This window comes from Fictibacillus phosphorivorans (assembly GCF_007673525.1).
Classification (GTDB): domain Bacteria; phylum Bacillota; class Bacilli; order Bacillales; family Fictibacillaceae; genus Fictibacillus; species Fictibacillus phosphorivorans_C.
Window position 1 is genome coordinate 1,094,195 of the sequence record NZ_VDZU01000001.1, and the last position, 115,343, is coordinate 1,209,537.

Below are 115,343 nucleotides of genomic sequence, written 5' to 3' on the forward strand. Positions count from 1 at the left end.
AATTTATGAAAATCTCTCCAAACGACGCTGGGAGTACTGGGAAGTTAGTCAACATGGAATAAAAACCATGGTTTCCTGGCTATGCTGGAATGCCCCTAATTCGGTTTATGAACAATGGAGTAAATCTGTCTTACACTAGAACAAATTTTGTTGAAAGTTCCTTTACTTTTTAAAGGAACTTTTTTGTTTACTCACAAGCTTGAATCTTCTTTTATGTGGATAGAATATATAACAATAATAGCCACAAAAAGGAGCAGATTTTATATGGATTCACATAAAGGACAACTGCGAAGAGCGGTTGAAGGACGTAAACAACGACTCATTCAACATCTTATCCATAAAGGTTTGTATGGGTATGAAGATCATAGATATCTAACTGATTTTACATTAAGTGAACTAGAGTTAGAGTGGAAGAATGCTCAGTTTATCGACCAAGAGAATCACATAAGTTAAATTTTTAAAATAGTAAAAAAATAATAAGTCCTCTTAACTATTTTCTGATATAATATACCTATAAAATAGGGAAAATGTCTTATGTAGTTATTTTGTATTGCAATCGTTAAGACAAACTGCCATAAATCGTTTGATAAAGGCAAACTCATTGAAAAGTGAGGACGCAAAGCTATAGGGGCTTCATTTAATATATGCCAGCCAGCTACCTTACGAAATTATCCTTCGGTTTATGAAATGATGTAGGGGGGATATCATTGGAACAGCACTTATTATTTTTTTCATGGTCAGCGATTGGATTTTATTTTGCAACGATTTTTTTTATTGCGCTTTTACTATTTTTTACTGGAAACAAACTTAAGAAAAAAGATAACAGAATCATAGATGTTTTTACTAATATTCTAATCATATTAGGTGCGATTGCCTGGGTGTTCATTACAAGTTGAATGCTGAATTTGAAAATTTCCAAATTTTTAGTAAGGATAAACACTGAAACCCCACGTTATAATGAATGCATACACGAGAGGGGGATTAACAATTGTCTACTAATGTGAAAGCAAACCTTACAGATGAAGAGAAAGAATTGTTAATTGAAGCATTGTTGAGTCAAGGGTATGCTTATGAAGTGGTTGATTCTGAGCTGAAGGATTTAGAATATGAGCTTAAGCCAGGTTATGAATCAAAAGTAAGAAGATTGAACGGACTTTTAAAAAAATTACATAATTAAAAAATAAAGCAAAAGGCTCTCTTAGAGTCTTTTGCTTCTTTTAGTTAAGTATCATGTATCTAGTAAGCCTTTTCTTCTAGCTTCCATGCGCCATTCCGCTTCTTTTACTAACCTTCTAGGTAACTTGCCTCTATTTTTTAAGAATGACCAATACGTTAGATATTGCTTTGGTCTCGAAACGGGTGAGACATTTCTTGCATACTCCCACCATGAAATTTCGTTTGCTTCTAAGCGTATTAGAAAAAGATCATCGCCTTTTACCATAAAACTCACTCCTGTCTTGCCTTTCATTACCAATAGTATTGACTCATTTCAATAAAATAACCGAAAAAAATCATGGCACTTTATTTTATGCAAACTGTTATATAACGCTTAGGACAAAAAGTAATTTTTTTATTTTGGCAGGAAATAAGGTATGAAGCTTGAATCTTTAAGTTACTAAAGGAAGGTTGTGCTTATGAAATGGGGGGGGTCCTGTTGGAGCAAGTACTCATGTTTTCAACACTATTAGCTCCTTTGGTGACAGCAATGATGGAGCTCTTAAAACGTACTTTCCCGATTCCGAAAAAATATATACCCATTATTAGTTTTTTTGTGGGATTGATCATCGGATTGTTAGCTGCTCCCGTTACAGAGATGAATGTTCAACTCAGATTATGGTCTGGAGGAATAGCGGGGTTAGCCGCAACTGGATTGTATGAGATCGGCAAGAAAAGTAGAAAATATAAAAAAGCAAGTTAGTGAGTTTAGTCTGATCTTTTATGAAACCATTTTCAATGATTACTTAAAAAGGGTTTAGAATTTTGAAATCAGTGAATAGATTATAGTAAGAAAACAATGTCAGGCGGTGAAATGTCATGAAAGCTTTTCTAGCACTATGTTTGGCTGTTATGCTATCATTCATTATTGTCCCTAACATTCCTGAAAACGTTCAAGAGAAGTCCGGTACTTCGGATAAGATTATTACTCAGCCAGTAACGGCTGAAGAAACGAAAGAAAAACAAGCTGTCCCTGTATTTACGGAGGATATCGCGAAGAAACAGGCGAATCTCTTTATTGAAGCACTAAAGCAAGAAACCGATGAAAACTATAGGGTTTTAAATTATTCTAATAAAGAAGAATATATGACATATTTAACGAATTTTGTGTCTAAAGATCTAGCTGCATATTATACGGATGGTTTATTTGAGGAACGAGAAAGTTCGCTATACATCATTCCTACTGAACTTCCACCTTGGCTAGAAGAAAGTGAACCTGTAATGATCAAACAGCTTTCAGATCATTCTTATAGAGTTCATCAAAAAAATGAGTCTGATCTATATGGCTCATATGAAATTACTTTAGGATATGAATACCTCAACGGAAAATGGATTATTACATTTGCATCAGTAGATTAAAACATGGGTTTTACCACCCATGTTTTTTTACGATTAGATTGAATAAACTAGGATTGTTACATAATAGGAAGAGGAAGTTGTAGCTCTAAGAGAGCGTACTTTAGTGAGTTGCAATTAAAACAAATGGACTTTAAATGTTGTGAACTTTACAATAAAGGAAACAGTCGAGATGGAGTAGTGTGATGGATATAATTACGTTTAAAGATTTTTATAACAACACTGTACAATTGTCGTTTTCAGACCACCCCTTTTCGGATACGCCAAAACACGTGTGGTGTTTGTGTAAATTTAAAGATCAATGGTTGCTGACTGAGCATCCGAGACGTGGAATTGAGTTTCCTGGTGGAAAGGTAGAACCTGGAGAAACAGCGGATGAAGCAGCCGTTCGGGAAGTTTTTGAAGAGACGGGTGGAAGAGTATCAGATCTTAAATATATTGGTCAGTACTTTGTTGATGGAAAAGGCGGAAAAATCATTAAGAATATTTATGTAGCCACTGTGGACAAGATTCTTTTAAAACATCGTTATTTTGAAACAAATGGACCTGTATTAATGAGTGAGTTGCCTGATGATGTTTCCACGGATAAGTCGTTCAGCTTTATGATGAAAGACCAGGTGCTAAAAGAGAGTATGAAGTACGCTCTTCTGCATTCCCTGGCCTAAAATAAAAGATCATAAACGGTGCTTAATAAGTTTCCGTTCAAGCCATTCGACTCCTTGATACATTACGGTAGCCATTACAGCAATGATCAAGAGGCTCATTAGTACGAGTGTGAAGTTAAAGACTTGGAATCCGTAGATGATCATGTACCCTAAGCCTTGTTTTGAAACAAGAAACTCGCCTACGATGACACCAACCCACGACAACCCCACATTTACTTTTAAAGAAGATATGATATTCGGAAAACAGGCTGGAAGGATAACCTCCTTAAAGCACTGTTTTTTATTGCCTCCAAAAGATCGAACCACTTTAATATAGTTTGCATCCACATTTTGAAACGCTGTGTATACGACGAGGGTCGTAATGATGATTGAGATTAAGATCCCCATAGCAATGATCGAACCAAAGTTCGGCCCAATCGCAACGATCAATATAGGTCCTAACGCCACTTTCGGCATGGCGTTTAAGACAACTAGATATGGATCAAGAACCTTAGATAGAAATGGTGACCACCACAGAAGAGCGGCAAGTAAAGTCCCTAACAGTGTACCTAATATGAATCCGAGTACAGTCTCACCTAGAGTAAAAAAAACGTGGATATAAAGTGAACCATCACTAATCTTTTCAATAAAAAGAGATCCTATTTTCGTTGGTGAACTAAATAGTAATGGATTGATCCAGCCTCTTAGAGATGAAACTTCCCATAACAAGAAAAAGCTGATAAAAATAAAAAGCTGAACAAGGCGTATATTTCGATTTTCTTTTTTTATCGATTCTAGATACGCTTGGTGTATCTTACTCTTTATCGTTTTGTTCAATGTGCTCCAACTCCTCCCATATTTGCTGAAAGGTTGCAGAAAAATCAGGATGCTGACGAGCTTCAAAGGGAGGGAGTGTCTTTAATGTTTCAGGCATCTTAAATGTCCTGAAAATACGTCCAGGATTAGTTGATAACAAGATAACGGTATCACTCATCGCGATAGCCTCACCGATATCATGTGTAACTAAGATAGCTGTTTTTCCATGTTCTTTTAGAGTTGAGGATACGAGATCTTCAAGCTTTAACTTTGTTTGGTAATCGAGTGCTGAGAAAGGTTCATCGAGTAAAAGGATCTTTGGCTGTGTGGCAAGTGTTCGAACGAGTGCCACTCTCTGTCTCATTCCTCCAGAAAGCTCTGAAGGGTATTTGGTTAATGTGTGATCTAATCCGATCTCTTTGAGAAGTTTCACTGCTGCTTGAACGTTTTCCAATGAATGTTGGTTCCTCAGTTTCAAACCAAGCGTTATGTTATCTTGAATCGTTTTCCATGGAAACAAATAATCTTGCTGAAGCATGTAACCGATTTTCGGATGCGGAGATGTGACCAGTTGGTTATTCACCGTTACCGTTCCGACCGTTGGTGTGAGTAGACCTGCGATCATAGATAAAAGTGTGGATTTACCGCACCCGCTCGGTCCTAGTAAGGATATAAATTCGCCTTCTTGTACAGAAAGCGAAATATCTTCTAAGGCCGTTGTGGCAGACGTTTTTGAAAAGTATGTTTGCCCGACAGATTTTAGTTGTAATAAAGCCACGACGATCCCCTCCTGATTTTGTATTTGCACTTCAAACAACCACCTGTGAAGCTTCTCGTGTATATGTTCGACAAGAAGCTCCCTATGGTAGCCTTATTGTATGCAGACCCGTCTGTTCCTCTACTTGATGGCTTTCTTTGCTATTGAAGTATCAACAAGAATGTCATAATCCACTTTTTTAGGAAGTTCGCCCGCTTCGTCCATAATTGTCTGTAAGTTGTTCCACTCTTCTTCATCTAGAATTGGGTTAAGAGCGAAACTGTGTTGACTTTTATAGCGATCCACAACGGTTTCAATAAGTTCTACAGGGGTATCTTCAAAATAAGGTGCGATAACTTTTGCGATCTCTTTTGCAGAGTGGTTCTCCACCCATAACTGCGCTTTATATAAACCTTTTGTAAATTTGTCTAATGTTTCTTTGTTTTCTTTTATATAGCTCTGTTTCGCCATAAAGGTTGTATAAGGAATCTTCCCAGACTCAGCTCCGAACGAAGCAACAATGTGTCCGATTCCTTCTTGTTCAAATAGACTTGCTTGCGGCTCGAATAATTGAACATAATCTCCTGTTCCAGAAGCAAACGCATTCGCGATGTTAGCGAAATCAATGTTTTGAATCATCGTTAGATCGTTCTTAGGGTCAATCCCGTGTTTCTTTATACCAAACTCACCTGCCATTTGCGGCATACCGCCTTTACGCTGGCCTAAGAAAGTACTGCCTTTAAGCTGATCCCATGAAAAGAATTCCGGCTTTTTTCTTGCCACTAAGAAAGTACCATCTGTCTGTGTAAGCTGTGCAAAGTTAATAACAGGATCTGTTGATTCTTGTGCATGTACATAGATGGTTGTTTCAGAACCAACGAGTGCTACGTCTGCGCCATCAGACAACAAAGCTGTCATCGTTTTATCGCCGCCCCAGGTGGTAGTCAATTCAACGTCTAAGCCTTCTTCTTTAAAAAAGCCTTTCTCTATGGCAACATATTGTGGAGCATAAAAAATAGATCGTGTTACTTCAGCAATTCTGACTTTTTCTTTTTTAGGGCTAGAGGTATTGCATCCTGCCAACAGCATGGAGAAAGCTAGTAAACAAGTGAAAAGTATCATTAGTTTTCTTTTGAAATATTTCATATTGGATCCTCCTGCACATAGGGATGAAGTCATGACTTTTATGTAATAATGTATGTGATTGGTGCAAATGTGTGTTTGCCCACAAAAATAAAGGAGTGTAGGAATGAAAAAAGCAAAAATGATAGAGTGGCAGCGATTTCCTTCACCGCATCCTACCATTCGCTTGTATGTAGTCACGTATTTAAATGATGGATTAAAAATAAAAGGACTAGCCGCTTTACCTGAAGGGAAAGGGCCTTTTCCAGGCTTTCTTTATCTTAGAGGCGGGATCAAGTCCGTTGGAATGGTCAGAATTGCTAGGATCATCCAGTTTGCTTCACAAGGATTTGTTGTTATGGCTCCGTATTATCGAGGAAATCAAGGGGGAGAAGGCAACGAAGATTTTGCTGGAGAAGATCGTACTGATGCTTTTGCCGCTTTTGAGGTATTAAAGCAGTTTCCTAAAGTAGATCCAGAGGACATTCATGTGTTTGGCTTTTCACGAGGCGGTCCTATGGCCTTATTTACAGCTATGAAATTTCCTGAAATTCGGTCTGTCGTAACATGGGGCGGAGTGACTGACATGGCGATCACGTATGACGAGAGAGAAGATCTGCGGAGGATGATGAAGAGAGTGATCGGAGGGACTCCAGATAAATATCCAGAAGAATTTGAATGGAGATCGCCACTTAACTATTGTGAAGAATTAGATACACCGCTACTTTGTATTCATGGCATGAAGGATGAAAACGTAAGTGTAGAGCATACCCTTAAGATTGAAAAAAGATTAAAAGAGCTCGGAAAACCATGCGAAACATGGATCTATCCGGAATATACACATTATTTTCCGCCAACAGAGAACCGAGAGATTACATATGCTTTGTGTGAATGGATGAAAGGACATGGAAAAGGAGCTAAAATGAGATTTTAGCTCCTTTTCTAATCCAAACATATATAATAAATAAAAAAACCTTCCATTGCTAGAATGGAAGGTCGTTATTCATTGTATTAAACGAGCGGTCCAGCTTGAGAAATTTCAGCTGAAACAGATTTGAATTTTTCAAAGTTCGCATTAAATTGGCCAGCAAGCTCTTTCGCCTTAACGTCATAAGCGTCTTGATCACTCCACGTTTTCTTGGGTTGAAGAACTTGATCTGGAACACCAGGGCAATGTGTTGGGATATGAAGCCCAAAAATAGGATCCACCACTGTTTCAACCGATGCAAGTTCTCCTTCTAATGCTGCTTGCACCATTGAACGTGTGTGGCCTAAATTCATACGGCTTCCGACTCCGTACTCTCCACCAGACCAGCCAGTGTTAACAAGATAAACCTGAACGTTGTGCTGATCGATTTTCTTGCCGAGCATCTCAGCGTAAACAGTAGCAGGTAGTGGCAGGAATGGAGCGCCAAAGCATGTTGAGAACGTAGCTTGTGGTGATGTTACGCCTCTTTCTGTTCCTGCAAGTTTGCTCGTGTATCCTGATAAGAAATGATACATCGCTTGTTCTTTAGTCAGTTTGCTGATTGGAGGCAATACACCGAATGCATCAGCTGTTAAGAAGATGATTGTGTTCGGGTGTCCGGCAACACTTGGTTGAATAATATTTGGAATAGCATCGACAGGATAAGCTGCACGTGTGTTTTCAGTTAATGAAGAATCTTTATAGTCAGCTTCTCTCGTTACAGGGTCGATCATTACATTCTCTAGAACGCTTCCAAAACGAATCGCGTTCCAGATTTGTGGTTCTTTTTCTTTCGATAGATCGATTGTTTTTGCATAACATCCACCTTCAATATTGAAGACTCCAGTGTTAGCCCAACCATGCTCATCATCCCCGATCAAACGACGATTAGGGTCAGCAGATAAAGTAGTTTTTCCAGTTCCAGATAGTCCGAAGAATAAAGCTACATCTCCTTCATTCCCAACGTTTGCGGAACAGTGCATAGATAGAATGCCTTTTTCAGGTAGAATATAGTTCATGACAGAGAACACAGATTTTTTAATTTCACCTGCGTACTCAGTACCACCGATCAAAACAATTTTCTTCTCGAAAGAAACGATAATAAATGTCTCGGAGTTTGTTCCATCTTCAGCCCGATTAGCTTGGAACCCTGGTGCTGAAATCACTGTGAATTGAGATTCATGAGAGCCTAGCTCATCGTGGTTCGGGCGTACAAACATTTGATGAGCAAAAAGGTTATGCCATGCATACTCATTGATTACTTGGATAGGAAGGCGATACTCGCGGTCTGCACCAGCAAACCCTTTAAACACGAATAGTTCTTCTTTATTCCCTAAGTATTGGAGGACTTTTTTGTATAATTTATCAAAGTTTTCTGGTGAAAATGGTTTATTAACCTTTCCCCAATCGATTGAATCTTTAATGGAAGCATCTTCAACGATAAATTTATCCTCAGGGGAACGGCCTGTATATTTCCCCGTTGTAGCTTGAAGTGCTCCTGTGGATGTAAGGATGCCCTCGTTGCGTTGAAGAGATTTTTCTACTAAAACCGGAACAGGTAAGTTCTGGTGAGTTGTTTCACGGGTCACAAGATCGTTTAAGGTTGTCGTAAATTCCAAAGTATTCATATGAGACAGTACCATCCTTTATCCTAGAGTGATATATTCGAAAATTAGTATAACACATTGAATTAAATAATGTATACTATTTTATGAAAGTGCATCAAAAAAGTTCTTACTTCCTAAAAAAAGATCAAAATTATGTGAAATAGCCATCTTATTTAAAACGCTTTCATTCTATAGAATATAATACTCCAAACTTACTGCTATTCATAGGGTTTTCTATTGACAGAGAGTGATCATTACGCTATCATATTTCGAGAACGGCTACTCTTATTCTGAGTAGGTGGAGGGACAGGCCCTATGAAACCCAGCAACCGACATGAAAGTGGTAAATAAAACGCCACTAGAAATGAAAAGGTGCTAACCTGCAAGGTGAAAATAACCTTGGACAATAAGAGGTTGAAGGCATTATGGTTTTAGAAACCTTTTCCCTCGTGAATGTATGTGAAACAGGGAAGGGCTTTTTTTATGCCTTTTTCAGGTTAAGAACATAGACTGTGTAAAATAGATAAGAATAAAGTACCGTATCATACTCAAAAGCAGTTAAAGGGAGGATATTAACTTGTCCAAAAAAGTTAGTCGTCGTTTATTTACATCAGAATCCGTTACAGAAGGCCATCCAGATAAAATCTGTGACCAAATCTCAGATGCGATTCTAGATGAAATTTTAGCTAATGATGCAAATGCTCGTGTAGCATGTGAAACTTCTGTAACTACAGGTCTTGTACTTGTAGCAGGTGAGATCACAACTTCTACTTATGTAGATATCCCAAAAGTAGTTCGTGAGACAATTAAAGAAATCGGTTATGACCGTGCAAAATATGGTTTCGATTCAGAAACATGTGCAGTATTAACTTCCATCGATGAGCAATCTGCTGACATCGCGATGGGTGTTGACCAAGCTCTTGAAGCAAGAGAAGGATCTATGACAGATGCTGAGATCGAAGCAATCGGTGCAGGTGACCAAGGTCTAATGTTCGGATTTGCTTGTAACGAAACTGAAGAGCTTATGCCTCTTCCAATCTCACTAGCTCATAAATTATCTCGCCGTCTTACTGAGGTTCGTAAGACTGAAGAGATTCCTTACTTGCGTCCAGATGGAAAAACTCAAGTAACGGTTGAATATGATGAAAACGATAAGCCTGTTCGCATCGATACAATCGTAATTTCTACTCAGCACCACCCAGAGAACACACTTGAAGAAATTCAAAAAGACATCAAAGAAAAAGTAATCACGCCGGTTGTTCCTGCTGAACTGATCGACGAGAACACAAAATACTTCATCAATCCAACGGGCCGTTTCGTAATCGGCGGACCTCAAGGTGATGCAGGTCTTACTGGCCGTAAAATCATCGTAGATACTTACGGTGGATATGCTCGTCACGGTGGCGGTGCATTCTCTGGTAAGGACGCGACTAAAGTTGACCGTTCAGCTGCTTATGCTGCTCGTTATGTTGCTAAAAACATCGTAGCATCAGGTCTTGCTGATAAAGTTGAAGTACAGCTTGCTTATGCGATCGGTGTTGCTCAACCCGTATCAATCGCTGTAAACACGTTTGAAACAGGTAAAGTTTCTGAAGAAGTTCTTGTTGAGTTAGTTCGCAACAACTTCGATCTTCGTCCGGCTGGAATCATTAAGATGCTTGATCTTCGCCGTCCGATCTACAAGCAAACTGCTGCATACGGCCACTTTGGACGTACTGACATCAACCTTCCTTGGGAGAACACAGATAAAGCTGCAGAGCTTAAGAAGCAAGCAAATATTTAATGACATGTTAAACCAGACTTCCTTTTGGGAGTCTGGTTTTTTTGTAGTGGTTAGTTTAGAAGGATTTGTCGAAAATCGGATAAAAAATTTTATGTACGGAATTAATTGTTAGTTTTACGGATAAATGTACATTATTTACGGATAAAATTGTGATTACCTCGTAAAAATGCTTATATAACCCTCTGATAAACATCATCTGAACCGATAATGTTCATCAGAGGGTTGCAAAATATATAAAACTATAAATAAAATCGATTGCTATTTACTTTAGTATCATAATATCCTGCGCCTATTAGGCAATGATCGTTTTATTTTTACTTTTCATATAAATAACTTCTTCATATTGCATCAAAAGATTCCCAAAGATAGCTGGCCAAGATTGAGTCATCGCATAATTTCTTGCTTTTAGTTTCATAGAACTTAAGAGCATATGATCTTCCATAATTGAAACGATATTTTCTATGAATGAGTCAGCTTCTCTAGCTTTACAGATTATACCCGTTACACCGTCTTGAACAATTTCAGCTACTCCGCCAGAATCTGACACGATAGCAGGCAACCCAGATGCAGATGCTTCTAGAACAACATTGCCGAACGTCTCTGTAGAAGAAGGGAAGACAAATAAGTCTGAAGAAGCATAAACTCGCGCTAGTTCATCACCAGAAAGATAACCTGCACAGGTGACATTGTTATATTCTGATTCCCACTGTTCAACATCACGTCGACTTGGTCCATCGCCCACAATCAGCCAATGTACATTCTCGCCGAAAGAACGTGGCAGTTGATCTATCACTTCTTTAAGGATGTTTAGGTCCTTTTCAGGTGCTAATCTTCCCACGAACAAAAAGATATACTTCTGTGTAATATTATATTTTTCACGGACATAGTAATCACGCTTTTGAGGTGTAAACATCATACAGTCAACTCCTCTGGACCATATGTCAATATTATTAAAGTTTTTTGTGTACAAAATCTTCCGTGTTTCTTCACTTGGAACAAAGATTTTTTCAAAAGGTTTATGAAACCATTGCAGATAACGCCAGAGCAAGGGGGATAAGAAATCTAGATGGTAGTATGCAAGGTAGCGGTCAAAATGTGTATGATAGGAGCCTACCATGGGAATGTTTTCTTTTTTACCGTATCGCATCCCAAATAAGCCAATATTAAAAGGGGTAGCTATATGAAGGAGGTCAGGTTTGAATTTACTTAGTTCTTCGCTCAAGGCTTTAAATTGCGGTATGGCAAGCCTGCACTCCGGATATAGAAAGAGTGGCAGGCTTTTCATCGCATAATATTGTTTGCATTCTGTTTCTTGATGCTCTTCAAAAGAAGGCATGATAACTTTATATTCAACTCCATTGGTTTCTAGGTAACTCGTAAATCTTTTTAACGTGCGCGCAACTCCGTTAATTTGTGGATGGAACGTATCAGAAAAAAGAGCAAGCTTCATTTCTTCATCTCCTTTTATAAAAAGTAAGGCAAGATAAAGCTTTTTACTAAAAATAAAGAAAAGAAGCTGGAACTGATGCCTAGAATCATTCCTGCAAGTACATCAGAAGGATAATGAAGACCTAGATACATACGGGAAATAGCTACTAAAAGGGCAGCGACCAATAAAAATATACCGATAAATGGATTCAATAGTATCAAGGGTGTGACGATTGAAAATACAGCGGTTGTATGACCCGACGGAAATGAATGATCTTTTAGTGGATTATCACCGATGTTCGTATCTGGAAGACTTAAATACGGTCTCTTTCTCGGGTACATCTTCTTAGAAATAGCAACAGGAATGTGGCTGATCAATAAAGACAGCATACAAACAATTCCCCAAGACTTTAAATGCATAGGGAGGAATAACAGAAGTAGAATACTTGTTGAGATGGTGGCTGTTGCACCACCAAGATGCGTCCACAGGTGAAAGAAATGGTCCATTGAATTTCTGTGCAGTCTTCCGTTAATCAGTCGGAAAAAGGTACACTCTTTTTCATAAAGCCAATCGATTACTTTTGCCATGAATATCCCCCTTACCATTCATATTTTGTTCGATACTATAATAATAAAATACAATTGTAAGGGGAACATGAAGACAGTATGAAATTATTATAAAAAAACCATCCTCTAAGAGCAGGATTTCAAAGTGTATCACGGAATCGTTGAGAGCAGCAGCTTCAGTACGATTTCATCTCAAATTCTTTGTTTCTATGTTAAAATTATGGGCAAAACATAAAGAGAGATGAGGTGGCTATACATGTATGCAGGCATACATCATGTATCCTTACTTGTAACCAATCTAAAAGAATCATTGTATTTTTATGAGGGAATTCTCGGATTCGAGCAAAATAAAAAACGCCCGCAATTTGATTTTCCAGGCGTTTGGTATGATATCGGTGACACGCAACTTCATTTGATCGTCCATCCTGAGGGTAAAGCTAGAAGAAATTCGACAGAGATTGATAGCAGAGATGGTCATTTTGCTGTAAGAGTTACGAATATGGACAAGCTATTAAAAACATTAGATGCTCATAACGTTCCATATGTTAACAAACCAACAAATAAAACAGAGTGGCACCAAGTTTTTGTGAGTGACCCTGATGGTAACTTAATCGAGTTTAACGTTTAGGTTGTAATGATTTATAATACTGTCCTTTCTCATAGTATTCACGACGGATTCGATTCATGTCCGTGATATCTTCTTCTGTTAACTCTCTAATCACCTTGGCTGGTCGGCCGAAAGCTAAGGTGTTCGGCGGTATCTTTTTTCCAGGAGGAACGAGACTTCCTGCACCTATAAAAGCTCCTTCTCCAATGTGAGCTCCATCTAATATGAGTGAACCCATGCCAATCAATGCGTTCTCTTCAATGATACAACTATGTAAGATTACACTATGACCAACAGTAACGCCGTCTTTTAAATGAAGGGGACGGTTCGGACTTTGATGAAGAACAGAATTATCTTGAACGTTTACATAGTCCCCGATAATAGTCGGGGAAACGTCTCCTCGTATGGATGTATTAAACCAGATAGAAGAATATTCGCCGATCTGAACATCACCAGTAATGGTAACATAGTCTGCAATAAAGGCAGTTTTTGAAATCTTAGGTTGTTTATCTCCGAATGGATAGATCATGGTTACACACTCCTATTATCATTATTTATCTATCTACAGTTTAGCAAATCACCAAGTCTTATGAATAGAGAAGGTGGAGAAATGTGGACATGGAAAACAAAAAGAAATGCAGTCGGAACGATCGTAGTCGTTCATGGTGCAAACGAACATCACGGCAGGTATGATTGGGTTATCAAACAATTGAACGAAGCGGGCTTGCATTGTGTTTCAGGCGATCTTCCAGGTCAAGGTACGACAACGAGAAGAAGAGGGCATATTGATGCATTCGATGATTATATTCAAACAATAGAAAAATGGTATCTTGAAGCCGAGAAATTTGGACTTCCCGTATATATCTTAGGACATAGCATGGGTGGATTAGCCGTAATCAGAACCTTGATGGGAAAAAGGCTTAATGTTCAAGCGGTTATCTTATCCTCTCCTTGTTTAGGATTGGTTCATTACCCATCAAAAGGAAAAGAAGCCGTTTCCGTTCTATTGAACAAACTCGCTCCGAGTGTAAGGTTAGCGACCAATCTACCTGAAGGCAGTGCTACCAGGAATGAAGAAATACGTATACGTGATAAAGAGGATAAGCTGATCGTTAAGAAAGTCTCTGTCAGATGGTATCGAGAGTTGATTGGTTCGATAAAACATGTTTTCGATCATTATAAAGATTTTCCAAATGTACCGTTAATGCTTTTACAAGCGGGGGATGATCGAATCGTGGATAAAATGAAAGTGAAACAATGGTTTAACGCAGTACAACTCGAAGAAAAATGGTATAAAGAATTTCCATCACTATATCATGAAGTATTAAATGAGCCTGAAAGAGATCATGTGTTTAATTATGTAAAAAAATTTCTGTTTCTGCATAGCGACGTCGATTAAAGAAAAAGGTAAGGGAAGAAATAAACAAAAGGAGCCATCTTATGAACAAAGTTCCGGTTCACCCTTGGGGATTGATGTATTCCGTTTATACGCATATCTTTCCGGCTGTCAGCCATCTGCTTAAGTCGTGGCATGAGAGAGCTGAGAAGATTCCGAACCCTGAATTAAGAAGACAGGCAGTCAGCAGCATTTCGGATAAGATGTTTCACTGTGAAGGGGGAGCTATCCTTACACTGCTAGCAGGGAATCATCGCAAAAAAGCCATCGAGTTTGTGGTGGCGTACCAAACGATCAGCGACTATTTAGATAATCTTTGTGACAGAAGCACTTCACTGAATGAGAAGGATTTCCGTGCTCTTCATGAAAGTATGTTTCATGCGTTATCTCCTGGCGCTGTTCCAACAAATTATTACCGTTACCGTGAAGAACAGGACGACGGAGGTTATTTGAACGAATTAGTTTATACGTGTCAAAACGTTTTGTCAGAGATGAAAGCTTATCCAAATATCGCGAGTGAACTGATCGGACTAGCCTCGATCTATTGTGATTTGCAAGTTCATAAACATGTCATCGTTCAAGAGAGAGAGCCACGACTAATCAGTTGGTTCGGTGAGTATCAATCTGTTCTACCAGATATCACATGGTATGAATTTTCAGCTTGTGCAGGTTCAACACTGGGTATCTTCTGTTTAGTCAGTTATGCATTTCAAGGAAACTTCACAAAAGAATCTGCAGCAACGATAAAGAAGGGATACTTTCCGTGGCTGCAAGGTCTTCATATTCTTTTAGATTATTTTATTGATCAAAATGAGGACAAGTTGGAAGGCGACCTGAATTTTTGTACGTATTATAAGAATGATCAGCACATGCTTGAACGAATGGTTTATTTTGCGGAAAAAGCAGAGAAAAGCTGTGCTAATCTTCCTAATTCGAGGTTTCATCGCTTGATCCAAAGAGGGCTGTTAGGAATCTACCTTGCAGATAAAAAGGTGTCTGAAAGTCCTGGGATTAAAAAGATGGCTTCAAAGCTCGTTAAAGTGGGAGGGGCAACAAGTTACTTCTTTTATGTAAACCGAAAATTATATCAAAGGTTAAAACCTTCCCTCTCATAAAAGTAATGTCGAGCTCCATGTGCTTCGCATGTAGCAGGGGTATGTGAGGATAGTAACTATTGCGTAATTTGTCGAGGAATGTAAACTCGTGGATAAAAGACAAAAACTTTTGGATTGAGAGACAATTCTCGTGGATAAACAGTCAGAATTTTTGGATTCCGTGCTTAAATTTCCGGATTGATGACCATAATACCCCGGGGTGTATATATGACGACCAGTTTCTGAATCCTGAAAAAAGGCTGAATCAACATTGATTAGTTGAATTCAGCCTCTTTTTTCGATTGCGACCACAAATGGCGGGTCGTTCTTTTGATTTATAAATTCGTATTGTAAAACATGAGCCTGTTTTTGATCCAGCTGTTTTACATAATTCATGACTAGTTCTTTTTCTCTTTTTCCCTCTTCATGTCCATGGTAGATCACGAGTATGATTATGCCTTCAGGTTTTAACAGCTGCAGGAGCTGTTCGATAGCACCGATGGTAGATGATCCAGTTGTTGTAATCGACTTGTCACTTCCAGGCAAATAGCCGAGGTTAAATATAGCAGCAGTTACTTTTGTATGAAGATCACTAGGTAACTGAGTTGTTAACTCATCATGCGAGGCATGAAAAAAGGTAACGTTATGATCTGCATGATGATCAACAAGCCGTTGTTTTGAGTTCTCGATCGCCTGCTCTTGAATATCAAAAGCAAACACATGGCCGCTCTCGCCAACGAGTTTTGATAATAATAAAGTGTCGTTTCCGTTTCCACATGTTGCATCAATTACGATATCACCTTCTTCACAAAAAGAACGAAGAAGTGTTCTGGCAAACGGTAAAACTCCTTCTAATTTCATGGGGTGTTCACCTCAGTTATATCATAAAATTTACCTTGAAAACTATTTCTGTTTTTAAGCTCACTTTCAATCGCATTTAATACTTTCCATTTATTCAAACTCCACATCGGTCCGACTAATAAGTCAGATGGCCCGTCTCCAGTTAGTCGGTGAATCATCATTTGTGGAGGAAGAATCTCTAGTTGGTCACAAACAAGTTTTACATACGTGTCAAAATCAAGAAATTCTAACATACCTTGTTCATATTGTTTGACCATAGGTGTCTTTTTTAGAAGATGAAGCAAATGGATCTTAATCCCTTGAACATCAAGTTTTGCAACTTCTCTTGCAGTTTCCATCATCATCTCTGGAGTTTCTAACGGCAATCCGTTAATGATGTGTGAACATACTCTAATGTTATGTTTTCGAAGTTTTTCAACGCCTTCAACGTATGTCGCGTAGTCATGAGCTCTGTTTATGAGCAGAGCTGTTCGCTCATGTACAGTCTGAAGTCCTAACTCGATCCAAAGATAAGTTCTTTTATTTAAGTCAGCAAGATATTCAATCACATCATCCGGTAAACAATCAGGTCTCGTTGCAATCGAAAGTCCAACAACGCCTTCTTGTTCTAGTACCGTTTCATAAAGCTCTTTTAGTTGCTCAACAGGAGCGTAAGTGTTCGTAAAAGCTTGGAAATAGCCTATATATTTACCTTTTTTCCATTTCGAATGCATTCGTTCTTTAACGGTGTGAAACTGTGTGATGATATCATCTCGGCGGTTACCTGCAAAATCACCTGAGCCACTTTGAGAGCAGAAGGTACATCCTCCAAATGCGGCATTGCCATCACGATTCGGACAATCGAATCCTCCATCTAATGGTACTTTAATAATTTTATCTCCAAAATGGGATTTCAAATGCTGATTCCACGTGTAATATCTTTTATCTCCAAAATAATCTGGCTTTTCCATAAGGTGTGCCATCTTTCTCACTCCTTTATACGGTGATGAGCACCATATGACATTGTAGCATGTTCGCACTGTTAGCGGCAAAGTGAGTTGTCAGTACTTTCAAATTGTAAAGTGCAGGAAAAAGGAATAAAATACAGAGTGGTTTAAGACATCTTAGTTAGCAAGCGGGGGATATTTATGCCAGCGAAAGTATGGCTGCTCATCATTGGAATGGCACTTAATGTGACCGGCTCAAGTTTCTTGTGGCCGATCAATACGATTTTTATACATGAACACCTAGGTAAGTCACTTACCGTAGCAGGAATTGTTCTATTACTTAACTCAGGTGCCGGAATAATCGGTAACTTAACGGGAGGATTGCTTTTTGATAAATTAGGAGGCTACAAGACCATTATGCTCGGTGTCTCGATTTCATTTACGACTTCCTTCTTATTAATCTGGTTTCATGATTTTTGGATGTACAGTATCCTTCTTGTTTTTATGGGATTTGGAATGGGAATCGTCTTTCCATCTATGTATGCATTAGCAGGTACGATGTGGAAAGAGGGTGGAAGAAAAGCATTTAACCGAATCTATATTGCACAGAACGTAGGAGTGGCGCTTGGGGCTGCTCTTGGTGGATTTGCAGCTTCCTATTCTTTTACACTCTCATTCATTAGTTGTTCAGCTCTATCTTTTGTATTTTTTATTATCGTGCTGTTCGGTTTTAAAGACATTGATGCAACAGAAGAAGCTTCTGTGCAGACTGTTTTTTCTCAACGAAAAAGAATTCATAACAAAGAAGCGTTTATGGCACTATTAGTTTTATGTGGAGGGTATCTGCTAGCTTGGATTGGTTACGTGCAATGGCAGTCTACGATCGCTGCTTATACACAATCACTAGGAGTAACTCTTAAGATGTACAGTTTGCTTTGGACCGTTAACGGTGTGTTTATCGTTCTTGGTCAGCCGCTAGTCAATCTTTTCTTAAAAAGATGGCTGCACTCCACAACATCGCAAATTTTGGTTGGATATTGTATATTTGTTATTTCATTCGTGATGGTAGGGAATGCTAAAGACTTTAGTGGCTTTATGATGGCCATGATCGTTCTTACTATAGGAGAAATGCTCGTATGGCCTGGCGTCCCTTCCATCGCAGCAGAGCTTGCTCCTGAAGGCAGAGCCGGATTCTATCAAGGAATCGTAAACTCAACAGCCACAGGCGGAAGGATGCTCGGACCGTTGTTTGGAGGAATGATTGCAGATATTTTCAACATATCCGTATTGTTTCAAACGATCATCGGCCTGATGGTGCTTGCTTTCATTTTGACGATTCTATATAGCAGGAGTCGACATGCCATTCAGCAAACTGAAATTCCTCAACAAGCTTCTTGAGATTTATAGATAATGAACAACCAAGAGACCGTGATAGGATAATCACGGTCTCTTGGTTTATATTTTAATGAATTAAGCGGCTCTTGTTTCTTCTTTTGGAAGCAGTTTAGCTGACATTAATCTTCTTCTGATCGTAACACCAAGAACTGAAGCTAAAATGGCTTTAATTACTCCTACAAGTAAAAAAGGAATAACACCACCACTCATTGCTTGTTCCCAGCTAAGGCTTGCAATGAACTTTAGTTGAACGGCACCAAAAACAAGTGTAATCACCATACCCGCAATGTTAGCCACAACAGCTGGCAGAAGAGTAAAACTTGTCTTTTCTAAAATGAGTCCAGTGATATAAGCAGCGATGATAAAGCCGACGATATAGCCTCCTGTTGGACCGATCAGCACCATGAACCCACCTTTAGCTTCAGAGAAAACAGGAAGACCGATCGCTCCCATAGCGACATAGATCATAACAGCGAGGGTACCATACTTACGCCCTAGAATGGTTGCGCAAAGCCCGATTGCTAAAGTTTGTCCCGTAATCGGAACTAATGGAAGTGGAATGGTCAGCTGAGCGAGGATCGCTGTAATTCCTGCCATAAGTGCGGCATATAGTGACATCTTCAGTTTTTGATTACTTTCATGCATGTCTGTTGCACCCCTTTTTAATGTTAACGCAAAAATAATAACAGTTAACATTACATTAAACAGCTACTTAATGTTTGTCAAGATACGGTTTACAGCGTTATAACCCTTGTTTAAAAGTGGTAAAAATAGGTTATTATACTTCTAAACAACCTTGACAATTTAGGGAGTTATTCATAAAATACAAATTAGCATCTAAATTTTTTAATAACGATGATAGGGAATAGTAAAAGAAGAATGGAAAAGATAGAGAGTTGACGGCTGGTGCAAGTCAACCCGGACTTTTTTGAACTCACCCTTTAGTTGCAAGTGTGAATGAAGTAATGCTTGCCGTTCGCCGCGTTAAGGTATGTTTCCGAGTGAATGCGATCGTTGCATTAATCAGGGTGGTACCGCGGCAGGTTTAAATTGTTAACTAACCTTTCGTCCCTAATGTTTATTAGGGGCGGGAGGTTTTTTGTTTTTAAAGTACAGTTTTCTAAGGAGGATCGGTTATGTATTATAACCACAAAACAATCGAGAAAAAGTGGCAGAAGTTCTGGGATGAGAACAAGACGTTCCAAACAAAAGAAGAATATGATAAAAAGAAATTTTATGCGCTAGATATGTTTCCATACCCATCTGGAGCTGGCCTTCACGTTGGTCATCCTGAAGGATACACGGCGACAGATATTCTCTCTAGAATGAAGCGTATGCAAGGATACAACGTACTTCATCCGATGGGGTGGGATGCTTTCGGACTTCCTGCAGAACAGTATGCGCTTGATACAGGAAACGACCCAGCAGAATTTACAGAAACAAACATCAATACGTTCCGCAGACAGATTAAAGAGCTTGGTTTCTCTTACGACTGGGACCGTGAAGTTAACACAACAGATCCTTCTTACTACAAGTGGACACAATGGATTTTTATCCAGCTTTATAATAAAGGACTTGCGTATGTAGATGAAGTACCTGTGAACTGGTGTGAAGCACTCGGAACGGTACTTGCGAACGAAGAAGTCATCGATGGGAAAAGTGAACGCGGAGGCCATCCTGTCGTTCGTAAACCTATGAGACAATGGATGCTTAAGATTACAGCATACGCTGACAGATTGTTAGAAGATCTAGATGAACTAGATTGGCCTGAGAGCTTGAAAGATATGCAGCGAAACTGGATCGGCCGCTCTGAGGGAGCTGAAGTACACTTTGATGTAGATGGACATTCTTCTAATATTACAGTGTTCACAACACGACCAGATACACTTTTCGGTGCGACATACTTAGTGCTAGCTCCTGAAAATAAACTAGTAAACGATATTGTAACAGAAGACCAAAAAGAGGCCGTAACGGCTTATCAAAGACAAGTAGAAACAAAGTCTGATCTTGAACGTACAGAGCTTGCAAAAGAAAAGTCTGGTGTGTTTACAGGTGCATATGCGATTCATCCTGTAACAGGTGCGAAACTTCCGATCTGGATTGCAGACTATGTACTAGCAAGCTATGGAACGGGTGCGATCATGGCAGTTCCTGCTCACGATGAACGTGATCACGAGTTCGCAGTAAAGTTTGAACTTCCGATCGCTGAAGTGGTTGCTGGCGGAAATGTGGTAGAAGATGCTTATACAGGTGATGGTGAACACGTTAATTCAGATTTCTTGAATGGCATGCAAAAAGAAGAAGCTATTACAACGATGAACGAATGGCTATCTGAGAACGGAAAAGGTGAGAAGAAGATCACTTACCGTCTTCGTGACTGGTTATTCTCTCGTCAGCGTTATTGGGGTGAACCAATCCCGGTCATCCACTGGGAAGATGGCACGATGTCGACAGTTTCAGAAGATCAGCTTCCTCTTCTTCTACCTGTTGTTAAAGAAATCAAACCTTCAGGAACAGGGGAATCCCCACTTGCTAACGTTGAAGAGTGGGTAAACGTTGTAGATCCTGAAACAGGAAAGAAAGGACGTCGTGAAACGAATACGATGCCGCAATGGGCAGGAAGCTGTTGGTATTACCTTCGATATATCGATCCGAAAAACGATGAGCAATTAGCATCTCCTGAGAAGCTTAAGCATTGGCTTCCGGTTGATATTTATATTGGTGGAGCGGAGCACGCAGTGTTGCACCTTCTGTATGCTCGTTTCTGGCATAAGGTTATGTATGATCTTGGTATCGTTCCGACAAAAGAGCCTTTCCAAAAACTTTACAACCAGGGAATGATTCTTGGAGAAAATAATGAGAAGATGAGTAAATCTAAAGGGAACGTAGTTAACCCTGATGAGATCGTATCGAGCCATGGGGCAGATACACTTCGTTTATATGAAATGTTTATGGGACCACTTGATGCTTCTATCGCTTGGAGCACAACTGGTTTAGATGGAGCTCGCAGATTCTTGGATCGTGTATGGAGATTACTTCTAGCTGAAGATGGAGAGAAAATCAATCCGTCGATTCAAGATACACATGGAACAGAAGCTTTCAATCGTCTCTATCATATGACGGTGAAGAAAGTAACTGAAGACTATGAAGGACTGCGCTTTAATACAGCCATTTCACAATTGATGGTCTTTGTGAATGAAGCAAATAAACAAGAAGTTCTTCCAAAAGATTTCATGCAAGGTTTCGTTAAGATGCTTTCCCCGATCGCTCCGCATATTTGTGAGGAACTTTGGGAATTGCTAGGTGGAGAAGGCAGCATCGCATATGCATCTTGGCCAGTTTGGGACGAAGCTCAACTTGTAGAGAATGAAGTTGAAATTGTAGTCCAAGTGAACGGTAAACTTAAAGCGAAGATGACGATTGCCGCAAACATCAGTGGATCTGATATGGAAGAAGCTGCTTTAAAAGATGAATCCGTTCAACAAAGCATTGAAGGAAAGACGATTCGCAAAGTTATTACAGTTCCAGGTAAGCTTGTGAATATCGTTGCGAATTAAAGGAGGCAAACGCTAATGGAAGAATTAAAAGAAATTTCACCATCAGAAGTAAAGCAATTGCTCCAAGAGGGTAAAAAGATTTCTCTGATTGATGTTCGCGAAGATGAAGAAGTAGCGGAAGGGAAAATCCCAGAGGCAGCGCATATCAAAATGGGTGAGATACCTGTTCGTTTAGATGAAATAAACAAAGACGAGGAACACATCATCGTCTGCCGTTCCGGTCGACGCAGTGAGAATGTAGCATATTTTCTGCAAGATCATGGATATAAGGTCAAGAATATGACTGGCGGCATGTTGGAATATAGTAAGGACTAATAATAAACTCTCTGCTCAAGACATGAGTGGAGAGTTTTTTTTGGTTCTATAGGTTACTTTATTAAAGAATGTTTAAATTTCCAAGAAATAGCCGATAGAAAGGGTATACTTATTAGCCTTGGAGGCTTACAAATGCCATTAAAACACGCAGAAACTAAAAAATGGACCTATATCATAGCCGTTTTGTTTACCTTACACACTGTAAGTACAATTGGTTTAATGTACAATCAAAGCTTTTTGATGTATGGAATAGATCTTGGAATTGTTGTGCTTTTTGCAATTCTGATATACAAAATGCTGATCGTAAAAGATAGTTATGCGGTAAATCTAGAGCAGGAGATCTTAAATCATAAAGAAACGTTTGCTGAATTAGAAGCAAACCGCGTAAAGCTTCAAAACATATTTGATAGTATCGACGTTGCGATCTGGTCGCACAACCTAAAATCGAATAAACTTTTGATTACATCGGGTATTGAAAAATTATATGGTTATCCTTTGCAAGCTTTTTATGACGACTCAGAATTATGGAAGAAGGTAATTCATCCAGACGATGATGAGATCATCATGAACCGAGGCATTTCAATACAAAAGGGATTGATCACTACAAGCGAATATCGCATCATGAAGCCGAACGGTGAGATACGATGGATCCAAGATCGGGGAATCCCTTTTTTAGATGCCAACAACGAATTAGTTGATTTTAACTCCATCCTTATTGATATTACGGAAAGAAAAAGAGCTGAGATAACGATTGAGCATATGGCTTATTATGATGAATTAACTGGTCTGCCAAATCGTAATGGCTTTATGCAAGCGATTGAAAAACAAATACTAGAATCAAAGCTTCAAAATCGAAATCTAGCCTTAATGTATGTTGATCTCGATCGGTTTAACGTTCTGAATGATACGCTTGGACATAGTTTTGGTGATCTGCTGCTTCAGAAAGTAGCGGAACTCTTAAAGGTTACGGTAGGTTATTACGGAACAGTCTTTAGAAGGAGCGGGGATGAATTTCTGATTTTGCTTAATTTTAAAGATATCAGTGAGATCAAACAGAAAGCAGAGCAGATTATTCAAGCTTTTACAAAACCGTTTAAATTGAGTGGGCAAGAAGTATTTACAACACCAAGCATCGGTATTAGTATCTATCCTGAGAATGGTACAGACAGCGAAACCCTCTTGAAACGTGCTGATTCCGCTCTGTATCAGGCAAAAGAAAAAGGGCGAAACACTTATCAATTTTTCACAGAACAGCGTGATGGCAGGATGGAAAGAAGGTTAAACCTCGAACATGGTTTAAGAAAAGCATTAATGAACAACGAGTTCTTTCTTGTTTATCAGCCTTTAGTTCATATCGGTAATAAGAAAATTCTAGGTGTTGAAGCGTTATTACGCTGGAATAAAGAAGATGAAGGAATGATCTCTCCAGCTGAGTTTATTCCGATGGCTGAAGAAACGGGGCTGATTCTACCGATCGGTGAATGGGTGTTAAGAGAAGCTTGTATGCAAGGATTAAGTTGGCATAAACATGGCTTCAATGATCTCTTGATCTCGGTAAATATTTCAGTTAGACAGCTATTAGATGAATCTTTTATTGAAAGAGTAGAAAGTATTCTTTCAGAGACTGAATTCCCACCTACTTCATTAGAGTTGGAGATTACAGAAAGCACGACGATGCAAAACATGGAAGAAGCTCTTCCAATTTTGAATGCTTTAAGAGCAAAAGGAATTCGCATTTCAGTGGATGACTTTGGTACGGGTTACTCCTCTTTAACGTATTTGAGACAATTGCCTGTTGATACATTAAAGATTGATAAGATGTTCATCGATGACATCTTAATAGATCAAAAAGCAGGAGCGATTGTAAAAACGATTATTGATATGGGACACAATCTTGATTTTCACGTCATTGCAGAAGGTATAGAGAGCCGTGAGCAGATTGATTTCTTAGTAGAACAAGGATGTATATACGGTCAAGGTTATCATCTGTACAAACCACTTCATGCTGATGAACTCCAAAGACAGTTACATAAGAATGTTGTTATGAATTAAAAAGAAGCTTAAAATGTCGTGGATGAAACGGTGTTTTAAGCTTTTTTAATGAATTTATAATCAAGTCGCTTTCTCGAGGAGTACATTTGGAACTTCTTGACCTACAAACGAGACTACTATTACACAATCAAATGTTTTATATTCTTCATTTCGTGAAACACTACATAAGTAGACAAATAGAAGGAGTGGATATGTAGTGAATGTATTAGTAATCGGAGCAAACGGTAATATTGGTAAAATGACATGTAATATACTAGCTGATCAAGAACACTCTATTAAAGCGATGGTACGAAAGGAAGAACAGCAAGATCATTTTCAACATGAGAATATTCAAGCCGTTTTAGGTGATTTGGAACAAGATTTTGACCATGTTTATGAAGGGATTGAAGCTGTTATCTTTACAGCAGGTTCTGGTGGTCATACAGGACCTGAGAAAACAGACGCTGTAGATTATGAAGGAGCGGTAAAGTCTATACAATTAGCACAAAAACATAAGGTGAAACAATTTATTCTTGTAAGTTCAATTGGTGCTGACACTCCTGAAAAAGGACCAGAAGGACTTCAGCATTACTTAGAGGCAAAAGGAAAAGCTGATCAAGAACTGATCAACAGCACATTAAATTATACGATCTTGCGTCCGGGTGCGCTGACGGATGAGGACGGAATGGGCATGATCCAAGCTAAAGAAAAACTGAACGAGCGCGGATCTATTCCTCGAGCAGATGTGGCAAGAACACTTGCGGCATGTATTGGCAATGAAAACGTAAGCCAAAAAGTTTTTGAACTGATTGAAGGAGAAGTACCTATTCAAACTGCTCTTGAAAATTTGTAAGACAAAACTAGTCAAAACTTAACAAAGGATAAGCATCTCCAAAGGCCGAAGAACTATCAAAACAATTGGCTGAAAGGGGATGCTTTTTATGATTCAAGTAAAAATCTTCGATGAAGATCATGAAGAGGATTTAGAGATCGCTATAAATGAGTTTCTGAGTATCGTTCCTCCAGAGAATGTTGTGGATATTAAATATCAGATTGCCGTTTGTGATAATGTGCACTCAGAGGACGATACGATGTTTTCCTTTTCAGCGTTGATTATCTATAAGAAAATTGGAACGCATAAATAAAAAAGAGTGGCAACCATTAAGCGGGTTGTCACTCTTCTTGTTTTATAGGGTTAGCCCAATGCATGGTAAGCTGCGTTAGTACCCGCAATATTACCTGTTACAAAGGCAACGGTAATATTATAACCACCTGTGTATCCGTGAAGATCTAATATTTCACCACAGAAGAATAAGCCTTCTTGTTTCTTAGATGCCATCGTTTGAGGAGCGATCTCTTTAACTGAAACACCGCCGCCTGTAACGAATGCTTTTTCGATCGATAATGTACCGTTAACCGAAAAAGAGAAACCTTTCATTTGTGCAACAAGCTGACGAAGCGCTTGTTTGGAGACTTGATCAGCAATCGCCTCACCATCAATCTCTGCTCGTTCGATTAAAAAATGAAGGAACTTTTCTGGAAGTAATCCTCTGAGTACATTTTTAAGTGCTTTTTTAGGTTCAGCATCTATTCTTTTCTGTAAGGAATTTATTAACGTGTCTTCATTTTCATCAGGAAAAGAATCAATTCTCATCTCGATCGTTGGTACATCAAACTTTTTCAACGCTTTGACTACATATTGGCTGCATCTTAATGCTGCAGGTCCGGATACTCCAAAATGAGTAAAAATCATGTCCATCTGATGGGCTTTGATCAACTTGCCTTTTGGATTCCATACAGAGAGTGCAACGTTCCTTAATGATATACCTTGCAACGTTTTATGTTTGATGAATGGTTCATTAGAAGTGATAGGAACCTCAGTCGGGTAGAGCTCTGTGATCGTGTGCCCCGCCTTTTTTGCCCATGCGTAACCATCACCTGTGGAACCTGTATGTGGAACAGATTTACCGCCTACGGCAATTACAATCGATTTTGTTTGGATCATTTCTCCGCTATGCAGGATGATCTCATGAATATCTTCTCCATAATGTATCGTTTTTACGGGTGTGTTCGTTCGGATCGTAACACCAAGCTGCTTTATTTTTTGCAGAAGAGCAGCCACAACATCAGTTGCCTTATTAGTAACAGGGAACATGCGTCCATGGTCTTCTTCTTTTAGTTCGATGCCTAGCCCTTCGAAAAATTGAATGATGTCTTCGTTGTTAAAAACAGAAAAGGCGCTGTATAAAAAACGTCCGTTACCCGGAATATGTTTGATGATTTCTTCAACAGGCAAGCGGTTTGTGACGTTGCAACGCCCGCCACCTGAAATAGCCAGTTTACGACCTAGTTTTTCTCCTTTATCGATTAACAGTACACGTGCACCATTCGTAGCAGCACCGACACTCGCCATGAGGCCAGAAGGTCCACCGCCGATTACTATACAATCATAAGTCATACAATCCCAACTTTCTAATACGTTCAATAAAAGTCATTTCATACAATAGCATAGCTTTAACAAAAAGACTATAAGTTTCATAATCCTTACTTTTTTGCAAAAAGTTAAAGTAGGTTACATCCGCTTTTAATGTGATACAATATCAATAATGTTTTTTAGGATGATTAGTAGGAGCTGAAAATAGTTGTCTCGATTACTTCATGGAACATTGATTCTATCCGCTGCGACGTTTTTCTCAAAATTCATCGGATTGATCTTTGTCATTCCATTTACCAATCTAGTAGAAGAACAAGGTATGGCTCTATACGGCTATGCTTATATTCCATACACCATATTACTTAGTATTTCCACAATGGGAGTTCCGCTTGCTGTTTCTAAATTTGTTTCTAAATATAATGCATTAGGAGATTATGCGGCAGGGAGGAAATTGCTAAAATCTGGTCTTCTCGTCATGACGCTGACAGGAACGCTAGCTTTTGTCATCTTGTATATGCTGGCACCTATACTTGCGCATCAGATTATCGATGAAAAAGGCGGACAAGGCAACAGCATTGAAGACATTACATTAGTTATTCGAATGGTAAGTACGGCCCTAATCGTAGTACCATCCATGAGTTTGATTCGTGGATATTTCCAAGGCTTTCAATCTATGGGACCAACAGCGGTGTCACAAGTCATTGAGCAGATCGTTCGAATTGTGTTCATTCTTGTTGGAAGTTTCGTTGTAATTAATCTAATGAACGGTGAGATAACAACAGCCGTTGCGCTTTCTACATTTGCAGCTACGCTAGGAGCAGTTGCAGGCTTAGCCGTTCTCATCTGGTATTGGATCAAAAGAAAACCGCATCTGGACAAGATGTATAGAGAAAGTAAACCTGTTGCAGATATTTCGTTAAAAGATATTTATAAGGAAACGATCAAATATGCGATTCCGTTTGTAGCTGTCGGTCTAGCTATTCCGCTCTATCAGATGGTGGACCAGTTTACGATCGTAAATACGCTTAAGAAAATGGATTATACGCTGAAAGAAGCGGAATCTGTATTCGCCATCATCACTCAGATCGCGCATAAGCTTGTAATGATTCCAGTATCATTAGCAACTGCTCTTGCACTAACCTTGATACCTGTCATAACGAAGTCGTTCACCCAAAACGATGATGAGATACTTCATAAACAGATCACGCAAACGTTTCAGATGGTGCTGTTCTTAACTGCACCAGCAGCGATCGGGCTAACAGTTCTTGCATACCCTGCATATGGTGCACTCTTTGGGTTGTCATCTATGGAGACCGGTGGTTATTATCTTCAATGGTACGCTCCGACCGCGTTATGGTTTGCGATGTTTACTGTTACGGCAGCGATCTTACAGGGACTTAACCAGCAACGTTATGCGTTTATCAGTTTATCAGCTGGTTTTTTAGCGAAATTGATTCTAAACAAACCTTTATTATTGCTGTTCGGTGGGACCGGCTCTGTTATTGCAACAGACATCGGATACACACTTTCGATCTTGTTTAATCTGTATATCATTAAAAAATACAGCGGCTTCTCCTTTAAATGGGTATATCGAAGAACGGTTCTGATCACGTTGTTTTGCGCAGCGATGGCTGTTACTGTTATGATCGTATCCGCGCTCTTAGGTGAGACTGAAACAAGACTTGATACAATCATTAAATTAACAGCAGGAATTCTCTCTGGGGGAGCAGTGTACGTGTTCTTAAGTCACCGATCAGGATTATTAAATATCATACTAGGTGATCGCATTCCTTTTTTGAAACGCAGAAAATAAGTAAAAGAAAAAAGAAGGCTGATAAGTAGCCTTCTTTTTCTGCGGTATTCATTTTTTGACATGATTTTGTTCATCATACCATTTAAGTTGATTACCAATGCTGTATCCTTCGAGAGGAACTTCAAATTGAAATCCTGCTCTTTCAAGCGCGGGCTGTAAGAATTCCCGGTATACCCAGCCGCCATGAATAAAAATCTTACATTGAGAAGGCTTAACGTTTTGTTCTAAGTCTTGTATCACGTGATGTGCCCATTCCCGTTTTTCAGATGTCGTAAAATTTTTGATAGAAACATTATACGGTTCAATGTATTGGTCTTTCGTTACGAGTCCTTCTTTAGCACTAAAAAAGTAAAAATCATCATAATGGTTTTGTGCGTATTGAACAGACTTAACGAATAAGGGACTTATGTATAAATCTATAGCTGCAGAAGGGGTAGAAGCTTTTTTTCGAGCAGTTGCTAGAAGACCTATTTTCCTTTTCATTCCAATTCCTCCTATAGTACTAAATTACCCCGTTTCTTCAAAAATCAATCAATTTTTTACAATAATATAGGAAAAAAAGATCATTCATTCTGGAGGTATCTTATGAGAATAGATAAATGGTTATCAAATACAGGCTTTGGAAGCAGAAAAGAAGTAAAACAGCTGCTAAAATCAGGTGCAGTTACGTTGAACGGTGAGGTTGTAAAGGATGCAAAAACTCAAGCAAACCCGGATACTGATAACGTTTTGGTTCATGGTGAAGAAGCTGTTTATAGGGAGTTCATCTACTTAATGATGAACAAGCCTCAAGGGGTCATCTCGGCGACTGAAGACTCTAGGCACGAAACGGTAATCGATCTTCTTTATATGGAAGATCAGAATTTTGAACCATTTCCTGTTGGGAGATTAGATATTGATACTGAGGGATTATTGATATTAACCAATGATGGTCAGCTATCTCACTCTTTGTTATCACCTAAAAAACATGTTCCTAAGACTTATTACGCAAAAATAAATGGATCGATTCCAGAGGATGCATTTGAAAGCTTTAAAGAGGGTGTCATCTTAGATGATGGGTATAAAACAAAGCCTGCTTTATTAAAAATCTTGTCAAATGACGAAAAAGAATCAGAGATTGAGCTAACCATCACTGAAGGAAAGTTTCATCAAGTGAAAAGAATGTTTGAGGCTATAGGGAGAAAGGTCATTTTCTTAAAACGAATTCAGATGGGACAACTCAAGCTTGATGAATCACTTGAGTTAGGAATGTATCGAGAGCTTGCAGAAGAAGAACTATCCTTACTTTCTTTAAAAGAGGATGTTTTTGAATAATTTATAAGGGGTATCTTCCAATAAAAAGGAGTTGTATACCAATGAAATTATCTGCAGAGAAGTTAATGGGTGCAAAAGCTCAAAATCATACGATATCGACTGAAGAAACACAGCATAAAATCGACGACATTCTATTTAATATGTACGATCACCGTTTATGTTATTTTACGTACACCGTTGACAATGGAATCAATCAGCGTGAAGAGATTCCCTCAGATAAGCATATGGAAACAGTTGTTGCTGCCACTTCAGGCATCGGTACACAACATACTCCGTTTACAGGAACCTCTAACCTTGCTGCTAATCAGAACTATGGAAAAGAGACCTTTTTTATCCCTTGGCATCAAGTGAAAGAATTTGATGAAGATAAACTTGTGTTTTCCGGAAATGAATTACAAAGAGATGAACCAAAAGAGTGTTATTCTTATATGGCTATAAAAGATTGGACTGTCATCGATCAAGATGGTGAAAAAATCGGAAAGATAAAAGATCTGATCATTGATACAGATCGTCAGCAAGTTATTGGTTTTTCTCTTGCGGAAGGATTTTGGAAGAACTTATTCGGTCAGGATGATAAGTATATGCCTGTTTCAGGAACACCGAATTGGGAAAACCGTGAATGGAACATTGAAAGAACTCCTGATCTGCTCTTAAGAGATAACAAGGACGAACTTTAATACTAGTTAATAACAAAAAAAGTCCCCGCTAATTAATTAGCGGGGATTATTTAATGCAATATGCTTATCCGAAAATTATTTATTATATCTTCTTTAAGATACTTTTACTTTTTTGCCTGTTGTTTCCCACATACCTCGGGCAGGACTTGTTACTAAATTGTTATAAGAGAGGACGTTAAGATCTCTCTGGATGGTACGCTGCGTAGTTCCAAATTCTTCAACTAGTTCTCGTGTTGTTACAGTACCTTTCTTGCGAATAAACAAATACAGGGCTTTCACACGATTCAACATTCTGTCAGTTGAAGGACTCAAAAAACCACTCCTTGTTATTTAGATAGTTGTTAACACACTATATGATACCAGTTTAAAGTTAATGAAATATGAACGTTGTATTACATTCTTTTTAATTCTTAAGACCCACCCTTTTTTATAAAAAAAAGCGAAGAATCCGTATCGGTTCTCCGCTGCGTCAGCCATTAGATGTAGTAATAACGTTCAAAAAGATGTCTGTGCGGCTAGGCAGCAAAACCTCATAACGAACATATGATCCTTAATATAAAGATATAGAGGAAAACTGTCAGTTAACCAACACTACACCTCCTATTTGGCACCATTATACACTAAATTATTTATATGTCAATATCCCGATATTCCTGAGAAAGCGAAACCATCTAACCATTTTAATGGGAATAAGGTACAATAATAAGGTTATTAAAAAAATTATGTAAGGAGCGATGAGGTGTATATTTTACAAAAGCTGATGAATAGACTTATCGTTATAAATAAGTTTGGAATTTTTTCATTTACCTTTTTTGTCGTTATTTTTTCGTCAGTTGTTATGCATCTTTTAGAACCAAAAACATTCCCTAACTGGTTTGATGCCCTATGGTATGTTATGACTACCGTTACCACGGTCGGTTATGGCGATTATTATCCGGTATCCACAGCAGGAAGAATCTATGCGATTTTCATCTTCTTGATCGGTATCGGTATTGCTGGTCTGGCTATTGGAAAACTGGTAGAAGCATTAGGTGCTCACCGTAAACGAAAGGAGGAAGGGAGATTGACTTTTAAAGGAAGAAATCATTTCGTAATTATAGGATGGTCTGAGAAAGCAAAATATGCTGTTAGTGAAATTACAGAAACACATCCCAACTTAGAAGTCGTTCTCATTGATAATCTGTCTGTAACACCGATTACGCATCAGAATGTTCACTATATTCAAGGAGATCCATCAATAGAAGAAACGCTCGTTCAGGCAAATTTGAAGGAAGCAAAATCTGTACTAGTGTTTTCGGATGATTCGATTCATGATTCAGCACTTGCTGATGGAAAAACACTCTTGATCGTAACTTCCGTAGAACGTTTAACTCCTCACATACATAGTACGGTAGAGATAAAAAAAGAAGAGCATATTAAAAACTTTAGGCATGCTAAAGTAGATGAGTTTGTCTTAAGTCATGAAACAGTTTCACGTATGGCTGTAAGGTCTGCATTCTCTAAAGGAATTACAGAGATATACACACAACTTCTTTCTCATAAAGAAGGAGAAAATTTGTTTGAAGTTGGTAAACGAGCCGAATGGGTAACATATAAAGACGCTTTTGACAGTTTGTTGCAGCAAGGTGCTACACTAATAGCAGATGGCAACGATCTTTCGATAAACAAAAAATTAAACGATTCGATTCCTGATGATGCACGCCTCTATATCATCTGCAGCAAAGATGTATACGAGTCGATCATATAACCGTGAGTAATACGATAAGTAAAGAACAAGTTTTTTTGAAAGGATGTAAGAGAATGGATCAGATTAATTGGAAAGAACAAGTTGAAAAGAGAAAAAAACAGCTTATGGAGGATACAAAAGGTTTATTGCGTATTCCTAGTCTACTTGATGAAGAGAATGCAAAAGCAGGAGCTCCTTTTGGCCACGAGATAGAAAAAGCTTTAACTTATATGTTGGATCTTGGAAAAGACAGTGGGATGACGGTTAAGAATGTAGACGGATATGCAGGACACATAGAAATCGGAAATGGAGAAGATATCGTAGGTGTTCTCTGCCATGTTGATGTGGTCCCTCCTGGTGATGGCTGGTCTGTAGATCCTTTTGGAGCTGAAGTAAAGGACGGAAAGATCTTTGCACGAGGTGCGATCGATGATAAAGGTCCTACAATGGCAGCTTTTTATGGAATGAAGATCATTCAAGAATTAGAGCTTCCGTTATCGAAAAGGGTCCGTATGATTATTGGTTGTGATGAAGAGAGCAACTGGCAATGTGTAAGACATTATTTTACGAAAGAAGAGATGCCAGCGATCGGATTTGCTCCTGATGCAGATTTCCCTATTATCTCTGCTGAAAAAGGAATCTTTGATGTAGAGTTTCGTCTCAAAACCGATCAAGAAAGAGACAAAAACGAACTTCAATTACTTTCCTTTACTTCGGGCCAACGTTTAAATATGGTACCAGATTATGCTGAAGCTAAAATTCAAGGAAGCGGTTTAGAGGAAGTACAGCAATTATTTGAAGCATTCGGACAGAAATCTGGAGTAGAATACGCTGCTCAAATCGAAGGTGATGCTTTAACCCTAAAAGTTAAAGGGAAATCGGCACACGGAAGCACACCTGAAATGGGTAAAAATGCTGGACTTATATTAGGTGGATATTTAAACACTCTGTCGTTCACTGGAAAGGCTAAATTGTTTCTCAAGTTGTTGGACGAGCTGACGGGCGAGTATACAGGTGATAAATTAAATATCGCTGCAGAAGATGAGGCGAGCGGTAAGCTAACGGTTAATGCAGGAGTCCTGTCGTATAGCGGGACAGAAGGCGGAAAAGTAGGGTTAAACATACGCTATCCGGTTACACATGACAGCAAGAAAATCGAACATACATTATTAACCAGAGCGAAAAAAGATGATTGGTCGATGAGAATCATCGAAAACAATCCACCAAACTATGTAGAAGAGCATCACCCATTGATTAAAACGCTACAAAAAGTATACGAAGATCAAACAGGCAAAAAAGGTGAATTGATGGCTATTGGCGGAGGAACTTATGCACGGTCGTTGGAAACAGGAGTTGCTTTCGGTGCACTGTTCCCAGGAAGAGAAGATGTGGCTCACCAAAAGGATGAGCATATGTTTGTAGAAGATTTACTTCTTGCTTCTGCCATTTATGCACAAGCCATATACGAACTAGCTAAATAGCAAATAAGAGAGGGTACATCATGAATCATTCGTTCGACCAAACCTCTATCAGTCTAAAAGGCTTTTACCTATTAAGTTTTTTTGGTCTAGGGAGTTTATTTCCGTTATTAGGTGTTTATTTTAAAGACTCAGTAGGTCTCAGCGGGACAGAAATAGGAACCTTAATGTCCATCAGCCCAGTCGTAATGATTTTTGCTCAACCTCTATGGGGTATCGTTACAGATTATTCAAGACGTCCAAGGGCCGTTTTAGTATTTTCTTTACTACTAACAGCGTGCTTAGGTTTTAGCATCTATCTGTTTAAATCTTATATTTGGTTAATTGGAATACTTATCGCTTTTTCGTTCATGCAGAGTGCCTTAGTTCCTGTTTCAGACAGTATTCTTTTAAATTACGTACAAAAAGAGAACAAGCAATATGGAAATTACAGGCTTTTTGGAGCAATTGGATTTGCTATAGCCGTATTTATAGCAGGAAGGCTTGCGGACTCTATAGGTACTCAAGTGATCTTCTATATGTTTACTTCTGTTCTTCTTCTTTGTATGTTCTTTGTAATCAAGATGCCAAAAGATAATCAATCGCTCCGAACAGATCTTAGAAAGGGTATTGGACAATTAGTTAGGATGCCTTCGTATTTAGTTTTCCTTTCTTCTACTTTCTTGGTATTTGGACCTATCTTTGCTAATAATTTTTATTTTGGATTTTACATTCAAGAAACAGGCGGAACTTTAGCTGGTGTTGGACTAGCCTTCTTCATCGCAGCAGGAAGTGAAGCACCATTTATGAAGTTTGCAGGACTCACTATAAAAAGGTGGGGAATGATGCATATTATGGTTTTCGCAGCGTCTGTATCTGCTGTTCGTTGGACGTTTTATTTCTTTGAACCATCGTATCAAATCGTACTGCTGACAACAGTTGTACAAGGATTTTCAGTTGGTCTGTTCATTCCAGCAGCTATGGATTATGTTCGAACTTATACCCCCGTTGAAGTACGAGCTACAGCTGTTTCCTTATACACGGCTGTGGGGAATGGTTTAGGCTCTTGGTTTTGTACGTTCGTAGGCGGTGTGATCTTTGATAAATACACCATCTTTTACACGTATTTATTTTTTGGAGTTCTATCATTTATAGGGCTGTTCATGGTCTTGATCCTTACAAAGATGGAAGTGCAAGGTCGAATACTGATTCAACGATCTCTGTAAAATTCAAAAGTGGGTATTTGCTTTTGGCAGTCGTTGATATATATATAAAAGCATCCCGATATTGGGATGCTTTGTCTTTATTCAAACTGAAACAGATCACTCGATAGATACCGTTCTCCTGAATCACACGTTATACAAACTACGATATCGCCTTTTTTGCGCTTCTTTGCAATTTTTAAAGCCGCATAAACAGCAGCTCCTGATGATGGTCCGACCAAGATACCTTCTTCTGATGCAAGACGTCTCGTGATCGTATACGCGTCTTCATCGTTTACTTGAACAATTTCATCATAAACACTTTGATTTAAGATGGGTGGAATGAAACCAGGACTCGTTCCTACAAGCTTGTGTTTCCCAGGTTTACCTCCTGAAAGAACAGGAGACCCTTTAGGTTCTACCACATGTACAGTTAAATTCGGAAAAAACGTTTTAAGTTGTTCACCCGTGCCTGTAATTGTCCCTCCAGTACCTGCAGGTGCGATAAAAGCGGTGAAGGGTTTGTTCAACTCTTCAATGGCTTCTTTAATCTCAATCGCTGTACTTCCCCTATGTGCATCAGGGTTTGAAGGGTTCTCGAATTGCATGGGCATATAGCTGTTAGGAATTTCTTCGGCAAGCTCTCGTGCCTTCTTAATCGCTCCAGGCATCTTTTCATCACCAGGAGTTAGTACAACTTTTGCGCCATATGCCTTTAAAAGATTTATTCTTTCTTCTGTCATCGTATCAGGCATCACAATTATGGAAGAATAACCTCTAGCGGCCGCATTCATAGCGAGTCCGATCCCGGTATTCCCTGAAGTAGGTTCGATAATCGTAGAACCTTCTTTTAAGAGACCTTTTTGTTCTGCATCAATAATCATATTATAGGCAGCTCGGTCTTTCAGGCTTCGACTAGGATTGTAATACTCTAGTTTCACATATACATCGGCTCCCTCTTGATGAGGAAGGCGGTTTAACTTTACGATAGGTGTGTCGCCGATTAAATCTGCAATATTTGTAACAACTCTCATAAACTGCACTCCTTTTTCTTGCTGAATCAATTATAACAAATAAGTCACGTGTGAAAAAAGCAGATGAACGCATGTATTCTTTGATAAAATAAATGAAGGTGTGTGAGTAATATGCAAAGACATTATTTTTTGGCAGTCAAGCTTCCTGATGAGGCGAAAACAAAACTTGCCAAAATTTGCAGCCATTTAAAGAACGAACATCAATTTAAAACGTGGGTATACCCTGAAGATTTTCACATCACTTTAGCCTTTTTAGGTGTTGCTTCATCAGAGAAGATTGAAAAGCTTCATGAGTTACTAAACGAAAAAATAATGATTAAAACAGAAAACGTTTTTTCTCTTCAAATAAACCAATTTGGTTTTTTTGGAAACGAACAGCACCCAAGAATTTTCTGGGCAGGTGTTGAAGATGAACCCTTTTTATATACTCTGCAAAAACAAGTGGCTTATGTATGTGAGAAGGTAGGTTTTCAGCTTGATAAAAGATCTTATGCACCGCATATTACGCTTGCACGGAAACATATAGAGTCAGCTCATCATTTGGTGGACTCTCATAAATGGTGGAAACAGTATGGTGAAAACATTCGATTCCATGCAGATCAATTTGTTCTCTATGAAACGCATATAGAGAAACAGCCGAAATACCATGTTTTACACTCTTATTCGATATAGAGAGATGAAAGAGAGGGGATCTAATGGCGCAGCTTGTTAAATTACTTGATTATGTATCCAGATACGAAAACAATTTATATCACTATCAATCGTTATTTATGCGAATTAAAGAAAATCGATGGAAAGCAGATCAACAACAAAACGAAACAGATCATCTCAAACGCACGCATCAAGAATTTCGTGAAAAATTATTTCATCATCAGATGAACTGGGCGACATCGACTGTGAAAGAAATCTCAAACTGGGATAAAAAGTATCTACACGATGAGACACTAAAGTTACTCATTCAAGGAATTCCTGATAACTACTTTTTGTTCTATGAACCTGTCATTCGTGTGAAAAATACAGGTGTGGAACTAAATATTATCTTAGTTGGGCCAACGGAGGTCTGGCTGATTGTTTGGATGAATGGAGAAGGAATTTGGCAAGAAGCTGATAACAAACGTTTTTGGAAAAATGTTCGACATGAGGATAAAAAAACTGCCTTGAGTCCTTTTATTCGGCTCGAACGTATGCAATCTATAGTACAAGAAACTTTGGAACCTTATCAAAAACAGTTGTCTATTAAACCATGCATTGTTGCACCCCAAGCATTCATAGATTTTACGAGTGATTGGAGAAGAGTCAGCTATGTAGATAAACGCAATTTTAATGAGTGGCATGCCCTTCTGCAGCAAAACCCAGCACCCATTAAAGGTCTGCAATTAAAGTTTGTGTCTGAACTCCTAAAATTAGGTGTGACAAACTCTCTTTATAGAAAAGATCCGTTATCCAGTGAGTCTGAGTTTCACTTTGAAGGTATTTGAGAGATTTTGTCGAAATACTTTTAAAAACATAGATTGAGGACGCACTGGTATGAAAAAATTTTTCTTTATTATTAATGCAAACAACGCTAAAGCAATTCATACATTTAATCAATTAAAAAAAGTAATGGACGAGGAAGAGATAAGCTATAGAACGTTTTATACGGAGTATAGCGGTCATGCAACAGAAATCGCGAAGAAGATTACATACATAAACAAAGATGATATTAAAGCTGTTATTGCTGTAGGTGGAGACGGTACGATTCACGAGGTTTTAAACGGCATGCAAGAAAATCAAAGCATACCTTTAGGCTTTATATCTGGAGGATCTGGCAATGATATCGTCCGGGTCTTAACGAAAGATGTTAAAGGATTAAAGAAACAACTTCTTTATCTGAAACGCAACCGAATAGTTAAGACTGATTCTGGTAATATTCAACTGGTAGGACGAAGCAATAAAATCCAGTCTTTTATTAGTGCAATCGGTATTGGTTTAGATGGAGAAGTCGCAAAGAGCACAAATGAAGCAGCATACAAAAAGTACCTGCATAAGCTGAAATTAGGTTCACTTGCATATGTTTTCACATTGTTTAAGGTTCTAAAGTTCTATGTGCCTGATTCTATGGAAGTAAAAATCGATGGACAAGAATATGTGTTTAATAAGGTCTGGCTTGTAGCTGTGGGTAACATGCCCTATTATGGAGGGGGTATGAAAATTTGTCCATCAGCTAAGAGTAACGATGGAATCTTAGATGTTTGTGTTGTGCATGATCTATCACTTTTTAAACTCTTGTTGCTCTTTATTTCTGTATTTTGGGGTGGCCACGTAAACGTACAAGGAGTTTCACAGTTTAAAGGGAAAGAGATTGAGGTTATTACACGTCGATCTGTAGCGATCCATGCTGATGGTGAGTATAAAGGAACCACTCCTATTCGTATTAAAGTTCAACCAGGTACGGTTTCGGTTAAAATATAAATTCATAAATGAGTGGGGAATAAAAATGAAATGGACAGATTTTTTTAATATTGCACTTTTTGCATTCCTATGGGTGATGTTGATCGAAAAGAAGTCTGGTTTAAAAAAATGGATTCTAGATGTAACCAATGAACAGCTAATGATCGGAATTATAGTACCGATCGTCTTTTATGCGGCAATCGTTATTGCAGGAAGAATCATGAAGAACAAGTATTTAAATGCTGAGTGAAGATAAATAAACTTTTTTTAGTTATCTTCGCCAAACGTGTGAGGCTGCCTAAAGTAAACCTATCTTACTTTTAGGATGAGTCTCTTTTTTTATATAAAAAAGGAATAACCAATTCATTTTACGTTCAATATGATGTAATAGTGATAAAGAGGGGTGAGTTCAATGAAAAGTGATCACATTTCAATGTCCGCATATATGGATGATTTTTCTATGATAACGATTGTAGTTAATAAGCCCTTTTCGGTCAGCCCGTCACTTTCATTGGCAGATGATAAAAAGGTGGTTCAGCCGTTAACCATTGATAAACAAGAACATTATCATAATCAAGTAATCTATAAATGCAGAACGAGAATGCCGATCGATTTAAAAAACCGATATTGGGTCACGATTAACGAATCAAGAATCCCTTTAATGATCGGTAGCATTGTACGTACACCAAAGTTCGATAGTCTCTATTATGATGAAACAAGTCATGGAGCGATTTACACTCCTGAGAGCACAACGTTTAAAGTTTGGTCACCTGTAGCTTTCGCGATGAAACTAAAGTATAAAACCCAACAATCTAACACCTTTAATGAACAAAAAATGTCACGGACCGAAAAAGGAGTTTGGGAAATTACGTTAGAAGGAGATCACCATCTCACAGAATATCTGTTTGTTGTAAACGTAAACCATGAATGGGTAGAAACAACAGATCCGTATTCTAAGTCTGTTACTGCAAATGGTGTATATTCGGTCGTTATCCATCTTCCAGAAACAGATCCTGAAGGATGGAATCGATCAGGAAAAAGGATAAACCTTCGTTCAAAAACAGACAGTATTATTTATGAAGTTCATGTTCGGGATTTAACGATTCATTCTGATAGTGGTGTCGTAAATAAAGGCAAATATTTAGGATTAACAGAAGTAGGAACAAAAACACCCAATGGGTTTCATACAGGATTGGAATACTTGAAAAGTCTCGGGATCACTCACGTTCAATTGTTGCCCGTAGCAGACTTCGGAAGTGTTGATGAAACAATGCCTAATTCAAGGTACAACTGGGGATATGATCCGGTTCATTTTTTTTCTCCTGAAGGATCTTATGCAACGAATCCCTACGATCCCATTTGCAGGATTAAAGAATTGAAAAAATTAATACACACACTCCAACAAAATGGGCTCTCTGTTATTTTAGACGTGGTATACAACCATGTATATAAAAGAGAAGAATCACCATTTGAAAAACTCGTTCCCGGCTATTTTTTTCGTTATGATAATGGGGGAAACCCGGTTAATGGAACCGGTGTAGGAAATGATACAGCATCGGAAAGAAAAATGATGCGAAAGTTCATCCTTGATGCTTTAACGTATTGGATGAGTGAATATAAAGTAGATGGATTCCGATTTGATCTGATGGGGATTCATGATGTTGAAACGATGAACCTAGCCGCTGAGAAACTAAAATCTTTGAATCCTGGTGTCTTTTTGCTTGGAGAAGGTTGGGACTTAAATACGAATTTGGAACCAGAAAAACGAGCTACTCTTTCATCTGCTAAAAAGATGCCTTCCTATTCTTTTTTCAATGATGCGTTTAGGGACCAAGTTAAGGGAAGCATCTTTCCTGATGGTCAGAGCGGGTTTATAAATGGTAATCATGATGAACGAATCAAACATCAAATGAAGCATGTGATGAGGGGTTATGCAGGTCAGAATTCAACGTTTATCAAACCAGAGCAAAGCATTAATTATTCAGAATGTCATGATAATCATACTTTATTTGACTTATTGTCTATCCGACATCCATTTGAAGATGAATACATTCGCAGAAAAAGACAACAGCTCGCCTTAGCGTTTACAATCTTTGCGCAAGGTGTTCCATTTATCCATGCTGGGCAAGAATGTTTTCGAACGAAGAAAGGTGAAGAGAACAGCTATAACCTCCCAGACACCATAAATGCGTTTGATTGGAATCGATGTGAATCTTTTTATAAAGAAGTTGATTATTTCAAACAGCTGATTAGGATAAGGAAAACACAGCCTATCTTCCTTGAAAGCTCGACTGAGCTTTCGGAATGGATAGTCCCAGATGGCGGTCTCGGATTTAAGTTGCACCTACCAACCACCGATATAAAAAAGGATACTTCTTTTTGGAATAATGCTTTATTACTTTTTAACCAAACGACTAAACCGATATTAATCTCGTTAGAAAAAAACACATGGACGTTAGCGATTGAAAATGAAATATACTATAATCGGCTAATCGACGAAGATCTATATCAATTAGAACCATTATCTTTTTCTTTGTTATATTCTGTTTAGGATTGTAAAGAATCAAGAATCAAGTGCTTTTCTTGATTTTTTGTGTTAAAATAATGACTTCGCAGTAATTTAATTCGATACGGAAAAGCTATTATTTTTTGAACGAACAACTAATAAAAAACGGATTTCTTAACTAGACAAGAAGGTGAACATTTTGGAACAGATTTTGGGAGAAGATTGGCAGGTTTCCCCTGCTGGCGGAGCAACGGGAGAAGCATATATAGCTGAATATGGGAACCAAAAACTGTTTTTAAAGCGTAATTCCTCTCCGTTTTTAGCTGTTCTTTCTGCTGAAGGAATTGTTCCTAAACTTTTATGGACAAAAAGGTTAGGTAATGGAGATGTAATCACAGCTCAACAATGGCTAAACGGACGTGAACTGAAAGCAGCAGATATGAAAAGTGAGAATGTTGCAGAACTTCTGGCAAAAATTCACCGATCTCAAGAACTGCTCGGCATGATGAATCGCCTTGAGAAAAAAAGATTAACGCCTGTTGAACTTTTAAACGATATACAATTGCAGATGCGTAAAGAAAAAGATTATCTAGAAATCATTAATGATTCCTTTGCTTATTTAATGGAGACTGCCTCTGAAGTTACAGTTGATAATTTAGTTGTTTGTCATTGTGATGTAAATCATAACAATTGGCTGTTAAGTGAATCGGATGAATTATACTTGATCGATTGGGACGGAGCGATGATAGCTGATCCAGCTCTTGATCTTGGAATGCTTCTCTATAGCTATATTCCTTACGAAAAATGGGAAGAATGGCTTGAAATTTATGGGGAAATACTCGATGATGACTTAGAAAGAAGAATGCATTGGTATGTTTTGGCACAAACGATAAGCTCTTTTTTCTGGTATAAAGAAAAAGGACAGTCTAAAGAGACCGCCCATTTTGCAGAAAGTATTAAGAAACTTGCGGGTTCCATCTAACTCTGACATTATATAAGATCATCTGACACTATTTCCTAGGGAATAGTGTCTTAATATGGATGATGCGTTTGAATCGTGTTGATCCATGATTCTAAATGTGGGCGATGATTCGTAATATGCTCTTCTAGATGCTGGTGTGAAAAGCCGGTGTGACTATATTCATTAATGTTGGACAAGATATTCCTTACTTCTTCATGAACAGCGCCGTTCTCCAATAAATGTGCAGCAAGACGTTCTAATTGAGCACATTCGGATGGTGAACCAGCACAATCGGTGTAATGGTCTTGAAGAAGATCTCTGATGATATGCAATTGGTCGTTGTGATTTAATGGCATTTTCGCTGCACATCCTTTCATTGCATAGCTTATGGATTATGCTAAAAAAATATCCTTCGTTCAATATATGAAAGTAAACGAAATTGTATATAAAAGTGAAAAAAGTGGGGAGAAAATATGCGTCAACGATTTAAGCCTTGGGCTAAAGACAAATTAATTGAAAATCCTAAATATGTTTCAGTCGAACCAGAAAAGATGAAAGGGAAGTGGCATTCTTTTTTTGGCAACGATAACCCGATTCATATTGAAGTTGGAACAGGTAAAGGACAATTTATTAATGGGATGGGTAAACAAAATCCTTCAATAAATTATTTAGGCATGGAGCTTTATGATAGCATCATCATTACCGCGCTAGACCGTATACTTGAAGACGAAAAACCGAACGTTAAACTGATTAGAGCAGATGCTTCACATTTACTTGATTATTTTGAGCCAGGAGAAATTGAACGTGTTTATCTTAATTTTTCAGATCCATGGCCAAAATCTAAACATGCAAAAAGAAGATTAACTCATGAAAGTTTTCTTAAGAGATATGAGACGGTATTAAAAAAGCCAGGTGAAATTCATTTCAAGACTGATAATCAAGGGTTGTTTGAATATTCACTTCATAGTATGTCAACTTACGGTATGTTTTTCAATCTGGTAAGTCTTGATCTTCATAAGAGTGATATGGAAGATAACATCATGACTGAATATGAAGAGAAATTCTCTGAAAAAGGATTTAGAATCTACCGCATGGAAGCACAATTTCGTTCATAAAAACCCAAGCATATGCTTGGGTTTTTTCTTTTCATACGATCTCTGTTTCTTATGATACACTTGTATGGAGATCGGAATAGAAAGGAGAAAGAATATGGATCAGTGGAAAATCGGAAAGAAGGCTCTGACCTGGTTGGACGGCGGGGTTACACATATGGACGGCGGTGCAATGTTTGGAGTCGTGCCAAAGCCCTTGTGGGAAAGAAAATACCCTGTTAACGACAATAATCAGATCGAACTGAGAACAGAGCCTATTCTTGTTCAAGGGTATGAAGGAAAGAACATATTGATCGAGTCTGGAATCGGTTTTGGGAAATTAACAGATAAACAAAAAAGAAACTATGGCGTTACCGAAGAGTCGCTTATTGAAAAAAGTTTAGAAAAAGAAGGTTTAACAACTGCTGATATTGATATTATTCTCATGACTCATATGCACTTTGATCATGCCTCTGGATTGACGAGATGGGAAGATGATCAGTTAGTACCTGTTTTTGAAAACGCTGTTATTTACACTTCTGAAACTGAATGGAATGAGCTGAAAAATCCAAATATCAGGTCTCAGAATACATATTGGAAAGAAAATTGGGAACCTATTCAAGAACAAGTAAAGACGTTTAAAGAAGAGATAGAAGTTATGAAAGGTATTAGAATGGTTCATACAGGAGGCCATAGTGATGGGCATTCACTGATCGAGCTTACAACAGAGAATGGCGAAAAAATCTATCACATCGGTGATATCATGCCTACTCATGCACATCATAATCCATTATGGGTGCTGGCTTATGATGATTATCCTATGACTTCGATCTCTCAAAAACAAAAATGGATTAAGCCTGACACATGGTATTTCTTTTATCATGATTGTATTTATCGTGCTGTTAAGTGGGATGAGAATGGTGAAATGTTAGAAAGAGTACCACGCTCACCGAAAATGTAGAAAAACCGTCACATATTTTCCATTTTCAAGTGAATGTCGAAATCGACAGGATATGTTAAAATATGAGAGGCATGTAATGATGAACTTTATTTATATCTTAAGAGTGAAATGAGAGGGGATTTAAAATGAAAAAACAGTTAGTTGCCATTTTTACCGTTCTAGCACTGTTTTTATCCATTGGTACTTCTGCATCTGCAGAGCAAGCTACAGATGAAATGAAAAAGACCATTGAAAAGGGAATTGAAAGTAAGCACAAAGACTTAAAAAAGGGTTCACTCACATTAACAGACATTGAGACTTATCCAAACCAAGATTCGAAGTTAGACGCATCTGAAGTAACAGTTGCTATTGCTAACTATGACACGGTAAGAGACAATATCTTTTACTTCGATCACACAGAAGTTGTGTTCTATGATGCTGACAAAAATGAACTTTTAGCTGAGGCTGCTGTAGCTAAGGCAAACTCTCAAATTAAAGATTATAAAAAAGCACACGAGTCAGACCTCGGAACACATATGGACTGGATCGTTGTTACTGCACTATTATTCGTTCTGATCCTTGTTCCTTTATTCATCTTAGCGGTTTGGGAGAAGCGTCAATATCTTACTACGAAATTTAAGATCGACAACAACCTTTACGACCAAACTAACCTATATCGATAATCTTCATAGAAAAGCCCTTAGGATACTTTCCTAAGGGCTTTTTTTACTTATGTTCTTTTCTTAACGCTCCTTTTCTTTAACTCCTTTCACCTTTGAAAGTTGATTGGAGTGGAAAGCGAGCAGCCTGAATCAGAAATCAACACTTACAATATCTAAAAAAACAGCCATTATTTCTGTATGAGCTCCAATAGACTTCCTGTTGAAGCATCTATTAAAAATTCAAAATGAGAAGTTTCTGTTCCGGGTGATGAGTTTGAAAAACCACCTTTATAAACAGAGTATGGAAGGCCATGAACGTTCTTTTCTTCTGCTTTAACCATGATCCAGGCTCCAGAGATTCTGTAATGTTCACTTGCTTTTTCTTTCAATTGTTTTAACGCTTTTTCGGGTGTGATGGTCTCTGTCTGCTTTTTTGTAACAACATAACCGATTGCAGCACCTGTCAGGCCTGCTAGAATCAGGTTTCTCCAATTCATTCGTATTCCCACCTTATGTAAGTTCATTTTCAAATCGTATTGGTTCTTCTTAAACAGTATAACAAAGAAAAGCCTTCTTTTTCTTGTGCTTTTTTGATAAGATACTCTTGATAAAGATGGAGGGTTCGAAATTCCCACCCCTCTTAAAACAAAACTAGGGAGCGTGAAGAATGAACATTTACACTCTCTGCGTTTTTAGCAGAGTTTTTTTGTTTTCGTGCTCCACTTGAAAGGATGAACAGGAATGACTTATAAAATTCCAACAGATGTTCAAATACTTGGCCGTGACATTAAGAGCGAGCAATTAAAGTACCATAATAAGAGAGTTGCTGTATGCAAAGAGTTTACGTTTGATGCAGCACATCATCTGCATTGCTATGATGGAAAATGTAAGAATCTCCACGGTCACACATACAAACTCGTAATCACAATGAGTGGCTTTGTGAATTCAATCGGCATTGCCGTTGATTTTGGAGAGATCAAAGAGATTTTTAAATCAGCTATAGACAGCAAATTAGATCATCAATACTTAAATGAAGTTCTTCCTCCGATGAATACAACTGCTGAGAATATGATTGTTTGGATTTGGGAACAAATTGATCTTCAACTGAACGATAGAGGACTAAGTGATCAAGGTCACAGGATAGAAGAACTTAAATTATATGAGACACCTACTAGCTATGCTGTAATGAAAAGAGAATGGATGGTGGAAAATGATGTTTGATCTGCCGTCTAGAGACATTTGGAAGCACTGGAAAGTTCCTATGGTCGAAATATTTGAAACAGTAGAAGGTGAAGGACTACAAGCTGGGTATCCAACGGTTTTTGTACGTGTTTTTCATTGCAATCTTCGCTGTACGTGGTGTGATACAACATACAGTTATGCACCTGCCAAACCAGAATTTGAAGCTACAATAGAAGAAATCGTGAATACGATTAAGTCGTTTCGATCGCAACGAATCTGTTTTACTGGTGGAGAACCTTTAATCCACCGAGAAAAATCAGCTGCCTTGCTTTTAGCGATGGCTGATTTAGAACATATTGTCGATATTCACATTGAAACGAACGGAGCTATCGATTTACAGCCGTTTGAGCAATTGCGCAACTCTCACCATGATCTACAAAAAAAGATGAGATTTGTGATGGATTATAAGCTCCCAGCTTCTGGTGAGATGGACAGAATGCACATGGATAACTTCAAAGAGCTTCAACATCAAGACGAGATCAAATTCGTTGTTGGATCAGTGAACGATTTTGAGATAACGAAACAAGTGGTCTCTGAACATTACAGAAATGGTCAGATCTCTGTAAGCCCTGTTTGGGAAAGCATGCCTCCAAGGCGTCTTGTTGAACTTCTATTAGAGAATCCACTCCCAAATGCAAAGCTCAGTCTTCAGCTTCATAAAGTGATCTGGCATCCAGAAGAGAGAGGGGTTTAACCATGAACAAAAAAGCGGTTATAGTTTTAAGTGGAGGACTTGATAGCACAACTTGCATGGGGATCGCAAAAGCGGAAGGATATGACTTGTACCCGATTACTTTTCACTATGGACAACGCCATAATCGAGAAGTTGAACAAGCGATCGAAGTCGGCAAGTACTATGGTGTAGCAGACCATAGAATTGTAGACCTTACCTTTTTAAAAGATATAGGTGGAAGTGCACTAACCGATGAAAAGGTAGAAGTTCCAACTGAGGCAGAAGAAGGTATTCCTGTAACTTACGTACCTGCTAGAAACATGATTTTCTTATCGCTCGCAAGCGCTTATGCAGAAGTAATCGGAGCTACAGCCGTTTACACAGGCGTTTCGGCGGTTGATTATAGCGGCTATCCAGATTGCCGTCCTGAATTCATTCAGAGCATGGAGGAAACGATCAATCTAGCAACAAAAGCGGGTGTGACAGGGAAAAACATTTCCGTAGAAACACCATTGATCTCTCTGTCTAAAAAGGAGACGATTGAAAAAGGTCTTTCTCTTGAAGTACCATATGATCTAACAACTTCTTGCTACAATGGAAAAGAAGCAGCTTGCGGACAATGTGATAGCTGTGTTTTACGTTTAAAAGGTTTTAAAGAAGCTGGAGCAGTCGATCCGATCACTTACGAAATCTAGAACGTTTATAAGTATAGAAAACCCCTTCTTATTAGGTGTACAATAAAACTGTACATGTGACTAATTAGAAGGGGTTGTTTTTATATGAATAAAGAAACACTCGACTTGTTTAAAACATTGACTGAATTGCCTGGTGCTCCAGGTTTTGAAAGAGATGTTCGTAAGTTTGTCCGTAAAGAGATCGAACCTGTATCAGATGAAATTATTCAAGATGGTCTTGGCAGCATCTTTGGTGTAAAAAAAGGAAAGGGTCCAAAGATTATGGTAGCGGGGCACATGGATGAAGTCGGTTTCATGGTTACAAAGGTTACGAAGAACGGTATGCTTAAATTTCAAGAGTTGGGTGGCTGGTGGAGCCAAGTGCTATTAGCTCAACGCGTAAATATTTACACAGATAAAGGTGATGTTATAACAGGTATTATCGGCTCGACTCCACCTCATCTTCTTTCCGAGGATCAGCGTAACAGACCGATGGGTATTAAGAATATGTACATAGATATAGGCGCAGATAACGATCAAGAAGTTTATAACCTGGGTGTAAGGCCGGGGCAGCAAATCGTTCCGATCTGTCCTTTTACACCGATGGCCAATCCGAAGAAAATCATGGCGAAAGCATGGGACAATCGATACGGTGTCGGTTTAGCGATTGAATTATTAAAAGAATTAAAGGATGAAACGTTGCCTAACGAATTGTATAGTGGTGCTACTGTTCAAGAAGAAGTTGGACTGAGAGGTTCAAAAACGGCAGCGAACTTGATCCAACCTGACCTGTTTTTTGCATTAGACGCAAGTCCGGCGAATGACATGATGGGGGATAAAAGTGAATTTGGACAACTTGGAAAAGGTGCGTTGTTAAGAATTCTAGATAGAACGATGGTAACTCACCGTGGTATGAGAGAATATATCTTAGATACAGCTGAAACGCATAAAATTCCCTACCAGTATTTCATTTCACAAGGTGGAACAGATGCAGGAAGTGTACATGTCTCCGGAAATGGTGTGCCTTCTGCAGTAATAGGGATCTGTTCTCGTTACATTCACACGCATGCTTCTATGATACATGTAGATGATTATGCTGCCGCAAAAGAATTGCTAATAAGACTTGTTAAAACAGCAGATGAATCCACATTAAGAACGATTTTAGAAAACAGCTGAGGATTAGCGTGTGATGAAAATTGGAATTGGATCATCTAATCCTGCAAAAATAAAAGCAACTCAGCCGTTTATAGAGTACTTTCAGGAATCTGAACTCGTTTCCTACTCTTCTGATTCATTGGTTTCGGCCCAGCCTTTTTCTGATGAGGAAACCAAGATCGGTGCTATCAACCGTGCGAAAGATTGTGTAAAGCAAGGGGCAGACATAGGTATTGGGTTTGAAGGCGGTGTTATGGAGCTTGAAGATGGGATGTATTTATGTAACTGGGGAGCGGTGGCAGACCAAGAGGGAAACGTTCTTTCAGCTGCAGGAGCTCGTATTTTGTTGCCTTCATTGATCGTAACAGGTCTTAAGCAGGGGAAGGAACTTGGAACATTGATGGGTGAGTTAACAAGAGACCCTGAGATCAGAAAAAAGGATGGAGCGATAGGTGTCTTTACCAGTGGTATGCTGTCTCGAAGTGAGATGTTCTTGCATATTTCCACGATCCTTCTAGGGCAATATATATACAGTATGAACAAATAAAAATTTAAAAACGCGATGCAATTACGGAGTATATATTTTAACAAGAAGGTTGTTAGTAAGGTTTGTATACCTTACCTAACAGCCTTTTTTGTATGAATAAAAATAATCAGGGGAAATTAGAAACAAAAACGTTAGGCGGATTTTAACTTTGAACTCATATTCGAAAAGAGTACTGATCTTGTTTGTTATCCTCATCGCTTTGTGTGTTGGTTGGGTCTTATATGAAATCTCACCTCCTGAAGGAACAGCAGAGAAGGCTTTTGTTATAAAAGAAGACAGTGATTTTAAAATGATATCCGAGCATTTAAGAGAAAAAGAATTTATTAAAAGCCCATTTTTATTTACCGTTTATGCAACGATTACAGGAAAGAAAAGTAAAGTTGTAGCAGGAGAACATACAATTAAACAAGGAAAAGGGTATAAAAAGATTCTGCAAGATCTGTCTACTTTGGAAAATGAAACAGAAGCCATCGAAGTGATCATTCCAGAAGGTTTGACAGTTATAGAGATTGCAGTTCGATTAAACAAAACTGGAATTGTGGATAAAAATCAATTTCTTGAAGCAGCAAAGTCGTGGGATACATTAACTGATAATCAACAAGAACAATTAGGAGTAAATAAGAAAGTAAAGAAATCCAATACAAAATTTGCTGTGGAAGGCCTTCTTTTTCCAGACACTTATTATTTTGAGAAGAAAATGAGAGCGGATGAAGTTATTCATCAAATGACGGAAAGAATGGTCGAAGAAACGAAAGGTTTAACAATTCATATAAACCAAACTCCTTATGAAATGATCACGTTGGCTTCTATTATTGAGAAGGAAGCTTTATTAAACGAAGAGAAACGTAGAATTGCTGGTGTTTTTGTCAATCGTTTAAAAGAAGGTAAGAAGCTGGAATCATGCTCCACCGTTCAATACTTGCTTGAAAAGCCTAAAGCAACCCTGAAAAGAAGAGACCTCAAAATTCAAAGTCCGTATAATACCTATATTAATAAGGGTTTGCCGCCAGGACCGATTTCAAGTCCGGATCTTCCCTCATTAAAAGCTGCGGCAGATCCTGAAGAACACGACTATTTTTACTTTGTTGCAAAACAGGACGGTACATGGAGTCATTTCTTTTCCAAAACGTATAAAGAACATAGAAAATATACTCAATTGAGTGGAAATTATTAAACCCGGTGAGTGATCACCGGGTTTTAAAACTTAATCTTTTTTAGTTTCACGATCTAAAGAATGAACAGACTCCGTATCATTCTCTGTTTCCTCTATGTCAACATGGTGATCAGGAGTTACTTCTGTCTCTGCTTCAATTTCTTCTCTGTAATCATCGTCTTGAGCTATAAACTCTTCAGCATCACTATCATCAACTGTTGCTGCTGCTTCATGGTAAGTATCGATAAATCCTACCTCTTCATCAGCGATTAGAGATTCTCTTTCACCTAAAGAAAATTGATCTACCTCTTCTTGCAATGTGAGTGCAATTTCTTGCAGTTCTGTTGCAGCAATGTTCACTTGGTGGATGGCTTCTTTTTGGTGAATGCTTGAAGCGCTAACTTGTTCACTCGTAGCAACAGATTCTTCTGATATCGCACTTACTTCAAAGAGCTTTTCAGATAAGTTTTCATTAGCGGATTCAACCCGGCCGATCGCACTTTTTACTTGAGAGATTCTTCCGTTAATCTGAGATACATTTTGAATGATACTTGAGAACGCTTTTTCTGTCTGTTGAACAGATTCAACTTGATCAACACGATATTGTTCAAAGCGTACCGTTTCTTTTGATAAAAGTTCCATCTGATTCGTCATCGACTTAACAAGTTGCTGAATTCTTAGCGCTTCGTTCTTAGAACGTTCTGCAAGCTTTCTTACTTCACTTGCAACGACCGAAAAGCCTCTGCCTGCTTCACCAGCTCTTGCGGATTCTATGGCTGCATTAAGTGCAAGAAGATCTGTACTTCCAGCTATCTCTTGAATCGTTTCAACAATGGAATTAATCTGTTTGGATTGTTTACTCGCATCTTGAATTTCTGAGATGAGACTTTGAGCTAATTCTAAAAAGTTCTCAGAATGGGTATTTAGTTGATGAACGATACTCGACCCTGCTTTTCCATCGTTCTCGGCTTGAATAGCATCTGAAGCGATCTCATCACTGATCGAAGCCGTTTCTTTAATATATCCGGTCACATCAGACAGGAGAAGAGTACATTCTTGCAAATGATCAGCTTGACTTTGAGCCCCTGTTGCTACTTGTGAGATCGCTTCTGTCACTTCATCACTCTGTGCGGTAGTCTCTTCTGATACAGCTGCTAAATTTTGAGATGAACTCGTAAGTTTCTCGGCTGCATCTTTCACTTCGTTCATTGATTTTTGCATTTTTTCAGCCATACGATTGAAAGTTTGAGCTAGTTCTCCCATTTCATCCTTAGAATTAGTCTCTACGCGGTAAGAGAGATCACCATCACCAATAATGGAAGCACCTTCTTTTAGAACCGAGATAGAAGATTGTATAGAGCGTAATAGCCAAACACCAATCACACTTAATATTGATAAGATTACGATACTTAATCCTATTAAACTGATCGTTAGCCAGAACTTTACTGATTTTTGACTTTTTATCAGTTCTGCGTTTTCTTTCTGTAATTTGCTCTCTGCATCTTTTGTTGATTGATCTACAACATTTGCGATCTTTTCAAAAGTTGAAATATCATCCCCGATTTTTTTTGTGATCGTTTGGATCGTATCTGCAGAGGTTGTATATTTTAATAAGTTTGATTTAAAAGTAGACAACTGATCGGCTGGCAAATTTTTTTCATCCAACATTCGATCAAACGTTTGAGCACTTTCTTTAAAGTTTTCAACAGTCGTACTTTCATATTTTATATGTACTTCTTTTTCATACGTTTGCATCTGTAACAATGTGATCAATAAAGCTTGGTCATTCATCGCTTTTACAGAAGCATAAAAGTTGTTAGATGTCTCTGTCATCATCTGTTTTAACGCATTAAGTTGAGTAGTAAGACTTGTGGCTGAATTAAATGATGTTTGATAAGCAGACAAGTCTTTTTCTATTCCTTTTAAAGAAGAACTATTCGTTTCTTTTGCTACTTTACTTGTTTCCTTTTGCAAGTCACTTAATGAAGTTAGCACCTTTTCTTTTGACTCTGTGCTAGGATCCCTTAAATACTCTTGTTCAAGTTTACGCACTTCATTAAATTTACTCTGAATATCATTACTAGAACGTAATGTTAGTTGTACTGAATCTCTTTCTTCTTCCATTTGGGTGTTCTGCCATAAAAATAATCCAATAAATGCAAGTAATAGTACCATTCCGGCTAAACTGATGAAAAGCATCAGTCGCACTCTTCTTCGTATCGACAAGTTCATATGAATTCCCCCCTGCCATTTTATCGGTCTTTTTTGAATTATTTTAAGTTTCAAAGTAAAAAGAATTGTTTGTAAAACCAGTTAACTTTACACCTGTCTTTACATGGGTTTAAAACAAGTTATAATGTTTGAGGGACATGTTTAACAGATTAGCTAAAGGAGTCATTTTAAATGAGGAATTTTCTAAATAAAAAAGGGGTAAGTCTTTCACCCAAAACGTATTTTATTACGGGTTTTCAATATTTTGCACTAGGATTGATGGCTTCGCTTATTATAGGATTGATTCTTAAGACGATCGGTGAGCAACTCTCGCTGCCATTCTTTACAGATATGGGACAATTAGCGATGACTTTAATGGGTCCAGTGATTGGTACGGCTGTGGCGTACGGTTTAAAGGCGCCTCCACTCGTCATATTTTCAGCGGGTATAGCGGGGGCAGCAGGAGCGGATCTTGGGAGTGTAGCTGGATGTTATGTCGCGTCGTTAATAGCTGTAGAAGTAGGAAAGTTAGTATCTGAAGAAACAAAGTTTGATATTTTAATTACTCCTGCAGTTACCATTTTTACAGGTTTTACGATTGCTACATTTATTGGGCCGGGAATTGATCAATTCATGAAGGCGTTTGGCCAACTCGTTATGTGGTCGACTGACCAGCGTCCTTTAATTATGGGGATCTTAGTAGCTATATTGCTCGGATTTGCATTGACAGGTCCGATTTCATCAGCAGCAATAGCAATGATGCTTGGTCTTGAGGGGCTAGCGGCTGGTGCAGCAACGATTGGTTGTGCGGCACAAATGATTGGGTTTGCCACAAGTTCATACCGGGAAAATGGATTCGGAGGCTGGCTTACCCAAGGAATCGGAACATCAAAACTACAGTTTCCTAATGTCGTGAGAAATCCGTATATTTTAATACCACCAACGGTTGCGGGAATCTTATTAGCTCCCATCGGAACACTTTATTTTCAGATGGAGAATATTCCAGCAGGAGCAGGGATGGGCACAAGTGGTCTAGTAGGGCAAATTATGACGCTCAGGACGATGGGCTTTACCTTTGAAACGTTTCTTGCTATATTTATTTTGCATTTTATAGGTCCAATTATCATTAGTCTGATACTTTCAGAATGGTTAAGAAAAAAAGGATATATTAAATTCGGCGATATGAAGCTGAATCAATAAGGAGACGATCATAATGGAAAACATGAAATCGATCGAACAATTTAAAGAAGTAATTAAAAAGGACGTTACGATAGCTGTTTTTTCTGCAGATTGGTGCCCAGATTGTGTAGTAATCAAACCAATCTTGCCTGAAATCGAAGAAGAATATGCTAACTTTCAATTTGTATACGTAGATCGTGACGAACTGATCGAACTTTGTCAGGAGTTTGATATTTTTGGAATCCCTAGCTTCCTAGCATTCAAAGACGGCGAAGAGATCGGCCGTTATGTCAATAAAGAGAGAAAAACAAAAGAGCAGATTGTTGCCTTTTTAGAAGAGCTTAACATTCCTTCAAAATAGGTCAAAAGAGTATGCTATAATAACAAAAAATGATTTTTTTACGTGAAGGGAAGTTTTTTTGATGGCTAAAGTTGAAGTAAATCACAGCAAATATGAAGGTATTCGTTTTGACATCCAAGATGAGAACGTAATCCTTGTTGATATATTAGAAACCATTCCTTATGAGTATGTAGGAAAAGATACAATGGTAACTATTCCTACTACTGAATTCACATCTGTATGTCCTTGGTCAGGTCTACCTGACTTTGCTGATATTATCATCAGCTATATTCCAAATGAAGATCTTGTAGAAATGAAGTCTTTAAAGTATTACCTCACTTCATATCGTAACGTTGGAATCTACCAAGAGCATGCTACAAATCGTATTTTGGAAGATCTAGTAAAATTACTTAAGCCAAAGTACATTAAAGTAGTTGGAAACTGGAACGCCCGTGGCGGACTAGGAACAGAAGTAGTAGTAGAATATAAAGAAGAGAACAGCAAGTAAGTGAACAAAAACCTCCATTAGGAGGTTTTTCACGTTACGTGTAACCCGTTGTTTAGGAAAGGAGGATTCATAGATGAGCAGTACCATTAAACTAAAGAAAACTCTACAAGAGAAATTGATGAGTCCAACCCGAGAATTTTCATACGATAGAGAAGAGGAAACGCTTCGGATTACAAATAAGGAAACAGGTAAAGGTGTAACCTTATCACTTGGTGGGCTTAGTGCGCGCTGGTCAAAAGAAAAAGATGAGCTTATTGATAAACTGGTGTATTACGTAGAAGAAGGATTGAATGCCGCTTCTCATGAAGGAGAGCTTTCAAATACTTTATCACGCATCTTTCCAGTTATTCGTTCTGCATCCTTTCCTATGGAAACGTCAGAAGGAGAAGAACTTTTTTATCAAGAGCACACAGCAGAGACAAGGATATATTATGCTTTAGACCTAGGCAAAACCTATAAGCTTCTTACGAATAATAAGATGAGGGAGTTAAAGGTTGAAGAGTCTCAAATACTTGATTCGGCAAAGTTCAATGTAAAACGTTTATCAACAGATCATAAAGAAGATCAAGTTGCTGGAAATACGTTCTTCTTTTTAAACCATAACGATGGATACGATGCGAGCAGAATTCTAAACATTGCTTTCTTAGAAGAGATGAAGAAGAAAATCTCTGGAGAAATGGCAGTAGCTATACCACATCAGGATGTGTTGATCGTTGCAGATATAAAGAATAAGCAAGGGTACGATATCTTGGCTCAGATGGCGATGCAATTTTTTATGAACGGACGAGTGCCGATCACAGCTTTACCGTTTATGTATGACAACAAAGAGTTAGAACCTGTCTTTATTTTAGCCAAGAATAGACCAATAGAAGAAGAAACAACAGATTGATTGATAATAAAAGCCGCTAGATCATCTAGTGGTTTTTATTTCTTATCTTTTAACATGCATGTGCTATAGATGAATATTTATACTATTGTTTCTCTTCTATTTTCGCTACAATAAAGAAACAACCAACAGAAATAGGTGAGAAGATGAGTTGGATAAAAAAATTAATGAACACGTTTTTTGACGATGAAAATGAAGATGATTCCTTCTATGAGGAAGAGAGAACTAAAAGCCAGGAGCCTGTAAAAAAACAGCAATCGACTGAAAAAATGGAAAATAATCAGAGGACTAAACCAGCTCCCTTTGCAAGCAATGGAAGAAAACCGTCTCCATCAAATATTCAGCATCCTGCGAAAATGCTGCACAAGTATCCCGAGAATGCACCATTTCGTTTTCCTGTGATCCCTGATGAAAAAACGGTAAAACCAACTGCACAAAGACATACATATCAGCAGAAAGAGACACACTCGTATAAAGATCCTGTTAGGGATGAAAAGTCATACAGAGAAGAACGTCCTGTTCGTGAGCAACGTACTCATCAAAATGAGAATAGAAGACCTAAAGGGAAGTCTTCAGGCTTTAACCAAGAACCAAAACGGCAAGCTTTCAAAGCTTCAAACGTTCCTTCACCTGTTTACGGGTACGAAAGAAGAAATAACAAAAGTGATGCACAGATTAAGCCGGAACAAAAGGAAGCGACTCCTGAGGTGAAATCGAGGTTTACACCAACAGATGTTCCATCCCCTGTTTACGGATATGGAAAGAGAAAGCCTGAAGGTATTTTATTCATCGGCAGAGATATACCTGAAAAGGATTCTGTGACTGAAGAACTTTTAAAGTCTGTTGAAGAAGTTTTACCTGCTGCAACAACAGAAAGTTCAACGATTTCTCAAGAGCAAGAGATTGTAAGTGAGGCTTCTCATATTCAGAAGGCAAACAATAGCATCGTTGATCAAAGCCAAATACAAGTCGTAGAAGAAGTAATAGATACTAATCCGGATTTAGTAGATGAAGAACAGCCTATTAATTCTCTTGAAATGATAGTTGAGCCCGATATTGTCTATGTGTCAGAGGAGAATCACGAGGTTCACAATTTGAGTGTGGAGAAACAAAACCAAATCAGTGAACCTGTTGATGTGTCTGAAGTTGCTGAAAAAGGCACGGAAAGACCTGAGACACAGCCTGTTCAAGAGATAACTCCTAGTATAGTACAAGAAAAGCAAGAGCAAGAAAATGCAGTTAATGAACAAACACTGCCGAAGAAAGAAAACCCAAAAAGTGGCGGGCAATTCGTTCCTTTTAATGTGTTGATGCTAAAAAAGGACAGGAAGTCATTAACACGTCCTGTTTCAAAACCAGAAATTCAAAGGTCAGAGGGCAGACAAGCAACAAGAACTGAGTTAAACATCCATCAAAGAACTGAAGCTGTAAATAACCAGTTGTTTGTACCTTTGTCATTATTAAATAAAGCTAAGGTTTCACTCGAAGATGATGATCTTTGGTTAAACGAACAAAAGAACACACTTCAGTCAACACTGGATAACTTTAATGTGAATGCAAAAGTAGTTCACATGACAAAAGGTCCTGCCGTAACAAGGTTTGAAGTTCAACCTGCTCCAGGCGTTAAGGTAAACAAGATCACTAACCTTACAGATGATATAAAACTTAGTCTGGCTGCTCGTGACATAAGAATTGAAGCGCCGATTCCTGGAAAGAATGCAATTGGCATAGAAGTTCCGAACCAGCATAGCAGAGCGGTTTATTTACGTGAGATCATTGAAGATGATGTGTTTAAGGATTCAGCATCTTCCTTAACTGTGGCTCTCGGATTAGATATTTCAGGGGCACCTGTAGTGACCGATCTTCAAAAGATGCCTCACGGACTAATAGCAGGAGCGACAGGATCAGGAAAGAGCGTTTGTATCAACTCTATACTTGTGAGCTTGCTGTATAAAGCAAAGCCGGAAGATGTGAGATTGTTGCTTGTCGATCCTAAGATGGTCGAGCTTGCACCATACAATCACATTCCGCACCTAGTGACCCCTGTTATCACAGATGCAAAAGAAGCTACGGCTGCTTTAAAATGGGCGGTCGAAGAAATGGAACGTCGTTACGAAGAGTTTGCAAAAACAGGCGTACGAGAGATAAAGCGTTACAATCAAAAGATGGAAGAAGAGCAGCATTATAAAAACAAGATGCCGTATATTGTTGTAGTAATTGATGAGTTGGCTGACCTGATGATGGTTTCACCGCAAGAAGTTGAAGAAGCGATCTGCCGAATTGCTCAGAAAGCAAGAGCATGTGGTATCCATCTTCTACTTGCGACACAGCGGCCATCAGTAGATGTTATCACAGGACTGATCAAAGCCAATGTGCCAACTCGTACAGCATTCGCAGTTTCGTCCGCGATCGATTCACGGACCATTCTAGATATGAGTGGTGCAGAACGATTATTAGGACGAGGCGATATGCTCTTTATGGAGAATGGCTCGAACAAAGCGGTGCGTATTCAAGGAACGTTCGTATCTGATGAAGAAATTGAAGAAGTAACACGATACGTAAAAGAAGAGTATCAAACAGAGTATCTTTTTACTCGTGAAGAACTGATTCAGCATCAGCAAACAACAGAAGTAGAAGACGAACTTTTTGAAGAAGCTTGTTATTATGTTATTGAAGTAGGTGCAGCATCCTCTTCTAGCTTGCAGCGAAGATTTAGAATTGGTTACAACCGTGCCGCAAGATTAGTAGACATGATGGAAAGCTTTGGCCTCGTCTCTGAAACGATGGGAAGTAAACCAAGACATGTTCTTCTTACACAAGAAGAACTAGAGAATCGATTATATAGCGGTGTTGAGTAATAAGTTTATAGGAAAGAGCTGATTGTGGGGCACGCCTTACATCGGCTCTTTCTTTTTATAAGCAGATTGGCTTAGTCTGCAATTTAACAGAAAGTAAGGATATCGGCAAAAATAAAATTATATCGGCAAGAAACAAATTTTATCGGCAAAAAAAAGCTTTTTATCGGCAAGTTTCCGATTATATCAGCAAATTTGACATATTATTAATTTTTTTACGCTTTCTCGATAAGAACCGCAGTTAACTATCAAATGATTTTCTTGAGTTATTGTGCCTTGTTCGCTATTATAGTGTGGGGAATAGTTCCCTTTCTTTTATACCTTGGAATAAGTCATGAGGAGTAAATTAATGAAAGAGATAGAATTAAAGCTGCAAGGAAAAATCAAGCGGCTCACGAATAAAACATTTAAATTCGATGAACGGATCAGAGAAGGTTGGTTCTCTGCTGTTTATTTTCTTAAAACATGTGAGATTGTAGAATCATTCAAACCAGATAATATCGTAACCATGCAGTTCTTTCAAAAGAGTGACGCCGTCTTGTGCGGTTCGGATGAAGCGATCGCTCTTATCAAAACGTTTGCTAAGGATGTAGATTCTTTAGAGATTCATTCTTTAAAAGATGGAGATAAGATTTCTCCGTTTGAAACAGTGTTGACGATCAAGGGCCCTTATCAAAACTTTGGTTTCTTAGAAGGAATGATCGATGGAATTCTAGCCAGAAGAACGTCGGTTGCAACGAATGTTTATAATGTTGTTAAAGCTGCTAGTAAATCTGGTGTTCAGAAACCGGTCATCTTTATGGGAGACCGTGACGACCATTTTGCACAGCAAGCCGGAGATGGTTATGCATCATATATTGGTGGTTCAACCGCTCAGGCTACGCATGCGATGAATGAATGGTGGGGTAAAAAAGGGATGGGCACGATGCCACATGCTCTCATTCAAATCTTTAATGGGGATATTGTAGAAGCTACGAAAGCTTATCACGCCAAATACCCTGAAGACGATCTTATCTCACTAGTTGACTATAATAACGATGTGATTACAGATGCTTTAAAAGTAGCGAGAGAGTTTGGAGAGACATTAAAAGGGGTAAGGGTTGATACCTCACGAACGATGGTCGATCAATATTTCTTTAGAAACCCTGATGTACTAGGTTCGTTTGATCCGAGGGGTGTGAATCCAGAACTGATCTTTGCACTTCGAAAAGCGCTGGATGAAGAAGGCTTCCAACATGTTAAAATCGTTGTCAGCGGTGGATTTAAAAAAGAAAGAATCGAGCAGTTTGAAGAACAAAAAGTACCCGTAGATATTTATGGGGTAGGCAGCAATCTATTAAAGATCAATATTGGGTTTACCGGTGATAACGTTATGATGAATGAACAGCATCAAGCAAAAGCAGGAAGAATCTATCGCCATAATCCAAGACTAGAGCTAGTGGAATAACTGCTATTATTATTTTGGAGAAGTTGGGAAAAATAGATAAAAAGCTCTATTAGACTTTTATCATTTGTCTATCATGGTGAACGGACAACAACTTTGCTATAATGATTCAAGTATTCCGAATCAAGCCTGACTGTGCATAAATAACCGTTTCAAACAGCAGGCATATAATAATACAAATAGGCCTTTTAGAAGGTGTTCTTTTTGTGGAGGGCTATACATGACAAAATACCATTTTATTGGAATTAAAGGGACAGGAATGAGCCCGTTGGCACAAATTCTTCATGACAATGGTCATGATGTTCAAGGTTCTGATATTGAACAATTCATCTTTACTCAGACAGCACTTGAAGAAAAAAACATCCCGGTGTTACCGTTTGACAAGAACAACGTTGAAGAGGGTCAAACGATTATCGCAGGTAATGCTTTTGGCGAACAGCATGAAGAGATTCAAGCTGCAAATGAGAAAAATATTCCTATTCATAGATATCACCATTTCCTTGGAGAGTATCTATCTAACTTTACATCGATTGCAGTGACAGGATCACACGGAAAAACGTCAACAACAGGTTTATTAGCTCATGTTGTTGGTGCTGCTAAACCTACTTCTTATCTAATCGGTGATGGAACAGGTAAAGGTAGCAAGGGAAGTGAATACTTCGTGTTTGAAGCATGTGAGTATCGCAGACATTTCTTATCTTATAATCCGGACTACGCGATTATCACAAACATTGATTTTGATCATCCTGATTATTTTTCTGATTTAAAAGATGTAATCAGTGCATTCCAAGCGATGGCGATGCAGGTGAAAAAGGCGATCATCGCATGTGGTGATGATGCAAACCTTCAAGAGATTCATGCACAAGTGCCCGTCGTATTCTATGGCTTTGGCGATCATAATGATTTCCAAGCTAAGAATGTTAATCGTGGTGATGAAGGAACAACGTTTGATGTATTTGTTCGCAACACGTTTTATGGCACGTTCCAGATTCCTGGATACGGCACACATAACGTACTGAACGCACTGGCTGTCATTGCGATCTGTCATTATGAAACATTACCGATGGATATTATCAAAGAGCAATTGAAGAGCTTTACTGGTGTTAAAAGAAGATTCTCTGAAAAATCAGTTGGGGATCAAATCTTAATCGATGACTATGCTCATCATCCGACTGAGATTAAAGTAACGATTGAAGCAACTAAGTATAAGTACAAAAATCGTGAAGTGGTAGCTATTTTCCAACCACATACATTTACACGAACAAAGACGTTCTTAGACGAATTTGCAGCAGCACTAAGTGAAGCGGATCATGTTTACCTCTGCGACATTTTTGGTTCTGCAAGAGAGAATGCTGGAAATCTATCAATCGAGAATTTGATAGAAAAAATTCCAAACGCACAATTCATTACAGAAGATAAAGTGGATGTACTAAAAAAATACAAAGACGGTGTTTTATTGTTCATGGGTGCTGGAGATATTCAAAAGTTCCAAAGAGCATACGAAGAAACACTGACTGCAAAACCATAATAAAAAAAGACTTGCCAGCTGGCAAGTCTTTTTCTTTTAACCAAGCCAATGTTTTTATGGAGAAGGCTTTTTCCTACTTTAAATTCTCAGGGTTTAATTGCTCTAATTCAGGCAGAACGAAAACGCCATCTTTACGGATCAACACATCGTCAAAGAAGATTTCCCCGCCGCCGTAATCAGGACGCTGGATCATGACCATATCCCAATGGATGTTTGATTCATTTCCGTTATACGCTTCTTCATACGCTTGACCAGGCGTAAAGTGGAAGCTGCCGTCGATCTTCTCATCGAAAAGAATATCTTTCATCGGATGTTTAATGAACGGGTTAACACCGATCGCAAATTCACCTACATAGCGAGAACCTTCATCCGTATCGAAAATTTTGTTGATGCGTTCTGAATCGTTTGCTGTCGCTTTTACAATCTTTCCGTTTTCAAACGTCAACTGTACATTTTCAAACGTAAAGCCGTTATATGGAGATGGCGTGTTATACGAAATCGTTCCGTTAACGGAATCTTTAACGGGAGCTGTGAACACTTCACCATCTGGAATGTTGTTTTGTCCTGAACATTTAATGGATGGAATATCTTTGATCGAAAACGATAAATCAGTTCCCGGCCCTGTTAAGCGAACTTTATCCGTCTTATCCATCAGATCTTTTAGTGCAGTCATCGCGTCATCCATTTTTCCATAGTCTAGGTTACATACTTCAAAATAGAAGTCTTCGAAAGCTTCTGTACTCATGCTAGCAGATTGAGCCATAGATGCGTTCGGATAACGAAGCACACACCATTTCGTCTTTTTGATACGAATCTTACGGTGCATCGCAAAGATCGTTTTTTCATAAAGTGCCATCTTCTCGGAAGGAACATCAGACATCTCGTTGATGTTGTCTCCTGAACGAAGACCGATATAAGCATCCATCTGGTTCATAAGATCACCTTCGTGCTTCGCGATCATTTCCATCTGTTCTTCAGTTGCTTGTGTGTATTGAGCGCGCATTACAGAATGGTCTTTTAGTAAAACGAATGGAAAACCGCCAGCGGCATATGCTTCTTGAACAAGTGCGTTCACGAGTTCTTTTTGCAGTCCAAAGTTTTCAATTAATACTTTCTCACCTTTTTGCAGGTTTACCGAATATGTAATCAAGTTTTTTGCTAGTTGTTGAATTCTTGGATCTCTCATGTTGAAGAAGCCCCCTATATATTTGATATCTTCTTTATTTTAACTTAATTTAAACAATTTGTAATGTTCTAGAAAAGGATTTTAATGAAGTGGCAAAGAATACTATTAAAAAACACGTTTCCTTTGATAAAAACTCGGGAAAAAGCAATAATATACTTTCAGGAGGTGTCTCGAATAATGGATATCATTATCTCAATCAGTGTAGCATTAGTCGCAGTTGCATTTGTCGTACTCGTTTATTTTTTATCAGGGGCTTTGAAATCTTTACAAATTACCCTCAATCATGTCGCGGTAACGCTAGAAAGTCTAGAGAAGCAATTAGATGGCGTAACGCGCGAGACAACCGATTTGTTACATAAAACAAACCAGTTAGCCGAGGATGTTCAAAAGAAATCAGATTCACTTAACAACGTGTTCTCTGCAGTTCAAGATTTCGGTCAATCCGTTCAAAAGGTGAACCAATCTGTTCGCAAAGTAACAGACCAGATTACGGTTGAAACAGAGCGACAGTCTAAGCAAATATCGCAAGCGGTTCAATGGGGAAATGCAGCATTGAATTTATGGGAAAAATACAAACTCAAAAAATCCAATGTTGAAACAACACAAAGACAATATTCTAGAGGAGGAGTGTAAATGAGCAACAACAATCAAAACATTGACAGCAAAGATTTTATTATCGGTGCTCTTGTTGGTGGTATGTTAGGGGCTGCAGCAGCGCTTTTATTAGCGCCTAAAGCAGGAAAGGAATTGCGCAGCGATCTGAATGAACAAGCTGTCTATCTAAAGGATAAAAGTAATGAGATCTCTCATTTGGCTCGTGAAAAATCCTCAAACATTGTTAAGACAGTATCAGAGCAGTCGAATCAAGTTGCAACAAAGGTAAAAGATCTTACTTCAAACCTTCGTAAAGACATCGATAAATGGCGTGCGAAAGAAGAAGAAAACGCGTCTGAACTGTATGGTGAGATTACAGACGATATCCAAGATGAAGGCAAATTAGACTATGATCCTGCTAATGAGCAAGAATTAGTCGAGCAAAAATATTGATAAGTAATGTGTGAATATGAAAAGATAAGAAAAAGAACTTGTTTCTTTTTCTTTTCTTTTTATGATGGAGGTAGAAATCGATATGTCACTTATTCAACTACAGAACGAACAAGATTGGAATCTAGTCAAAGAACAAAGAAACCGTATTATTTTGATGAAGAACAGTACAACATGTCCTGTGAGTCATGAAGCTTTTAAAGAATTCCAAAAGTTTGCAGCAGATAACGAGAACGAAACATTGTATTATTTGAACGTTCAAGATGCAAGGTCATTAAGCAATGCGATTGCAGAGCAAACAGGAGTGAAGCACGAATCTCCTCAAGTATTAATCTTCGATGGAGATAATGTGGTTTGGCATGATTCTCATTGGAACATCACAAATAAAAAGCTTGCACAAGCGAACGAAAAAACAAAAGCGTAGCAGAAATGCTACGCTTTTTTCTTCGTTTTTAAACAAGCATTTCAAATTTTAATAGCAATTCATCGCCTGTTTGAATCTCGGTTTGAAAGCCTGCCTTTTCTCCATTCTTTAACAGAATCAAGCTCTCACCAGGCTTTGGCTGGAGTATTAGTTCAACTTCTGTAAACACATCCTGAAAAATAAACGGTTGTTGATCTGTTTTTTTCATCAAAAGCCTTTCCTGATGATTAAGGACTGAATCCAAACGAAGCTTTTCTTCTTCCCGATAAAAGCTATAGAATGGCCGGACTAGAGTTAATTCTTCCTCGTTAAAAATAACCGTACATGATTGATGCAGATTTACGTCTAGAGCATCCGTTATATGTTTTAAAGTTACTTGCTCTTCCTCAGTAAGTTGATATTCTAATCGATCTCCATCATGCCATAATGTGTTCAGATTAACTCTTTGCTCGTTCAGATACACCGAATCAGTGAATTTAGTTCGAATGGAAAGAGGCTTACCATCTACAAAAATAGTAAAATGCGTCCGTTTTGTTTCGCTGCTCCATTCTTTTAGATCAAATATATCTGAAAGGGTAGAAGGGAAACGATAATAGCAATCATCTCTATCTTGTATGAACGTATCTGCACATACACGTTGTTCATTAATAAAATAATGAGTTTCAAACGTCTCAGCTTTACCGTTCACCCACAACGTTTTTGCAATGTGATCGTTATAAGCTTCTTGAATGGAAACCTTTGCATCCTCGCCGTTTTGTCCTGATTCATAATGAATCATAGCACCCTCTAAGATTTCATCTGACAGCGTGCATGAAACGCCATTCATCTCAATGGAAGGAGCTGAACCGATCTTTCCTTTAAATATCTTCACTTCACCATTTAACCGAACCATCAATCCCATTCCAGGTTTACCGTAAAGCTTAGAAAGATCAGCTCCTCCAGCAATCAAGGCATCACCAATCGTAAGTTTTTTCACTTGAAACAAACGTATTGTCTTTCCATTTACAGAGACGGTTACATATTTAACCGGATTTTCTTTAGCTGCAATACCGATACCTACAGGTGTTACGAGTTCAGGACCTTCTTCTTTTAAGGAAGGGATCAAGGATTGGATAGCGTTAAGCCCTCGAATCGCTACGCGTTCAAGAGGCAGATTTAGTATTTCAGCAATTTTCTCACGTAATAGAGGTGTTAGACTGCCTCCTCCAACAAGCATGATCGCCTGAGGTGCCTTGGCGTTCAACTGAAGAATTTCCTTCGTAATTCCATCTGCTAAACTTTCTATGGAATACTCAATCATCGAGATGACTTCAGATGTGTCTTTTTGCGATGGGAACCCTAAGATATCAGTATAGGTTACAACTGCTTCTTCTGTTAATGATCGTTTAAGCTGCTCAGCTACAGGAAAATCTAACAAAAAAGCAGAACTGATGGCTTCTGTAATTTCATCTCCTGCGACCGGAACCATACCATACGCAATTACTGTCCCTTGTGCGGTAATCGCGATATCTGAAGTACCTGCTCCAATGTCAACAAGACCTACATTTAACTTACGCATAGAAGGCGGAATAAGCACATTAATGGCTGCGATTGGTTCTAACGTTAGAGCTTCCATTTCAAGCCCAGCTTCGTCTAGAGCTTTCATTAAAGAATCAACAACGACTCTTGGTAAGAAAGTAGCGATTACTTCCACACTAGCTCTGTTACCTTGCTGACCGATAAAGCTCCCGATCTCCTGCTCGTCGAGGTAATAATGCAGAACAGAATATCCAACGCAATCGTAGAGTAAATTCGAGTTCTCATCCAATAGGCTCGCTAACTGGTATTGAGCCTGTTGAACGGCTGCAAGTTCCATATGGATCACTTCTTCATGTGAAGAGATATCTTCAAGTGAAAGATCTTTTTCAGAACGGCCTTTCATGGTCTTAAGAGCTCGCCCTGCTGCAGCAACGCAAACCTTTGTAAGTGGGCCGACTTCAAGTTCAAGCTCATTCTTTATCTTTCGGATCACTCTGGCAACAGCTGGGATATGGTGGATCTGACCATCAAGCATAGATCGCTCTTCATGTTCGATCATTTTTTTATATAAAATCTCATACTTTCCGTTTTCATGCTGTTTTAAAATCATACCGACCACGGAACGTGTACCGATATCTAATGCGAATAAAAGATTTTTGTCCACGAAGGCACCTCTTTTTGTTACGATAGATGTATAGGTAGTCTTATAAGTTGATTAGAAAACGTCCCAATTATTAGAAATGTATCATATTTCTTACATTATATAAATACTGAGGTGCTCATATATGAATCATCTAGAGTTAAGCACGTTACGAACCGAGCTTGATGAAGTAAATAAAGAATTGTTAGCATTGATCAACAAACGAGGTGAGCTTGTTCAGCGAATCGGTAAGATTAAATCCGATCAAGGTATGAAGAAGTACGATCCTGTTAGAGAAAGGCATATGTTAGATCTCGTTTCATCAGAGAACCAAGGACCCTTTGAAACGAGTACACTTCACCATCTTTTTAAAGAAATATTTAAAGCAGGTCTCGAATTACAAGAAGTGAATCACAAAAAAGAGCTTCTTGTCTCGAGAAAACAAAGACCTGAAGATACGGTTATTTCTGTTAAAGGTCTGGAGATCGGAAACGGAAATCCTATTTTAATTGCTGGGCCGTGTGCTGTAGAGAGTTACGGACAAACAGCTTCAGTCGCAGAAGCTGTTACGAAGAATGGTGTGAAGTTGTTACGAGGCGGAGCGTTCAAACCTCGAACGTCACCTTATGATTTCCAAGGTTTAGGCGTGGAAGGACTTCAGATTCTGAAAAAAGTGGCAGATGAATACAATTGTGCGGTAATCAGTGAAATCGTCCATCCCCAAGACCTTGATATGGCATGTGAGTATTTAGACATCATTCAAATTGGTGCTAGAAACATGCAGAACTATGAGCTGTTAAAAGCAGCTGGAAGGCTCAATAAGCCTGTTTTGTTAAAAAGAGGACTCGCTGCAACACTTGATGAGTTCATCAACTCAGCTGAATATATCATGTCACAAGGAAATGGACAGATCATCCTTTGTGAAAGAGGTATTCGAACGTATGAACGAGCAACGCGAAACACGTTGGATATTACAGCGGTTCCCATTTTAAAACAAGAGACACATCTGCCTGTGTTTGTAGATGTCACGCATTCAACAGGGAGAAAAGATTTGCTCCTTCCAGCTGCAAAGGCGGCTTTTGCAATCGGTGCAGATGGAGTGATGGCAGAGGTACATCCAGACCCAGCCGTAGCTTTGTCGGATGCTGCACAGCAGATGAACATCGAAGAATTTCAAAAGTTTGTTGAAGAACTTGTTTCTTCTCGTTTTCTTAAACTAAATCAGATGGTTTAATAAGTAGAGAACCGGTCAGCTTTTGTGATAAATGCTGCCGGTTTTTTTTATATCAAGAACCACTCTGAAAAAGTGTATGATTCTGCCTATTTTCGCCAAAAATAAGTAAAATAGGTGCATTTTATTTTATTCTTTTTTTAATGTATGAATAAATGGTGAAACATGTCTCTATTCGTTGCCTACTTTACTACTTTATCGTATGATAATAGCATTACATAGCTGTCGGATATGCAGTATATAAGGAGGATTTTTTTTGAATACAACAATTTATGATGTAGCTCGTGAGGCAGGTGTCTCAATGGCAACGGTTTCTCGTGTTGTTAACGGAAACCCAAACGTCAAGCCATCTACTAGAAAGAAAGTGCTTGAAGCGATTGAAAGGTTAGGTTACCGTCCGAATGCAGTAGCCCGAGGATTGGCAAGTAAGAAAACAACAACGGTCGGCGTTATCATTCCAGATATCTCTAGCATCTTTTTTGCGGAACTCGCTCGTGGTATTGAAGATATTGCAACCATGTACAAATACAACATTATCCTTTGTAACTCTGATCAGAACAAGGAAAAAGAGATTCATCTGTTAAACACTTTACTAGGTAAGCAGGTGGATGGAATTGTATTCATGGGCGGAAAGATTACAGAAGAGCATGTAGAAGAATTCAAACGTGCAGCTGTTCCAATCGTTATGGCAGCTACAGTTGATATGAACGAGGAAGTCCCATCTGTAAACATCGACTATCAAAATGCTGTTTATGAAGCGGTTTCTCACTTGCTTGAAAAAGGTCATTCTTCAGTTGCGATGGTAACAGGACCACTAGAAGACCCAATCAACGGCTATTATAAGTTCAATGGTTACCGTAAAGCGTTAGAAGAACATGGTAAAAAGGTTGATGAGAGTCAAGTATTTGTTGGTGAATACACATATGATTCTGGAATCGAAGCGATCGAAAGCTTCTTAGACAGTGGAAACAAACCTTCAGCTGTTTTTGTAGGTACGGATGAAATGGCATTAGGTGTGATTCACGGTGCACAAGACCGAGGTTTGAGCGTGCCGGAAGATCTTGAAGTAATCGGATTCGATAACACAAGACTGGCTACGATGGTTCGTCCAACATTATCAACAGTCGTTCAACCGATGTATGATATCGGAGCGGTAGCGATGCGCTTGTTAACAAAACTGATGAACAAAGAAACGGTTGAAGAACATACGGTAGTATTGCCTCATCGTATTCAATTCAGAGATTCTACAAAACAATAACGAAGTGTTGAGGTGGGCGAAGTGAGAATTGGCATCATCGGTGCGATGGACGAAGAAATCGTTTATATGAAAGAGGCACTGGATATCTATGGGGAAAGTGTTTTTGCTCAAAATAAATTTTATGAAGGCACACATCATAACAAAGAGGTCGTTTTATGTAAGTCTGGGGTTGGGAAAGTAAATGCAGCGATTACCACACAGATTCTTATTGATCGCTTCCAAGTCACTCATGTTCTTTTCACAGGAGTAGCAGGTGCGCTTGATCCTGAACTAGAAGTAGGAGATATTGTTATCTCGTCGAGTGCGATGCAGCATGATATGGATGCGTCTGCATTGAGCCCTGATTTTCCAAAAGGAACGATTCCGATGTTTGCGTTTGATTCTGAATTTAGAGCAGATGCCGAGCTAGTAAAACTGGCAGAAACAGCAGCAGAACGATTACAAGGACCGAAAGTGAAGATCGGCAAAGTACTTAGCGGTGATCAGTTTATCGCTGATCGAGAACTGGTTGAAGTCTATTCAGCTCTTTTCAACGGAACTTGTATCGAAATGGAAGGATCAGCAGTGGCACAGGCTTCATTCTTAAATGAAGTACCATTCGTGATCATTCGTTCGATCTCTGATAAAGCAAACGGTGAAGCACCCGCTAGCTTTGCAGAATTCACAGCATTAGCTGCACGCCGTTCGTCAGATATGGTAGAAACGATTATAGAATCATTATAGAAAATGTTTTTTGGAGAACTGACCCCTTCAATGGAGGGGTCAGTTTTTTTGGTTGTGGGTCATGGGTTTGTCGAAAAGTGGTTAAAAATTTTTATCAGTGAAATTAATTTAAATTACCGTGAAATTAATTCTGTTTACCGTGGATATATTTTCGATTACCGTGAAATTATGAACATGCACATTAGAAAATATGGCTTGAAAGTATAAAGAAAGAGGACTAAACGATATAGTCCTCTTTTTCTATGAACTCTTTTTAATGGAATATAAGCTTTTTTCCAAGGTTGCTCTGTTTTTGGATGTAATCTCATCTTTTCTTGGAATGGGTTTATAGATTCCGGATTCATCTTCCCATGTAGGAGGAAGAGGATGCTTCGCTTCGCTTGTCCAACGCTTTAGCCAGTTCTCTGCGATCTGTCCGGAAGGTGCTTGATTGTTCATCACACACCATAAATAAGACCACGCACGAGGAACGACACGCCAAATATCATATCCGCCACCGCCTGTTGCAATCCAGCGGCCGCCACAATATTTTTCTGCGACTTTCTTTGCGATCCTTGGAATTTCCGTATAGGTTTTCATTGTTACAGATAAATGTGTTAAAGGATCATAATAATGAGCATCAACACCGTTTTGCGTAATGATGACATCCGGTTTAAAGAAATCTGCAACTTCCCACAAGCTTTTTTCATAGCACTCTAAGAAGGATTCATCTTCTGTAAAGGCATCAACAGGAACATTAAAGGAAAAGCCATACCCTTTTCCAGCTCCTTTTTCATGGATGGATCCTGTTCCAGGAAATAAGTAGCGTCCGGTTTCGTGGATGGAAAGTGTACAAACATCTGGATCATCATAAAAAGCCCATTGTACACCATCACCATGATGAGCATCTGTGTCGACATATAAAACACGTGCATTGTATTTTCGTTTCATATATTCAATTGCAATTGAGCTGTCATTGTAGATACAGAACCCAGAAGCTTTTCCTCTAAAACCGTGATGCAGTCCTCCGCAAAGGCTAAGAGCATGCTTGGACTTTCCTTCCATGACATAATCAACAGCAGTCAGCGTGGCACCAACGATCCAACTGCTTGCTTCATGCATGTTAGGGAAAATAGGTGTATCTTCTGTACCTAGTCCATAGTTGAGAGCGATCTCCCGATTAAGCTGTCCTCTTCCGGCTTGTTTTACAGCTTCTACATATCCTGAATCATGAATCAACATGATCTCTTCATCTGTTGCTTGTCTGGGCTTGATGATCTGATCGTCATCCAAACAACCTGAATCTCTTAACAACTCATAAGCAAGCTGAACTCTAAGCTGATTGAAAGGATGAGAGTCACTGAACTTGTATCCTAAAAGATCTGGTGAATAAACAAAAACGGAATCATTTTTCATCGCGTTCACCGGGAACAGGTGGCCACTTCACTTCATAGCCGTTATCAATCAAGTGTTCGATGACAGGAAGCGGGTTCATCGTTCCAACTCGAAATACGATAATCTTTTCTCGCTCATTATGAGAAGGATAGACAAGCACAGAGCTGATGTTCAAGTGGAAATCTTTCAAGACACTTGCTACCTTAGCCAGTTCTCCAGCTTCGTTCGGTACGGCAACCTCTAGATGAGACCCAGGCTGATGGGTGCCAGTTAAAAGGATGAAAGCATGCAGCATCTCTCGTTCGGTTACAAGACCGACTAACTTTGTCTCTTCAAGTACAGGAATACAGCTCACATTGTGTTCATAAAAAATCGTTGAAAGTTCTTCTGCAATGTCAAAAGGATGAGCTGAAAAGATGGCTTGTTTCATGATGCTTGAAACAGGCTTCTCAAAATCTTCTGGATGCTCGTTCTGGTGAAAAATAGATGGACTGGCATCCTTCACTTCGCGATCTGTAACAAGTCCCAGTAAATCTCCGTTGTTATCAATGACAGGCAAGTTTCTAACGTCTTTCTCAAGCATTAACTGAATGGCTGTACCGATCGTTTCGTTTTCATGAATCGTTACAACATTCTTCTGCATCATATTTTGAACGATCATATCGTAACACTCCCATTTGATTTCTCTCTATTCTACTGATTAGATTAGTACATAAAACGATTCTTAAAACGCAGCCGGTCGAACCGCTGAATTGTGTCTAAGTCGATTCTTTTTCCGATGCGGACCATTAAACAATTGGCTGGGTGCGAACTGATCTCAGGATCATCTGTTGCCATATACTCTAGGTCACCTGCGTTCATCATCTTTTCCATGACTTTTCGGTAATCCCAAACCGATAGTTTTGTCCCTTTTAAGTCCCAGTGCCAATAGTATTCTGTTGTGATAATAATATAATCTTCCATGGCATCATCCATCATGGATACTTTTAATAGTGTTTTACCAACTTTAAAGTTGCGATAATCAGGTATGACTTCAATCGCACCTAATTCTAGTAGATTTTCCATGTTTCCTTCAGACCATCGTTCTAGTGGATCTGGATAGACGTATGTAACATAACCGATAACGGTATCCTTATTTCTAGCGATAATGATTCTTCCTTCGGCAAGTCTAGCGATTTCAGTAACAGCTTTCTTTTGCTCTTGAGCTGGTCTGAATGCTTTTAGATCTTCATGAAAATAAAGACCCTCTAACGTTTCAGCTGATACAGGCCCTTCTACCGTAATGGTTCCATGACTCGTCTTTAGTGCTACACAGTTGTATGTTTTCGTATGTTTCATTTTTACACCACCTAGGTTGGTTTCCAACTTCTATTATACATCATAAATCATCGTTGTAAGGGTTTACACGACCGTTTTTATAGATAGTTCTAATAAGTTAAAAAATTTAGATAATATGATATAATTAAAGAGATATTCAAAAGGGAAGGGAGATTTAGCAATGAAACTGGAAGCGCTTCCGATTATAAAAGGTGATTTTAATCTACAAGATTATGAGGCTACATACGGAGCATTTGATTGGAAAGACATTGAAAAAGAATTCTCCTGGCACAAAACAGGACGAGTCAATATGGCATATGAAGCTATAGACCGTCATGCAGCATCCCATCGTAAAAACAAAGTAGCTCTCTACTTTTCAGATCAAAAAAGAGATGAGAAGTATACGTTTAAAGACATGAAAGAGATGTCTAACAAAGCAGGTAATATGTTACGCCAAATAGGTGTTGAAAAAGGAGATCGCGTCTTCATCTTCATGCCACGTTCACCGGAACTTTACTTTACGTTTCTTGGAGCAATCAAGCTTGGAGCGATTGTTGGTCCATTGTTTGAGGCATTCATGGAGGGAGCAGTAAGAGATAGACTTGAAGATAGTGAGGCTAAAGTGCTTGTAACTACGCCAGCCCTTTTAGAGCGTGTCCCAGTCGATCAACTTCCGAAATTGAAGAATGTTATTTTGGTAGGAGAAGATGTTAAAGAAGAGGGACCGTATGTAAGTTATTTTGATCGTATGAAAAAAGCATCAAAAGATTTAGATATTGAATGGGTTGATCGAGAAGACGGATTGATCCTTCACTATACATCCGGATCGACGGGTAAACCAAAAGGTGTGCTTCATGTTCATAATGCGATGCTTCAGCATTTCCAAACTTCAAAATGGGTACTAGATCTAAAAGAAGAGGATGTGTACTGGTGCACGGCAGATCCCGGCTGGGTGACAGGGACTTCTTATGGCATATTCGGGCCATGGTTGAACGGCACGTCAAGTGTCATTCGTGGTGGACGTTTCTCACCTGAAGATTGGTATGGTACGATTGAAAATTATGGTGTAACGGTCTGGTACAGTGCTCCAACCGCTTTTCGTATGTTGATGGGTGCTGGAGACGAAGTGGTAAAGAAATTTGATATGTCTTCGCTTCGACATATTTTAAGTGTAGGTGAACCTCTAAACCCTGAGGTTGTTAGATGGGGAATGAAGGTGTTTAACTTGCGTATACATGACAACTGGTGGATGACGGAAACAGGTGGACAGCTGATCAGTAACTATCCAGCGATGGAGATTAAACCTGGATCGATGGGGAAACCGTTCCCAGGAATTGAGGCAGCGATTATTGACGACCAAGACAACATCTTACCTCCGTATCGAATGGGCAACCTCGCCATCAAAAAGGGATGGCCGTCCATGATGCGTGCGATCTGGAACAACCCAGAAAAATATGATTCATACTTCACGTCAGGTGGCTGGTATGTTTCCGGAGATTCTGCTTACATGGACGAAGATGGGTACTTCTGGTTCCAAGGCCGAATTGATGATGTTATCATGACGTCCGGGGAACGAGTAGGGCCGTTTGAAGTAGAAAGTAAGCTCGTCGAACACCCTGCTGTTGCAGAAGCAGGTGTAATAGGAAAACCCGATCCTGTTCGAGGAGAGATTATTAAAGCGTTCATCGCCCTTCGATCTGGCTATGAAGCAAGTGATGAGCTGATTGAGGAAATTCGTAGTTTTGTAAAAGCAGGACTTGCTGCACATGCAGCACCGCGTGAAATTGAATTCCGTGATAAGCTTCCGAAGACAAGAAGCGGTAAGATTATGCGACGTGTTCTTAAAGCGTGGGAGCTTGATTTACCGACAGGTGATCTTTCTACGATGGAAGATTAATAACGATGAAAAACCCTCGAATATCAATTCGAGGGTTTTTTCTTATTATTGTTTTGAGTTGTGGCTGGAGGCGGATCGCCTGTGCCAGGATCTGCAGGTTCAGTTGGTGGCGGCGGTGGATCTTGTGGCTCATCAGGCTTACCTCCGTCTCCATCTGTTGGTGGAGTAGGTGGTGCAGCTGGTGGTTTCTTTTCGCCGACTTGAACTTTTGTTTGTGCAGGAGATTCCTTACCTGCAATATCCACTGCTGTAACATAAACGACTCCAGCAGGTACTTTTGCAGAAGTCTTATCAGCAGTTACAGAGCCGATCTTCTTAAATGATGTACCATCCGAAGAGTGATAGATGCGGTAACCAATTACATCGTTCTCTCCATGAGACGCCCATGAGAGCACGCCATCTGACATTTTTGCGCCTGCAACAGCGGCAGGAACTTTGCCGTTCTCTTTTAACTCTTTTTCAGGAACAATGTTGTTCAATAGATTCGTTGTATTCGTTAATTTATTTAGTGCTTCTAATCCAAGTTCGCGCAGGAATTCTTCCTTAATTAAAACACCGTCTTTCGTGAACTCTTGTGGTGTAGATGGAAGTGCCTTATACTTCGCATCACCTACAAGCACATAACGACCTTTTGTGAGAGTGTCGTCCACTTCGTTAGGTGTGAACTTAGCATTAAACAGATCAGTCGTAACGAGTCCAGCACTTCGGCATAGATCAGAAGGCAGCTTACCAGATATACCACAGATTTCACGACGAACGATTCCTGAAGGCATTGCGAATTGTTTTTCAGGATCCACGAGTTGTGGTGAATTTTTATAAGCAGCATTTATGAGTTGTGCCCAGATCGTCTGATTTCTTTGTCCCGTGTTACCTGCTAGGTCAGCTGGGGTATCATAACCGATCCAAACACCAAACGTAACGTTAGGATTGGATGCTACAAACCAAGAGTCTTTATCAGCATTTGTAGTTCCTGTCTTACCAGCCCAATCCGATTGGAAAGCTAGTTTGCGAGGAACACCAGAAGCTGTTCCTGAAGACAGAACATCTCTCATCATGTCAATTAATAGATAAGATGTTTGTGCACTATAAACGGGTTTTGCTTCACTCTTATGTTGGTAGATGACTTCACCATCATTAGACTCTAAACGTTCAATCATGTATGCATCAACAAAGTTTCCTCCGTTTGCAAATGTAGAGAATGCATTAACGTTCTCTTCGACAGTGATTCCCACATCCAAGGCACCTAACGCCATTGCATTTTGTGTGCGATCACCCTTTGTAAGGCTGGTTACACCCATCTGCATCAGCTTCTCGGTTGCTTTCATATGATCGACACGCTGATAAGATTTAATAGCTGGTATATTTCTCGATTTTTTTAATGAATGTCGAACCGAAACGAGACCATCAAAATCCATATCATAGTTATTTGGCTTCCATGTTCCTAATGCGATCGGCGTATCAGGAACGATTGATCCTGGTTGAACTTTACCTGTTTCTAAAGCGTAGGAATAAGCAAGCAATGGTTTCATTGTTGATCCGTTTTGACGAGGAGCTCTCATCGCATGGTTGGTTTGCTCGCGGTTAAAATCACGTCCGCCAACAAAGCTGATGATCTTTCCTGTCTTGTTTTCTATAAGTGTTGCACCGACTTCTTCAGGCTCTGGCTTATCGAGTTTGATTCTTTGTCCTCTACTGTTATACACGTATTGGTTAGCAGGGCCGAATAAATTATCATTTTTTACTACCTGTTGCATATCGTCGTATATTTTTTGATCTATGGTTGTGAAAATTTTAATTCCCTTTTGTCTAACTTGAGTACGTGCATTATCCTCATACTCTTTGAGTTCCTCAGGGCTTAAATCGCTTAGTTTCTTTCCATCTTTTTCAGCATTCAATTTTGTTAGTAATTCTACTGTACGTCTTTGAATTTCAACTGTTAAGTATGGATATCTTTCAAAGGAAGACTGTTTTTTGGTTGTAAGATTCTTCTTAATATCATATTTCATAGCTTCATCATATTCAGCTTGTGTAATGGAACCGGCAGATAACATGCGGCTAAGAACAGTTTGCATACGCTTTATTCCAGCAGTCATGTCTTCCTTTTGCTCTCCACCTTTATTAAAAGGGGTATAAACGAAAGGGTTCTTTGGAAGTCCAGATAGATAAGCGGATTGAGCTAGGTTTAGTTTGGATGCAGGTACTCCAAAAACACCTTCCGCAGCGGCTTGTATTCCAGCAACATTTCGACCGGAAGAATTTCTTCCGTAAGGTACGATGTTTAAGTAAGCTTCTAGAATCTCATCCTTCTTAAGTACTTTTTCAAGTCTCATCGCTAGTAAGATTTCTTTAGCTTTTCGATCAAAAGATACTTCATTCGTTAGAATTTGATTTTTGATGAGCTGTTGAGTGAGTGTACTACCTCCTGTAACAACAGATGCACCAGAAAACTCTTGGAACATGGCGCGGAAGATGGCTTTCGGCACAACACCTTCATGTTCATAAAAATATTGATCCTCTGTTGATATAACGGCTTTTAACACATAAGGAGAAACTTCTTTTAAACTGATCTCTTGTCTATCCAGATCAGATTGAAGCTTCCCTAGGTACGTTTTGTTAGCAAAATAAGCCGTACTCGTTTCTTCATAATTATAAATATCTTCTTTCATAGAAGTGTGTGCTCGTACAGGTTCGTCTTTTACGAGTGAAGCGAAGAAACCAGCTCCAACACCTGCTGCAAAAACACCTCCGAGGATAAGTAGTACAGTTACGATCAAGAACATGTTCCATGTGACGTTATATGTAATTCGTGCTGTTCGTATAATTCCTTTTTCCTTCAAAAAGTGGACAAATTTCTCCCAGTTTTGCTTTAATTCATCAAAACGAGACATCATTTGGTAATCCCTCCCCCTCGTGTATTATAACATAAGGTCGATTTATGATAGAACACCGTTTTTGGAGATGAAGATTGACATGAAATTCATCTGTGTGGTAAAAATAAATGAAGATTATTATATGTTGAAAGCGAAGATAGGAATGAGTAGTAGGTGTCTCCCTGTTTCAGAAAGCTGGTGGTTGATGCGAACCAGTGCAAAGGCATGCTGTGAATTACCTCCTGGAGCTGTCTCTGTGAACGTTAAGTAGCAGAGAACGGATAAAACCGTTACGAAATGAAGTGAAAAGCCATTATTGTGGCTTTTAATTAGGGTGGTACCGCGAGATTGTCATCACGTCCCTTTCCAACTGGAGAGGGACTTTTTTTATTGTCATTAAACATCATTAAATTACGGAAGGAAGATAGAAATGAATATTCTACAAGATTTAGAATTTAGAGGTCTTCTTAATCAAGTAACAGATCAAGAGGGACTACAAAAAGAACTTGAAAAAGGAATCGTAAAGCTTTATTGCGGATTCGATCCAACTGCAGACAGTCTTCACATCGGAAACCTGTTACCGATCCTTACACTCAAACGATTCCAAGAAGCGGGACACCAGCCGTTTGCACTAGTTGGCGGTGGAACAGGTTTGATTGGGGACCCAAGTGGTAGACAAACGGAAAGAACATTGAACGAAGCAGAGATTGTTGTTCAATGGACAGACAAGATTAAAAATCAGCTATCTAGACTGCTTGATTTTGAAAGAGATACGAACCCTGCAAAAACAGTGAATAACTATGAGTGGTTAAGTCAACTTACGATGATTGAGTTTCTTCGTGATGTAGGAAAGAATTTCTCAGTTAACTACATGCTTGCCAAAGATTCCGTTGACTCTCGTTTAGAAGCTGGAATCTCGTTTACTGAGTTCTCATACATGATCTTACAGTCGTATGATTTTCTTAATCTTTTCCAAAAAGAAAATGTAAAACTTCAAATCGGCGGAAGTGACCAGTGGGGGAATATTACAGCTGGTATGGAATTGATCCGTCGCTCCGGTGAGGAAGAGAAAGCATTCGGACTAACGATTCCGCTAATCACCAAAGCAGATGGTACGAAGTTTGGTAAAACAGCATCAGGAACGATCTGGCTAGATGCAGAAAAAACGACTCCATACGAGTTCTACCAGTTCTGGGTGAACGCAGCAGATGCGGATGTAATCAACTGGCTTAAATACTTTACGTTCTTATCTAAAGAAGAAATTGAAGTTTTGGAAAAATCATTAGCGGAAGCACCAGAAAAACGCGAAGCACAAAAAGCATTAGGTCGAGAAGTAACAACGCTTGTTCACGGAGAAGCAGCTTACAAACAAGCGGTAAAGATTACAGAAGCACTTTTCAGTGGAAATCTCTCAGACTTAACGGCTGCTGAGATCGAACAAGGGTTCAAGGATGTTCCTTCGTTCAACGCAACTAATACGGAAGACTTAAACATTGTAGACCTTCTTGTTGATGCGAAGATTTCTCCATCTAAAAGACAGGCTAGAGAAGATGTAACGAATGGAGCTGTATCAATCAATGGCGAAAAGGTTCAAGATACGGCCTATATGATTGGTGAGAACGACCGTATCGAGAACAAGTTTGTAATCATCCGACGCGGTAAGAAAAAGTATACGTTGATCAGGTATTAAAAAAGAGTAGGAACCCTGTTGAAACGGGGTTCCTCTCAAACTTTATTAAGGGGTGTGTTTGTTTTGAAAAAAATTCAATTAGCAGAAGACCTTCAATTTTCACAGATTGTTCATGGTCATTGGCGTTTAACAGAATGGAATCTCTCACCTGAAGAGCTTCTTTCACTTATGGAACGGTGTATAGAAGCGGGAATTACAACGTTTGATCATGCTGATATTTATGGTAATTACATGTGTGAAGAGCTGTTTGGACAAGCACTTGCTCTCAAACCATCCTTGAGACAAGAAATTCAGATCGTGACGAAGTGTGGCATTAAACTCATTTCTGAAAATCGTCCTGAGCATACGATAAAATCCTATGATACGAGTAAAAAACATATTATCGCATCTGCAGAAAATTCATTGCAAAAAATGAATACAGATTATGTAGATGTTTTGTTGATTCATCGCCCAGATCCGTTTATGGACCCTGCTGAAACAGCAGAAGCATTTCACACCTTGAGAAAAGAAGGAAAAGTTAAGCATTTTGGAGTTTCTAATTTTACGCCTAAGCAAATGGAAATGCTGCAAAATGAGTACAATGGTCCGCTTGTAACGAACCAGATCGAATTATCTGTTCTTCATGAACAACCGTTCTTTGACGGTACGATCAACCACCTTCAAAAAGAAAAAGTAAGACCGATGGCATGGTCTCCTCTTGCTGGTGGAAGATTGTTTAAAGGTGAAGGTGATAAAGCAGTACGCGTGAAAAAGGCATTAGAAAAAGTGGCTAGTGAAACAGAAGCCGCTTCCATTGATGAAGTCGCTTATGCGTGGCTGTTAAAGCATCCTTCACAGATTATGCCGATCGTAGGAAGCGGAAAAATGAATCGTATTGAATCAGCTGTAAATGCAGCAAACTTACCATTAACACGCGAGCAATGGTTCTATATTTTACAAGAAAGTATGGGGAAAGAAGTAGACTGATTCATACTTGAAAATCATCCATAAACAAGCAAAAATCCATGCAGCATGCTGTGTGGATTTTTTATTATATCCATAGAACATTTCATTAGTAATTAGTTCCTTAGTAGTATAATATTAGAAATAAATACTAGAAGATGGGGATGCAACAATGATTACATTAAGCAAAAACAGCTCTACAAAAAGCTCGCAAGTATTGAATGAAAGTGCTGTACTAGCAGCGATCGATCGATCTGTAGCCATGATTGAATTTGACCCACATGGAAAAGTGCTATGGGCTAATAAAAATTTTGCCACAACGATGGAATACCATGTTGATGAGATGCCATCATTAATCCATAAACAATTTTGCACAGAAGATTTCTTGAGAAGTGGAGAATATGATCGGTTTTGGAAAAGCTTAAGAGATGGTAAAACTTTTCAAGAAAAGATTCAACGTGTTACAAAATCAAAACGGCTTATCTGGCTAGAAGCCACGTATACACCAATTTTAGACGAAAATCATAAAGTGACAGCTGTGGTGAAAATCGCTACAGATATTACGAATAGAGAAAATAATACGATCACGGTTGCATCTAACCTTCAACAAATGTCTCTAGAGTTGCTTACACGCGCAGAAGAAGGATTAAAGAAAAGTAATGAGATCTCTATATCTACTGAAAAACTTGTATCTGAGTCTCAACAAAATTTATTGATTCTAGAATCTTTGAAAAAACAAGCTACTTCTATTGAGGATATCGTTAAGACGATACGTGAGATTGCAGCACAAACGAATTTGTTAGCTCTAAACGCAGCGATAGAAGCTGCAAGAGCTGGTGATCATGGAAGAGGATTTAATGTTGTAGCGGTTGAAGTTAGAAAGCTCGCTAATCGCGTGCAAGATTCTATTCAAGAAGTGAATGCACATATTTCAGGAATTACAGGTGAGATCAACAAAATCAATGACGTGACTCACCGATCACAAGAAGGAATAACAAATAACAAGAAATTGATTGAACAAGCGATGCAAGAGTTCTTAGGTATTGAAAATTCTGCTCGACAATTAGAGTCACAAGCAAGTAGGTTTAAAGAACTTTTATAGAATAAGAAAAACCCCTAATGCCTTTAACAAGGTGTTAGGGGTTTCTTTACTCAGATTAACGAGAGTAGAATTCAACGATAAGTTGTTCTGTGATCTCAGCAGGAAGTTCAGAACGCTCTGGTAAGCGAGTGAAAGTACCTTCCAATTTGTTTTCATCAAACGTTAAGAAGTCAGGTACGAAGTTGTTAACTTCAATTGCTTCTTTAATAGCAGATGAGTTGCGAGATTTTTCACGAACACCGATTACATCGCCAGCAGATAGACGGTAAGAAGCGATATCAACACGCTTGCCGTTTACTGTGATGTGACCGTGGTTTACTAATTGACGAGCTGCACGACGCGTACGAGCAAGACCAAGACGGTAAACTACGTTGTCTAGACGAGATTCTAAAAGAATCATGAAGTTTTCACCGTGGATACCAGTCATTTTACCAGCATCATCAAAAATGCGGCGGAATTGACGCTCGTTTACACCGTACATGTAACGAAGCTTTTGCTTCTCTTGTAATTGTAAACCGTATTCAGAGATTTTTTTACGTTGAGTTGGACCATGTTGTCCTGGTGCGTATGGACGCTTAGAAAGTTCTTTCCCAGTTCCGCTTAGAGAAATTCCAAGACGACGAGAAACTTTCCATGTTGAACCTGTATATCGAGCCATTATTGACTCCTCCTTCACATGTTTGTTTGTGTTAAAACAACAACAGTGACTATGGCCTTTTCACGAGCATATTTTGTATGAAAAACATCTTCACTTCAGCAGCCTATGAAGCTACGCGATGTTCCCGGATTAATGAAAACCTGGGTACAAAATAAAAACTAATGATGGACACAGTGCCGCTTATTTTACACAAAGAATAGTATAAGCTTTTTTGCTAATCGATGTCAACCTTACTGCCATATTCATAAAACATTTTTTAGGACAAATTGTAAAAGTAGTAAAATTCATATATGATATGAATAAGAAAGCGCTTACATTTTATATTGCCTTCAAAGGAGAAGTAAAAATGGATACAAAACGCTTTGAAACAGATGTGATTCATAAGGGGTATAACGCAGAACAGCATAATGGAAGTTTAGCTCCTCCTATTTTTCAAACTTCAACTTTTGTTTTTGATAGCGCGGAAACGGGTGCTGCACGATTTGCAGGAGAGCAGGAAGGTTATATCTATTCAAGACTTAGCAATCCGACGGTTGCAATGTTAGAAGAGCGGATTGCAGCGATGGAAAAAGGGGAAAAAGGTTTAGCGTTTGGTTCTGGTATGGCTGCAGTTTCAGCCATTCTGCTAGGGTTAACGAAAACCGGTGATCATATTCTCTGTTCAGAAGGAGTATATGGGTGTACCTTTGGCTTGCTACAACTTATGGAAGAAAAATATCATATTAAACATAATTTTCATCCGATGAACGATGAGGAATCGATACGTTCAGCGATCAACGATCATACTACGGTCATCTATATAGAATCTCCGATAAATCCTACCATGAAACTTGTTGATCTAAGTATGGTAGCAAGAATCGCAAAAGAATTTAATATTCCAGTTGTTGTTGATAATACATTTTCATCTCCTTACCTACAGCGTCCACTCGAATTAGGGTGCGATATTGTTTTGCACAGTGCCACGAAATATCTATGTGGTCATGGAGATGTAATCGGAGGTCTAGCGGTCGGTAGGCAAGAAATGATGAGTCACCTTGCAATGACTACTCAAAAGGATATTGGAGGGGTCATGTCTCCTTTTGATGCTTGGCTGCTTTTAAGAGGAATCAAGACACTGCCTGTACGAATGGACCGTCATTGTGAGAATGCAAAGAAACTTGCAGACTTGTTAAAGAAACATCCTGCCGTAAATCGAGTATTGTATCCGGGTGATCCGGACTTCCCTCAATATGAGCTTGCAAACACTCAAATGATGAACGCTGGGGGTCTTATCAGCTTTGAGATAAGAGGAGGTAAAGTGGTCGCCCAAAAGTTTATGAACCATTTAAGACTCATTAAAATCGCCGTTAGTCTTGGTGATGCTGAAACACTCATCCAACATCCTGCTACAATGACACATGCTGTCGTACCTGAGGAGAATCGACTTCAGATGGGCATCACTGATCAGCTTCTGCGCTTATCGGTTGGCTTAGAAGCATGGGAAGATATTTGGGATGACATAAAACAAAGTTTAGATTCACTATAAAAAAGAGTCCTGCGCTAATGACTGCGCAGGACTTCTTTATTTAGGTAACAGAATCTAGAGATAACGAAGTAAAACCTCACAGAACTTTTCTAAGTTCTCTTGATCCACCTCATCGAATCGTGCTTTTTCGGGACTATCAATATCCAGAACTCCTAGAAGTTTGCCGTCTTTCACTAACGGAACTACGATCTCTGATTGAGAAGCGGCATCACAAGCGATATGCCCAGGGAACTCATGAACATCTTTTACAACTAACGTTTCTTGATTTTGAGCGGACGTTCCGCAGACTCCTCTTCCAAGAGGAATTCTTACACAAGCTGGAAGCCCTTGAAAGGGTCCAAGAACTAATTGGTTCGTCTCTTCTTCAAGCGTATAAAAACCAACCCAGTTTACTCTGTCTAAAAATTGATTCAAAAGAGCAGATGCGTTTGCAAGGTTAGCAGTCGCGTTTGTCTCGCCTTCTAGTAGAGCAGAAAGTTGTTTCAACAGAAGAGAATAAGCTTCATTTCTGTCTGTGCTATATTGCTGAACGGAAAACATCAAGATTCCTCCAAACCTGATAAATTGTTTACTCTATCCTATCAAATAATGTTGAACTATACACCCATAAGCCCTTATTTGTCGAGCGATTATTAAAGGTTTATGTCTCTCGCCCAAGAATTTTATACAAGAGGGAAGGACGGTGGGAGAAAATGAAGACAAATCCGATGGAAACGAAACTGAAAATAGCAGAGGCAGCGATTGCTCTTTTTACAAGCCAAGGGTTTAAAGGAACGACCGTGAGACAGATAGCCAAAAAAGCTGGTGTGAACATCGCTTTAATTTCGTACCATTTTGGAGGAAAGAAAGGTCTTCTAGAAGAGTTGATCACCTCATTTTTTGAAGGGTATATCAGAAGGATTGAAATCATATATCATACATCGAGCTCTCCCACGGTTAAGGGAAGTTTTATTGAGATAGTAGAAGCATTGTTGATCTATCAACAGAGAAACCTTCCTCTTGCACGTTTTGTCTATCGTGAGATGACACTGGATTCAACGTTGGTCCGGGAACTCATGTCTACTTACTTAGTTAAGGAAAAGTACTTTTTGCAAACTCTGTTTGAAAAAGGGATGAAGAAAAAAGAATTCAGAAGGCAGCCAATCGACTTTTTGACCATTCAGTTCAAAGATATGATGATGCTTCCATTTTTACATCCTCTTTATTTAGCTGAGGTGTATCAGATTAGTGCTGAAACAGAAACGTTCATACAGCCTTATAAGAAGTGGATGATGAACTGGTTTGATAAATGTGTTTGTATACCAGAAAGAAAAAATCCCCTGCTGTCTGCTGTTCAAAAGCCTTTATTTGGCTCTATTCAGGAGAAGTGGGGAAGTTAATGTTGCTGTTGATACTAACTGATCCAATCCTTGACCGAGTCCCTTAGCACTGTGGGCATCAGACCCATAGACAAGAGGGATTTTTCTTTTTTGTGCTTCTTTTATGATCCAGTTAGAAGGATATGGTTCCAAACAATATGGCTTAACAGCACCTGCTCCGTTATAATCCAAATACATGTTACGTTCAGACATTGCTGTTAAAATCTCTTCTGCTTCTTTTTCATAACTAAAATCTGGGGGGAAAAGTTTCTGAAATTTAGTTGCTAATGTCATGTGTCCAATCCTTCTTGGCTGATGATCTCCAAATGAATGACTGATCGATTTTTTTACGGTTTGAAAGTATAGTGAGTAGACTGCAGAAAGGCTGCCGGATTGCTCGATCAAATCTCTAAATACGTTCTCATCATAATCCATGCAGAAGTAATGGTCTTGAACCTTTAAGAAATGAACAGAGAGAATGGCATCATCGAGTTCAGGCCAAACCTCTTTCAGAAACGTATTCGTCTCCTCTTCATAGCCCTCAATAAAATCGACTTCTAAACCAGTAAATATCTCAATTTTATTTTTATAAAACTTCTTAACTTCTCTCAAAGTGTCGAAGTATTTTCCTAATTGTTCATGTTTCATACTGCTGTCCTTCGTGGGAGCAGCATCAATAAATGAATGAGGCAACGGGGCATGCTCTGTAAAAGTAATACCTTTCAAACCTAAAGAGATAGCTCTTTCGATATACATTTCAAAAGTGTCTGAAGACCCATGGGGACAAAAAGGCGTGTGGATATGTCCATCATAGTACATCTTTCTTACTCCTCCTTTCGACAAAATCTTCATTAAATTGGAAAAAAATTATCAGATTATGCAATTTTTTTGCGTCAAATGTTTGTTTACATGTTATCATAAAAGCATTAAACTGCAATTTTATAGAATAAAACTAAATTAGATCGGTAAAGCGATTTAAACATACGAATACATAATATAGACAATATAGAAATTTGAACAGATAGAAAGGGTGCCTCTGATGATATACATAGTCATTGCCATCGTTACATTCCTAGCATTGATCCTGTACGGTGCCATGTCACGCCGAAGAGTGTATAAAGAAATTGACCGACTTGAAGCATGGAAGATGCAAATTATGAATCGCCCATTAACAGAAGAAATCTCAAAAGTTAAGGGTATGGCGATGATTGGTGAAACGGAAGAGAAATTTGAAATGTGGCGTCAAGAATGGGATGAGATGGTAACGACTCAACTTCCTAATTTAGAAGAAGACTTATTCGATGCTGAGGAATATACAGACAAGTATCGTTTCAAAAAAGCTAAATCTATTTTAGCTGGTGTTAGTCAATCTTTAGAAAAGATCGATTTGAGAATTAAAGAGATTACTTCCGAAATCAATGAGTTAGTTACGAGTGAGGAGCTAAATCGGGAAGAGATTGTGGAAGCGAAAGAAAAGCTTCAAGAAACAAAAAAGTACTATTTAACTCATATCCGTGCACTTGGCCAGACTGCTCCAATCTTTGATAAGGAACTCGACGAGATAAAAGCTTTGATTGAAACGTTTGAATCATTAACTGTACAAGGAAGCCATCTAGAAGCTAGACAAAGACTTGTTGAGAGTTTAAACCGTATTTCTGATTGTAAAACGAAGATGCAGGGAGTTCCTGAACTTCTTGTGATCCTTCAATCTGATATTCCTAATTCATTAAAAGAGTTAAGTGTCGGTTTTACAGAGATGGAACAACAAGGTTATGTTCTTCATCATATTGGCATTGAAAAAGAGATCAGCTCTTTAAAAGATCTTAACGATCAAGCGCTGAACAAAGTACTTGAACTTGAGCTTGAAAGTGCTCAAAAAGATATGGATGAAACGGTACAGAAGATGGATCAGCTCTATGAAATGCTTGAGAACGAAGTACATTCTAAGCAATTTGTAATAAGTGAAAGAGAAGTCTTTTTCTCAAATATTCAAGATTTACATGATAGAATTGAGAATTTAAAGCAAGAGACCCAAATCGTTTCTTCTACTTACTTGATCGAACAAAATGAAGCAGAGATGCAAAAGAAGATTGAAAAATTGTTTCACAAACTACAAAGCCGGTTCTTGATCATCGAAGATTCAATTGACGAAAAAAGAGAATCATATTCTGTTATTCGCGAGATGATGGAAGAGATGCAAAAGCAGATGGAAGAACTGCAGCGTTCTCAGAAAGTTTATGAAGAAATGCTTCATAACTTAAGAAAAGATGAACTTGAAACGAAACAGAGCTTAAGAGGACTCCGTAAGAAACTTCTTGAAGCGAGAAGGATGGTACAAAAAAGCAACCTTCCTGGATTGCCGGAACATTACTTGATCACAATCGGGAAAGCGGAAGAATATATCATTGAAGTTTCTAAAAAGCTGGATGAGAAACCTCTAGAAATGTCAGATGTCTCTTATGTACTAAACAAAGCGCATGAAGCAGTAAATGAAGGCTACGAAGAAACGTCTAAGATGATCGAGAATGCTTTCTTAGCTGAAAAGCTCATACAGTACGGAAATAGGTTCAGAAGTTCTTATCAATCTGTATCCGTGCGACTGATTGAAGCAGAGATCGCTTTTCGAAATTATCAGTATGAAGATGCTCTTGAGATTGCAGCTTCTGCGATTGAAAGTGTTAGACCAGGAATCCTTAAAGAGATGGAAATTAATTTAAAGTCACATGTATAAAAACTGCAGGGATTCAATTCCTGCAGTTTTTTTGCTGTAAAATAAAGATTTTAATCGGTTAACAAAAAATAGGAGATAAGTGGAGATGTGCACGATAGCTAAATTATGGTATGATAATGAAATGTGTGTTTTAGAACGGTTTGGAATGGATAATTGGAGGATTCAACAATGATTTATTTGGATAATAGTGCAACAACAAAGCCATATAAGGAAGTTCTGGATACGTTCGTAACGGTGTCAGAAAAGTATTTTGCCAATCCATCTTCCCTTCATTCAAAAGGAGGAGAAGCTGAGAAATTACTTGGTCAGGCTAGAAAGTCAATTGCTCAGTTACTGGAGGTAGCACCATCTGAAGTGGTTTTTACCTCTGGTGGTACAGAAGGCAACAATATAGCGATCAAAGGGATTGCATTTCAACATCAAAATCGAGGTAAACACCTTATAACATCTTCTGTTGAGCATGCATCGAGTCATGAATCCTTTCAATATCTTGAATCACAAGGTTTCGAAATAACGTATCTTCCAGTGGATCATGACGGGTTGATTTCATTAGAAGACCTTGAACGTTCGATTCGACCGGATACGATACTTGTTTCACTTATTCATGTCAATAATGAAACGGGAACGATACAACCTATTCAAGAGATAGGTAAGATTTTGAAAGAGCACCCGAAGATTTTTTTCCATGTCGACAATGTTCAAGGTGTCGGTAAGGTTGACCTTCCACTTAAAGAGTGTGGGATCGATCTGTGCACAATATCTGCACATAAAATTCACGGTCTAAAAGGAAATGGAATTCTTTTTGTGAAGAACGGTGTGAGTATCTCTTCTTTGTTCACTGGTGGTGAACAAGAATTAAAGAAAAGAGCTGGTACTGAAAACGTTGCAGGTATTGTAGCTATGGCAAAAGCGTTAAGGATGATTCTTCAAGAGAGTAAGGAAAAGAATGAAAATTTATTAGAGATTAAGCAGTTCTTAATTGAAGAGTTACGTTCCATAGATGGAATAGACATTAATACTCCTATAAATTGCTCAGCTCCTCACATTATTAATTTTTCAGTGAAGGGCATTAAACCAGAAGTGCTGATTCATTCTCTTGATAAAAGAGATGTGTATGTATCTACTCGTTCTGCGTGTTCATCAAAACAAGGTGGAGCAAGCCGTATTTTACTTGAGATGGGGTTAGGAGAAAATCGTGCTTCAACGGCTATTCGGTTGAGTACTTCATACGGAAACACATTGAAAGAAGCAGAACGGTCTTTAAAGGTATTAAAAGAAGAACTAATAAATATTAAGAAGGTAATGAGGTAATGAAGATGATTTATGACCATTTAGTCGTGCGTTATGGTGAATTATCACTAAAAGGAAAAAACAGAAGGCATTTCGAATCACAGCTTTTTGAAACTGTAAAACGAAAAATGCGTCCATTTCAGAATCTGAACATGGCAAAACATTTTGACCGAATTGTTATTGAATTAAACGGACAATCTTACGAGCCTATCGTCAAATCACTACAAGATATTTTCGGCATCCACTCGATCAGCTTAGCTGTTAGAGCTGAAAACGATTTAGAAGCTATTCAGAAAGCAGCTTTAATCGCTCTTAATGAAGCGATTGAAGGAAAAAAGACGTTTAAAGTTACAGGTAAGCGCTCTTTAAAATCTTTCCCTGTCAATTCCATGCAGCTTAACCAAGAAGTTGGAGGATACCTTTTAAGAAATACAGAAGGCTTAACCGTTGATGTTCATAATCCAGATGTAAATGTCAAAGTGGAAGTTAAAGATACAGGAACTTACATTAGCTCAAAATCATTTGAGGGAGCTGGCGGTCTGCCGATCGGTGTTGGAGGTAAAGCGATGCTTATGCTTTCAGGTGGTATCGACAGTCCAGTAGCAGGATATTTGACGATGAAGCGTGGCGTTCGTATTGAAGGTGTTCATTTCCATAGTCCGCCTTTTACAAGTGAACGAGCAAAGCAAAAAGTGGTTGATCTAACGCAAGAGCTCACTCGCTATAGCGGAGGAAAGATCAAGCTTCATGTTGTACCTTTTACAAAAATCCAACAAACGATCAAAGATAAGATTCCATCTAGTTATAGCATGACGATCATGAGAAGAGTAATGCTGAGAATCACTGAGCGATTAGCGGAAAACAACCATGCGATGGCTATCGCAAACGGAGAGAACCTCGGCCAAGTTGCAAGTCAAACGATGCATAGCATGTATGCGATCAATGAAGTAACAAACATGCCTATACTTCGTCCTGTTATCACAATGGATAAGCTAGAGATCATGAATTTGTCGCATAAAATTGGAACATACGAAATTTCAATTCGTCCTTATGAAGATTGCTGTACGATTTTCTTGCCATCTGCACCAAAGACTAAGCCGAAGCGTGAGAAAGCGATTCGGTACGAGAAAAATATTGAAAACCTTGAAGAGTTGATTGAAGAAGCGGTTAATAACGTTGAGACGCTGATTCTTGAAGAAGGGAAATCAACGGACGAAAGCTTTGATGATTTGCTTTAGAGGTAATTTTTATAGCTTAATTTGTTAGCCCATGTAAGCAGTTGATTTCCGTTACAGATGCTCGCTTTCCGCGGGGCAGGCGGTGAGCCACATTCGTACGTTTTACGTATAAGTGTCTCACCTGACCGCTTGTCCCGCAGGAGTCTCGCATCTTCCACTTCAATCAACTTGTCAATGAAGAGAAAAGAAATGACCAGAAAGTAAAAGCATTAACACCTTAACCGTTAGCGGCGGTGATTCAGGCATGTTTTCAGTTTAAAATATTAACAAGAAAAGACCCAGGTGAAAAAGTCTGCACATTGTGTAGGCTTTTTTCCGTTTCAAGAGCTGTTGCTGTTACATTTTGATTGTCTCTTCTTGGCAAGTTGATTGGAGTGTAAGATTGCCGACTCCTATCGGACGAGCGGTCTGGTGGAGACTGCTAATCTAATGGTGCAATGCGGAAGGAGGCTCACCGTTCGGACAATGAAAAGCGAGCAAGTGTGAGTAGAAATCAACTGCTTTCAATAGCCTTCTTCTTAATTAATATTCGAAATGGCAACACACACAACAATTTCCAAGAATTGAATCGGCCATTTAGACACACATTATTAGTACAAAGGAGGTGAAACAACATGGCAAACCAAAACCAATTAGTAGTACCAGGTGCACAACAAGCTGTAGACCAAATGAAGTATGAAATCGCTTCTGAATTCGGTGTAAACCTTGGACCAGATTCAACTGCACGTGCTAACGGATCTGTAGGTGGAGAAATCACTAAGCGTCTAGTAGCTCAAGCTCTAGGTGGATACTCTAAATAAATAGTAATGGCTAACGGAGCGGGTTGTCCCCGCTCCTTTTATTTTTGTACATATATGACTAAATTTTAAAAATTTTCTAAAATATATTATAATGGTAAAGAACAACATGAATTGAAAGGGTGAAGAAAATGAACTTGATTGCTCCAAACATTTATAATTTAACAGAAGAAATGGAAAAGTATGCTTTAAACCCTGAAAAAAAAGCTTTAATCTGGATGGATGAACAAGGCGTTACCGAGGAGATTACATATAAGAAGCTCCTAGACAGAGCGAATCAAATTGCAAATTCTTTAGAAGAACTAGGTCTGGCTAAAGGTGATAGAGTTCTGATCATCATGCCGCGACTGATCGAAACGTATGCAGTGTATATCGCTTGTTTAAAAGCTGGAATTTCTGTTATTCCTTGCTCAGAAATGTTAAGAGCTAAGGACCTGAGCTACCGTGTCCAACATAGTGAAGCAAAAGCGATCATTGCAGATTACCGATTTACTGAGCAAGTTAATGAGATCCAAGATCACTTGCCTACTCTTACATATAAAATTAGTGCGAACGGAGAGACAGAAAATTGGTTAAGCTTACAAGCCATTACGAATAATGTAAGCGTTTCCTACAAGGCTCCTGAAACAGCAAAAGATGATATGGCTTTTTTATCTTACACATCAGGTACAACAGGCCAGCCTAAAGGTGTTGTGCATACACACGGATGGGCATATGCTCATATTCGTACTGCTGCTAAGAGCTGGCTAAACATTTCACAAGATGACAAAGTTTGGGCAACTGCTGGACCAGGTTGGCAAAAGTGGATCTGGAGTCCATTCTTATCCACATTAGGCACAGGTTCTACCGGATTTGTCTACCAAGGAAAGTTCGATCCAAAAAAATATTTAACGCTTTTGCAAGACCAGCAGATCTCTGTTTTATGTTGTACACCAACAGAGTATCGTTTAATGGCAAAAGTAGATAATTTGGATCAATATAAGTTACCACAATTAAGGAGCGCTGTATCGGCTGGGGAACCGTTAAACCGAGAAGTAATCGATACGTTCGAAAAGTATTTCCACATTAAAGTGCGTGACGGATATGGACAAACAGAGAATACATTATTAGTCGGAACGATGGAAGGTATGGAGATCAAGCCAGGTTCAATGGGGAAGCCAACCCCTGGAAACGATGTTGACGTTATTGATGAGAACGGAAAACCAGTTACTGCTGGAGAAGTTGGTGATATTGCCGTTCATAAGAATTGTCCAGCTCTGTTTAAAGAATATTATAAAGACCGAGATCGGACGATGATGGCTTTTCGTGGTGACTATTATGTTACGGGTGATAAAGCAAAGAAAGATGCTGAAGGTTATTTTTGGTTTGAAGGCAGAGGTGACGATATCATCATCTCCTCAGGGTATACGATCGGACCTTTTGAAGTTGAGGATGCACTTGTAAAGCACCCTGCTGTTAAAGAATGTGCTGTAGTAGCAAGCCCAGATGAAATACGTGGTCATATTGTTAAAGCGTTTGTTGTTTTACGAGATCATACAGCAAGTAACGATGCCCTAACAAAAGAGCTTCAAGAACACGTAAAAGAACTTACCGCTCCTTATAAATACCCAAGATCGATTGAATATGTGGATGATCTTCCAAAGACAACTTCAGGGAAAATCAGGCGTATCGAGCTGCGTCAGTTAGAAGCATCTAAAACAAGGTGATTTTTTAAAGAAAAGCAGATACTTTATCTGCTTTTTAGTTTGGTGTTTACGTTATACTACTGTAAAAAGATGATTGGTAAAGGTGGTAAATAAATTGGGGACGCTCTTTTTTAATGGGAAAATCTATACGATGGTAAATGAAAGAGAGAATATTGAAGCCGTTTACGTAGAGAACGGCCAAATTATTAAAACAGGCACGGCAGAAACCTTATTAAAAACATTTAATGAACGTATCACGAAAAAAGTTGATCTAAAAGGGTATGTTATGTATCCAGGTTTTGTAGATAGTCATCTGCACTTGATCGGTCATGGTGAAAAATTGATAAAGCTTTATCTTTCAGAAATGACTTCCGCTGAGGAGATGGAATTTGCTCTGCGAGAAAAAGCAGCTACACTTACATCCGATGAATGGTTGATCGGAGAAGGTTGGAACGAGAACAATTTTATCGACCGTAAGATTTTTCATAGGCATGAACTTGATGATATTTCAGGAGGACGCCCTGTTCTTTTATCCAGAGTGTGTCGGCATGCATTTTTAGCAAGCACGAAAGCATTAGCATTGGCAGGTATAACTAAGGATACGATAGATCCTCCAGGTGGAATTATCGTAAGAGATAATGATGGAGAAGCAACAGGGCTGTTACATGATAGTGCTGCAGAACTTGTAAAGAAAGTTGTGCCAGAAGCTTCCCAGAACTATTTGAATACTGCCTTAAAGACCTCTATCAAACATTTGCTTTCATTAGGTTTAACAGGAGGTCATTCTGAAGACCTAAGCTATTATGGGTATGTAGAAAGACCGTTAAGTGCTTACCGATCTGTCATTGAAGGAGAAGAAATTAAGTTTCGAGCTCATCTATTGGTGCATCATGAAGCATTTGAAGACTTCAAGAATGTTAAAAAGGAATATGAGCTGCCTTTTGTAGAGTATGGAGCATTGAAAATATTTGCAGATGGAGCTTTTGGAGGCAGGACCGCTTGGCTATCTCAGCCTTATAACGATGCACCGGAAACCTCAGGTGTATCGATCCATGCAGATTTTGATCTTGCTAAACTTGTTCAAAAAGCTAGAGAGTATCATATGAATGTTGCTGTACATACGATTGGTGATATGGCATTGAAACAAACGATTGAAGCGATAAAAAATAACCCTGCAAAGGAAGGCAGAGATCGCCTAATTCATGTTGGACTTGTAGATGATGAATTAATTGCTGATATGAAACAACTACCTGTCATTTTAGATATACAACCAGGATTTGTAGCATCAGACTTTCCTTGGTTAATCGAACGACTTGGAACGGAACGGATTCCAAATGCTTTCCCTTTTAGACGTCTGATAGATGAACAACTAATTTGTGCGGGTGGCTCTGATGCTCCTATTGAACCGGTGGATCCGCTTCTTGGAATATTTGCAGCTGTTACCCGAAGAAAACCGGGGGAGAGTCATGAAGGATATGTTCCAGAACAAAAATTAACAATGTTTGAAGCGATAGCATTATATACTGTCGGAAGTGCTTCGGCCATCATGCAAGAGGATGTTAAAGGGGTCATTAAAGAAGGATATTTCGCTGACTTTACTGTCTTAGATCAAGATCTATTTGAAGTTTCAGAAGATGAGATATTAAAATCTAAGGTTGTACTTACAATTGTAGACGGTGATATTGTCTATGAGAACAAGGGTGAGTAGAACGCGGAATCATGAACAGAAGAAAAACAGCTTGCAGAAAATGCAAGCTGTTTTATTTGGTGTTTATCTTCTACAAGAAGCTTCTTTTTACTTTATGCCAAAATGAATTGTCTTTTAATTTTACAGTCTTGATTCTTTTATTTGTGAGCTCAAAATTCAAGGTTTCACAATGTTTAATACTCATCGCCTCATTGTCCATACCGATAATCGGATAATGGCTGTTATCATGCTTGATCTTTAATGTCATCTTACGGTTATCACTTAGGATAAACGACGATCCTAAAGTGCGATAGTGATTGTTATTTAATGAAGCGAGCTCACTGATTTGATAGCAAGCTAGCATCGGGTCAACGACCGCTCCGTTAACTGACTTATTGTAAGCAGTACTTCCTGTAGGAGTCGAGATGATCATTCCGTCTCCACGGAAGGTTTCAAAATATAAATCATCAATGAAGACATCGATCTCAAGAGTTCGAATAATAGAAGAGCGTAGGGAACATTCGTTTAAGCAAAAAAATGACCCTTGTCCATCAATATTTACCGACAGAGCAGGATATTTTCTAACTTCAACTTGTTCGTTTTTCATCGCTTCAATCATACCTGCTTGATCATCAATATGAAAATCGCAATAAAATTCATTCTCAAGTGTACTGACGCCCACATACAGACAATCATCTCTAAAGCCAGTTTTACGGACCGCTTGTAAGAAGGTGCCATCACCACCAATACTAGCTATGATGTTTGCTTCTTTCTCATCTTCAACTAGTTCAAAGCCCTCTGTTTTGGCCAATGAAAGTAATGAGTTGATCTTTTCTAAAGTACGTTCTTCCTTTTTATAAAAAAAGAATATTTTATTACGAACAGCCATCATACCTTCCTCCCTTTCATTTCTCTGCTTTCCTATTTTGTTCTTTAATTCCTGATTCTATTGTAACAGACATCATAACGTTTAGATTGAATGACCTCTGTCCATAATGAAAAGATAACAGAAGGGGAGAGCATGTATGGTTTGGGTGACAATCATAATTGGTATCTTACTGCTTTTATTAATCGTGATAAGTTTTTCAACGATTCATATCTCTATTTATTTCGTACATCGAAATGATAATAGTAACATTCAAGTGAATTTTAAGATGTATCGTTTTTTTAAATATAAATTAAATGTGCCACTGATCATGGTTGATGCTCAAGATCATTCTGTAAAGATCAGAGAAGAAAAACAATCAACTCTTGGAAAGAAGAAGGAAAAGAAGAAGATTTCGTTCTCACAAATAAAAAAACAGATTCACTCATTTAAACAGATGCTAAAGCACATCAACCATTTTTACCAGATACTCGCAGCATTTTTGAAGAAAATGAGAGTGAAAAAAGTAGAATGGCATAGTGCGATCGGACTTGGTGAAGCATCTTCCTCAGCTATAGCAGCTGGTACTGTTTGGGGTTTCAAAGGGGTAGCGATACAGGTGCTGAATGCATTTTTTAAACTTGAAGAATCTCCGAATATATCCGTTGTTCCTGTTTTTCAGGGTATGCATAGTGAAACGCGGTTTTCTTGTATGATTTCATTTAAAATCGGGCATGCTATTGTCGTTATGTTAAAAATCTTAAAGTCCTGGCGAATAGTAAGTCGTTCGACCAAGGTGAATTCTGAATATATGACTGGAGGCATGTAGAAAATGAGTGAACATCCAATCCAGGGTTTAATGAAAACCGCGATGGAAAACTTAAAAGAAATGATCGATGTAAATACGATTATTGGTGATCCTGTAGAGACACCGGACGGCAGTGTTATTCTAACGGTATCAAAAGTAGGATTTGGATTTGCAGCAGGTGGAAGTGAATTCGGTGGACAGGAAGAATCCCGTAATTCATCAACACAGCAAGGATCTTCTAGTCAGTCAAAAGAGATGCCTTTTGGTGGAGGAAGCGGAGGAGGAGTTTCGATTACTCCGATTGCATTCCTAGTTGTAAGTAATACTGGGATCAAGACGATCCACTTAGATAACAGCACACACCTTTATGAAAGAATCTTAGATCTAGCACCTGGTGTGATTGATAAGCTGCAGCATCTCATGAACAAGAACAAACATGATCATGGCCCTTCAAGCACACAAACACATGAGTTTTAAAAAAGCTAACATCTCGTTAGCTTTTTTTTCTGGGTTGCTTTAAGATGAAAGGGAAAGTACATAATTTATATCTTAAAGGAGGAGTATGATCATGGCTGTAACATTTAAAGAAAAACCAGTCACATTACTAGGAAATGAAGTAAAAGTAGGGGACCAAGCTCCAGATTTTAAAGTGTTGGCAAACGACATGTCTGAAGTTAGTCTTGCAGATTCAAAAGGAAGTGTACGTTTGATCGCTGCTGTCCCTTCAGTTGATACAGGCGTATGTGATGCTGAAGTGCGTCGTTTTAATGAAGAGGCGTCTAAGCTTGATAACGTCAAAGTCTTAACGGTTTCAGTGGACTTGCCTTTTGCACAAAAAAGATGGTGTGCAGCAGCAGGGATTGAGAATGTTCAAACGCTATCTGATCACCGTGATCTTTCATTCGGTAAAGCCTATGGTGTTGCGATCGAGGAACTTCGTCTTCTAGCGCGCTCTGTATTTGTTATTGATAGCTCAGATAAAGTTACGTATGTAGAATACGTAGATGAAGTTACGAGCCACCCAAATTACGAAGCAGCGATCGAAGCAGCTAAAGCAGCAAAATAGACATTCAGACATCTCCGGTAAAGCTTCAAAATACCGGAGATTTTTTTGTTTTAAATATTGCTCACAACCTCCATTTTAGTAACGGTAGAAGTTAATGATTGTATATACAGTACGTAGTTTGCTAAAATGTTTCCTGTGAAAACTTAGGAGGAAGCTATATATGAGTTCTTTTAAAGATGTAGAAAAGCTATTTGTTGTTCTCGACAACACAGCAACGGCAATTAAGGATAAACTTGAACTGCCTTATTTAGACGCTCTTGTAGAATCAGGAGAAAATCTGTTCTTTCAGGAGATACCAAAAGAATACCCGAAGGAATTATCAACTGTATTAACAGATGAATACAAAAAAGTAAACGTTATAGAATTTGGTAAAGAAGAAACGCGTAAAGCATTTCAGTTGGCTGTACTAAAAGGTATGAAAGAAGCTGTTCAGCCCCATCATGCGATGACACCAGATGCGGTTGCACTTTTTGCAGGATACCTCGTACAAAAATTCATGAAAAAATCCGAAAACCTTACATTGTTAGATCCTGTAGTCGGTTCAGGAAACTTGCTAACAGCTGTTATGAATCAGTTGAAGGACAAAGAGTGTGTTTCATTTGGAGTAGAAGTGGACGAAACTCTTTTACGTTTAGCGTGGGTTAATGCAAATATCCAAAAACATAAACTAGAGCTTTTTCACCAAGATGTGATCAAACCACTCTATGCAGATCCAGTTGATGTGGTTGTAGCCGATCTTCCTGTAGGATATTATCCAGATGATGAAGCAGCTAAAGCCTTCAAAGTTTATGAAAAAGAAGGACATACTTATGCTCATCACTTAATCATTGAGCAGGCCGTTCATCATTTGAAAGAAACAGGTATTGGGATATTTATCGTGCCGAACAACCTCTTTGAAAGTGAACAAGCAGACTTGTTCAAGAATTGGATGAAGGAATCAGTAACCGTCCTAGGTCTTCTTCAACTTCCTGAATCATTGTTTAAGTCATCCGTTCATGCAAAGAGTATCCTCATTCTACAAAAGAATGGAGAAGGTGCAATAAAGCCTAAACAAGCGATGCTAGCTCAGCTTCCATCTTTCTCTAACAAAAATGGGTTAGGAAATGTAATGGAACAGATTAATGAGTGGTTTAAAACAGAGTGGGAACGTGAAAAATAACAGCGTGGGTCTATCCTATGCTGTTTTTTTTATGCAATTGCAAACGGATTCAAGTCTGAATTGCATGAATATAAGATGTAAGCGTTTTACAACCTTGATATTAATAAAGGTCAATGTTTAAATAAGGAAGGATTAAGTTTCAAGTGAGATGGAAGTAGGAGTTCACATCCTGCTATTTCATTGAATATGAAGGAGATGGCTATTTTGGCTAAAATTATTGCAATTAACGCCGGAAGCTCGTCCTTAAAATTTCAGTTGCTTCAAATGCCTGAAGAAGAAGTACTGACTAAAGGACTTGTAGAACGTATCGGATTAAATGATTCAGTTTTCACGATCGAAGTGGATGGTGAAAAAGTAAAAGAAATTAAAGATATCCAAGATCACTCAGAAGCAGTATCTATGCTTTTAGATAAATTAGTAAAACATAATATTATTTCTTCTCTTGAAGAAATCGAAGGTATCGGTCATCGAGTTGTGCATGGTGGAGAGAAGTTTAACGACTCTGTTCTAATCACAGATGAGATTTTACATGAAATCGAAGAGATTTCCTACCTTGCTCCACTGCACAACCCAGCCAACGTTGTTGGAATCAAAGCCTTCAAAAACGTACTGCCTAACGTACCTGCAGTTGCTGTTTTTGATACGGCTTTCCATCAATCTATGCCTGAAAAATCATTCTTATACAGCCTTCCATATGAGTACTATGAAGACTACGGTATTCGTAAATACGGTTTCCATGGAACGAGTCATAAGTATGTTTCAGAGAGAGCTGCTGAACTTCTTGGACGTCCGGTTGAACAACTTCGTCTTTTATCATGCCACTTAGGTAACGGTGCAAGTATTGCAGCGATCGAAGGTGGAAAATCGATTGATACATCTATGGGCTTTACACCTCTAGCAGGTGTTACAATGGGAACTCGTTCTGGTAACATTGACCCTTCATTGATTCCTTACATCATGCAAAAAACAGGTCAAAGTGCTGAAGAAGTAATCAATGTCTTAAATAATAAGAGTGGAATGCTTGGTGTTTCTGGCTTCTCTTCTGACCTTCGCGATATTGAAAGTGAAGCAGAAAAAGGGAACGAGCGTGCTGAACTAGCTTTAGAAGTTTTTGCTAGCCGTATCCATAAATATATTGGATCTTATGCAGCGAGAATGGCTGGTATTGATGCGATCATCTTTACTGCTGGTATCGGTGAGAACAGTACAGCTGTACGTGAACGCGTACTTCGTGGTTTAGAGTTCATGGGTGTATATTGGGATCCTGCTCTTAACCAAGTTCGTGGTAAAGAGGCGTTCATCAGTTACCCTCACTCTCCTGTAAAAGTTATCGTCATTCCTACAAACGAAGAAGTTATGATCGCGCGTGATACAATGCGCTATGCGATGTAGTTATAGAGACAGTCTTTTCCTTTTGGAAAGGCTGTTTTTTTGTGTTTAGAAATGCAATATAAAGGAGGAATATGGAGTTGTTTAGCGTAAACCATCTAATGAGCTTAAAAATAGTGTTCACCTTTTACAAGAGGGAGGCAAAAAATGTATATAAAGAAACAATTTCTATACATGAACAATCAAAATATTAGAGCTGTCGTTCGGAATTATGAACAAAAAGATTTTGCTGAACTCCTTAACATTCAAAAAGAAAGTTTTCCTTCTCCATTTCCCCCAGAATTATTATGGAACGAAGAACAGTTACATAACCATATCTCGCTCTTTCCGGATGGAGCTCTATGTGTAGAGATCAATGGAGTCCTTGCTGGATCGGTAACAAGTTTACTCGTGGATTATGACTTGGAACATCCGCAACATACGTGGGAAGAGATAACGGGGAACGGTTATATCACCAATCATGATCAAAGTGGAAATACACTGTATGTTGTAGATATTTGCATAAGACCATCACACCGTAAATTAAATTTAGGCAAGCTTCTTATGCAGTCTTTGTATGAAACAGTCGTTCACCTTAAATTACAGAGATTATTAGGTGGAGGAAGGATGCCGGGTTATTCAAAGCATTCACATGTTCTTTCTCCTCAAGATTATGCTGACAAAGTGATTAGTGGCGAGTTATATGATCCGGTCATATCGTTTCTTTTGCGATGTGGAAGAAATCCGCTGATGCTTATCCCGAATTATATAGAGGACGAAGAATCATCTAACTATGCATTGCTCATGGAATGGAAAAATCCCTTTCTATAAGATTGCTCATTCGGTGTTTTTTACTTTAAGAGCGATTTATACTACACTATTTAAAAGGTTTTAAGGAGGATGCTTATGGCATTAACAGCGCGTGAGGAACAGATCTGGCAAGAGATCAAAGCTTGGGAAGAAGATTTTTTTACATATGAACCTACAGATTTTGGCCGAACTTATGAAAAATGGGCTACAAGGCAGATGGACCTCCTTCCAGAAGAGGTGCAAGAGACAGTCGGTGAATATGTGGATTCTGCATTGTTTCATATTCATGCTCTTATACAAAATTCCCAATTCCAATTGGATACTAAACAACGGTTATTGTCTGAAGCAAGAGTCTTTAGAGACGATATCTATGAAATTGAAGATCTGAAAAAGTGTTCGATCGATCAGTTATCTTATATGGCAGACCAGCAAATCGCAAGAAACAGGCTCTTGTCCTTTTCACAAGGAGGGCTCGCAGGCACAGGAGGACTTCTCTTTTTAGGAACAGACCTGCCTGCAATGGTTGCTCTTGGAATACGTTCCGTGCAATCTATCGCGATGCACTATGGCTATGATATCCAAAGGCCTGCAGAAATGATGCGTTCTTTAAAAGTTTATCATGCAGCGACGATGCCGAAGCGTTTTCAACAGGAAAAATGGGACGAGCTGATGGTTGAGATCAGGGAGGAAGAAGATCCAATTTTTTATGCGGGAAAAGATGTGATCGCAGATGTGTCCTGGATGTCACATCCGATACAACAAGCTATGAAGATGATGGCGATTCTTCTTCTTCGGAAGAAGCTAACACAAGGGTTGCCGATTTTCGGAATGGCACTCGGTGCATTCATGAACTATCAACAGTCTAGAAAAATCACAGAAATTGCACACAAGTTTTATCAAAAAAGATATCTCTTTGAAAAATATTAAGAAACAGGTGTTGCTTCCATGAGTGTAAAAGAACATAAAGCTCTAGCACCACGAGTGGTTAGATGCATGATCGTAACCGTTAGTGATACGCGTAATGAAGAAACAGATAAAAGCGGAAAATTAATCCATACTTTTTTAGAGAAAAAGGATCATAAAATTGCTGCATATAAAATTGTTAAAGATGAGTTGGGATCCATTCAAGATGCTGCGGAATACGGTATACAGAATGAAGAGATTGATGTTGTCCTTTTTAATGGAGGAACAGGAATCGCTTCTAGAGATGTAACAATTGAGGCATTAACGCCTTTATTTGATAAAGAGATCTCTGGTTTTGGTGAACTTTTTCGCATGTTAAGCTATACAGACGATATTGGCTCTGGTGCGATGCTGAGCAGAGCTGTAGCGGGAGTTAAAGATAGGACAGCGATATTCGCACTCCCTGGTTCATCAGGTGCTGTAAAACTAGGGATGGAGAAATTAATCATACCCGAGCTGTCACATGTTGTTCAACAGCTGAATAAATAAGGTGTTTGTTAAAGAAAATACTCCAAAATAAAGAGGATGCAAATGCATCCTCTTTATTTTTATGTTAAGACTCCTAATATCGAAGAGAACCTGATTTAATCATGAATCTTTGAAGTAATACTCTGATTCAATCTGTACCATAGCCAAAGATCGTTGATGACAGAAGCGAGGCTCGCGATTTTATTGTTCAATTCGCATGAGACCTCAAAATGTTCTTCGGTTGATAGTTGGTCTTGCAACTCGTTAATTATCTCTTCGATCTCTCCGATTCGATCAGGAATTCTTCCTCTGATCTTTTCCCATTGCAACATAATCGCTTCTTGAGTCGCCGTATTGTACTTTTCCCACGATTTGTTTAAATGCGGAACAAAGATTCCGAGTCTTTCATCCCAAACAAAGTCATTCTGCAATTGAAATCACCTCTATTTCTATTGTACAAAAGGGTGGAGTGGGATGGTAGATAAAAGTCCGATGTTATTTTTATTCATTTTAAAGAATAACCTTGCAATTCTGTTAGTGTTTTTGTTATAGTATGAACTATCATAAATGGTATTTTTATAAACAAAAATGTATAAAAATAAGTATATATTCATTTTTGGCTATAACAAAAGGAGAGATTTCATATGGGGAAAAAGGTAGTTTTAGCTTATTCTGGGGGATTAGATACGTCTGTTGCGATTCCTTGGCTAGCTGATAAGGGATACGAAGTTATTGCATTATGCTTGGATGTAGGTGAAGGCAAGGATCTGCCTTTTATACAATCAAAGGCGTTATCCATCGGAGCATCTGAATCGATCGTACTTGATGTTCAAAAGGAATATGCTGATGAATATGCATTAGTAGCTCTACAATTACATGCATTGTATGAAGGGAAATATCCACTCATCTCTGCATTAAGCAGACCGTTGATCGCGAAAAAGTTAGTAGAAACTGCTAAAAAATATGGAGCTACAGCCGTTGCTCATGGCTGCACAGGAAAAGGGAACGATCAAGTTCGTTTTGAAGTTTCTGTTTCTGCACTCGCTCCTGAGCTTGAAGTTCTAGCGCCAGTTCGTGAATGGAACTGGTCTCGTGAAGAAGAGATTCAGTATGCAAAAGAACATGATATTCCTGTTCCTATCAAAAAGGAAAATCCGTTCTCCATCGATCAAAATTTATGGGGAAGAAGCAATGAGTGTGGAATCTTGGAAGATCCTTGGGCTGCACCACCAGAAGAAGCTTATGAAATGACCGTTGCTCTTGAACATACGCCAGATGAGCCCCAGATTGTTGAGATCGGATTCGAACAAGGTGTTCCAGTATCACTGAACGGTCAGCATGTTACATTAGATGTTCTGATTAACCAGTTGAACGATTGGGGAGGCGCGCATGGTGTTGGACGAATCGACCATGTTGAAAATAGATTAGTAGGAATCAAATCTCGTGAAGTTTACGAATGTCCAGCCGCAACAACGCTTATTAAAGCCCATAAAGAACTTGAGGATCTTACATTGGTTAAAGAAGTCGCTCACTTTAAACCAATCATTGAAAAGAAGATGACTGAACTAATCTATGAAGGTTTATGGTTCTCACCGTTACATGCATCATTAAAAGCCTTCTTGGACGAAACACAAAAACATGTAACAGGTACAGTTCGTGTTAAATTCTTTAAAGGGCATGCGATCGTCGAAGGAAGAAAGTCACCTTATTCTCTTTATGACGAAAAATTAGCAACTTATACATCAGACGATGCTTTTGATCATACAGCTGCGAAAGGTTTTATCTCTTTATGGGGACTTCCTACAAAAGTTAGCAGCATGGTTCAAAAAAATGAGGTGAAAGTGTGAAGAAGTTATGGGGAGGACGTTTCTCAAAACAGCCTGAAGAATGGGTAGATGAGTTTGGAGCATCCATCTCTTTTGATCAGCAATTGGCCAGTCAAGACATTAAAGGAAGTTTGGCTCATGCTAAGATGTTGTTTCAGTGTAAGATTATTGACGAGAGTGCTTACGTAAATATAAAGAATGGGTTGCTTTCTCTTCAATCAGATGTTGAAGAAGGGAAGCTAACGTATTCTGTTAAATACGAAGACATTCATTTGAACCTTGAAAAATTATTAACAGACAAAATTGGACCAGATGGTGGAAAACTTCATACGGCAAGAAGTCGAAATGATCAAGTGGCAACAGATTTTCATCTTTATGTAAAAGAAGAAACGTTATTGATCATTGCTCATATTGAAGAATTACAAAAATCACTTTTAAATCTTGCAGAAGAGCATGTAGAAACGATCATCCCTGGGTATACACATCTTCAGCGTGCACAGCCCGTTTCATTCGCTCATCATCTGTTGGCGTACTTTTGGATGCTTGATCGTGATAAAGGAAGACTTCAAGATAGTCTAAAGCGCAGTGATATTATGCCTCTTGGTGCTGGAGCACTTGCGGGAACGACGTTTGAAATCGACCGCAACATCACGATGAACGAGCTTGGATTCAGAGACAAGTATCTCAATAGCCTGGATGCTGTAAGTGATCGAGATTTTGCGATCGAATGCTGCAGCAATGCTTCTATGATCATGATGCATCTTTCTCGTTTTTGTGAAGAACTAATCCTTTGGTCCTCAGAAGAGTTCGGATTCATAGAGATCAGTGACAGCTTTACTACAGGCAGCTCCATGATGCCACAAAAAAAGAATCCTGATATGGCTGAATTGATCCGAGGAAAAAGCGGGAGAGTATATGGTTCGTTGATCTCCCTTCTTACATTGATGAAGGGATTGCCACTTGCATACAACAAAGACATGCAGGAAGACAAAGAACCTGTTTTTGATACGGTAAAAACCGTTAAAGGATGCTTAAGTATCATGACTGGTATGATGAACGAAGTGAAAATTCATGTGGATAAGATGAATAAAGCAGTCCATCAAGACTTTTCTAATGCTACAGAGCTTGCAGATTACCTAGCGAAAAAAGGAATTCCCTTCCGCGAAGCACATGAATTAGTTGGTGAGATGGTGCTTCAATGTATTCAAAAAGAGTGCTATCTTCTTGATGTAACGTTGGAAGAATACCAAGAATGGTGCCCACTCGTAGAGAATGATCTGTTTGAGGCTTTATCTCCAAAAACAGCAGTAGAAAGACGAAATTCTGAAGGTGGAACTGGTTTTGAGGCCGTTCGCCAACAGATTGATGCAGCACAATCAAAAATGGCCGTTTCCAATAATTAGCTTAAATGAACTTTCCTTGTAAGACAAAAACTATGGTTAAAGTCTTGCGTTTGAAGGAGGAAAGTTAAGATGGAAAACGAAAAACGTCCCAATCAACAGCTTGAATATGATGCTGAAGGTGAGATGACTGTTCACCAGCAGATAACAGAATCTTATCAAAGCGGAATCGTAGATAAAGTAGATCAAGCACAGCAAAGAACAAAACTTGATGAAGAAGAAAGCCTTTCATAACAAAAGATTAGGGTAGCTCTATTACAGAGGCTACCCCTTTTTTTGTTAAAAAAAGTTATTACGATTGCCAACCCAGGGCAGAATTTTTCATAAAACCAAAAATGAGAATGTTCTTTTTCCTTTTAGGGCACCTTAAAGCTGTCTTGAATTTATATATATTCTAAGAAGATTCAACTTTTTATTTTGAGTTTTTGGTGGTATGTTAACTATAGAATAATGAAAATATTTCCATGTGAATTAAGGGAGGGTACAACATGAAAATAGGAGTACCGACTGAGATAAAAAATAATGAAAATCGAGTAGCGATGACACCGGCGGGCGTATTGAATCTTGTGGCATCAGGTCATGAAGTATTTATTCAAAAAGGTGCTGGAATTGGTTCAGGGTTTACAGATGAAGAATATGAAAGTGCTGGTGGTGTTATCGTAGAAACACCGACTCAAGCATGGTCGATGGACATGGTCATGAAAGTAAAAGAACCGCTTCCTGAGGAGTACTGTTTTTTCCGAGAAGGTCTAATTCTCTTCACTTATTTACATCTTGCGCCTGAGCCAGAACTTACTAAAGCATTAACGGATAATAAAGTTGTTGGCATTGCGTACGAGACAGTTCAACTGCCGAATGGGACACTTCCTCTCCTTACACCGATGAGTGAAGTGGCAGGAAGAATGGCTGCGCAGATAGGTGCTCAATTCTTAGAAAAACCAAAAGGTGGGCTAGGTATCCTCTTAAGTGGAATACCTGGAGTAAGGCGTGGAAAAGTAACGGTAATCGGAGGCGGTGTGGTCGGGACGAATGCTGCTAAGATCGCTATGGGACTTGGAGCGGATGTTACAATCATTGATTTGAACCCCGAACGACTTCGTCAGCTTGATGATATTTTCGGTGTTGAGATCAACACGCTTATTTCAAATCCACTTAATATAGCTCTTGCCGTTCAAGAATCAGCATTGGTTATTGGAGCTGTGTTAATTCCGGGTGCTAGAGCACCTAAGCTTGTGACCGAAGAGATGATTAAAGGCATGCAGCCAGGTTCTGTAATCGTGGATGTTGCCATTGATCAAGGTGGAATCTTTGAAACGGTTGACCGCATCACGACACATGATAATCCGACGTATGAAAAACATGGCGTTCTTCATTATGCAGTGGCTAACATGCCAGGCGCTGTTCCGAGAACTTCAACGATCGGTCTGACTAACGTTACAGTCCCTTATGCTCTTCAAATTGCAAACAAAGGTTATGTTCAAGCCTGTTTAGATAATGAAGCTCTACTCAAAGGGATCAATACATTAGATGGGTTCGTAACATACAAAGCGGTTGCTGAATCGCATCAACTAGACTATCAAGATGCCGTATCCATTCTAAAATCAAACAAATAAATACCACAAAGAAAAAGTTCGCATTCCTTTTCTCTGGAATCGGACTTTTTTTCTGTTCTATAATAGGGTATGTACATTAGTAGTGTATTTCAGCGTTTAATTTGAGGAGGGAGCATGTAATTATGAAAGTGACATACCACGGACATTCTGTACTTGAAATTCAAACCGAGCAACATTCTATTTGGATCGACCCTTTTATAAACGGTAATGGACAAGCTAAGATTGATGTTAAGGACGTAAAAGCCGATGTGATTCTTTTAACACACGGTCATAACGATCATGTAGGTGACACGGTTGAGATCGCAAAAGCGAATAACAGCTTGGTCGTTGCGCCATTTGAACTTGCTGAGTACTTACAAACACTCGGTGTAGAGGCACATCCTATGCATATAGGAGGAAGCCGCACATTTGATTTTGGAAAAGTGAAATTCACTCAAGCTTTTCATGGATCAAGTTATTCGCAAGAAGATGGCACTGTCGTATATACGGGAATGCCAGCGGGAATTTTATTCTCACATGGTGGGAAAACGCTATACCATGCTGGAGATACAGCTCTATTCTCAGATATGAAATTAATTGGAGAGTTTGCAAAACCAGATATTGCTTTCTTGCCTATAGGTGACAATTTTACAATGGGACCTGAGGATGCATTAATCGCAGCAGAGTGGATCGGTGCTGAGGTTACCGTGCCAATCCATTACAACACGTTTCCTGTGATTGAACAGGATCCTGTGGCCTCATTCACATCTAAACTCGGAAACAAAGGAAAAGTGCTCATAAGCGGTGAAAGCATAAGTGTATAATGATTCTAACCTCCCTTTCTATGCATATTGATGATAGTAAGGGAGGTTGTGTTTTTTATGAGACAAGAAAAAATGGCAAAAGTGTTAATGTTGTTGGTGCTTTTCTATGTAGCGATACCTGTTTTATCTTTTGACGGTCCTTTGCTGCAACAACTTTTCTCGGCAGCATGGATGGGATTTGCGGGTATGCTTTTAGTTAGCCTTTTGTTTAAGAAAGATACACCAGAGAAAAGAGCTGTTAAAAAGCAAATAGTGACTCCAGATTCAAAAATGAAAAAAAGGATACACATGGAAAGTTGAGTTTCTGTTCTAATGCCTGTATAATCTGTATTAGTCAAAGCGATAAAACAGATAGATACAGGTAGAAGGAACGGTGAATGTAATGCTAACCAAGCATGAACAAATATTACAGCATATTTTGGACCTTGATGTCGGATCAAAAATCTCCGTTCGGCAAATAGCAAAAGATCTGACCGTTAGTGAAGGAACAGCTTATCGAGCGATAAAAGAAGCAGAAAATCAAGGAATCGTAAGCACGATCGAACGAGTTGGTACGATACGTATTGAAAGACAAGCAAAGAGTAACATTGAAAAGTTAACGTTTGCTGAAGTAGTAAATATTGTTGAAGGACAAGTACTTGGCGGCCGCGCTGGTCTTCATAAAACGCTGCACAAATTTGTAATCGGGGCCATGAAACTTGAAGCGATGATGCGCTATGTTGATGCAGGAAGTTTATTGATCGTAGGTAACCGTGTAAACGCTCATGAACTTGGACTTAAAGCAGGAAGTGCAATCTTAGTTACTGGTGGCTTTGATACAGAGGAAGAAGTGAAACGACTCGCAGATGATCTAGAGCTTCCTGTTATCTCTACGAGCTATGATACCTTTACTGTTGCGACTATGATTAATAAAGCCATCCATGATCGTTTGATTAAGAAAGATATCGTTTTAGCATCTGATATTTTAATTCCGATCGATGAGACGCATTATCTTTATCAACATGATAAAGTGCAGCGTTGGCACGAGTTGAATCAACAAACTATGCATAGTCGTTATCCGGTTGTAGATCAAGGTAATCGCGTAACAGGAGTAGTTACTTCCAAAGATATAATAGGGGTACCTGTTTCCATGCAAGTAGAAAAAGTAATGACTCGTGCACCTTTAACCGTTACGGAAAAAACATCTGTTGCTGCTTGTGCTCATATGATGATCTGGGAAGGAATCGAACTCCTTCCTGTTATCGGAACTTCTCACAAACTGATCGGAATTTTAACAAGACAAGATGTATTAAAAGCGATGCAGATGATGCAAAAGCAGCCTCAAGTAGGTGCTACTTTTGATGATCTTATTACGACAGAGTTAAAAGAGCAAAAAGTAGATAATGAGATCTCGTACTTCTGTAGAATTACACCACAGATGACCAATCATCTTGGAACTGTTTCATACGGCGTTTTAATGACGATCGTGACGGAAACTGCGCGAAAAGCACTGAGAAAAATTAAAAAAGGCGACCTCGTTGTGGAGAATGTTACGTTTTATTATATTAAGCCCGTACAGATTGATAGTGATATTGAACTGATCCCGCGAGTGCTGGAAGTGAGCCGGAAATTTGGGAAAGTAGATGTTGAGATCCATCATGATGGAAAGATTGTTGGAAAAGCTATGATGATGGCACAACTTCTTGATCATCGTTCATAAAAAAAAGTCCCTGGTTCAGGGACTTTTTATCCATACGTAATTAATTTTTCTGTGCTTCTTTACGTGCAAGTGTAAGGAAATGCTTGTACATTTTATAATTCATGATCAACAGTACAATTCCATAGATTAAGAAAATAAGTGCCACCCAAAGTTGAACACGTCCTTCAACAGCAGTGAGTTCGTTCAGACCGAAAGAAGCTAAGAATGAACCGAGTGCCATTTTTGCTTTTGTGCCTGTCCACCGCTTTAAGAATGGTTCTTTTGCGCGCACTTCAGAGACTTTATAGAACACATAAAGAGAAAAAGAAAGTATAATTAGGATAATAAAAATAGGCATTGAAAATTCCCCCAAGTATTTACTCCACTATATTGTAAACGTTTAAAACCATAATTGCCACAACGACATCTAAAAGGAGTCTGCTATGAAAGAACAAATCTTACAAAGAATTGAACAGTATGAAAAGATAATTATTCATCGACATGTCAGACCAGACCCGGATGCGCTTGGATCACAAGGTGGGCTTTCTGCGATCATCAAAGCAAGTTATCCTCAAAAAGAAGTGTATGTTGTAGGGGAAGAGGAAGCGGGCCTCACATTTCTAAACACAATGGATGTTATAGAAGATGATGTTTATAAAGGGGCTTTGGTCATTATTTGCGATACTGCAAACTCACCTCGAATCAGTGATCACCGTTATTCACTAGGAGATTTTGTTATTAAAATCGATCATCATCCAAATGAAGATCCTTATGGAGATTTGATTTGGGTTGATACTGAAGCAAGTTCTACATCAGAGATGATCATGGATCTTTACCTTTATGGAGCAACGTCTGGATTAAAACTTGATGAACATGCAGCAAGACTTATCTATGCTGGTATTATTGGTGACACTGGTCGCTTTTTATTTTCAAACACGACTAAAAAAACACACTATTATACAGCAACGTTATTAGAGACAGGATTCTCACCCTCAGAAATTCACGGGAATTTATATAAGATATCTGAAAAACTCGTTCGGTTGAACGGTTATGTTCTTCAAAATTTTTCGATTGCAGATAATTGTGTAGGTTATATTCATTTAACTAAAGATACATTAGAAGAGTTCGGCACTTCTGCCGGTGAAGCATCACTGTTAGTAAATTCTTTTTCGCATGTTGAAGGCTTGTTAGCGTGGGTGTTTTTTGTGGATGAACCAGATCAGATCAGAGTTAGATTGCGGTCGAAAGGTCCTGTTGTTAATAAGATAGCAGCTAAATTCAACGGCGGTGGGCATCCGAGAGCATCAGGAGCAACGGTATATACAAAAGACGAAACGATGTCTGTACTAGCAGAACTTCGGAACCTTTGTAAAGAATATAAATCCAAATAAAAAAGGCCTCATCGGGGGGCCTTTTTATGCTTTAGCATGATATATTTAGTTAGCTTTTTCAGGGATAAACCAAGAGCCAACATCTGTTACATCTTCATGCACTTTTAAGTTTAATTTTGCAAGCTCTCTCTTGATTAGGTCTGCTACTTCTTTCGTTTCTGCAAAAGCAGAAAAGCCATTCTGTAATTCCTTTACCTTTTCACGGGCAAGTTCTTTTCGATTGATAATCATGTAGTTTCCCCCCAATAATCACTCTTGAAATATTCTTTACACATATTTTATACAATTGAAGGAGGGATTGCCATTTCTTTGCCCAAAGATTCATAAAAACGTAATATTTCGACCATTATTTATGCATAATCATTCACTGATTTTAGCTGAGATATAGATTCGAAGAACACCCGTGTATAAATACAAATGATCGATCTTGACTTCATAAGCTTGCTCATCGTCATCGAGTCGGTACGTTTTATTTTCAATAGCTTGTACGAGTAAGGAATGGCTTTTTGCGAGTGTTTCTGTATCTTCTCCTATAAGGTGCTCTAGGTCGTCTTCAACTGCTTTTGCCAAGTGCAGCCTAGTTAAGTTTGATAATTTTGAAGAATCTTGGTTTGAAAATCTTGCATTCACTTCATGTAGTTTAAACTTCTTAGCAAGTTCTTTGTTTGCTTTTTCATCATCGGAAGTTAAGATCTCGTTCTTTTTTTCTAGATCATTTATTTCTGCTTGCTGGTTCTCGATTTTAACAATCAGCCTCTCATGAGCCAAGCCGCCTTGTATTAAAAAAAATGCCCAGCCGATAATAAATCCGATCGCTATCCCAGCAAAAAAACGCTGATAGCCTTTTCGTTGATATAGCGGGGGGATCCTCATCAGTTGATGTTCTCCTGGCTGAGCCATTGAATCAATTGCATGGCAGAATTAGCCCCAGCAATCGCTACGAAAATATAAGTTAATTGTTTGAAAATCTCTATAGTAGCGCCGTTTTCAAAACTTCGCTCGAAGTTCGTGATCGTATCGAACGTACCACCAATAGCAGCGACGATTGCCCATATTTTAAGTCTTTTCGCAAGTTCCATCATCTCTAAGATCGGTGCTTTTCCTACAAGAAAAGCGGCAAGCCCGCCGATTAACGCTCCGCCCAACAATACACCGAAAGCTATAGCAAAATCTAATATGATATTCGCAAAAAATTCACGTACCATGAGACAACCTCCCCTCTTAATCAATGTATGGGAAGTAGATGAAGTGTATGCTAATTTGAGTGAAAATGAATAATCGCTCGTAATTCATAACTGTTTCATTAACACATGCGAACTTCTGTACTATAATGGAATGCAAACAGGTGCGTAAAGGAAGTGATGGTATGGGATTTGTCCCACTGCATATACATAGTGAATACTCGCTTCTTGAAAGCTCTTGTCGAATTGAAGAGCTTGTTCAATATGCAAAAGAGCTTGGATATACCTCGTTAGCGTTAACAGATAAATCCAATATGTATGGAGCATTAAAATTTTATACAACCTGTGTAAAAGCTGGCATCAAACCTATCATTGGATTAGAAGCAGAAGTTGGAAGAAATCAAGCAGATACAAAAGAGAAGATAAGTTCACACCACAAACTTCTTTTATATGCCATGAACATAGAAGGCTATGAAAATCTATTAAAACTCACAACGCTTATGCAGACTAAGCTGGACGGTGAAGTGTCACCTCTTTCTTATGAAGAAATCTCAAATCATGCTGAAGGCCTTATTGCTGTTTCATCAGGAATAGAAGGTGAGGTTCAGCAGTATCTTACTCGTGAAAACCTTGACGATCAAATATTAGATCGGATGCTTCAATTCTATAAATCGTGTTTTAAAGACCGCTTTTACCTTGGAATAGAAGATCATGATACAGGTATAGAGAAAACAATAAATCTCCAATTGCACAACCTTTCAAGGAAATATCTCATCCCTCTCGTTTGTATGCATGAAACGTATTATATGAAAAGAGAGGATGCAGACGCGCATGATATCCTGCTTTGCATCAAACAAGGCGAGAAGAAAAACAATCGTGATCGATTTAAACTGCAGACCGATGAGTTTTATTTTAAATCCCCAACAGAAATAGAACGTCTATTTTCCCATGCTGAAGAGGCACTGGATACAACGTCCAAACTGGCAGAAAGATGTTCGCTCGAGCTTGATCTTGGTAACATCGCTTTGCCCAAATACCCTGTTCCTGACAATAAGAACAGCTATGAATATTTAACAGAGCTGTGCAATAAAGGACTTTTAAATCGGTACGAAACGATAACACCTGAAATCAAAGATCGATTAACATACGAACTCAATATTATTAAAAGCATGAACTTTGAAGATTATTTCTTGATTGTATGGGATTTTATGAAATTTGCACACGACGAAAAGATGATCACAGGACCAGGAAGAGGTTCTGCAGCAGGTTCATTAGTCGCTTACGTCCTTAAGATCACCAATGTTGATCCTATTCATCATCAACTGATCTTCGAGCGCTTCTTAAACCCTGAACGGATCACGATGCCTGATATTGATATCGATTTTCCTGATAACCGTCGTGATGAAGTATTAAGTTATGTTGCGCGTAAATATGGTACAGATTATGTTGCACAGATCATTACTTTTGGAACATTAGCTGCAAGAGCTGCGATAAGGGATTCGGGCAGAGTAATGGATTTTGCTCCAGCCCTTATTGATCTTACCGCTAAGAATATTCCATCTAGACCAGGAATAACGTTGGAAAATGCGTTGAAAGAATCAGCGGGCCTGCAACAGGCGTACAAGAATGAACCTGATGTGAGAAAGCTAGTTGAGATCGCAATGACACTTGAAGGTTTACCGAGGCACGCATCAACCCATGCTGCAGGCGTAGTCTTGTCAGGAGCACCACTTGTTCAAAAAGTACCTTTACAAACCGGTCATGACGGTATACCTCTTACACAATATAGTATGGAATGGCTTGAAGCTGCAGGACTGTTGAAGATGGACTTTTTGGGCTTGCGAAATTTATCGCTCATTGAAAACATCTTATGGGCGATCGAAGAAAATGAAAATGTGAAGATTAGTCTGAATGATATTCCATTCAACGACGCTAAAACATTTGATCTTCTTGCAAAAGGTGATACTACTGGGGTGTTTCAGCTTGAGTCTGACGGGATGAGAAAAGTTCTTCAGCAGCTTAAACCGACGGAGTTTGAAGATATCGTAGCGGTGAATGCTCTTTATCGGCCGGGTCCGATGCAGAATATTCCCGACTATATTGCAGGCAAACATCGTCTGAAGACTGTGCAATACATGCACCCTGATCTGGAACCGATTTTACAATCAACATATGGTGTGATCGTTTATCAAGAACAGATTATGCAGATTGCAACAAAAGCTGCTGGTTTCACACTAGGAGAGGCAGATTTGCTTAGGAGAGCAGTAGGCAAGAAGAAAAGGGATATTCTTCTACGTGAGAGACAACACTTTGTTGCGGGGTGTCTAGAGCAAGGCTATGATGAAAAATCTGCAGATGCGTTGTACGACTTGATCGTACGTTTTGCTGATTATGGATTTCCTAGGAGCCATGCTGTTGCATACAGTGTGATCGCTTATCAACTTGCCTTTTTAAAGGCGAATTATCCAGCCTACTTTATGGCGGCTCTGCTTTCAAGCGTGATTGGGAATCATGATAAAGTGAATCAATATATTAAAGAATCCGAGCAAAGAGGAATTCCTGTTCTACCACCATCCATAAAAAAAGGCAGTGAAATTTTTATTTCAAACGGATCTACTATCACATTTGGTCTGTTGGCAATAAAAAACGTTGGTTACAATGCAATTAGGATGTTGATGACAGAGAACCAAAAAGAACCGTTTCATGATCTGTTCGATATTTGTTCACGTTGTCCTCAGAAAGTTGTGAATAAACGTACACTCGAATCATTAATTTTTGCAGGAGCTTTGGATGAATTGGGGCAAGATAGAGCAGTGTTGCTAGCTTCATTAGAAACTGCGATTGAATATGGTGAAGAGTTTCAGGAAATTTCACGAAAGAATCAGATGTATCTTTTTGATGATGATATTAATTTGCCTAAACCTTCCTATGTTTCTGTTCAATCTTTTCAAGAAAGCGAAAAACTTAAGTTTGAAAAAGAAGCTTTAGGCTTTTTCTTTTCTTCACATCCGCTGCAAAGATTTCGAACGACCTTAATCAGCTGGAAAGCGGTTAACATCAATGAGTTAAAAGAAAAAAAATCATCCGTTCGTCTAGGTGTTCTTGTGGACAAAGTACGAGCGATCAAAACCAAAAAAGGAGAACTCATGGCATTCCTGACGATCAGTGATGAAAGTGGTGAGATAGAGGCCGTGGCTTTTCCGAAAGTTTATGAAGCGTACCATTCTCTTCTTCAGAAAGGACAACAATTGTTTATAGAAGGAAGTGTGGAGCACCGTAACGAATCACTGCAGATTCTTGTGAATAAATGCAGACTGCTCGAAGATCTAAAGTCAAATGAGCAGCCGACCCTATTTATTAAAATAGATAAAGACCATCAGTCGTCTCAGCATCTGAATGCGATGAAGACCATTTTCGACGAATCTAAAGGTTCTACATCTGTTGTTTTGATCTATGAAGAGAATAGACAAAAGGTCCAGATTTCACAAAAAGTAAATGTTTCCGAAAACTTGTTATTAGAATTGCAATCTGTTATTGGTGAGGGTAATGTCGTATTTAGAAGAAATTAAAAACCTTTACAGCTTGTTAACTTTTGTTATAATGGATGAGTCAATATTAGTGGTCTGACCACCTCCTAATTGGCTTATCAACCTTAAATTTAAAATCATTAGGAGATGAAAAAATGTCTACATTAAGAGAAGAAGCACTACACATGCACCGCACACATCAAGGGAAATTAGAATCAAAATCAAAGGTACCTGTACGTAACGCGAAAGATTTAAGCTTAGCATATTCTCCAGGTGTGGCAGAGCCGTGTAAAGATATTTATGATGACAAAACGAAAGTCTATGACTATACGATGAAGGGTAACACAGTAGCTGTTGTTTCTGATGGAACAGCTGTATTAGGTCTCGGAAATATCGGGCCAGAAGCTGCACTTCCTGTAATGGAAGGAAAAGCAGTACTATTTAAGAGTTTTGCTGGCGTTGATGCGTTCCCAATCTGCTTGAATACGACAGATGTGGACAAGATCGTTGAAACGGTAAAATTACTTGAACCTACATTCGGCGGTGTGAACTTAGAAGATATTGCAGCACCGAATTGTTTCGTAGTCGAAGAGCGATTAAAGAAAGAAACGAATATTCCAATCTTCCATGATGATCAGCATGGTACAGCTATTGTTACGCTAGCGGGACTCGTAAATGCTCTTAAATTAACAGGACGTGAAATGTCTAAGATTAAGGTCGTTGTTAACGGAGCTGGAGCAGCTGGAATCGCAATTATTAAATTGCTAGATCGTTTTGGTGTGAAAGATATCATCATGTGCGACACAAAAGGTGCGATCTATGAAGGTCGTCCATTCGGAATGAACTCTGTGAAAAAAGAAGTAGCAAACTTTACAAACCGTACGAAACAAGAAGGAACACTTGCTGATGTCATTAGTGGTTCAGATGTTTTTGTAGGTGTTTCAGTAGAAGGTGCATTAACAAAGGAAATGGTTGAGTCGATGAACCCTGAACCGATTATCTTTGCTATGGCTAACCCGAACCCTGAGATCATGCCACATGAAGCGCGTGAAGCAGGTGCGATGGTCATTGGAACAGGCCGATCTGATTTTCCTAACCAAGTAAATAACGTGTTAGCGTTTCCTGGTATTTTCCGCGGTGCTCTTG

At 38.8% G+C, this 115,343-nt stretch carries 115 protein-coding genes, 2 riboswitches and 2 other annotated features (2 of these 119 running past the window's edge); of the genes, 82 read left to right on the forward strand and 33 right to left on the reverse strand.

The window, feature by feature from the left end; all coding sequences use genetic code 11:
* The 4 genes from FS458_RS20595 to abbA form a co-directional block, all read left to right on the forward strand.
* Positions 1-139: the 3' portion of a hypothetical protein gene (locus FS458_RS20595; RefSeq protein ID WP_153237601.1), read on the forward strand. 26 nt of this gene lie to the left of the window's left edge; 139 of the gene's 165 nt are visible here — the last part of the coding sequence; its start codon lies off the left edge, out of view; it ends in the stop codon at positions 137-139.
* 125 nt (positions 140-264) lie between these two features.
* Positions 265-453 (forward strand): Fur-regulated basic protein FbpA, encoded by a 189-nt coding sequence (gene fbpA / locus FS458_RS05230; RefSeq protein WP_186320457.1) that lies wholly within the window; start codon positions 265-267, stop codon positions 451-453.
* Between the two features lie 128 nt (positions 454-581).
* A riboswitch (cyclic di-GMP riboswitch) is annotated at positions 582-663 on the forward strand.
* A 44-nt stretch (positions 664-707) separates the two neighbouring features.
* A complete protein-coding gene (locus tag FS458_RS05235; RefSeq protein WP_144698458.1) occupies positions 708-896 on the forward strand; it encodes a hypothetical protein in 189 nt (62 codons plus the stop codon).
* A gap of 92 nt (positions 897-988) precedes the next feature.
* The gene (gene abbA, locus FS458_RS05240; protein ID WP_144698460.1) at positions 989-1,177 is read left to right on the forward strand and encodes an antirepressor AbbA; all 189 of its coding nucleotides are present in this window, start codon (positions 989-991) and stop codon (positions 1,175-1,177) included.
* Between the two features lie 51 nt (positions 1,178-1,228).
* Here abbA and FS458_RS05245 read toward each other — a convergent pair whose 3' ends face one another.
* Positions 1,229-1,441, reverse strand: coding sequence for a hypothetical protein (locus FS458_RS05245; RefSeq protein ID WP_137788569.1), 213 nt, complete (start codon positions 1,439-1,441; stop codon positions 1,229-1,231).
* 213 nt (positions 1,442-1,654) lie between these two features.
* Here FS458_RS05245 and FS458_RS05250 point away from each other — a divergent pair, with 213 nt between their 5' ends.
* The 3 genes from FS458_RS05250 to ytkD all read left to right on the forward strand — a co-directional run bounded on the left by FS458_RS05250 (position 1,655) and on the right by ytkD (position 3,236).
* Positions 1,655-1,918, forward strand: coding sequence for a holin (locus FS458_RS05250; protein WP_144698462.1), 264 nt, complete (start codon positions 1,655-1,657; stop codon positions 1,916-1,918).
* Between the two features lie 116 nt (positions 1,919-2,034).
* Positions 2,035-2,574, forward strand: a complete 540-nt coding sequence (locus tag FS458_RS05255) for a hypothetical protein (protein ID WP_144698464.1) — start codon at positions 2,035-2,037, stop codon at positions 2,572-2,574.
* 182 nt (positions 2,575-2,756) lie between these two features.
* Positions 2,757-3,236, forward strand: coding sequence for an RNA deprotection pyrophosphohydrolase (gene ytkD, locus FS458_RS05260; protein WP_231607511.1), 480 nt, complete (start codon positions 2,757-2,759; stop codon positions 3,234-3,236).
* A 9-nt stretch (positions 3,237-3,245) separates the two neighbouring features.
* Here ytkD and FS458_RS05265 read toward each other — a convergent pair whose 3' ends face one another.
* The 3 genes from FS458_RS05265 to FS458_RS05275 all read right to left on the reverse strand — a co-directional run bounded on the left by FS458_RS05265 (position 3,246) and on the right by FS458_RS05275 (position 5,877).
* Positions 3,246-4,052, reverse strand: coding sequence for an ABC transporter permease (locus FS458_RS05265; protein WP_144698466.1), 807 nt, complete (start codon positions 4,050-4,052; stop codon positions 3,246-3,248).
* Positions 4,030-4,809: an ABC transporter ATP-binding protein gene (locus tag FS458_RS05270; RefSeq protein WP_144698468.1), complete on the reverse strand. Its 780-nt coding sequence runs from the start codon at positions 4,807-4,809 to the stop codon at positions 4,030-4,032. The genes FS458_RS05265 and FS458_RS05270 overlap by 23 nt, the downstream gene beginning before the upstream one ends.
* Before the next feature lie 120 nt (positions 4,810-4,929).
* Positions 4,930-5,877, reverse strand: coding sequence for an ABC transporter substrate-binding protein (locus tag FS458_RS05275; RefSeq protein ID WP_231607528.1), 948 nt, complete (start codon positions 5,875-5,877; stop codon positions 4,930-4,932).
* A gap of 160 nt (positions 5,878-6,037) precedes the next feature.
* Between FS458_RS05275 and FS458_RS05280 the strand changes: the two genes are divergently transcribed.
* Complete coding sequence (locus tag FS458_RS05280; RefSeq protein WP_144698472.1) at positions 6,038-6,844, forward strand: alpha/beta hydrolase family protein; 807 nt, start codon at positions 6,038-6,040, stop codon at positions 6,842-6,844.
* A 77-nt stretch (positions 6,845-6,921) separates the two neighbouring features.
* Here FS458_RS05280 and pckA read toward each other — a convergent pair whose 3' ends face one another.
* A complete protein-coding gene (pckA, locus tag FS458_RS05285; RefSeq protein ID WP_144698474.1) occupies positions 6,922-8,505 on the reverse strand; it encodes a phosphoenolpyruvate carboxykinase (ATP) in 1,584 nt (527 codons plus the stop codon).
* A gap of 261 nt (positions 8,506-8,766) precedes the next feature.
* Positions 8,767-8,897: riboswitch (SAM riboswitch) on the forward strand.
* A 164-nt stretch (positions 8,898-9,061) separates the two neighbouring features.
* Between pckA and metK the strand changes: the two genes are divergently transcribed.
* Positions 9,062-10,267 (forward strand): methionine adenosyltransferase, encoded by a 1,206-nt coding sequence (metK, locus tag FS458_RS05290; RefSeq protein WP_144698476.1) that lies wholly within the window; start codon positions 9,062-9,064, stop codon positions 10,265-10,267.
* Between the two features lie 292 nt (positions 10,268-10,559).
* Here metK and FS458_RS05295 read toward each other — a convergent pair whose 3' ends face one another.
* Entirely contained in the window at positions 10,560-11,717 is a 1,158-nt protein-coding gene (locus tag FS458_RS05295) for a glycosyltransferase family 4 protein (RefSeq protein ID WP_144698478.1), read from the reverse strand.
* Positions 11,718-11,731: 14 nt separating this feature from the next.
* Positions 11,732-12,283 carry a phosphatase PAP2 family protein gene (locus FS458_RS05300; protein ID WP_144698480.1) on the reverse strand — a complete coding sequence of 184 codons (552 nt, stop codon included), beginning with the start codon at positions 12,281-12,283 and terminating at the stop codon, positions 11,732-11,734.
* Between the two features lie 235 nt (positions 12,284-12,518).
* Between FS458_RS05300 and FS458_RS05305 the strand changes: the two genes are divergently transcribed.
* Positions 12,519-12,890 carry a VOC family protein gene (locus tag FS458_RS05305; RefSeq protein ID WP_144698482.1) on the forward strand — a complete coding sequence of 124 codons (372 nt, stop codon included), beginning with the start codon at positions 12,519-12,521 and terminating at the stop codon, positions 12,888-12,890.
* Here FS458_RS05305 and FS458_RS05310 read toward each other — a convergent pair.
* Positions 12,880-13,398 (reverse strand): gamma carbonic anhydrase family protein, encoded by a 519-nt coding sequence (locus FS458_RS05310; protein ID WP_144698484.1) that lies wholly within the window; start codon positions 13,396-13,398, stop codon positions 12,880-12,882. The genes FS458_RS05305 and FS458_RS05310 overlap by 11 nt on opposite strands.
* An 81-nt stretch (positions 13,399-13,479) precedes the next feature.
* Here FS458_RS05310 and FS458_RS05315 point away from each other — a divergent pair, with 81 nt between their 5' ends.
* A complete protein-coding gene (locus tag FS458_RS05315; RefSeq protein WP_144698486.1) occupies positions 13,480-14,268 on the forward strand; it encodes an alpha/beta hydrolase in 789 nt (262 codons plus the stop codon).
* A gap of 41 nt (positions 14,269-14,309) precedes the next feature.
* Positions 14,310-15,380: a tetraprenyl-beta-curcumene synthase family protein gene (locus FS458_RS05320; RefSeq protein ID WP_144698487.1), complete on the forward strand. Its 1,071-nt coding sequence runs from the start codon at positions 14,310-14,312 to the stop codon at positions 15,378-15,380.
* 264 nt (positions 15,381-15,644) lie between these two features.
* On the opposite strand, the gene FS458_RS05325 is transcribed toward FS458_RS05320, so the two are convergent.
* Positions 15,645-16,220, reverse strand: coding sequence for a class I SAM-dependent methyltransferase (locus FS458_RS05325; RefSeq protein WP_144698489.1), 576 nt, complete (start codon positions 16,218-16,220; stop codon positions 15,645-15,647).
* Positions 16,217-17,182, reverse strand: a complete 966-nt coding sequence (locus FS458_RS05330) for a TIGR01212 family radical SAM protein (protein ID WP_260858436.1) — start codon at positions 17,180-17,182, stop codon at positions 16,217-16,219. Before FS458_RS05330 ends, FS458_RS05325 begins: the two co-directional genes overlap by 4 nt.
* 165 nt (positions 17,183-17,347) lie before the next feature.
* On the opposite strand from FS458_RS05330, the gene FS458_RS05335 reads away from it, so the two are divergent.
* Positions 17,348-18,544, forward strand: coding sequence for an MDR family MFS transporter (locus FS458_RS05335; RefSeq protein ID WP_144698491.1), 1,197 nt, complete (start codon positions 17,348-17,350; stop codon positions 18,542-18,544).
* Positions 18,545-18,616: 72 nt separating this feature from the next.
* Here FS458_RS05335 and FS458_RS05340 read toward each other — a convergent pair whose 3' ends face one another.
* Positions 18,617-19,186 carry a biotin transporter BioY gene (locus FS458_RS05340; protein WP_144698493.1) on the reverse strand — a complete coding sequence of 190 codons (570 nt, stop codon included), beginning with the start codon at positions 19,184-19,186 and terminating at the stop codon, positions 18,617-18,619.
* A gap of 201 nt (positions 19,187-19,387) precedes the next feature.
* Positions 19,388-19,617 (forward strand) — a binding site (T-box leader).
* Between the two features lie 60 nt (positions 19,618-19,677).
* Between FS458_RS05340 and leuS the strand changes: the two genes are divergently transcribed.
* The 5 genes from leuS (at position 19,678) to FS458_RS05365 (ending at position 25,589) form a co-directional block, all read left to right on the forward strand.
* Positions 19,678-22,098, forward strand: a complete 2,421-nt coding sequence (gene leuS / locus FS458_RS05345) for a leucine--tRNA ligase (protein WP_144698495.1) — start codon at positions 19,678-19,680, stop codon at positions 22,096-22,098.
* 15 nt (positions 22,099-22,113) lie between these two features.
* On the forward strand, positions 22,114-22,413 hold the full coding sequence (locus FS458_RS05350; RefSeq protein ID WP_144698497.1) for a rhodanese-like domain-containing protein: 300 nt from the start codon (positions 22,114-22,116) through the stop codon (positions 22,411-22,413).
* A gap of 132 nt (positions 22,414-22,545) precedes the next feature.
* Entirely contained in the window at positions 22,546-24,465 is a 1,920-nt protein-coding gene (locus FS458_RS05355; RefSeq protein ID WP_144698499.1) for a bifunctional diguanylate cyclase/phosphodiesterase, read from the forward strand.
* A 196-nt stretch (positions 24,466-24,661) separates the two neighbouring features.
* Entirely contained in the window at positions 24,662-25,297 is a 636-nt protein-coding gene (locus tag FS458_RS05360; protein WP_144698501.1) for an SDR family oxidoreductase, read from the forward strand.
* A gap of 88 nt (positions 25,298-25,385) precedes the next feature.
* Complete coding sequence (locus tag FS458_RS05365) at positions 25,386-25,589, forward strand: sporulation protein Cse60 (protein WP_144698503.1); 204 nt, start codon at positions 25,386-25,388, stop codon at positions 25,587-25,589.
* A gap of 50 nt (positions 25,590-25,639) precedes the next feature.
* Here FS458_RS05365 and FS458_RS05370 read toward each other — a convergent pair whose 3' ends face one another.
* Positions 25,640-26,902 (reverse strand): NAD(P)/FAD-dependent oxidoreductase, encoded by a 1,263-nt coding sequence (locus FS458_RS05370; RefSeq protein WP_144703311.1) that lies wholly within the window; start codon positions 26,900-26,902, stop codon positions 25,640-25,642.
* Between the two features lie 184 nt (positions 26,903-27,086).
* Here FS458_RS05370 and FS458_RS05375 point away from each other — a divergent pair, with 184 nt between their 5' ends.
* Positions 27,087-28,691: a putative polysaccharide biosynthesis protein gene (locus tag FS458_RS05375; protein WP_144698505.1), complete on the forward strand. Its 1,605-nt coding sequence runs from the start codon at positions 27,087-27,089 to the stop codon at positions 28,689-28,691.
* A 48-nt stretch (positions 28,692-28,739) separates the two neighbouring features.
* Here the strand turns inward: FS458_RS05375 and FS458_RS05380 are convergent, their stop codons facing one another.
* A complete protein-coding gene (locus FS458_RS05380; RefSeq protein WP_144698507.1) occupies positions 28,740-29,174 on the reverse strand; it encodes a DUF6884 domain-containing protein in 435 nt (144 codons plus the stop codon).
* A gap of 102 nt (positions 29,175-29,276) precedes the next feature.
* Between FS458_RS05380 and FS458_RS05385 the strand changes: the two genes are divergently transcribed.
* Positions 29,277-30,005: a pseudouridine synthase gene (locus FS458_RS05385; protein ID WP_144698509.1), complete on the forward strand. Its 729-nt coding sequence runs from the start codon at positions 29,277-29,279 to the stop codon at positions 30,003-30,005.
* Positions 30,006-30,046: 41 nt separating this feature from the next.
* Positions 30,047-30,682: a PRC-barrel domain-containing protein gene (locus FS458_RS05390; RefSeq protein ID WP_144698512.1), complete on the forward strand. Its 636-nt coding sequence runs from the start codon at positions 30,047-30,049 to the stop codon at positions 30,680-30,682.
* 93 nt (positions 30,683-30,775) lie between these two features.
* On the opposite strand, the gene FS458_RS05395 is transcribed toward FS458_RS05390, so the two are convergent.
* Positions 30,776-30,994, reverse strand: a complete 219-nt coding sequence (locus FS458_RS05395) for a DeoR family transcriptional regulator (protein ID WP_066243921.1) — start codon at positions 30,992-30,994, stop codon at positions 30,776-30,778.
* Between the two features lie 427 nt (positions 30,995-31,421).
* On the opposite strand from FS458_RS05395, the gene FS458_RS05400 reads away from it, so the two are divergent.
* The 3 genes from FS458_RS05400 to FS458_RS05410 are packed head-to-tail and all read left to right on the forward strand — an operon-like array spanning position 31,422 to position 35,091.
* On the forward strand, positions 31,422-32,429 hold the full coding sequence (locus tag FS458_RS05400) for a potassium channel family protein (protein WP_144698514.1): 1,008 nt from the start codon (positions 31,422-31,424) through the stop codon (positions 32,427-32,429).
* A 53-nt stretch (positions 32,430-32,482) separates the two neighbouring features.
* The gene (pepV, locus tag FS458_RS05405) at positions 32,483-33,889 is read left to right on the forward strand and encodes a dipeptidase PepV (RefSeq protein ID WP_144698516.1); all 1,407 of its coding nucleotides are present in this window, start codon (positions 32,483-32,485) and stop codon (positions 33,887-33,889) included.
* A 20-nt stretch (positions 33,890-33,909) separates the two neighbouring features.
* Positions 33,910-35,091 (forward strand): MFS transporter, encoded by a 1,182-nt coding sequence (locus FS458_RS05410; protein ID WP_144698518.1) that lies wholly within the window; start codon positions 33,910-33,912, stop codon positions 35,089-35,091.
* A gap of 77 nt (positions 35,092-35,168) precedes the next feature.
* Here the strand turns inward: FS458_RS05410 and cysK are convergent, their stop codons facing one another.
* Complete coding sequence (gene cysK / locus FS458_RS05415) at positions 35,169-36,101, reverse strand: cysteine synthase A (protein WP_144698520.1); 933 nt, start codon at positions 36,099-36,101, stop codon at positions 35,169-35,171.
* Between the two features lie 111 nt (positions 36,102-36,212).
* Between cysK and thpR the strand changes: the two genes are divergently transcribed.
* From thpR to FS458_RS05445, 6 genes are all read left to right on the forward strand, one after another.
* Complete coding sequence (thpR, locus tag FS458_RS05420) at positions 36,213-36,773, forward strand: RNA 2',3'-cyclic phosphodiesterase (RefSeq protein ID WP_144698522.1); 561 nt, start codon at positions 36,213-36,215, stop codon at positions 36,771-36,773.
* A 23-nt stretch (positions 36,774-36,796) separates the two neighbouring features.
* A complete protein-coding gene (locus FS458_RS05425; protein WP_144698524.1) occupies positions 36,797-37,579 on the forward strand; it encodes a hypothetical protein in 783 nt (260 codons plus the stop codon).
* A 49-nt stretch (positions 37,580-37,628) separates the two neighbouring features.
* Positions 37,629-38,552: a diacylglycerol/lipid kinase family protein gene (locus tag FS458_RS05430; RefSeq protein ID WP_144698526.1), complete on the forward strand. Its 924-nt coding sequence runs from the start codon at positions 37,629-37,631 to the stop codon at positions 38,550-38,552.
* A 25-nt stretch (positions 38,553-38,577) separates the two neighbouring features.
* Positions 38,578-38,781 carry a hypothetical protein gene (locus FS458_RS05435; protein ID WP_144698528.1) on the forward strand — a complete coding sequence of 68 codons (204 nt, stop codon included), beginning with the start codon at positions 38,578-38,580 and terminating at the stop codon, positions 38,779-38,781.
* A 162-nt stretch (positions 38,782-38,943) separates the two neighbouring features.
* Positions 38,944-41,082 carry a type I pullulanase gene (gene pulA, locus FS458_RS05440; RefSeq protein ID WP_144698530.1) on the forward strand — a complete coding sequence of 713 codons (2,139 nt, stop codon included), beginning with the start codon at positions 38,944-38,946 and terminating at the stop codon, positions 41,080-41,082.
* A gap of 154 nt (positions 41,083-41,236) precedes the next feature.
* A complete protein-coding gene (locus tag FS458_RS05445) occupies positions 41,237-42,019 on the forward strand; it encodes a phosphotransferase family protein (RefSeq protein ID WP_144698532.1) in 783 nt (260 codons plus the stop codon).
* Positions 42,020-42,069: 50 nt separating this feature from the next.
* Here FS458_RS05445 and FS458_RS05450 read toward each other — a convergent pair whose 3' ends face one another.
* Positions 42,070-42,354 (reverse strand): YtzH-like family protein, encoded by a 285-nt coding sequence (locus tag FS458_RS05450; RefSeq protein WP_186320458.1) that lies wholly within the window; start codon positions 42,352-42,354, stop codon positions 42,070-42,072.
* Positions 42,355-42,471: 117 nt separating this feature from the next.
* On the opposite strand from FS458_RS05450, the gene trmB reads away from it, so the two are divergent.
* From trmB to FS458_RS05465, 3 genes are all read left to right on the forward strand, one after another.
* Positions 42,472-43,113 (forward strand): tRNA (guanosine(46)-N7)-methyltransferase TrmB, encoded by a 642-nt coding sequence (gene trmB / locus FS458_RS05455; RefSeq protein ID WP_144698537.1) that lies wholly within the window; start codon positions 42,472-42,474, stop codon positions 43,111-43,113.
* A gap of 94 nt (positions 43,114-43,207) precedes the next feature.
* The gene (locus FS458_RS05460; RefSeq protein WP_144698539.1) at positions 43,208-44,050 is read left to right on the forward strand and encodes a YtnP family quorum-quenching lactonase; all 843 of its coding nucleotides are present in this window, start codon (positions 43,208-43,210) and stop codon (positions 44,048-44,050) included.
* Between the two features lie 125 nt (positions 44,051-44,175).
* Positions 44,176-44,712 carry a hypothetical protein gene (locus tag FS458_RS05465; protein ID WP_144698541.1) on the forward strand — a complete coding sequence of 179 codons (537 nt, stop codon included), beginning with the start codon at positions 44,176-44,178 and terminating at the stop codon, positions 44,710-44,712.
* 167 nt (positions 44,713-44,879) lie between these two features.
* On the opposite strand, the gene FS458_RS05470 is transcribed toward FS458_RS05465, so the two are convergent.
* A complete protein-coding gene (locus tag FS458_RS05470; RefSeq protein WP_186320459.1) occupies positions 44,880-45,188 on the reverse strand; it encodes a PepSY domain-containing protein in 309 nt (102 codons plus the stop codon).
* Positions 45,189-45,432: 244 nt separating this feature from the next.
* On the opposite strand from FS458_RS05470, the gene queD reads away from it, so the two are divergent.
* The 6 genes from queD to mltG all read left to right on the forward strand — a co-directional run bounded on the left by queD (position 45,433) and on the right by mltG (position 50,156).
* Entirely contained in the window at positions 45,433-45,912 is a 480-nt protein-coding gene (queD, locus tag FS458_RS05475) for a 6-carboxytetrahydropterin synthase QueD (RefSeq protein ID WP_144698545.1), read from the forward strand.
* The gene (locus FS458_RS05480; RefSeq protein ID WP_144698547.1) at positions 45,902-46,627 is read left to right on the forward strand and encodes a 7-carboxy-7-deazaguanine synthase QueE; all 726 of its coding nucleotides are present in this window, start codon (positions 45,902-45,904) and stop codon (positions 46,625-46,627) included. The genes queD and FS458_RS05480 overlap by 11 nt, the downstream gene beginning before the upstream one ends.
* A gap of 2 nt (positions 46,628-46,629) precedes the next feature.
* Positions 46,630-47,301: a 7-cyano-7-deazaguanine synthase QueC gene (gene queC, locus FS458_RS05485; protein ID WP_144698549.1), complete on the forward strand. Its 672-nt coding sequence runs from the start codon at positions 46,630-46,632 to the stop codon at positions 47,299-47,301.
* An 84-nt stretch (positions 47,302-47,385) separates the two neighbouring features.
* The gene (locus FS458_RS05490; RefSeq protein ID WP_144698551.1) at positions 47,386-48,456 is read left to right on the forward strand and encodes a M42 family metallopeptidase; all 1,071 of its coding nucleotides are present in this window, start codon (positions 47,386-47,388) and stop codon (positions 48,454-48,456) included.
* A gap of 13 nt (positions 48,457-48,469) precedes the next feature.
* Positions 48,470-48,982 carry a DUF84 family protein gene (locus FS458_RS05495; protein WP_144698553.1) on the forward strand — a complete coding sequence of 171 codons (513 nt, stop codon included), beginning with the start codon at positions 48,470-48,472 and terminating at the stop codon, positions 48,980-48,982.
* 148 nt (positions 48,983-49,130) lie between these two features.
* On the forward strand, positions 49,131-50,156 hold the full coding sequence (gene mltG / locus FS458_RS05500) for an endolytic transglycosylase MltG (RefSeq protein WP_186320460.1): 1,026 nt from the start codon (positions 49,131-49,133) through the stop codon (positions 50,154-50,156).
* Positions 50,157-50,186: 30 nt separating this feature from the next.
* Here the strand turns inward: mltG and FS458_RS05505 are convergent, their stop codons facing one another.
* Complete coding sequence (locus FS458_RS05505) at positions 50,187-52,367, reverse strand: methyl-accepting chemotaxis protein (RefSeq protein WP_144698557.1); 2,181 nt, start codon at positions 52,365-52,367, stop codon at positions 50,187-50,189.
* Between the two features lie 171 nt (positions 52,368-52,538).
* Here FS458_RS05505 and FS458_RS05510 point away from each other — a divergent pair, with 171 nt between their 5' ends.
* The 7 genes from FS458_RS05510 (at position 52,539) to murC (ending at position 61,086) form a co-directional block, all read left to right on the forward strand.
* Positions 52,539-53,546, forward strand: coding sequence for a PTS transporter subunit IIC (locus FS458_RS05510; RefSeq protein ID WP_144698559.1), 1,008 nt, complete (start codon positions 52,539-52,541; stop codon positions 53,544-53,546).
* 13 nt (positions 53,547-53,559) lie between these two features.
* Positions 53,560-53,886: a thioredoxin family protein gene (locus FS458_RS05515; RefSeq protein ID WP_144698561.1), complete on the forward strand. Its 327-nt coding sequence runs from the start codon at positions 53,560-53,562 to the stop codon at positions 53,884-53,886.
* 61 nt (positions 53,887-53,947) lie between these two features.
* Positions 53,948-54,373 carry a preQ(1) synthase gene (gene queF / locus FS458_RS05520; RefSeq protein ID WP_066396893.1) on the forward strand — a complete coding sequence of 142 codons (426 nt, stop codon included), beginning with the start codon at positions 53,948-53,950 and terminating at the stop codon, positions 54,371-54,373.
* Between the two features lie 73 nt (positions 54,374-54,446).
* Positions 54,447-55,262: a DUF1444 family protein gene (locus FS458_RS05525; RefSeq protein WP_144698563.1), complete on the forward strand. Its 816-nt coding sequence runs from the start codon at positions 54,447-54,449 to the stop codon at positions 55,260-55,262.
* Positions 55,263-55,405: 143 nt separating this feature from the next.
* Positions 55,406-58,117, forward strand: coding sequence for a DNA translocase FtsK (locus FS458_RS05530; RefSeq protein ID WP_144698564.1), 2,712 nt, complete (start codon positions 55,406-55,408; stop codon positions 58,115-58,117).
* A 346-nt stretch (positions 58,118-58,463) separates the two neighbouring features.
* Positions 58,464-59,561 (forward strand): nicotinate phosphoribosyltransferase, encoded by a 1,098-nt coding sequence (locus FS458_RS05535; RefSeq protein ID WP_144698566.1) that lies wholly within the window; start codon positions 58,464-58,466, stop codon positions 59,559-59,561.
* Between the two features lie 217 nt (positions 59,562-59,778).
* Positions 59,779-61,086, forward strand: a complete 1,308-nt coding sequence (gene murC / locus FS458_RS05540) for a UDP-N-acetylmuramate--L-alanine ligase (protein ID WP_144698568.1) — start codon at positions 59,779-59,781, stop codon at positions 61,084-61,086.
* 73 nt (positions 61,087-61,159) lie between these two features.
* Here the strand turns inward: murC and FS458_RS05545 are convergent, their stop codons facing one another.
* Entirely contained in the window at positions 61,160-62,272 is a 1,113-nt protein-coding gene (locus tag FS458_RS05545) for an aminopeptidase (protein ID WP_144698570.1), read from the reverse strand.
* Positions 62,273-62,449: 177 nt separating this feature from the next.
* Here FS458_RS05545 and FS458_RS05550 point away from each other — a divergent pair, with 177 nt between their 5' ends.
* From FS458_RS05550 to ytxJ, 3 genes are all read left to right on the forward strand, one after another.
* The gene (locus FS458_RS05550; RefSeq protein ID WP_066396872.1) at positions 62,450-62,905 is read left to right on the forward strand and encodes a DUF948 domain-containing protein; all 456 of its coding nucleotides are present in this window, start codon (positions 62,450-62,452) and stop codon (positions 62,903-62,905) included.
* Positions 62,906-63,319: a YtxH domain-containing protein gene (locus FS458_RS05555; protein ID WP_144698572.1), complete on the forward strand. Its 414-nt coding sequence runs from the start codon at positions 62,906-62,908 to the stop codon at positions 63,317-63,319.
* 82 nt (positions 63,320-63,401) lie between these two features.
* Positions 63,402-63,740 (forward strand): bacillithiol system redox-active protein YtxJ, encoded by a 339-nt coding sequence (gene ytxJ, locus FS458_RS05560; protein WP_144698574.1) that lies wholly within the window; start codon positions 63,402-63,404, stop codon positions 63,738-63,740.
* A gap of 28 nt (positions 63,741-63,768) precedes the next feature.
* Here ytxJ and FS458_RS05565 read toward each other — a convergent pair whose 3' ends face one another.
* Entirely contained in the window at positions 63,769-65,922 is a 2,154-nt protein-coding gene (locus tag FS458_RS05565) for a cell division protein FtsA (RefSeq protein WP_144698576.1), read from the reverse strand.
* Positions 65,923-66,043: 121 nt separating this feature from the next.
* On the opposite strand from FS458_RS05565, the gene FS458_RS05570 reads away from it, so the two are divergent.
* From FS458_RS05570 to FS458_RS05580, 3 genes are all read left to right on the forward strand, one after another.
* Entirely contained in the window at positions 66,044-67,132 is a 1,089-nt protein-coding gene (locus FS458_RS05570; protein WP_144698578.1) for a bifunctional 3-deoxy-7-phosphoheptulonate synthase/chorismate mutase, read from the forward strand.
* A gap of 253 nt (positions 67,133-67,385) precedes the next feature.
* Positions 67,386-68,387, forward strand: coding sequence for a catabolite control protein A (gene ccpA, locus FS458_RS05575; protein WP_144698580.1), 1,002 nt, complete (start codon positions 67,386-67,388; stop codon positions 68,385-68,387).
* Between the two features lie 21 nt (positions 68,388-68,408).
* A complete protein-coding gene (locus tag FS458_RS05580; protein ID WP_144698581.1) occupies positions 68,409-69,110 on the forward strand; it encodes a 5'-methylthioadenosine/adenosylhomocysteine nucleosidase in 702 nt (233 codons plus the stop codon).
* A 240-nt stretch (positions 69,111-69,350) separates the two neighbouring features.
* Here FS458_RS05580 and FS458_RS05585 read toward each other — a convergent pair whose 3' ends face one another.
* The 3 genes from FS458_RS05585 to FS458_RS05595 are packed head-to-tail and all read right to left on the reverse strand — an operon-like array spanning position 69,351 to position 71,822.
* Positions 69,351-70,505: an acetoin utilization protein AcuC gene (locus FS458_RS05585; protein WP_144698583.1), complete on the reverse strand. Its 1,155-nt coding sequence runs from the start codon at positions 70,503-70,505 to the stop codon at positions 69,351-69,353.
* Entirely contained in the window at positions 70,495-71,145 is a 651-nt protein-coding gene (locus tag FS458_RS05590; RefSeq protein WP_144698585.1) for an acetoin utilization AcuB family protein, read from the reverse strand. Before FS458_RS05590 ends, FS458_RS05585 begins: the two co-directional genes overlap by 11 nt.
* Before the next feature lie 44 nt (positions 71,146-71,189).
* The gene (locus FS458_RS05595) at positions 71,190-71,822 is read right to left on the reverse strand and encodes a GNAT family N-acetyltransferase (RefSeq protein WP_144698587.1); all 633 of its coding nucleotides are present in this window, start codon (positions 71,820-71,822) and stop codon (positions 71,190-71,192) included.
* Positions 71,823-71,982: 160 nt separating this feature from the next.
* Here FS458_RS05595 and acsA point away from each other — a divergent pair, with 160 nt between their 5' ends.
* Positions 71,983-73,698, forward strand: coding sequence for an acetate--CoA ligase (acsA, locus tag FS458_RS05600; RefSeq protein ID WP_144698588.1), 1,716 nt, complete (start codon positions 71,983-71,985; stop codon positions 73,696-73,698).
* A gap of 23 nt (positions 73,699-73,721) precedes the next feature.
* Here the strand turns inward: acsA and FS458_RS05605 are convergent, their stop codons facing one another.
* Positions 73,722-76,586 carry a transglycosylase domain-containing protein gene (locus tag FS458_RS05605; RefSeq protein ID WP_391503404.1) on the reverse strand — a complete coding sequence of 955 codons (2,865 nt, stop codon included), beginning with the start codon at positions 76,584-76,586 and terminating at the stop codon, positions 73,722-73,724.
* Between the two features lie 127 nt (positions 76,587-76,713).
* Positions 76,714-76,935, forward strand: a binding site (T-box leader).
* A gap of 63 nt (positions 76,936-76,998) precedes the next feature.
* On the opposite strand from FS458_RS05605, the gene tyrS reads away from it, so the two are divergent.
* From tyrS to FS458_RS21170, 3 genes are all read left to right on the forward strand, one after another.
* Entirely contained in the window at positions 76,999-78,258 is a 1,260-nt protein-coding gene (tyrS, locus tag FS458_RS05610; RefSeq protein ID WP_144698592.1) for a tyrosine--tRNA ligase, read from the forward strand.
* 63 nt (positions 78,259-78,321) lie between these two features.
* Positions 78,322-79,224 carry an aldo/keto reductase gene (locus FS458_RS05615; RefSeq protein ID WP_144698594.1) on the forward strand — a complete coding sequence of 301 codons (903 nt, stop codon included), beginning with the start codon at positions 78,322-78,324 and terminating at the stop codon, positions 79,222-79,224.
* Between the two features lie 148 nt (positions 79,225-79,372).
* Positions 79,373-80,302 carry a methyl-accepting chemotaxis protein gene (locus tag FS458_RS21170; RefSeq protein ID WP_144698596.1) on the forward strand — a complete coding sequence of 310 codons (930 nt, stop codon included), beginning with the start codon at positions 79,373-79,375 and terminating at the stop codon, positions 80,300-80,302.
* A gap of 55 nt (positions 80,303-80,357) precedes the next feature.
* Here the strand turns inward: FS458_RS21170 and rpsD are convergent, their stop codons facing one another.
* Complete coding sequence (gene rpsD / locus FS458_RS05625) at positions 80,358-80,960, reverse strand: 30S ribosomal protein S4 (protein ID WP_137788639.1); 603 nt, start codon at positions 80,958-80,960, stop codon at positions 80,358-80,360.
* A 346-nt stretch (positions 80,961-81,306) separates the two neighbouring features.
* On the opposite strand from rpsD, the gene megL reads away from it, so the two are divergent.
* A complete protein-coding gene (gene megL / locus FS458_RS05630) occupies positions 81,307-82,485 on the forward strand; it encodes a methionine gamma-lyase (RefSeq protein WP_144698598.1) in 1,179 nt (392 codons plus the stop codon).
* A gap of 54 nt (positions 82,486-82,539) precedes the next feature.
* Here the strand turns inward: megL and FS458_RS05635 are convergent, their stop codons facing one another.
* A complete protein-coding gene (locus tag FS458_RS05635; RefSeq protein ID WP_144698600.1) occupies positions 82,540-83,025 on the reverse strand; it encodes a GAF domain-containing protein in 486 nt (161 codons plus the stop codon).
* A 152-nt stretch (positions 83,026-83,177) separates the two neighbouring features.
* On the opposite strand from FS458_RS05635, the gene refZ reads away from it, so the two are divergent.
* A complete protein-coding gene (gene refZ / locus FS458_RS05640; RefSeq protein ID WP_260858471.1) occupies positions 83,178-83,864 on the forward strand; it encodes a forespore capture DNA-binding protein RefZ in 687 nt (228 codons plus the stop codon).
* Here refZ and hisJ read toward each other — a convergent pair.
* Positions 83,829-84,662, reverse strand: coding sequence for a histidinol-phosphatase HisJ (hisJ, locus tag FS458_RS05645; protein WP_144698602.1), 834 nt, complete (start codon positions 84,660-84,662; stop codon positions 83,829-83,831). The two genes, refZ and hisJ, sit on opposite strands and share 36 nt — an antisense overlap.
* A gap of 220 nt (positions 84,663-84,882) precedes the next feature.
* Between hisJ and ezrA the strand changes: the two genes are divergently transcribed.
* The 6 genes from ezrA to FS458_RS05675 all read left to right on the forward strand — a co-directional run bounded on the left by ezrA (position 84,883) and on the right by FS458_RS05675 (position 93,292).
* Positions 84,883-86,574 carry a septation ring formation regulator EzrA gene (gene ezrA / locus FS458_RS05650; RefSeq protein ID WP_144698604.1) on the forward strand — a complete coding sequence of 564 codons (1,692 nt, stop codon included), beginning with the start codon at positions 84,883-84,885 and terminating at the stop codon, positions 86,572-86,574.
* A 168-nt stretch (positions 86,575-86,742) separates the two neighbouring features.
* On the forward strand, positions 86,743-87,885 hold the full coding sequence (locus tag FS458_RS05655; RefSeq protein WP_144698606.1) for a cysteine desulfurase family protein: 1,143 nt from the start codon (positions 86,743-86,745) through the stop codon (positions 87,883-87,885).
* Between the two features lie 5 nt (positions 87,886-87,890).
* A complete protein-coding gene (thiI, locus tag FS458_RS05660; protein WP_144703318.1) occupies positions 87,891-89,102 on the forward strand; it encodes a tRNA uracil 4-sulfurtransferase ThiI in 1,212 nt (403 codons plus the stop codon).
* A gap of 614 nt (positions 89,103-89,716) precedes the next feature.
* A complete protein-coding gene (locus tag FS458_RS05665) occupies positions 89,717-89,902 on the forward strand; it encodes an alpha/beta-type small acid-soluble spore protein (protein ID WP_066396835.1) in 186 nt (61 codons plus the stop codon).
* Positions 89,903-90,030: 128 nt separating this feature from the next.
* Positions 90,031-91,605 (forward strand): acyl-CoA synthetase MbcS, encoded by a 1,575-nt coding sequence (mbcS, locus tag FS458_RS05670; protein ID WP_144698608.1) that lies wholly within the window; start codon positions 90,031-90,033, stop codon positions 91,603-91,605.
* 94 nt (positions 91,606-91,699) lie between these two features.
* The gene (locus FS458_RS05675) at positions 91,700-93,292 is read left to right on the forward strand and encodes an amidohydrolase (RefSeq protein ID WP_186320461.1); all 1,593 of its coding nucleotides are present in this window, start codon (positions 91,700-91,702) and stop codon (positions 93,290-93,292) included.
* A gap of 70 nt (positions 93,293-93,362) precedes the next feature.
* Here the strand turns inward: FS458_RS05675 and FS458_RS05680 are convergent, their stop codons facing one another.
* Complete coding sequence (locus FS458_RS05680; protein ID WP_144698610.1) at positions 93,363-94,163, reverse strand: NAD kinase; 801 nt, start codon at positions 94,161-94,163, stop codon at positions 93,363-93,365.
* Between the two features lie 133 nt (positions 94,164-94,296).
* Between FS458_RS05680 and FS458_RS05685 the strand changes: the two genes are divergently transcribed.
* The 8 genes from FS458_RS05685 (at position 94,297) to FS458_RS05720 (ending at position 100,799) form a co-directional block, all read left to right on the forward strand.
* Positions 94,297-94,965 carry a DUF2953 domain-containing protein gene (locus FS458_RS05685; RefSeq protein WP_144698612.1) on the forward strand — a complete coding sequence of 223 codons (669 nt, stop codon included), beginning with the start codon at positions 94,297-94,299 and terminating at the stop codon, positions 94,963-94,965.
* 3 nt (positions 94,966-94,968) lie between these two features.
* Positions 94,969-95,421 (forward strand): GerW family sporulation protein, encoded by a 453-nt coding sequence (ytfJ, locus tag FS458_RS05690; RefSeq protein ID WP_137788650.1) that lies wholly within the window; start codon positions 94,969-94,971, stop codon positions 95,419-95,421.
* Between the two features lie 88 nt (positions 95,422-95,509).
* On the forward strand, positions 95,510-96,010 hold the full coding sequence (gene tpx, locus FS458_RS05695; RefSeq protein WP_066400246.1) for a thiol peroxidase: 501 nt from the start codon (positions 95,510-95,512) through the stop codon (positions 96,008-96,010).
* A gap of 160 nt (positions 96,011-96,170) precedes the next feature.
* Positions 96,171-97,169, forward strand: coding sequence for a class I SAM-dependent methyltransferase (locus tag FS458_RS05700; protein ID WP_144698614.1), 999 nt, complete (start codon positions 96,171-96,173; stop codon positions 97,167-97,169).
* A gap of 204 nt (positions 97,170-97,373) precedes the next feature.
* Entirely contained in the window at positions 97,374-98,561 is a 1,188-nt protein-coding gene (locus FS458_RS05705; protein ID WP_144698616.1) for an acetate kinase, read from the forward strand.
* A 144-nt stretch (positions 98,562-98,705) separates the two neighbouring features.
* A complete protein-coding gene (locus tag FS458_RS05710) occupies positions 98,706-99,368 on the forward strand; it encodes a GNAT family N-acetyltransferase (protein ID WP_144698618.1) in 663 nt (220 codons plus the stop codon).
* A 75-nt stretch (positions 99,369-99,443) separates the two neighbouring features.
* The gene (locus tag FS458_RS05715) at positions 99,444-100,274 is read left to right on the forward strand and encodes an EcsC family protein (RefSeq protein ID WP_144698620.1); all 831 of its coding nucleotides are present in this window, start codon (positions 99,444-99,446) and stop codon (positions 100,272-100,274) included.
* A gap of 18 nt (positions 100,275-100,292) precedes the next feature.
* Complete coding sequence (locus tag FS458_RS05720) at positions 100,293-100,799, forward strand: MogA/MoaB family molybdenum cofactor biosynthesis protein (RefSeq protein ID WP_144698622.1); 507 nt, start codon at positions 100,293-100,295, stop codon at positions 100,797-100,799.
* Between the two features lie 95 nt (positions 100,800-100,894).
* Here FS458_RS05720 and FS458_RS05725 read toward each other — a convergent pair whose 3' ends face one another.
* Entirely contained in the window at positions 100,895-101,209 is a 315-nt protein-coding gene (locus tag FS458_RS05725; protein WP_144698624.1) for a hypothetical protein, read from the reverse strand.
* Between the two features lie 213 nt (positions 101,210-101,422).
* Between FS458_RS05725 and FS458_RS05730 the strand changes: the two genes are divergently transcribed.
* The 7 genes from FS458_RS05730 to FS458_RS05755 all read left to right on the forward strand — a co-directional run bounded on the left by FS458_RS05730 (position 101,423) and on the right by FS458_RS05755 (position 108,119).
* The gene (locus FS458_RS05730; RefSeq protein ID WP_144698626.1) at positions 101,423-102,625 is read left to right on the forward strand and encodes an argininosuccinate synthase; all 1,203 of its coding nucleotides are present in this window, start codon (positions 101,423-101,425) and stop codon (positions 102,623-102,625) included.
* A complete protein-coding gene (gene argH / locus FS458_RS05735; RefSeq protein WP_144698628.1) occupies positions 102,622-104,007 on the forward strand; it encodes an argininosuccinate lyase in 1,386 nt (461 codons plus the stop codon). The genes FS458_RS05730 and argH overlap by 4 nt, the downstream gene beginning before the upstream one ends.
* A gap of 69 nt (positions 104,008-104,076) precedes the next feature.
* The gene (locus tag FS458_RS20600) at positions 104,077-104,238 is read left to right on the forward strand and encodes a hypothetical protein (protein ID WP_186320462.1); all 162 of its coding nucleotides are present in this window, start codon (positions 104,077-104,079) and stop codon (positions 104,236-104,238) included.
* A 254-nt stretch (positions 104,239-104,492) separates the two neighbouring features.
* On the forward strand, positions 104,493-105,617 hold the full coding sequence (ald, locus tag FS458_RS05740) for an alanine dehydrogenase (RefSeq protein WP_144698630.1): 1,125 nt from the start codon (positions 104,493-104,495) through the stop codon (positions 105,615-105,617).
* A 122-nt stretch (positions 105,618-105,739) separates the two neighbouring features.
* Positions 105,740-106,420: a metal-dependent hydrolase gene (locus tag FS458_RS05745; protein WP_144698632.1), complete on the forward strand. Its 681-nt coding sequence runs from the start codon at positions 105,740-105,742 to the stop codon at positions 106,418-106,420.
* 57 nt (positions 106,421-106,477) lie between these two features.
* Entirely contained in the window at positions 106,478-106,720 is a 243-nt protein-coding gene (locus FS458_RS05750) for a hypothetical protein (protein WP_144698634.1), read from the forward strand.
* An 82-nt stretch (positions 106,721-106,802) separates the two neighbouring features.
* Entirely contained in the window at positions 106,803-108,119 is a 1,317-nt protein-coding gene (locus tag FS458_RS05755; RefSeq protein ID WP_144703324.1) for a DRTGG domain-containing protein, read from the forward strand.
* 40 nt (positions 108,120-108,159) lie between these two features.
* Here the strand turns inward: FS458_RS05755 and FS458_RS05760 are convergent, their stop codons facing one another.
* Positions 108,160-108,456, reverse strand: coding sequence for a YtpI family protein (locus FS458_RS05760; RefSeq protein ID WP_144698636.1), 297 nt, complete (start codon positions 108,454-108,456; stop codon positions 108,160-108,162).
* Between the two features lie 85 nt (positions 108,457-108,541).
* On the opposite strand from FS458_RS05760, the gene FS458_RS05765 reads away from it, so the two are divergent.
* Complete coding sequence (locus tag FS458_RS05765) at positions 108,542-109,489, forward strand: DHH family phosphoesterase (protein WP_144698638.1); 948 nt, start codon at positions 108,542-108,544, stop codon at positions 109,487-109,489.
* A gap of 45 nt (positions 109,490-109,534) precedes the next feature.
* Here the strand turns inward: FS458_RS05765 and FS458_RS05770 are convergent, their stop codons facing one another.
* The 3 genes from FS458_RS05770 to FS458_RS05780 all read right to left on the reverse strand — a co-directional run bounded on the left by FS458_RS05770 (position 109,535) and on the right by FS458_RS05780 (position 110,694).
* Complete coding sequence (locus FS458_RS05770) at positions 109,535-109,720, reverse strand: hypothetical protein (RefSeq protein ID WP_066396796.1); 186 nt, start codon at positions 109,718-109,720, stop codon at positions 109,535-109,537.
* A 129-nt stretch (positions 109,721-109,849) separates the two neighbouring features.
* Positions 109,850-110,362 carry a sporulation membrane protein YtrI gene (gene ytrI / locus FS458_RS05775; RefSeq protein WP_144698640.1) on the reverse strand — a complete coding sequence of 171 codons (513 nt, stop codon included), beginning with the start codon at positions 110,360-110,362 and terminating at the stop codon, positions 109,850-109,852.
* Positions 110,362-110,694 (reverse strand): YtrH family sporulation protein, encoded by a 333-nt coding sequence (locus tag FS458_RS05780; RefSeq protein WP_066396792.1) that lies wholly within the window; start codon positions 110,692-110,694, stop codon positions 110,362-110,364. Before FS458_RS05780 ends, ytrI begins: the two co-directional genes overlap by 1 nt.
* A gap of 161 nt (positions 110,695-110,855) precedes the next feature.
* Here FS458_RS05780 and dnaE point away from each other — a divergent pair, with 161 nt between their 5' ends.
* Together dnaE and FS458_RS05790 are read left to right on the forward strand one after the other, a co-directional pair.
* Complete coding sequence (gene dnaE / locus FS458_RS05785) at positions 110,856-114,239, forward strand: DNA polymerase III subunit alpha (RefSeq protein WP_144698642.1); 3,384 nt, start codon at positions 110,856-110,858, stop codon at positions 114,237-114,239.
* A 113-nt stretch (positions 114,240-114,352) separates the two neighbouring features.
* Positions 114,353-115,343: the 5' portion of an NAD(P)-dependent malic enzyme gene (locus FS458_RS05790; RefSeq protein WP_144698644.1), read on the forward strand. 251 nt of this gene lie beyond the right edge of the window; the window shows 991 of its 1,242 coding nt (coding positions 1-991); the start codon lies at positions 114,353-114,355; the stop codon falls past the right edge of the window.

Excerpts from the sequence above, each read along its gene's own strand:
- fbpA (WP_186320457.1), top strand. The coding sequence starts at position 265 with ATGGATTCACATAAAGGACAACTGCGAAGAGCGGTTGAAGGACGTAAA.
- FS458_RS05245 (WP_137788569.1), bottom strand. The coding sequence starts at position 1,441 with ATGGTAAAAGGCGATGATCTTTTTCTAATACGCTTAGAAGCAAACGAA.
- FS458_RS05255 (WP_144698464.1), top strand. The coding sequence starts at position 2,035 with ATGAAAGCTTTTCTAGCACTATGTTTGGCTGTTATGCTATCATTCATT.
- ytkD (WP_231607511.1), top strand. The coding sequence starts at position 2,757 with ATGGATATAATTACGTTTAAAGATTTTTATAACAACACTGTACAATTG.
- FS458_RS05275 (WP_231607528.1), bottom strand. The coding sequence starts at position 5,877 with ATGCTGTTGGCAGGATGCAATACCTCTAGCCCTAAAAAAGAAAAAGTC.
- FS458_RS05280 (WP_144698472.1), top strand. The coding sequence starts at position 6,038 with ATGAAAAAAGCAAAAATGATAGAGTGGCAGCGATTTCCTTCACCGCAT.
- pckA (WP_144698474.1), bottom strand. The coding sequence starts at position 8,505 with ATGAATACTTTGGAATTTACGACAACCTTAAACGATCTTGTGACCCGT.
- FS458_RS05295 (WP_144698478.1), bottom strand. The coding sequence starts at position 11,717 with ATGAAGCTTGCTCTTTTTTCTGATACGTTCCATCCACAAATTAACGGA.
- FS458_RS05300 (WP_144698480.1), bottom strand. The coding sequence starts at position 12,283 with ATGGCAAAAGTAATCGATTGGCTTTATGAAAAAGAGTGTACCTTTTTC.
- FS458_RS05305 (WP_144698482.1), top strand. The coding sequence starts at position 12,519 with ATGTATGCAGGCATACATCATGTATCCTTACTTGTAACCAATCTAAAA.
- FS458_RS05310 (WP_144698484.1), bottom strand. The coding sequence starts at position 13,398 with ATGATCTATCCATTCGGAGATAAACAACCTAAGATTTCAAAAACTGCC.
- FS458_RS05315 (WP_144698486.1), top strand. The coding sequence starts at position 13,480 with ATGTGGACATGGAAAACAAAAAGAAATGCAGTCGGAACGATCGTAGTC.
- FS458_RS05320 (WP_144698487.1), top strand. The coding sequence starts at position 14,310 with ATGAACAAAGTTCCGGTTCACCCTTGGGGATTGATGTATTCCGTTTAT.
- FS458_RS05325 (WP_144698489.1), bottom strand. The coding sequence starts at position 16,220 with ATGAAATTAGAAGGAGTTTTACCGTTTGCCAGAACACTTCTTCGTTCT.
- FS458_RS05330 (WP_260858436.1), bottom strand. The coding sequence starts at position 17,182 with ATGGCACACCTTATGGAAAAGCCAGATTATTTTGGAGATAAAAGATAT.
- FS458_RS05335 (WP_144698491.1), top strand. The coding sequence starts at position 17,348 with ATGCCAGCGAAAGTATGGCTGCTCATCATTGGAATGGCACTTAATGTG.
- FS458_RS05340 (WP_144698493.1), bottom strand. The coding sequence starts at position 19,186 with ATGCATGAAAGTAATCAAAAACTGAAGATGTCACTATATGCCGCACTT.
- leuS (WP_144698495.1), top strand. The coding sequence starts at position 19,678 with ATGTATTATAACCACAAAACAATCGAGAAAAAGTGGCAGAAGTTCTGG.
- FS458_RS05350 (WP_144698497.1), top strand. The coding sequence starts at position 22,114 with ATGGAAGAATTAAAAGAAATTTCACCATCAGAAGTAAAGCAATTGCTC.
- FS458_RS05355 (WP_144698499.1), top strand. The coding sequence starts at position 22,546 with ATGCCATTAAAACACGCAGAAACTAAAAAATGGACCTATATCATAGCC.
- FS458_RS05365 (WP_144698503.1), top strand. The coding sequence starts at position 25,386 with ATGATTCAAGTAAAAATCTTCGATGAAGATCATGAAGAGGATTTAGAG.
- FS458_RS05370 (WP_144703311.1), bottom strand. The coding sequence starts at position 26,902 with ATGACTTATGATTGTATAGTAATCGGCGGTGGACCTTCTGGCCTCATG.
- FS458_RS05380 (WP_144698507.1), bottom strand. The coding sequence starts at position 29,174 with ATGAAAAGGAAAATAGGTCTTCTAGCAACTGCTCGAAAAAAAGCTTCT.
- FS458_RS05385 (WP_144698509.1), top strand. The coding sequence starts at position 29,277 with ATGAGAATAGATAAATGGTTATCAAATACAGGCTTTGGAAGCAGAAAA.
- FS458_RS05390 (WP_144698512.1), top strand. The coding sequence starts at position 30,047 with ATGAAATTATCTGCAGAGAAGTTAATGGGTGCAAAAGCTCAAAATCAT.
- pepV (WP_144698516.1), top strand. The coding sequence starts at position 32,483 with ATGGATCAGATTAATTGGAAAGAACAAGTTGAAAAGAGAAAAAAACAG.
- FS458_RS05410 (WP_144698518.1), top strand. The coding sequence starts at position 33,910 with ATGAATCATTCGTTCGACCAAACCTCTATCAGTCTAAAAGGCTTTTAC.
- cysK (WP_144698520.1), bottom strand. The coding sequence starts at position 36,101 with ATGAGAGTTGTTACAAATATTGCAGATTTAATCGGCGACACACCTATC.
- thpR (WP_144698522.1), top strand. The coding sequence starts at position 36,213 with ATGCAAAGACATTATTTTTTGGCAGTCAAGCTTCCTGATGAGGCGAAA.
- FS458_RS05425 (WP_144698524.1), top strand. The coding sequence starts at position 36,797 with ATGGCGCAGCTTGTTAAATTACTTGATTATGTATCCAGATACGAAAAC.
- FS458_RS05430 (WP_144698526.1), top strand. The coding sequence starts at position 37,629 with ATGAAAAAATTTTTCTTTATTATTAATGCAAACAACGCTAAAGCAATT.
- FS458_RS05435 (WP_144698528.1), top strand. The coding sequence starts at position 38,578 with ATGAAATGGACAGATTTTTTTAATATTGCACTTTTTGCATTCCTATGG.
- pulA (WP_144698530.1), top strand. The coding sequence starts at position 38,944 with ATGAAAAGTGATCACATTTCAATGTCCGCATATATGGATGATTTTTCT.
- FS458_RS05450 (WP_186320458.1), bottom strand. The coding sequence starts at position 42,354 with ATGCCATTAAATCACAACGACCAATTGCATATCATCAGAGATCTTCTT.
- trmB (WP_144698537.1), top strand. The coding sequence starts at position 42,472 with ATGCGTCAACGATTTAAGCCTTGGGCTAAAGACAAATTAATTGAAAAT.
- FS458_RS05460 (WP_144698539.1), top strand. The coding sequence starts at position 43,208 with ATGGATCAGTGGAAAATCGGAAAGAAGGCTCTGACCTGGTTGGACGGC.
- FS458_RS05465 (WP_144698541.1), top strand. The coding sequence starts at position 44,176 with ATGAAAAAACAGTTAGTTGCCATTTTTACCGTTCTAGCACTGTTTTTA.
- FS458_RS05470 (WP_186320459.1), bottom strand. The coding sequence starts at position 45,188 with ATGAATTGGAGAAACCTGATTCTAGCAGGCCTGACAGGTGCTGCAATC.
- queD (WP_144698545.1), top strand. The coding sequence starts at position 45,433 with ATGACTTATAAAATTCCAACAGATGTTCAAATACTTGGCCGTGACATT.
- FS458_RS05480 (WP_144698547.1), top strand. The coding sequence starts at position 45,902 with ATGATGTTTGATCTGCCGTCTAGAGACATTTGGAAGCACTGGAAAGTT.
- queC (WP_144698549.1), top strand. The coding sequence starts at position 46,630 with ATGAACAAAAAAGCGGTTATAGTTTTAAGTGGAGGACTTGATAGCACA.
- FS458_RS05490 (WP_144698551.1), top strand. The coding sequence starts at position 47,386 with ATGAATAAAGAAACACTCGACTTGTTTAAAACATTGACTGAATTGCCT.
- FS458_RS05495 (WP_144698553.1), top strand. The coding sequence starts at position 48,470 with ATGAAAATTGGAATTGGATCATCTAATCCTGCAAAAATAAAAGCAACT.
- FS458_RS05505 (WP_144698557.1), bottom strand. The coding sequence starts at position 52,367 with ATGAACTTGTCGATACGAAGAAGAGTGCGACTGATGCTTTTCATCAGT.
- FS458_RS05510 (WP_144698559.1), top strand. The coding sequence starts at position 52,539 with ATGAGGAATTTTCTAAATAAAAAAGGGGTAAGTCTTTCACCCAAAACG.
- FS458_RS05515 (WP_144698561.1), top strand. The coding sequence starts at position 53,560 with ATGGAAAACATGAAATCGATCGAACAATTTAAAGAAGTAATTAAAAAG.
- queF (WP_066396893.1), top strand. The coding sequence starts at position 53,948 with ATGGCTAAAGTTGAAGTAAATCACAGCAAATATGAAGGTATTCGTTTT.
- FS458_RS05525 (WP_144698563.1), top strand. The coding sequence starts at position 54,447 with ATGAGCAGTACCATTAAACTAAAGAAAACTCTACAAGAGAAATTGATG.
- FS458_RS05530 (WP_144698564.1), top strand. The coding sequence starts at position 55,406 with ATGAGTTGGATAAAAAAATTAATGAACACGTTTTTTGACGATGAAAAT.
- FS458_RS05535 (WP_144698566.1), top strand. The coding sequence starts at position 58,464 with ATGAAAGAGATAGAATTAAAGCTGCAAGGAAAAATCAAGCGGCTCACG.
- murC (WP_144698568.1), top strand. The coding sequence starts at position 59,779 with ATGACAAAATACCATTTTATTGGAATTAAAGGGACAGGAATGAGCCCG.
- FS458_RS05545 (WP_144698570.1), bottom strand. The coding sequence starts at position 62,272 with ATGAGAGATCCAAGAATTCAACAACTAGCAAAAAACTTGATTACATAT.
- FS458_RS05550 (WP_066396872.1), top strand. The coding sequence starts at position 62,450 with ATGGATATCATTATCTCAATCAGTGTAGCATTAGTCGCAGTTGCATTT.
- FS458_RS05555 (WP_144698572.1), top strand. The coding sequence starts at position 62,906 with ATGAGCAACAACAATCAAAACATTGACAGCAAAGATTTTATTATCGGT.
- ytxJ (WP_144698574.1), top strand. The coding sequence starts at position 63,402 with ATGTCACTTATTCAACTACAGAACGAACAAGATTGGAATCTAGTCAAA.
- FS458_RS05570 (WP_144698578.1), top strand. The coding sequence starts at position 66,044 with ATGAATCATCTAGAGTTAAGCACGTTACGAACCGAGCTTGATGAAGTA.
- FS458_RS05585 (WP_144698583.1), bottom strand. The coding sequence starts at position 70,505 with ATGAAAAATGATTCCGTTTTTGTTTATTCACCAGATCTTTTAGGATAC.
- FS458_RS05590 (WP_144698585.1), bottom strand. The coding sequence starts at position 71,145 with ATGATCGTTCAAAATATGATGCAGAAGAATGTTGTAACGATTCATGAA.
- FS458_RS05595 (WP_144698587.1), bottom strand. The coding sequence starts at position 71,822 with ATGAAACATACGAAAACATACAACTGTGTAGCACTAAAGACGAGTCAT.
- acsA (WP_144698588.1), top strand. The coding sequence starts at position 71,983 with ATGAAACTGGAAGCGCTTCCGATTATAAAAGGTGATTTTAATCTACAA.
- FS458_RS05605 (WP_391503404.1), bottom strand. The coding sequence starts at position 76,586 with ATGTCTCGTTTTGATGAATTAAAGCAAAACTGGGAGAAATTTGTCCAC.
- tyrS (WP_144698592.1), top strand. The coding sequence starts at position 76,999 with ATGAATATTCTACAAGATTTAGAATTTAGAGGTCTTCTTAATCAAGTA.
- FS458_RS21170 (WP_144698596.1), top strand. The coding sequence starts at position 79,373 with ATGATTACATTAAGCAAAAACAGCTCTACAAAAAGCTCGCAAGTATTG.
- rpsD (WP_137788639.1), bottom strand. The coding sequence starts at position 80,960 with ATGGCTCGATATACAGGTTCAACATGGAAAGTTTCTCGTCGTCTTGGA.
- megL (WP_144698598.1), top strand. The coding sequence starts at position 81,307 with ATGGATACAAAACGCTTTGAAACAGATGTGATTCATAAGGGGTATAAC.
- FS458_RS05635 (WP_144698600.1), bottom strand. The coding sequence starts at position 83,025 with ATGTTTTCCGTTCAGCAATATAGCACAGACAGAAATGAAGCTTATTCT.
- refZ (WP_260858471.1), top strand. The coding sequence starts at position 83,178 with ATGAAGACAAATCCGATGGAAACGAAACTGAAAATAGCAGAGGCAGCG.
- hisJ (WP_144698602.1), bottom strand. The coding sequence starts at position 84,662 with ATGTACTATGATGGACATATCCACACGCCTTTTTGTCCCCATGGGTCT.
- ezrA (WP_144698604.1), top strand. The coding sequence starts at position 84,883 with ATGATATACATAGTCATTGCCATCGTTACATTCCTAGCATTGATCCTG.
- FS458_RS05655 (WP_144698606.1), top strand. The coding sequence starts at position 86,743 with ATGATTTATTTGGATAATAGTGCAACAACAAAGCCATATAAGGAAGTT.
- thiI (WP_144703318.1), top strand. The coding sequence starts at position 87,891 with ATGATTTATGACCATTTAGTCGTGCGTTATGGTGAATTATCACTAAAA.
- FS458_RS05665 (WP_066396835.1), top strand. The coding sequence starts at position 89,717 with ATGGCAAACCAAAACCAATTAGTAGTACCAGGTGCACAACAAGCTGTA.
- mbcS (WP_144698608.1), top strand. The coding sequence starts at position 90,031 with ATGAACTTGATTGCTCCAAACATTTATAATTTAACAGAAGAAATGGAA.
- FS458_RS05680 (WP_144698610.1), bottom strand. The coding sequence starts at position 94,163 with ATGATGGCTGTTCGTAATAAAATATTCTTTTTTTATAAAAAGGAAGAA.
- FS458_RS05685 (WP_144698612.1), top strand. The coding sequence starts at position 94,297 with ATGGTTTGGGTGACAATCATAATTGGTATCTTACTGCTTTTATTAATC.
- ytfJ (WP_137788650.1), top strand. The coding sequence starts at position 94,969 with ATGAGTGAACATCCAATCCAGGGTTTAATGAAAACCGCGATGGAAAAC.
- FS458_RS05700 (WP_144698614.1), top strand. The coding sequence starts at position 96,171 with ATGAGTTCTTTTAAAGATGTAGAAAAGCTATTTGTTGTTCTCGACAAC.
- FS458_RS05710 (WP_144698618.1), top strand. The coding sequence starts at position 98,706 with ATGTATATAAAGAAACAATTTCTATACATGAACAATCAAAATATTAGA.
- FS458_RS05715 (WP_144698620.1), top strand. The coding sequence starts at position 99,444 with ATGGCATTAACAGCGCGTGAGGAACAGATCTGGCAAGAGATCAAAGCT.
- FS458_RS05720 (WP_144698622.1), top strand. The coding sequence starts at position 100,293 with ATGAGTGTAAAAGAACATAAAGCTCTAGCACCACGAGTGGTTAGATGC.
- FS458_RS05730 (WP_144698626.1), top strand. The coding sequence starts at position 101,423 with ATGGGGAAAAAGGTAGTTTTAGCTTATTCTGGGGGATTAGATACGTCT.
- FS458_RS20600 (WP_186320462.1), top strand. The coding sequence starts at position 104,077 with ATGGAAAACGAAAAACGTCCCAATCAACAGCTTGAATATGATGCTGAA.
- ald (WP_144698630.1), top strand. The coding sequence starts at position 104,493 with ATGAAAATAGGAGTACCGACTGAGATAAAAAATAATGAAAATCGAGTA.
- FS458_RS05745 (WP_144698632.1), top strand. The coding sequence starts at position 105,740 with ATGAAAGTGACATACCACGGACATTCTGTACTTGAAATTCAAACCGAG.
- FS458_RS05750 (WP_144698634.1), top strand. The coding sequence starts at position 106,478 with ATGAGACAAGAAAAAATGGCAAAAGTGTTAATGTTGTTGGTGCTTTTC.
- FS458_RS05755 (WP_144703324.1), top strand. The coding sequence starts at position 106,803 with ATGCTAACCAAGCATGAACAAATATTACAGCATATTTTGGACCTTGAT.
- FS458_RS05760 (WP_144698636.1), bottom strand. The coding sequence starts at position 108,456 with ATGCCTATTTTTATTATCCTAATTATACTTTCTTTTTCTCTTTATGTG.
- FS458_RS05765 (WP_144698638.1), top strand. The coding sequence starts at position 108,542 with ATGAAAGAACAAATCTTACAAAGAATTGAACAGTATGAAAAGATAATT.
- FS458_RS05770 (WP_066396796.1), bottom strand. The coding sequence starts at position 109,720 with ATGATTATCAATCGAAAAGAACTTGCCCGTGAAAAGGTAAAGGAATTA.
- ytrI (WP_144698640.1), bottom strand. The coding sequence starts at position 110,362 with ATGAGGATCCCCCCGCTATATCAACGAAAAGGCTATCAGCGTTTTTTT.
- FS458_RS05780 (WP_066396792.1), bottom strand. The coding sequence starts at position 110,694 with ATGGTACGTGAATTTTTTGCGAATATCATATTAGATTTTGCTATAGCT.
- dnaE (WP_144698642.1), top strand. The coding sequence starts at position 110,856 with ATGGGATTTGTCCCACTGCATATACATAGTGAATACTCGCTTCTTGAA.